The organism is Ureibacillus sp. FSL W8-0352 (genome assembly GCF_038004345.1).
In the GTDB taxonomy this organism is placed as follows: Bacteria; Bacillota; Bacilli; order Bacillales_A; family Planococcaceae; genus Ureibacillus; species Ureibacillus thermosphaericus.
Genome location: NZ_JBBOQT010000001.1, coordinates 2,575,172 through 2,690,514, shown reverse-complemented (window position 1 = coordinate 2,690,514; position 115,343 = coordinate 2,575,172). Strand labels below are relative to the sequence as shown.

The following is a 115,343-nucleotide window of genomic DNA, read 5'->3' as shown; positions in this document are numbered from 1 at the left end:
CTATAATGTTCTGCACGTGCGATATCCGCACCGCCTAAACGACCAGATACTTGCGTTTTAATCCCTTTTGCTCCTGCTCGCATAGTGCGTTGAATCGCTTGTTTTTGAGCACGACGGAATGAAACACGATTTTCAAGTTGACGAGCGATATTTTCTGCAACTAATTTTGCATCAAGATCCGCTTTTTTAATTTCAACGATGTTGATGTGCACACGTTTACCAGTGATATCGCTTAAGTATTTACGTAAGTTTTCTACTTCCGTACCACCTTTACCGATTACCATCCCTGGCTTTGCAGTGTGAATCGTAATGTTCACTCGATTTGCAGCACGTTCGATTTCAACTTTGGAAATCGCTGCTTCTTTTAAAGTAGTTTCGATATATTTACGGATTTTGATATCTTCGTGAAGTAATTCAGCGTAGTCTTTTTCAGCGTACCATTTTGACTCCCAATCACGAATGATACCGATTCGCAATCCGTTTGGATGTACTTTTTGACCCAAAATTAACCCTCCTTCTTCTCAGATACCACTACAGTGATGTGGCTTGTGCGTTTATTAATTGCGCTTGCACGTCCTTGCGCACGTGGACGATAACGTTTTAATGTTGGTCCTTCATCAACATAAATTTCAGAAATGTATAAGTTGTTTGGATCTAATTCGTAATTGTGCTCAGCATTTGCAACTGCAGATTTTAATACTTTCTCAACGACTGGAGACGCCGCTTTTGGAGTATGACGTAAAATTGCAACTGCTTCTCCTACTTGCTTGCCTCTAATTAAATCTACTACTAAGCGCACTTTACGAGGGGCAATTCGGACTGTGCGAGCAACGGCTTTAGCTTTTGTTGTCATCAGGATCTACCTCCTCTCAAAATTAGCGTCTTGTTTTTTTGTCATCCGCACCGTGACCTTTATAAGTACGAGTTGGTACGAACTCGCCAAGTTTGTGACCTACCATATCTTCTGTGATGTATACCGGAACATGTTTGCGTCCATCATAAACCGCAATTGTTAATCCGATGAAGTTAGGGAAGATCGTAGAACGGCGAGACCAAGTTTTAATTACTTGTTTTTTGTCTAGACCTTGTTGTGCTTCTACCTTTTTCATTAAATGTTCATCACAAAATGGTCCTTTTTTCAAGCTGCGACCCATTTAGTAACCTCCCTCCGTGATTTCACCACGGCTCTTCGCTCGAACCGTAGCTTTATCACATTATTTTTTACGTCCACGAATAATTAATTTATCAGATTTATTACGTTTCTTACGTGTCTTGTATCCAAGAGCTGGTTTACCCCATGGTGTCATTGGTGATTTGCGACCGATTGGTGCTTTACCTTCACCACCACCGTGTGGGTGATCATTAGGGTTCATTACAGAACCGCGAACTGTAGGGCGTTTACCTAACCAACGAGAACGACCCGCTTTACCGATGTTTACTAATTCGTGAGATTCGTTACCCACTTGACCGATTGTTGCGCGGCAAGTAGCTAATATTAAACGAACTTCACCAGATTGAAGACGTACGATTACGTATTTTCCTTCACGTCCAAGTACTTGCGCAGATGCACCAGCAGAGCGTACTAATTGTCCACCTTTACCTGGTTTTAATTCGATATTGTGAACTGTAGTACCCATTGGGATGTTTGCTAATGGTAAAGCATTACCTACTTTAATATCAGCATCTGGACCAGAAATAATTTCTTGACCTACTTTTAATCCTTTTGGTGCAATAATATAACGTTTTTCACCATCAACATAGTTAATTAATGCGATGTTAGCAGAACGGTTTGGATCGTATTCGATTGTAGCAACGCGTCCTGGAATGCCATCTTTATCACGTTTGAAATCGATGATACGGTATTGGCGTTTATGTCCACCACCGTGATGACGAACAGTAATTTTACCCTGGTTGTTACGACCAGCTTTGCGTTTTAAAGGCGCTAATAATGATTTTTCCGGTTTATCCGTTGTGATTTCCGCAAAGTCAAATGATGTCATGTTACGACGACCATTTGAGGTTGGTTTATACTTTTTAATCGCCATGTTGTTTCCCTCCTTCTTTAAATGTCAAAACGAACACATTTTACAATTAGAAATCGAATAATTCAATTTCTTTGCTATCAGGTGTTAATGTTACGATTGCTTTACGACGTCTGTTTGTTAATCCTTGGAATTTACCTACACGTTTTACTTTGCCTTTGTAGTTCATGATGTTGACTTTAGCCACTTTTACGCCGAAGATTTCTTCTACTGCATCTTTCACTTGTGTTTTGTTCGCACGAAGATCAACTTCGAAAGTGTACTTTTTATCAGCCATCAGTTCAGAAGAACGCTCAGTAATGACAGGACGTTTAATTACATCACGTGCATCCATTATCCAAGCACCTCCTCAACTTTTTCTACTGCAGCTTTCGTGAATACAACTTTGTCATGACCTAATAAATCAAGAACGTTGATTCCAGAAGCTGTTAAAACTGTTACGCCTGGGATGTTACGTGCGGATAATGCCACGTTTTCATCTAATTCAGCTGTAACAAATAATGCTTTTGAATCGATTTTTAAGTTACCTAAAATTTCTTTGAAGTCTTTTGTTTTAGGTGCATCTAATTTCAATGCATCTAACACTAGGAAGTTTTGTTCGTTCACTTTAGCAGATAATGCAGATTTAAGAGCTAAACGACGAACTTTTTTAGGTAATTTATAGCTATAGCTTCTTGGTTGTGGTCCGAATACAGTACCACCACCACGCCATTGTGGAGAACGGATAGATCCTTGACGAGCACGACCTGTTCCTTTTTGGCGCCATGGTTTTCTACCACCACCAGAAACTTCAGAGCGGTTTTTTACTTTATGTGTACCTTGACGTAGAGATGCGCGTTGAGCGATTACTGCGTCGAATAATACTGCTTCGTTTGGTTCGATACCGAAAATCTCATCATTCAATTCGATTTCTCCAACAGAAGCGCCTGTTTGACTAAGTACAGTTACCTTTGTCATTCCTGTTTCCTCCTTTCTTCAAGAAATTAGTTAGATTTTTTAACAGCTGCTTTTACTGTTACTAAAGATTTTTTAGAACCAGGAACATTACCTTTTACTAGTAGTAAGTTACGTTCAGTATCCACTTTAACAATTTGTAAGTTTTGGATAGTTACTGTATCTCCACCAGTTTGACCAGGTAAAGCTTTTTGTTTAAATACTCGGTTTGGAGCAATAGGTCCCATTGAACCTGGACGACGGTGGTAACGAGAACCGTGAGACATTGATCCACGAGATTGGCCATGGCGTTTAATTACACCTTGGAAACCTTTCCCTTTTGTTACTCCTGTTACATCTACCCAATCGCCTTCTGCAAAAATATCTACTTTGACTTCTTGACCAACTTCATACTCATCTAAGTTTACTCCACGAATTTCACGAATGAAGCGCTTAGGAGCAGTATTTGCTTTTGCTACGTGTCCTTTTTCCGGTTTGTTAGCAAGCTTTTCGCGCTTATCTTCGAAACCAAGTTGGATTGCTTCGTAGCCATCGTTTTCAACAGTTTTCTTTTGAAGTACAACGTTTGGAGTTGCTTCAATTACTGTTACTGGTATTAAATCGCCGTTCTCAGCAAAAACTTGCGTCATACCGATTTTTCTACCTAAGATTCCTTTGGTCATTTGTCACACCTCCTGTGATAATTAAAAGTTTTATTTTACTATTAAAGTTTGATTTCGATGTCAACGCCAGACGGTAAATCAAGCTTCATTAACGCATCAACTGTTTGAGGAGTTGGGTTAATGATGTCGATTAAACGTTTGTGAGTGCGCATTTCGAATTGTTCGCGTGAATCTTTATACTTGTGAACAGCTCGAAGGATTGTGTACACAGTTTTTTCCGTTGGTAATGGAATCGGACCTGATACACTTGCGCCTGAACGTTTAGCAGTTTCAACAATTTTTTCAGCGGATTGATCTAATACTCTGTGATCATACGCTTTTAAACGAATACGAATCTTTTGTTTTGCCATTATTTTCCCTCCTTTATCGCCTAATTACTAGACATTCTCCACGGAAATTTCCCACACACTCGCCATGGCAAAGCGGCCGGGTGTGTCGGCAACCTCCCGCTTCATCGCAGTCAAAGACCAACATTCAACATTATATACAATAAAATAGTTGTTAGCAAGTGTTTTCTCGAATTTTATTGGTCTTTCAAATTTTGCACTCCCTAAGCTGTTTTTTAGTATATAGGAGGAGATTATATAAATCAACTCCAATAAAATTCTGAAAATTCCCCGCTATCTACATTAAAATATATATCTGCGCTTTCATAAAATGTTTCCTATTATAAATAGGAACATAGTTTTTAACTATCAAAAATACTTTGCGGCATTCAAGATGAATGCGAAAAAAGTGGTCGGCCAAAATTTTTTGCCAACCACTTGATCATGGAGTCTTAAAATTATTCTCTACCTATTTAATTGTTTCCTAATCTTTATAATGCTTCTTTTACTATTTTTTTATAATACAAAACAGATAATATGCCAAATACCGTGTACATCGCTACATAGAATATGTTGATAATCATCATTGGCGTAGTCATCTCTGAACCAAACAGCCACCAGCCGGATTTCACTGCAAAGTAACTGTGAAAAAGTCCAATCATAAGCGGCATGCCGAAGTTAAACAATTGTTTTACATAAATTCCGCGCATTAACTCACCATTGGAAAATCCGATTTTCCGCAAAATTGTATAGGAATCTCTTTCATCTTCCGCTTCACCCATTTGTTTAAAGTAAAGAATGCTTCCTGTTGTCAATAAAAATGCCAATCCCAAAAATCCTGTTACAAAAATACTCATTCCACTAATAGCTGTATTCTCATCGTAATATTCTTTATAAGTTTTTAGATTTGCATATTGAATGACATTTCTTTCTCTCAAGTTCTTAAATATTATCTCTGCCCTTTCTCGGTCTTTTTCTTTTGCTAAATTAATACCAATTTGAGTTGAAATAGCAGGATTTTGAGCTTTTTCTAATTCATGAAATAATTCATCTTTCACAATCAACACAGGCGAACTACCACTTGCTAACACTGATAGAAAAAATTGATCTTCTCTTACTTCTTTAATAAATAAAGAGTAATTCTTCTCACTTGTTTTTACATTAATTTTCTTTTTGCTTTCCAACGGCAGTAATTTAGATAATACATTTGAGTAGCTTGTCATCATGATTTCCCCATCTTTCAAATGGACATCCGGATTTATTTTTTTGTAATCTGATAGAGGAACGGCAGCTGTTACCACCTCTTGATTGACATTTATATACTCAGCATTTTTTTCATCTAAATTAAATAAATCAGACATTTTAATATTTACGTTAGAAATATGAAAAGTTGTTTTTTCATATTCAATTCCTTCTGCCTTTAGCTGTTCTAAAAATTCATTTCCGTTATTATTAAGTAAGATATAATCAAATGGAGAAGATTGTTTTGCATTGGATTCTGAAGAGTAGTAAGAAATATAAGACAGCGTCATAATCCCGACGGCTAATCCTGTCAACACAGTAATCAATGTAAGAGAACTAGCATTTCCCTTCATGCGGTGCATAATTGTTGTAACACCTAAAACATCTGTTATTTTTAAATGTCCCTTTTTGCTTTTCCGGATTAAGTTCATGATAAGTGCCACGGAATATCGGAAAAATAAATAGGTGCCTAAAATTGTTGAACCAAGAATAAGCAACATATTGACCGACAAGTTGTTTGTTGTGGCACCCTCCACGCTGAACAATCTTGTAGAATCGTAATACCCATATGCAATTAAACCAATTCCTATGATTCCCATAATCATATGGAAAATGCTGAACTTTTTAATTCGTTCATCGGCTATTTTTGCTGCATTAAATAGCGATAACAGCGATGCTTTCCGAATCATAATAAAAATTTGAATCAAGACCACCACTAATAGAAGAGCAAAAATAATGATCGATTTTGAAAAAGCAGTCATGGAAAAAGATAAACTGACAATTGCGTCGTTTAACATTAACTTCATTAAAATCATCGCAAAAAAACGAGAAGTTAAAAATCCCCAAACCATCCCGATTCCTACAGCCAACGTGAACAATACTACATTTTCAATCAATAATAACCGAAAGATCAAACCTTTAGTCATTCCGATTAATTGATATAAGCCAATTTCTTTACTGCGGCGTTTCATAAATAATTGGTTCGCGTAAAGAATAAAAAAAATCAAAATAAAATATAAAACATACGTAATGGATTCAAAACCTGCCGTTGCGGTACCGCTTGCTTCCAACGCCGCGGTAACAGAAGGGTTATATTGTATGGTGATGAACGAAAAGCAAAGGGTCACACTAAAAATTAATGCAAAGAAGTATAAGTAATAATGCTTTATGTTCTTCTTCATACTTTTAAAAACTAAATTAGTTAACGTCATATCCATCACCGCCAAGCACTCTTTGGGTATTCAAAATATCTTGGAAAAACGCCTGTCTCGTTTTATCCCCTTTATAGAGCTCCGTATAAATTTGACCGTCTTTCAAGAACAACACTCGACTACAGAAGCTTGCTGCCACTGCATCGTGGGTCACCATCATGATGGTTGCTCCACTTTCCTTATTGATGTTTTCCAAATTTGTCAGTAATGCCGTCGCCGCTTTAGAATCAAGCGCCCCTGTCGGCTCATCGGCAAAAACGATAGATGGTTCAGTAATAAGAGCTCTTGCAGCAGATGTTCTCTGCTTTTGTCCGCCGGATATTTCATTTGGATATTTACTTAAAATGTCTTTGATTCCTAAATATTCGACGAGCATTGCTAAACGCTTCTCTGCAGCGTTTTTTGATACTTTGCCAACAGATAACGGCAGCAGAATATTCTCTTTTACCGTTAACGTATCAAGCAAATTATAATCTTGAAAGATGAACCCTAAATGTTCCCGGCGAAATTTTGCCAAATCCCGTTCTTTCATCTTTTGTAACGGTTTCCCGTTGATTTCAACAATTCCTTCTGTTGGATAATCTATGGAACAAAGGACATTTAATAAAGTTGTTTTACCCGAACCGGATGGCCCCATGATACCAACGAATTCTCCTTCATGTACTTCCAGGTCAATCCCTTTTAACACTTCTTGTTGTAACGTACGTTTTCCATAGGTTTTTCTTATTTTTCTTGCCACTAAAACAGCCATTTCGTCAACCCCTTGTATTGATTCCTTACTAAATTGTACCCTTTCAGTACCTTACAATCGTTCGATTTTCGTGACAAATAAAAAATGGTAAATGACAATTTTGTCACATACCATAAGATTGAATGTATTGATTTTCAAGAGGAAATTGGATTGTAAAAGTTGTGCCGGCACCCACTTGTGAATCTACCTTCAGCGTAAGCCCAAGTTTTTCAGCCGCTTCCTTTGCCAAGTATAGACCCATCCCTGTCGCAGCGATTGTTTCCCTTCCGATCGTTCCTGTATAGGACCGTTGGAAAATACGGGGCAAGTCTTCAGCTCGAATCCCAACTCCGAAGTCTTGTATATGTAATAATAGATGCCCCTCTTGATTCCGGGTTGTAAATATGTGAATTTCACTATTGTCATGGCTGTACTTCACTGCATTAGAAAAGATTTGGCGAATAATGAACCCAAGCCATTTGGCATCTGTTGTCACGGTCTTTTGCAAATTCTTGGTTTCAACACCAATCCCTTTTTCAATACACCATGAACGAAAATCTTTAATTTGTTGATGAACGACTGTTTCCAAGCAAACCTTTTCCAGCCGGTTATCTTTTTCAATCGTTGAAAGCCTTGTTTCATGGATTTTTTGATCAAGCAACAAAAATATGCGAACCCATTCTTTTTCAATCTTTTCTTTTAACGCATAAGGCTTTACTTGTTCCACGATTAATTTCATGGCAGTCATCGGCGATTTCATTTCATGCACCCACGCCAGCATCTGATCTTGCTGTTCGAGCATTTCCATTTTTATGTGGTGAAGTCTGCAATCTATTTCTTCATATTGTTGTTGGAAATGTTCCATGTACATTTGCTGGAAAGGAGAAAGCAGCTCTTTATTGATTGGTTGCTCATAGATAGCTTTTAGCTGCTTTGTTTCTCTTCCATAACGCCAAATTAAGAAAAGAAGAAAGAATAAAAGATTCATGATGTTTACATATATGATGGATATATTTGATATGCCGCTATCGATGAAAAACAATCCATTCAGCCATATTTGCATAAACAGGAAGAATAAAATCCACGATCTTCTTTCTTTTAAAAATAGTCCAATCATTTTGTCACCGCCATGTAGCCAAGTCCTTTTTTCGTTACAATGGTTTCCGATAAACCAATTTCATCTAATCGCTGTCGCAATCGATTGACATTGACCGTTAACGTATTATCATTCACAAATCGCTCGTCATCCCATAATTTACGCATTAGCTCATCACGAGAAACAATTTTGTCAACAGAAGCTAATAATGTCTTCAAAATAAACAATTCGTTTTTCGTCAATTCTATCACTTTCTCACCGTATTGAATGGTTCCTCTGTCATAATCAATAATTGCACCATTCCATCTCACAACATGTTGCATATTCTCCCCATAATCATAAGTTCTTCTTAATATCGCCTGTACTTTTGCTAGCAATACTTCCATATGAAAAGGTTTTTGCACAAAATCATCCGCCCCCATTTGCATAGCCATTACCATATCCATTGGATGGTCTCTAGATGATAAAAATAGAATTGGCACTTTTGAGATGGCACGAATTTCACGGCACCAATGAAAACCATCAAATGCGGGGAGTTGAATATCAATGATGACTAGATGTGGCTGCACGTTTAAAAAATCATCTAGAACTTGTTGAAAATCTTTTGGTCCTACTACTTCCATCGACCATTGGTTAAAACGTTCCCTTATTGAATTGAAAATGGATTGATCGTCCTCTATTAAAAATATTTTCATCCTTTCATCCTTTCACATACATAAAATTTTTATATTATATTGTAATACACTAGCGTCGCATTAAAATAATTTAACACCTTCAAATAAACCGAACTTTCTGAAATATAATCTAAACACAAAAAAATCCTTTATAATGGTTGGGTGGTAGTAAACCATCCAAATCCAATACAAAGGACAAAACCATGGATAAGTTTACACGAAAAACATCATTTGAACAATGGTTTTCACCGATTAATCGTCCATTATTTGACGACCTAGTGAAAACACATCAATTAAATCACTATACCAAGAAGCTTTATATGGCTTCATTTATGAAACTGCTTTTGTATGCCCAACTCCATGAAACCGAGAGTTTACGGGCGTTGAGTGACGCTGTCTTTTTAGAAGAATTACAACGAGCAACGGGATTGGAATCGATTAGTTTTTCACAGTTAGGGAGACGAATCAACGCCATTCCAACGGTTTTCTTTCAATCGATTTTTCTTGATTTAGTGGCTCAAATTCATGAGAAAACACATTTTCAAAAGCGAAGAAAGCTGACAACGCCACTAAAAATCATTGATTCGAGTACATTACCGCTTAATTTGACCAATCATAAGTGGGCAGAGTTTCGAAAAACAAAATCAGGAGTAAAGCTTCACTTACGACTTGTTTTTATGGAAAAAGGACTCTCCTATCCAGATCAAGCCGTACTCACGAATGCCAACGAACATGATCGTGGTCAACTAGAAGTATTCGTGGATGACAAAGAATGCATGTACGTGTTTGATCGTGGTTACTTGGATTATGGGCGCTTTGATCAAATGACGGAAGATGGCTATTTCTTTGTGACCCGTTTGCGTAAAAACGCTGTTGTCCGAGTGTTAGAATCCTTTTCGTTACCAGAAGATTCACCCGTATTCTCTGATGAAATGGTTGTCATTGGAACACCACAAAATCGTTCTGAAAACGTGTTTCGCTTACTCAAATTGCATGATACAAAAGGAAATGAGCTTCATTTACTGACAAATCGGTTTGACATTGACGCAGATGAAATTGCAGAAATCTACCAATCACGTTGGGCAATCGAACTTTTTTTCAAATGGATGAAACAACATCTGAACATTAAAAAGTTTTTTGGTCACAGTGAACAAGCTGTGCATAATCAAGTGTACGTAGCCATGATAGTGTACTGTCTGAATATTTTAGCTCAGTTGAACACAAATAGCGAACGCAGTTACTTACAAATTAGTCGCTATTTAAAGGCTTCTTTGTGGAAATCCGCTCACATTTGGTTACGAAAAATCGAAGGAAACGGCGTCCCATAAAGGTTTGCCAGTCGTTGTTGCACAAGTCATAGGTTATAGTAAAAAAATGGATGTTTACTACCCTCGCTTAGGTGTTTTCGTTTTTTCTCTAAAGTCCAGAAAAAATAAAACTGAAAATTCAGACATCATTTATGCGACGGTAGTGATTGTAATATATTTTGCACTTTGTTTAAGAAAATCAATTTTATTCTCTTTTTATGAGAAATATGTATGTAAATTAGTATAATGGAACAAAGAACAAATAGTGCGTAAAAAGGAGATGTTTGTAGTGGACATCCGCCAAATCGAGTATTTTACAGAAGTAGCCAAACATTTGAGTTTCACGAAAGCTGCTTCCACTTTACACGTATCACAACCATCCATTAGTAAAGCCATTCAAAATTTAGAAGCCGAGCTTGGTGTACCTTTATTTTACCGCTCTTCAAAACAATTGGAGTTGACGGATGCAGGAAAGGCGGTATTAGCAAATGCACAACATGTATTAGCCGCCTTTAAAAATTTACGTTCAGAATTAACGGATTTAATGGAGTTGAAAAAAGGAGAAATTCGTATTGGAATTCCACCGATTGTAGGTGTGGAGTTTTTTTCAAAATTAATTAGTTTATATAAAGAAAAGTATCCTTATATTGAAATTAAACTAACGGAAGTTGGGACGAAAAAAATTCGGCAAGGGGTAGAAGAAGGAGAATTGGATATAGGACTCATTTGTAATTTATGTGCTCCAAACGATCAATTAGAATCTATTAGTATATTAAAAGATCCGTTAATGTTAATTGTTCATAAAGACCATCCACTTGCTACATTGTCATCCGTTGAAATGTCCCGGTTAGAGAAAGAAGATTTTATTATATATCGCAAAGATTTTACATTGTACGATCGCATTATAGAAGAATGTTCAAAAAATGGGTTCTACCCTACAATAGCTTGTGAATCATCACAGAAAGATTTAATCGTTGAGATGGTGGCTGCTAAAGTAGGGATTGCGTTACTTCCAAAAAAAATATGTGAAAAACTTCAAAATGAAAAAATTGTTTCAATTCCTTTCAAACATGAAAATCTTTTTCTAGAGTTAGGATTGACTTGGAAAAAGAATAAATATTTATCTTTCGCTGTAAGAGAATTTATTGAATTAGCCCAGCAATTTATTACGAAATAAAAAAGACATCCTTCCAAAATGGTTATCTATTTTGGAAGGGATGTCTTTTTATAATTAGTTTGTACTTACAACGCCATATTTTTGTTTCGCTTCAAGGCGTCGCTTATGAAGGATTGGTTCAGTATAACCATTTGGTTGCTCATATCCTTTGAAAATGAGGTCGCAAGCTGCTTGGAAACCAACAGACTCTTCGAAGTTTGGAGCCATTGGGCGATAGTTTGGATCATCAGCATTTTGTTTATCCACCACTACAGCCATACGTTTAAGCGTTTCATACACTTGTTCTTTTGTCACAATTCCATGATGTAGCCAGTTTGCGATATGTTGGCTGGAAATACGAAGTGTTGCACGGTCTTCCATTAATCCAATATCGTTAATGTCTGGTACTTTTGAACATCCAACTCCTTGTTCTACCCAGCGAATTACGTATCCTAAAATTCCTTGACAGTTGTTGTCCAACTCTTCTTGAATTTCTTCTGGGCTCCAGTTTGGATTTTTCTCTACAGGAATTTGAAGAATATCATCTTGTAAATCTTCAAAGTCAGTAATACCTCTTTGAACTTCTTTTACATCTACTAAATGATAGTGGATGGCATGCAACGTTGCAGCTGTTGGTGATGGTACCCAAGCTGTATTGGCTCCTGCTTTTGGATGAGCGATTTTTTGCTCTAGCATTGCAGCCATTAAGTCAGGCATTGCCCACATTCCTTTACCAATTTGGGCACGGCCTTGTAAACCGCAATTTAATCCTACGAATACATTTGATCTTTCATATGCATTTAACCAAACAGAAGATTTCATTTCATTTTTGCGAATCATTGGACCTGCTTCCATTGATGTATGAATTTCATCACCTGTTCTATCTAAGAATCCCGTGTTAATGAAGACAATCCGTTCTTTTACTTCTTTAATGCAATTTTTTAAGTTTAGAGACGTACGACGTTCTTCATCCATTACCCCAACCTTTAATGTGTAACGCTCAAGCCCAATTAAATCTTCAATTCTACCAAATAATTTGTTTGTAAATGCTACTTCTTTTGAACCGTGCATTTTTGGTTTTACAATATAAATAGAGCCTTTTTTCGAATTTTTGTATTTTGTTTTACCTAATATATCAAGTTTAGCAATTAAGCTCGTAATGACACCATCCATAATTCCTTCTGGGATTTCTTCTCCATTTTTATCTAAAATGGCGTTTGTTGTCATTAAGTGACCTACATTGCGGACAAACATTAATGAGCGACCTGGTAATGTAATGTCTTCACCGTTAACCCCTTTATACGTGCGGTCAGGATTTAACGTACGAGTCATTATTTTCGAACCTTTATCAAAAGTAGCTGATAAATCTCCTCTAATTAATCCTAACCAGTTGCTGTATACTTCTACTTTATCTTCTGCATCAACTGCAGCAACAGAGTCCTCACAGTCCATTATTGTCGTCACAGCTGATTCTAAAATAATGTCCTTAATACCAGCCGGATCTGATTTTCCTACAGGATGATTTCGATCGATTACAATTTCAATGTGCAGGTCATTATTCTTTAATAAAACTACAGAAGGTTCTTCTGGCGACCCGTTATACCCCACAGCTTTTGATTCATCCACAAGTCCTGTTTCATTGCCATTTGAAAGTGTAGCAACTAGCTTTCCGTTTACAATCGCATATTTTGTAACATCTAAATGAGTTGCATCTTTTAAAGGAACTGCTTGATCTAAAAACTTCTTCGAATATTCAATTACTTTCTGGCCACGAACTGGATTGTAGCTGTTTCCTTTCTCCGCTCCATCTTCCTCGCTAATGGCATCAGTACCGTATAATGCATCGTAAAGGCTTCCCCAACGAGCATTGGCAGCGTTCAGAGCATAACGTCCATTGTTTACTGGTACAACTAATTGAGGACCAGCTTGAAACGAAATTTCTTCGTCAACGTTTTCAGTTGTAATATGGTAGTCTTCTACTTTCGGTTCAATGTAGCCGATATCTTCAAGGAATTTTTTATATTGATCGAAATGAAAGTGATCTTTATTTTCTTTATGCCAGTTATGAATTGCCTCTTCTAATTCTCTTCGCTTTTCAAGAAGTTCTTTATTTTCCGGCGTTAAGTCATGAATTAATGTATCAAATCCTGCCCAAAATTCATCTTTATTTACTTCTGCATCAGGCAAAACTTGCTCATTTACAAAATCGTATAACACTTTTTCTACTTGTAAATTCCCCACTGTAACGTAATTTGCCATAATACCGCATCCCCCTCAATAATTCGAACAATGATTTTGAAGATTCCAAAATCTCCTTAATAATATTATAAGAGGGAAAGAGCATATAAATGAAATACATATTTTGAATAAACAATATTCACTTTAGCTATAGAAAAAAATCGAGTAGGAGGGAGCGATTAACTCCCGTCCTCTCACACCACCGTACGTACGGTTCCGTATACGGCGGTTCAATTAAGATGATTGACGCAAGTCTTTATAACTTCCGTGAATAGCTGTTCTCTTTATGCCAGTGGTCACTCCACCCTCCAAGAGGTCTCCCACGGGATTCACCGCTTCCTTCCTCAAGTGAGGTACTACGTTTTCTGTGTTCATCATGACTCACTGAATGCCAAGGGCTATTCTCTCTTAATTGTTCGGTCCTTCTTAGTAGTTCTAAACCAACTAATACTATGACCTCTGCTGACTTCTGACGGTTCAGCTACTTATCACTAAGTAGGTTATGAAGCGTACTTCACATATCCGCCAGACCTCCCCGGGTAAGAATGTAATCTTTCCTTCCATCTATCTGCTTCATTTACTCTGTACCACCTTTGGCAGAAAGGACTTTGTTTTGTTTAGCAAACTCATCCAATGATACCTAGCCTTATATGAAGTTCGTGTTCCTCAGACCGGAAGTTTGCCGCTCGCTTCCTTCAGATTCCGCGTCACCACGGACACCCTTGCGTTAAGCTAACTGTTACTTCTGCCTTCACAGTTCGGGACTTACACCCTATAGATTACACCCATGCCAGGCGCACTAATCAAAACCACCCGTGTGAACGGGTGGTTTGTTCTGCGGCTAGAAGCCTTTATTACTGGCCAACCCCTAAAGGGGCATCGAATGGTTCGCCAACCGCACTACTTTTCCAGCTGACCCTTAAAGGGTCTCTTTTATTTTTTCCTCGATTTTCTTTTTATCTCTTCACCTGTAAATGGATCAATAAATTCTTCCATACTGAGTTGATCCGCAATGATATCATCTTGTATTTGATTTTGAATATATTCTTCTATTACCTTTTTATTTCTGCCTACCGTATCCACATAAAATCCTCTACACCAAAATTTTCTGTTTCCATATCGATATTTTAAATGGGCATGTCGATCGAATATCATTAAACTACTTTTTCCTTTTAAATATCCCACGAATGATGAAACACTTAATTTCGGTGGAATACTAACCAACATATGTATGTGGTCTTTACATGCGGTAGCTTCAATAATTTCTACACCTTTTCTTTCACATAGTTGTCTTAATATTTGTCCTATATCTTTCTTTATCTTTCCATAGATTATCTGTCTTCTATATTTTGGTGCAAATACAATGTGATACTTACAATTCCATTTAGTATGTGCTAAACTATTTATGTCAGAAGACATAATAGGTCCCTCCTTGATACTAAAATTTGGTTGGCGAACCAAAATTTATTTTAGCATCAAGTGGGATCTTTTTTAATACCTCGCTATAAGCTATACGGAACCCCCTGCCTAGCAGGGGGTTTTCTTTTTTACATCGAGTAGGAGGGAGCGATTAACTCCCGTCCTCTCACACCACCGTACGTACGGTTCCGTATACGGCGGTTCAATTAAGATCATTGACGCAAGTTTTCATAACGAGCTTCAAGACTTTTCAGCCCTTGGTTTCTCCAATAGGAGTTACCAAGGGTTCTGTGTAATATTGGACTATTTGAAATACGCCAATAACTCTTCCGAGTATTTCCCCATTCATACGCTTGCCATTGTGGTACGCCAAGTTGAATAAGGTTGCGTATCTTTGTTTTCGGTTTCTTCCAGTTCTTCCATAGACACATTCGAAGTCTTCTACGAATCCATTTATCTAATTCAGGGAATATAGATTTGGTGTCTGCTAACGCAAAATATCCACACCATCCCATTAGATATTGATTCAGTTTCTGAATGCGGTATTCCATCGGGTAGGGCATCTTGCGTGATGTGATTTCACGAACTTTATTCTTCATTCGTTTAAGGCTTTCTTTTGCGATACGAACCTTTGGCTCTTTATGATAGGTAAAGCTAAATCCTAGAAACTTACGTTTCCATGGACGGTCGACCGCTGATTTCTTTTCATTTACTTTCAGTCGTAGTTTTCCTTCAATAAATCGCTGGATACTTGCCATTGTGCGAAGTCCTGCTCGTTTACTTTTCACGTAAATGTTACAGTCATCCGCATATCGAACGAATTTGTGTCCTCTTCTTTCCAATTCTTTATCTAGTTCATCTAGTACAATGTTAGATAGTAGCGGACTTAATGGTCCTCCTTGTGGAGTTCCTTCTAATGTGCTTGACACCACACCATTAATCATGACGCCCGATTGTAAATACTTACGAATCAATTTCAGTAATGGTTTATCTTGGATTCTCTTCGCGAGTGTACCCATTAATCTGTCATGGTTGACCTTATCAAAGAATTTCTCCAAGTCCATATCTACAACCCATCGATATCCATCTCTTATATATTCTTTCGCTTTCCTCACCGCATCATGAGCACTTCGGTTTGGTCGAAATCCGTAGCTGTTTTCAGAGAATGTAGGGTCATATGTATTTCGCAAGTTAAATTTGAGCCATTTATTAATTAAAAATTGAGCCACTAAACCTGACTATTTTCCATCCATTCTTTTGTATCTAATATTCGATAAGATGGACCCACCATATCTACCATATAAGCTCTATGTGTTAGTCGGTCTGTTAAAGCTGCTGTTAACACTGGATCATGAAAGACTTCTTCCCAGCGATCAAATGATAAATTACTCGTTATAATGGTTGATGCTCGTCCTGCCCTTAGTGAAAGGTGAGTAAATAATAATTCCGCACCTTCTTTATCAAAAGAAATATAACCAAGTTCATCGATGATTACTAAATCATACTTTTCAAACTTCAATTCAAAAGAACGTAATGTTCTTTCAGAACGGCTTTCCTTTAATTGATTGACTAGGGACGAAACTGTGGTGAAATATACCTTATACCCTGCTAAACAGGCTTCAATACCTAAACCAATCGCAATATGAGTTTTACCTGTACCTGGCGATCCAATTAATAAGACGTTTTGTTTTTCTTGAATAAAATCTAATTTTTTTAAATGTGGGAGGCGAGAGGCCGCATTTTGCGGTAATCTCTCAGTCTCTAATTCAGTTAATAATTTCTTTTCTGGAAAATTTGCTAAACGGATCCGATTTGCTTTTGCTCGTACTTCTCGATCCTGCATTTCTTGCACGAGTGCGTGATATAAAAAATCCTCTGCTGTCTGATGTTGTTTCCACATATCATCTTCTTGAATAAATGAGCGAATGCTTGGCAATCGCAGTTCTTTACACATCTCAATCATTTCTTGTCGCTTATCCATTAATGAAGCACCCCTGTCTTTTTCATCTCAAATAAAGCCGTTATGGCTGAAAGGTTTTCAAGAGATTGGGTGGTGACCTCATTTTTGGACTGCACAGTTTTATGAATAGGTTCTGCTTGATTGGCTAAGAAAATAATCTTCTCTGTTGTTATTTGAACCGTATGGTTCTTCTGAAGTTGTTCAATTGCCGCTAAGACCTTTTCTAAATTGCTATGCTCTTTTAAATAGATAAGTAACTCTAGAAAATCTCGTTCATTTCCAATATAATAGTCATTGTAGATATTTTTTATTTTTGTTGGTGCTTGACTCAAACATTCACTTTGAGCTAATGCACCTTTTTTCTTTTTAAAGGTGTGTAAATAATGATAGATATCCATAATCCACTGGTGGCTCTGCCAACAACGTTTGTGGGTTGCGATACATGCATCATTACTGAAAATCATTAATTTTTCTGCACTTACTTTCACTTTTACCCATTCTCCAACATGTCCCTCTGGTACAGAATAATGATTTTGTCTGAAGGTAATCGTGCTGTATTTGTCTACCCTAAACTCATGTAATTCAGATGCATCAAATGGGATAATATCTGCACTTGTTGCTTTAGTTACACGTTCTTCTAACATTAATTCATGATGTGTTTTCTTTTTCTTATAATGAGGACGTAAATTTAATTTCATGACGATTTCTGTAAGATAAGTTTGGGCTTCTTCTAAACTCGCAAATGTATCTCGATGGGCAAATGCTTTACGGCGAATATACTCTACACTTCGCTCCACATGCCCCTTTTGATTACCTTTACGTGGCTCACATAATCGAATTTTAAAGTGATAATGCATCGATAAATTCTTCATCCCATCCGTAATCTCACGTTCAGTTCCGATAAATCGCTTTACCACTGTTCGCATATTATCGTAAGTAAATACCTCTGGTACAAAGCCTAAGTAGTTAATACATTTTACATGTGCATCTTGTACGCAAACCATTGTTTCAGATTCATATAACAATGCAAATCGATCATTACTATAAGGGAGGGTAAAGACCGCCATTGAAAAAGAACGACGTGTTTGATTAATCGTTAACTTAACTTCTCCCCAGTCAAATTCAATCTCATGACCAGCAGTTGCCTTTTGACGAATATAGACTTCTTGTAGACGTTTTACCTCACTATTTACAAAATTTCTAACAGTGGTGTAACTAATTTTAAAACCTTCATCTAGTAACTTTTCATGAATATCAATTATTTTTAGTTGTTGCTTGTGCATTTGATGTTGTCGTTTGTATTCGTTTTCTTTTAACATTTTTCGAATACGTTTCATCACCGTCTGTGTTAAAGCACGTTTATTTCCTTTTCGTTTTTTATACGACGGAGGCGTTACATAGTTATCTGTAACAGGTAACTCTCGAATATCTTGCTTTCTTTTTTCAAGATCCTCTTGAATGTACTTTTTAACAGTATTTCTAGAAATCCCAAGCTCCTTCGCAATTTGACGTTGACTTTTATTTTCTTGATGAAAGCCAATTAACACTTTCTGTTTCTTTTCCAATGAAATCACCTCTATACGCTCCTAACTCTATAAAGTTAGGATTATTTTCATATAAAGTGGCTCACTTTTCAATTGCGATGGTGGCTCAGTTTTAGCTTATCAAATACAGTCATACACTTTTGAAAGTACTTGGGCGATTGCTTGTTGAATCAAACGGTCTGTTACGGTAGGGATTCCTAGTAAACGAACACCGCCGTCAGGTTTCGGGATTTCGACTCTGCGGACTGGCATTGGTTCATAAGTTCCCTTGAGAATTGCCTCCTTAATAGATAGCCAGTTTTCGACTATGTGCTGTCGTAAGTTTGCTATTATACCTGTAAAGTTTACACATTAAAGCGCCCATAAGATGAGCATAATAAATATAAAATGTGGGAATTTATTGGGTTTATTAAAAAGCCACAGCGTAGCTGCAATGCCATTGACACCTACCACGATTCTTAGTACTTGGTGGATGGGGTCGGGGCCCCGCCAACAAGTACTTAGAATCGATTTGTCCGTAGTACAATGACAAACGGAGTGAGCGCAAGGAGCTATTTTTTGAGATCATCTGCAATCTACAATCACTACGGACAATCAGGTAGGTGTCAATGGTGGCGTACTTCGTACATGAATGGAGGATATGGAAATGGCGAAAAAATATCGATATTACACATTTGAATTCAAAAAACAAGTCATTGAAAAATATTTCGAAGGGTATTCTTCCACAGAGGTAGCTAAAATATATAACATTCATCGGAGAAGAGTCTCTGAATGGGTGAAAATTGTGAAAGAAGGAGGCTATGAAGCTCTCTTAACCAAAAGAGAAAAAGTAGCTAAACAGAAACAGTCGCCTGTTGAAAAATCTTTGGAAGAAAAATATCTTCTATTACAGTTGGAGAACGAATACTTAAAAAAGTTGTTAGATCTAAGAAAGGGGTGAATGATAAAGAACAACAATTTGCCTTTATTCACGCTTACGCAGAACAATATCCGATTTCTATTTTAGCGGAAATCGCCAATGTATCCCGTGCGGGTTATTATAAATGGTTAAAGAGAAATGGAGAAAAACATCGTGATCAAATTGATGAACGGTTAATCCCTTATATCCTAAAGGTGTTTAACGATCACCGTGGTACTGTGGGGAGAAAACGAATCAAAATTGAATTGGAAAGACAATATGGGTTAGTCATCAATGAAAAACGGATTGCCCGTTTAATGAGGAAATATGGATTGGTATGCAAAATTCGCCAAAAGAAATTTAGATATCGTCCAAGTGTTCATGGAAAAATTCCCAATCTTCTTAGCCGTAACTTCAAAGCCATTCGAGAAGGAGTAAAGTTTTCCATTGATATTACGTATATTCGCGTGAAAAGAGGACGTCAAAAATGGGTATATCTCTGTGCCATTAAAGACTTATTTAATGAGGAAATCGTGGCTTATTCAATGGGGACAAGTTTGGAAATGAAATTAGTGTATCGCGCCTTAGAAATGCTTAAAAAAAGGGGATATAGTAAAGGAGCGATTCTCCATAGTGACCAAGGCACTCACTTTACTAATCCCGATTATCAAGAGTATCTCCGTGAGATGGAGATAACTCAATCCATGTCCCGCAGAGGCAACTGCTGGGACAATGCCTGCATTGAAAATTTCTTTAGTCATCTGAAGGTTGAACTTGGATGTTTTAGTCAACCCGAAACTGTACGAGAAATTTACGAAGCAGTAGAAAACTATATTAATTATTATAACACCAAACGTATCGTAACTAAACTAAAAATGAGCCCGATGGAATATAGAACAAAAGCAGCATAAATTTGGATTAATACGGGGCGGATAAAAATGTCTACTTGACAGGAGCATGAGCAGTTTTGTACGGGCATCATATCTACTCCATGGCTTCCTTTATTCTGTTCTACACGTTTTAATGCTTGAAGCATGTTCTCCCGTGACAGGATTTGATTCAAAAGCATCGTTATTCTCCTTCCGTGAATAGCTGTTCTCTTTATGCCAGTGGTCACTCCACCCTCCAAGAGGTCCCCCACGGGATTCACCGCTTCCTTCCTCAAGTGAGGTACTACGTTTTCTGTGTTCATCATGACTCACTGAATGCCAAGGGCTATTCTCTCTTAATTGTTCGGTCCTTCTTAGTTGTTCTAGACCAACTAATACTATGACCTCTGCTGACTTCTGACGGTTCAGCTACTTATCACTAAGTAGGTTATGAAGCGTACTTCACTTATCCGCCAGACCTCCCCGGGTAAGTACATGCACTTTCACACCATCTATCCGCCTCATTTAGGCTCTATAATATTTGGTGTTGGTGAGTATAAACCAGCACCAATTTTTTTGAACAAAAAAAATGAGACAGTGACAAAACTCTGGTAAAATGTAATCGCCAAAACACATTTTCCAAAGGAGTTGTGTCACATGTCTCACCATCATTCTATACGAAACCTACTCAATATAAAAGACAAAAATATCACATTTGATGAAAATTTTTGTTCTACCGAAACAATCAAAAAAGTAAAAGCGAAAGTCTTTCATGGGACGTTAACGTATCAACCAAAAGCTTGTTATGCTTGTGGACATGTCTTTGATGATCAAATCATTAAACACGGTTTTAAAACGTCTCTCATTAAAATGCCTAGCATTTCAGGTTTTCATACCTACTTAAAATTGCGTAAACAGCGTTATTTCTGTAAACATTGTCATTCCACGTTTACTTTAAAAACGAGCGTCGTGGCTAAAAACTGTTGTATTTCCAACAATACCAAAGTATCGATTGCTTTAAACGCCAAAGATAAAATATCCGAAAAAGATATTGCGATGAAACATAATGTTTCTCATGCCACTGTCAGTCGTGTCATTGACAGCTTTTATAGCTACTATCAACCAAATGTTCACTACCTTCCAAAGCATTTGTGTTTTGATGAGTTTAAATCAGTGAAATCCGCAGCTGGAGCGATGTCCTTTATTTTCTGCGACTCTGAAACGGGGGAGATTGTGGATATCGTGGAGGACCGGAGATTATCTGTCCTCAAAGAGTATTTCTTACGGTATTCCAAGAAGGCGAGAGATGCGGTAAAAACGATTGTCATCGATATGTATAGCCCTTATATTTCCTTAATCCAAGAAGTTTTCCCTAAAGCGGAAATCGTACTCGACAAATTCCATATCCTCCAACTATTTAGCAGAGCTTTAAACAAAACGCGCATCAACGTCATGAATCGGGATAAAAAGAATTACAATAAATTGAAAAAATACTGGAAGCTCCTTCTGAAAGATCAAACAAAACTTGATTATAAGAACTATACATATCATCGTTGCTTTAAAAAGCATATGTGTGAGGTGGAGATTCTCCACTATCTCATTGATTTAGATTCTGAATTAAAAGCGTCCTATGAGTTATACCAATACGTTCGACATTACATCAAAACCAAAGACTTTGAGCTCCTAAAGAAAACATTAGAGAATAAACAAAATATCGTTTCCAGCTATATGAAAACCGCCATCAAGACAATCAACAAATACATCAATTATGTCGAGAATACGCTAAAGTACGATTATAATAACGGCATTTTAGAGGGGATTAATAACAAAATCAAAGTGATTAAACGCATTTCTTTCGGTTATCGATCCTTCTATCACTTTAGAAACCGAATATTCATTACCCAAAACTTAGCGAAAATAAAAACAGCTTAGGGGAACCTCGAATTTCCCCTAAGCCATCCGATTACATATTACCAAATAATGTCACTAAAATTTATTCACCAACACCATTTGACAAAGAACCCTCATTTACTCGATATGACCTTCGACAGAAAGAGCTTTGTTTTGTTTGGCAAACTCACTCAATCATACCTAGCCTTATATGAGGTTCGTGTTCCTCGGACCGGTGTTTTGCCTCCAGCTTCCTTCAGATTCCGCGTCACCACGGACACCCTTGCTCTTGGCTAACCTCTACTTCTGTCTTCGGGGTTCGGGACTTACACCCTATAGTTCATGTACATGCCGGGCGCACCAAAAAAACCATCTTGTAGATAAACTACAAGATGGTTCAATCGTAAGCTATTTACGTTTATTATTTAATGATTTCAGATACAGAACCTGCTCCTACAGTACGTCCACCCTCACGGATAGAGAATTTAGTACCTTCTTCAATCGCGATAGGAGAGATTAATTCTACAGTCATTTCGATGTTATCGCCAGGCATAACCATTTCTACACCTTCTGGTAAAGTGATTACACCAGTTACGTCTGTAGTACGGAAGTAGAATTGTGGACGATAGTTAGAGAAGAATGGAGTATGGCGTCCACCTTCTTCTTTAGATAATACGTAAACTTGTGCTTTGAAAGCTGTGTGTGGTGTAATTGAGCCTGGTTTTGCTAATACTTGACCGCGTTGAACTTCGTCACGTGAAATACCACGTAATAAAGCACCGATGTTGTCACCAGCTTCAGCATAGTCAAGTAATTTACGGAACATTTCGATACCTGTTACAGTTGTTTTTGTTGGCTCATCAGCTAAACCGATGATTTCTACTTCGTCACCAACTTTAACTTGACCGCGTTCTACACGACCAGTAGCAACTGTACCACGACCAGTGATAGAGAATACGTCCTCTACTGGCATCATGAATGGTTTATCAGTTTCACGTTGTGGAGTTGGAATGTATTCGTCAACTGCATCCATTAATTCAACGATTTTTGCTTCCCACTCAGCATCTCCTTCAAGAGCTTTAAGAGCAGAACCTTTAATTACAGGAACTTCGTCACCTGGGAAGTCATATTCTGAAAGTAAGTCACGAACTTCCATTTCTACTAATTCTAATAATTCTTCGTCGTCAACCATGTCACATTTGTTTAAGAATACTACTAAGTATGGTACACCTACTTGACGAGAAAGTAAGATGTGCTCACGAGTTTGTGGCATTGGACCGTCAGCTGCAGATACTACTAAGATACCGCCGTCCATTTGAGCAGCACCAGTGATCATGTTTTTAACGTAGTCAGCGTGTCCTGGGCAGTCTACGTGTGCATAGTGGCGTTTTTCAGTTTCATATTCAACGTGAGAAGTGTTGATTGTGATACCACGTTCTTTTTCTTCTGGTGCGTTGTCGATTTGGTCGTAAGATTTAGCTTCACCACCAGTTTTTTTCGCAAGAACTGTTGCGATAGCAGCAGTTAAAGTAGTTTTACCATGGTCAACGTGACCAATTGTACCAATGTTAACGTGTGGTTTTGAACGATCAAATTTTTCTTTAGCCATTAGAGAAAGCCTCCTATTACTTGTATTTTTTATTTTTACAACTGCTGACAAGAAATGACTTTCTTGTCAAACAATCATAGCTTACAAATTATTTATACTTGATTAAAGGTGAGATTTCAATTATTATTCACCTTTATTTTTTTTGATAATTTCTTCTGCAATTGATTTTGGTACTTCTTCATAGTGGTCAAATACCATTGAGAATACACCGCGACCTTGAGTAGCAGAACGTAATGTAGTTGCATATCCGAACATCTCAGCAAGTGGAACCATAGCACGAACCACTTGTGCGTTACCGCGTGCTTCCATACCTTCAACACGACCGCGACGTGCAGTTACGTGACCCATGATATCGCCTAGATATTCTTCTGGTATTACAACTTCAACTTTCATTATTGGTTCAAGTAATACAGGGTTACATTTTGCTGCAGCATTTTTAAGTGCCATGGATGCAGCGATTTTGAACGCCATTTCGTTAGAGTCAACATCGTGGTAAGAACCATCGAATAATTTCGCTTTGATGTCAATCACTGGGTATCCAGCTAGTACACCATTTTCCATAGCGTCTTTTAAACCTGCTTCTACAGCTGGGATGTATTCACGAGGTACTACCCCACCGACAATCGCGTTTTCAAATTCAAAGCCTGCTCCTTCTTCATTTGGAGAGAATTCGATCCAAACGTGACCGTATTGACCACGACCACCAGATTGGCGAACAAATTTACCTTCAACTTGAGCAGTTGTACGGAATGTTTCACGATATGAAACTTGTGGAGCACCTACGTTAGCTTCCACTTTGAATTCACGTCTTAAACGGTCAACAATGATATCAAGGTGAAGCTCACCCATACCAGAGATGATTGTTTGACCTGTTTCTTGGTCAGTATGAGCACGGAATGTTGGGTCTTCCTCTTGAAGTTTTCCAAGAGCTGTACTCATTTTATCTTGGTCTGCTTTTGATTTTGGTTCAATAGCAACCGAAATAACTGGTTCTGGGAATTCCATTGATTCTAAGATAACTGGGTTTTTCTCATCACAAAGTGTGTCACCAGTTACTGTATCTTTTAAACCTACTGCTGCAGCAATATCCCCTGCGAATACTTTTGAAATTTCTTCACGGTGATTTGCGTGCATTTGTAGAAGACGTCCAATACGTTCACGTTTACCTTTTGTAGAGTTAAGAACGTATGAACCAGAATCTAGAATACCTGAATACACACGGAAGAATGTTAACTTACCTACATATGGGTCAGTCATAACTTTGAATGCCAATGCTGAGAATGGCTCTTCGTCACTTGCATGACGCTCAGTTTCTTCTTCAGTTTTTGGCACGATACCCTTAATAGCAGGAATATCGAGTGGTGAAGGTAAGTAGTCGATTACTGCATCAAGCATTTTACGAACACCTTTATGTTTGAACGCAGTACCGCAAAGTACAGGGTAGAATTGTACCGCAATTGTTGCTTTACGGATTGCAGCTTTTAATTCTTCTACTGTAATTTCTTCACCAGAGAAGTATTTTTCCATTAATTCTTCATCAAGTTCAGCTACTGCTTCAATTAATTTTTCACGGTATTCTTCAGCTTGTGCTTTGTATTCTTCTGGAATTTCTCCTACAGTAACATCTGTACCTTCGTCGTTACCGTAGAATGTCGCATTCATTTCAACCAAGTCAATAATACCTTTAAATTGATCTTCCGCACCAATAGGTAATTGAATTGGATGCGCATTCGCTTGAAGACGATCATGTAAAGTATTTACTGAGTATAAGAAGTCGGCACCAGTTTTGTCCATTTTGTTAACAAATACGATACGAGGAACTCCGTATGTTGTAGCTTGGCGCCATACAGTTTCAGTTTGTGGTTCAACACCAGATTGAGCATCTAGTACTGTAACTGCACCGTCAAGTACACGTAATGAACGTTCAACCTCTACAGTGAAGTCCACGTGTCCCGGAGTGTCGATGACGTTAATGCGGTGACCTTTCCACTGAGCCGTTGTAGCAGCAGAAGTGATTGTAATACCACGTTCTTGCTCTTGCTCCATCCAGTCCATTTGAGAGGCACCTTCGTGAGTTTCACCGACTTTGTGAATCTTACCAGTGTAATAAAGGATACGCTCAGTTGTTGTTGTTTTACCAGCATCAATATGAGCCATGATCCCAATATTACGTGTATTCTCTAGAGAGAATTCGCGTTTCATAGGGAATTGTCTCCTTCCAAATTGGGTTTAGACTAAAAAAGTGTTATATTTAAATTTTGTACTAGCAAAAAGCTAGTACAAAATTTAGATTACCAACGATAGTGTGCAAAGGCTTTGTTTGCTTCTGCCATTTTATGCATATCTTCGCGTTTTTTCACTGCAGCACCAGTGTTGTTTGCTGCATCTAGGATTTCGTTAGCTAAGCGCTCTTCCATTGTTTTTTCACCGCGAAGACGAGCGTAGTTCACTAGGTAGCGAAGACCTAGAGTAATACGACGGTCTGGACGAACTTCAACCGGTACTTGATAGTTAGAACCACCAACACGGCGAGCACGTACCTCAAGAACTGGCATTACATTATTTAATGCTTCTTCAAACACTTCTAATGGATCTTTGCCTGAACGTTCTTTTACAATATCGAACGCACTGTAAAGAATTTTTTGCGCTGTACCTTTTTTACCGTCAATCATGATTTTATTAATTAAACGTGTTACTAATTTTGAATTGTAAATCGGATCAGGTAACACGTCACGTTTGGAAACAGGACCTTTACGAGGCATGTGTTTTCCTCCTTTCAACGAGTATTACGAATTTTTATTATTTTTTCTCTTTTGGTTTTTTCGTACCGTATAAAGAGCGTGATTGCATACGGCCGTTTACACCTGCAGTGTCAAGCGCACCGCGAATGATGTGGTAACGTACCCCTGGTAAGTCTTTTACACGTCCACCGCGAATTAATACAACGCTGTGTTCTTGTAAGTTGTGACCTTCACCAGGAATGTAAGCTGTAACCTCGATTTGGTTTGTTAAACGAACACGTGCATATTTACGTAACGCTGAGTTTGGTTTTTTCGGTGTCATTGTACCAACACGTGTACATACTCCGCGTTTTTGAGGTGAATTAACGTTTGTAAGAGACTTTTTAAAGCTATTGTAACCTTTGTTTAACGCAGGTGATTTTGATTTAGTAATTTTAGATTTACGAGGCTTACGTACCAATTGGTTAATTGTAGGCATCGGTTTTTCCTCCCTTCATGTTATCGTTTTTTAATACCACATATCCAGGTGGTTCATTTTTAGGGTAAAAACAAAGCTTTTGTGTTTTTCCACAAAAACTACTCCGCAGCAATCGCAACAACTGCAGCTCCAACTTGGATTCCGCACGCTTTGCCAAGCTCTTTTCTTGATTCCACAAGATCTACCGGAATTCCATTTTCCTTTGCAAGGGCAATAACCGGTTCTGTTATTCTCTCTTCTGCATCTTGTGCTACAATGAGCTCTTTTACTCGGCCAGCTTTTATTGCTTTTACTGCTTGCTTTGTACCAATGATTGTTTTACTTGCCTGTTTAACTTTTTCATAAGACATTGACAATATCCTCCGAAGTACAGACAGTTACTATCAACCCTAAGTATATTATCATTATCATTTCAATCTGTCAATTTTTTTTGTAATTGAGTTAAAAAATTTTTTTGATAAGTATAGAAACAGAGCAAGTAAACGATTTAATGAATTTATTCCATTATTCATCCAGTGAAAATGGCTTGAGCCTCCCTATCGCATAATGTTTGTTTACAACTTCGGAGACTCAAGCTCTTGTATTTTCACTGAAATGTTTTCCGAATTATTCGGCTGATGTTAATTCTTCTAGAGCGCTAACAGGCTCTTCTTTGATCTTGATTTGACGATATCTTTGCATACCTGTACCTGCTGGAACAAGTTTTCCTAGAATTACGTTCTCCTTCAATCCGAGTAGCGGATCTCGCTTACCTTTAATTGCAGCATCTGTTAATACACGAGTTGTTTCTTGGAATGATGCAGCAGATAAGAAGGATTCCGTTTCAAGCGAAGCTTTCGTAATTCCAAGGATAACTGGACGACATGTTGCAGGTACTTTACCATTCATAATCGCTTCTTTATTTGCTTCTGTGAATTGGTGAACATCGAGGAGTGTTCCAGGAAGTAAGTCTGTATCTCCAGCTTCAATTACACGAACTTTTCGAAGCATTTGACGTACCATTACTTCGATGTGTTTGTCCCCGATTTCTACCCCTTGCATACGGTATACTTTTTGAACTTCTTTTAATAAATATTCTTGTACCGTTGCTACGTCTTTGACTTTTAATAATTGTTTTGGATCAATTGAACCGTCAGTTAGAATTTGACCTTGTTCTACTTCGTCACCTACAGCAACTTTCAATCGTGCATTGTAAGGAGCTTGATATTTACGAGTTTCAATTTCACCAACAACAGTAATTTCTCTTAAGCCGTCTCGACTTTCTTCAACTTCAGTAACGACACCTTTAATTTCTGAAATAAGAGCCTGACCTTTTGGATTACGCGCCTCGAAGATCTCCTGAATACGTGGAAGACCTTGCGTAATGTCGTTACCAGCAACCCCACCAGTGTGGAATGTACGCATCGTTAACTGTGTACCTGGTTCACCGATTGATTGAGCAGCGATAATTCCAACCGCTTCTCCCACTTCAACCTCTTCACCAGTTGCTAAGTTGATACCATAACATTTTTTACATACACCATGTTTTGTATTACATGTGAATGCTGAACGGATTGATACTTTTTCAATACCAGCATCAATAATTTTTCGAGCAATATCTTGCGTAATTAAATTGTCGCGCTCTAAGATTATTTCGCCAGTTTCAGGATGACGAATTGTTTTCTTAGCATAGCGTCCAACAATACGTTCTTCAAGCGTTTCAATTACTTCAGTACCATCCATTAACGCACCGATCGTTAATCCACGGTCTGTACCGCAATCTTCTTCACGAATAATCACGTCTTGTGCAACGTCAACAAGACGGCGAGTTAAATAACCAGAGTCCGCAGTTTTTAGCGCAGTATCCGCAAGACCTTTACGGGCACCGTGTGTTGAAATGAAGTATTCCAATACGCTTAAACCTTCACGGAATGAAGATTTAATTGGAAGTTCGATAATACGACCAGCTGGGTTGGCCATGAGTCCACGCATACCTGCAAGCTGAGTGAAGTTCGATGCGTTACCACGGGCACCGGAGTCACTCATCATGAAGATCGGATTCAATCTTGGTAAAGAGTTCATTAGTTTTGCTTGGATTTCATCTTTTGCTTCAGACCAGCTTGAAATTACGCGGTCATAACGTTCTTCTTCTGTAATTAAACCGCGACGGAATTGTTGCATTACTTTATCAACTTTTTTCTGAGCTTTATCTAAAATTTCACCTTTTTCAGGTAATACAACGATATCTGAAATACTTACTGTAATACCCGCACGCGTTGAATATTTAAATCCTAAATCTTTCATGCGGTCTAGCATTTTGGATGTCTCTGTAATATGGAATCGCTTGAATACTTCCGCAATAATGCTTCCTAAGAATTTTTTACGGAATGGAGTAATCAACTCTTGATCCTCAATGTATTTTTTCAATACCGCTTTACGCTGATATTCGATTTTTTCTTGTTCAGATAGTTGATTATATTCTTCTGAAGCTTCTAGTTCTTTTAGTAGCTCATCATCGATTGTTAAGCTGACAAAGTATTTATCTGGTGTAGCTACTTCCAAGTTGTAAGATGTTGGTTCGTTAATGTATGGGAAAGACTCTGGCAAAATTTCATTAAAGATAATTTTACCTACTGTTGTAATCAAGATTTTTTTATTTTGCTCTTCCGTAAATGTTTTATTGTTTAAAGAGCTTGCTTTTACGGCAATTCGGCTATGCAGGTGCACATTACCGTTTTGGTAAGCAATTAACACTTCATCTGGACTAGAGAATACTGAACCTTCTCCACGAGCACCTTTGCGCTCAAGAGTTAAATAGTAGTTTCCTAATACCATGTCTTGGGAAGGTGTTACAACCGGCTTACCGTCTTTTGGATTTAGGATGTTTTGTGCAGCAAGCATCAGTAAACGAGCTTCCGCTTGAGCTTCAGCTGATAACGGCACGTGAACCGCCATTTGGTCACCGTCGAAGTCAGCGTTATAAGCTGTACATACAAGCGGGTGTAGTCGTATTGCACGACCTTCAACTAAAGTTGGTTCGAACGCTTGAATTCCCAATCTGTGTAGCGTTGGGGCACGGTTAAGTAACACTGGATGTTCTTTAATTACGTCTTCAAGCACATCCCATACTTCGTTGTGCATACGTTCAATTTTGCGTTTTGCGCTCTTAATGTTGTGAGCCAAGCCTCTTTCAACTAACTCTTTCATTACAAAAGGCTTAAATAATTCAATCGCCATTTCTTTAGGTAGACCACATTGATACATTTTTAACGTTGGACCAACGACGATAACGGAACGACCAGAATAGTCTACACGTTTACCAAGCAAGTTTTGACGGAAACGTCCTTGTTTACCTTTTAACATGTGTGACAAAGATTTTAATGGTCGATTACCCGGTCCCGTTACAGGACGACCTCTACGTCCATTATCAATCAATGCATCTACCGCTTCTTGCAACATGCGTTTTTCGTTTTGAACAATAATGCTAGGAGCCCCTAAATCTAAAAGGCGTTTTAAACGATTGTTACGGTTAATAACACGACGATATAAATCGTTTAAGTCAGATGTTGCGAATCGGCCACCATCCAGCTGTACCATTGGTCGAAGCTCTGGTGGGATAACCGGAAGCACCTCTAATACCATCCACTCTGGTCTATTTCCAGAACTGCGGAATGATTCAATGACTTCAAGGCGTTTAATTGCTCGGGTGCGACGTTGACCTTGAGCTGTTTTTAATTCTTCTTTTAATTTATTTGCTTCTTCCTCTAGGTCAATTTGCTCTAGAAGTTTTTTGATAGCTTCTGCACCCATTCCTGCTTCAAAGCTATTACCAAACTTTTCACGGCAAGTACGATATTCTTTTTCAGATAAAAGTTGTTTCTTCTCTAAGTTTGTAACGCCAGGATCGATTACTACATAAGAAGCAAAATAAATTACTTCTTCCAATGCCCTTGGAGACATATCAAGAATGAGCCCCATACGGCTTGGAATTCCTTTAAAGTACCAAATGTGTGAAACTGGCGCCGCAAGTTCGATGTGTCCCATACGTTCACGTCGAACTTTTGCTCGCGTTACTTCTACACCACATCGGTCACATACTACACCTTTATATCGAACGCGTTTGTATTTTCCACAGTGACATTCCCAGTCTTTCGTCGGACCAAATATGCGTTCGCAGAAAAGACCATCTTTCTCAGGTTTTAATGTACGATAGTTAATTGTCTCAGGTTTTTTTACTTCCCCATAGGACCAAGAACGAATTTTATCCGGTGAAGCTAAACCAATTTTCATAAATTCGAATTCATTTACGTCAACCAAGGAGCCTACCTCCCTTTAGTTATAAGTCCTTTTGACATTCCATTAATTAAGATTTCTGAATCAGAGAGTTTTAATGAAGAATCGGGCAGGCGTCTACCTGCCCACATGTAGATTAATTTTGAGTTTCAACAGGTTTTTCTTCTTTAGTTGGCAAGATGTTTAGGGCATCAGCTGGTTGTAGATCGTCATCATCATCCATATCTCTCAGTTCAATCTCTTCTTCGTCTACAGTAAGCATTTTCACATCTAATCCCAGTGATTGAAGCTCTTTAATTAATACTTTGAAGCTTTCTGGCACGCCTGGTTCTGGAACACTTTCACCTTTTACAATCGCTTCATATGTTTTCACACGTCCTACAACGTCGTCTGATTTGATTGTCAATAGTTCTTGTAGTGTATATGCTGCACCATACGCTTCAAGTGCCCAAACCTCCATCTCACCGAAACGTTGACCACCAAATTGTGCTTTACCACCTAATGGTTGTTGCGTTACAAGTGAATATGGACCTGTTGAACGGGCATGAAGTTTATCGTCAACCATGTGCGCCAATTTGATCATATACATGATACCAACTGATACTCGGTTATCAAACGGTTCTCCTGTACGCCCATCATAAAGAATTGTTTTACCGTCTCTATTCATTCCGGCTTCTTCCATCGTATTCCAAACATCTTCTTCGTTCGCACCATCGAATACAGGTGTCGCCATGTATTCGCCTAATAAGTGTGCAGCCATACCTAAGTGTAACTCTAACACTTGTCCGATGTTCATACGAGACGGTACGCCCAATGGATTTAACATGATGTCAACTGGAGTTCCGTCTGGCAAGAATGGCATATCTTCTTCAGGTAAAATACGGGAAATTACCCCTTTGTTACCGTGACGACCGGCCATTTTGTCACCGACGCGAATTTTACGTTTTTGAACAATATAAACACGCACTAATTGGTTTACTCCAGGTGGTAATTCATCACCGTCTTCTCGATTAAACACTTTAACATCGAGGACGATACCACCTGCTCCATGTGGTACACGTAATGATGTATCTCGAACTTCACGAGCCTTTTCACCGAAAATGGCATGAAGTAAGCGTTCTTCAGCAGTTAATTCCGTAACTCCTTTTGGTGTTACTTTACCTACTAAAATATCACCGTCACGTACTTCAGCACCAATTCGAACGATACCGCGATCATCAAGATTACGTAGCGCATCTTCACCGACATTTGGTATTTCGCGAGTAATTTCTTCTGGGCCTAGTTTAGTATCTCGAGATTCAGATTCATATTCTTCAATATGAATGGATGTATAAATATCATCTTTTACAAGACGTTCGTTCATAATAATCGCGTCTTCGTAGTTGAAACCTTCCCAAGTCATGAAAGCAACAAGAACGTTGCGACCTAGAGCAAGTTCTCCTTTATCCATGGAAGGTCCATCTGCAAGAATATCTTTTGGTTTTACGCGATCCCCAACTTTAACGATTGGGCGTTGATTAATACAAGTTCCATGGTTGGAACGCTGGAATTTTTGAAGCTTATATTTATCCAGTTCGCCCTTTACTTCTTTTCCATCTCTAATTTCGATACGACGAACGTGGATTTCACGCGATTCAACATGTTCAACGATTCCTTCATACTTATTAACTACAGCAGCACCAGAGTCACGAGCGTTTACGTATTCCATTCCTGTCCCTACATACGGAGCCTCTGGTTGAATTAATGGTACTGCTTGACGCTGCATGTTTGCACCCATTAATGCACGGTTAGAGTCGTCGTTTTCTAAGAATGGGATACATGCTGTCGCAGCAGATACTACTTGTTTAGGTGATACGTCCATGTAGTCAACTAATTCTCTTTTGAATACTGTGTTGTCTCCACGGAATCGACCTAAAACTTCCTCGTTGGCAAAAGTTCCGTCTGGATTTAACGGTGAGTTTGCCTGAGCTACGATGTAGTTGTCTTCCTCATCGGCTGTTAAGTAGTCAATTTGGTCTGTCACTCGGCCTGTTTCAGGATCAACACGACGATAAGGTGTTTCAATAAAACCAAACTTATTCACTTTCGCATAAGTTGATAATGAGTTAATTAGACCGATGTTTGGACCCTCTGGTGTTTCAATAGGACACATGCGGCCATAGTGCGAGTAGTGAACATCCCGCACTTCCATACCAGCACGTTCTCTCGTTAAACCACCAGGTCCTAAAGCGGAAAGGCGGCGTTTATGCGTCAATTCTGCTAGCGGATTTGTTTGGTCCATGAATTGCGATAATTGAGAGCTACCAAAGAACTCTTTTATTGATGCAATAACTGGACGAATATTAATCAATTGTTGTGGTACGATTGACGCTGTGTCATTAATTGACATGCGCTCACGCACAACTCGTTCCATACGCGATAGTCCAATACGGAATTGGTTCTGCAACAACTCACCAACAGAGCGTAAACGACGATTTCCTAAATGGTCGATGTCATCAACATTTCCTACACCATAAAGTAAGTTGAAGAAGTAGGATAATGACGCGATAATATCCGCAGGAGTCAAATGTTTTACCTCTTCATCAACGTAAGCATTGGAAATGACATTGATGATTTTTCCATCTTCGTCATTAGGAGCATATATTTTAATGGATTGGATTGTAATATCTTCATCCAATACACCACCTACTTGAGATAATGTACGGAATCCAACACCCTTCTCTAAATAAGGAATAATTTTATCTAACGTACGTCGGTCAAGAATTGTATCTTTTTCAACAATAATTTCTCCTGTTTCAGGATCTACTAACGTTTCTGCGATTTTTTGATTAAATAGACGATTTTTTATGTGAAGCTTTTTATTCATTTTATAACGCCCAACGGCTGCTAAATCATAGCGTTTAGCATCGAAGAAGCGGGAATATAGCAAGCTTTTTGCACTTTCAACTGTTGGTGGTTCACCTGGACGAAGGCGTTCATAGATTTCTAATAGCGCCTTTTCAGTGCTATCTGTATTATCTTTCTCAAGCGTATTTCTCAAATACTCATTATCACCGATAATATCGATAATTTCTTGGTCTGAACCAAAGCCTAACGCTCTTAGTAGCACTGTTGCAGGCAATTTACGTGTGCGATCGATGCGAACATAGATAATATCTTTTGCATCCGTTTCAAACTCCAGCCATGCCCCACGGTTTGGAATGACTGTTGCACCGAAGCCTTTTTTGCCGTTTTTGTCCGTTTTATCGTGATAATATACGCTTGGTGAACGTACCAATTGGGATACAATTACACGCTCGGCACCGTTAATAATAAAAGTGCCTGTTTCTGTCATTAATGGGAAATCCCCCATAAAGACATCTTGTTCTTTAACTTCATCTGTTTCTTTGTTATGAAGACGTACCTTTACGCGCAATGGTGCTGCATAAGTTACATCGCGCTCCTTACATTCATCGACATCATATTTTGGTTCTCCTAAAGAATAGTCGATGAATTCTAGTGAAAGATTGCCTGTGAAATCCTCAATAGGGGAAATTTCTTTAAACATTTCAAGCAATCCTTCTTTAAGGAACCAGTCGTAAGAGGCTGTTTGAATCTCTATTAAATTCGGAAGCTCCAGCACCTCTTTAATACGCGCAAAGCTTCTACGCTGGCGGTGTCGTCCGTACTGAACTAGTTGACCTGTCAACTTATTCACCCCTCAATAAAGCGATAATAGGTCTTTGCAAAATCAAATAAATAGTGTATGATTTTCCAAAGACAAAAAGAAAACGAGACTTTTTCAAAACCTCATTTTCGGTTAAACTTAACTTATTCATGGCAAGTATACCCACATAAAAATTATTGCATACAAAAGGGCATACTCCCAAAAAATAATATTTTTGCATTTTATTATGTTATCATAGCCGATTTGTCAAGTCAATATTTAATGGGAATTCGTTTTATTTTTCAGCTTTGATAATCCAATATCCCTTTTTCTTCTCGACAATTTCCACTGACCGAAACTTTTCTTCCAAATACTTTAACGTAGATGGTGCTCCTTGTTTCTTCTGAATCACAACCCAAAGCTCTCCACTTGTACACAAATGCTGATAAGCCCCGTCATAGATTTTAAAAACCGTCTCTTTCCCAGCTCGAATTGGCGGGTTCGTTAACACAGCAGCAACTTGGACTTGCTCATCCACATATACACCGTCACTTTCATAAATACGCACATTTTGGATTCCGTTCAATTCTGCATTCTTTCTAGCTAATTGAAGTGCTCGCTCATTAATATCCATCATATATACTGTTCGCTCTGGATATTGCTTTGCTATCGCTAACCCGATTGGACCGTAGCCACAACCAACGTCTAAAACAATTCCTTCTACATCGGGCATGTTAAATGTATCAATTAACAAACGGGATCCAAAATCTACTTCGCTTTTACTAAACACTCCTGTATCTGTTTCAAATAAAAATGAGTGTCCTAATAAAGTAAACTGCCATTGTTGGGGTTTACTTTCCGTTTGAGGCTTTCGTGAATAATAATGTTCAGTCATTTGAGTGGCCTCCCTAAATAAATGAAGAAAAGCTCGCCAAATAGGACGAGCTTTTTATTTTTTGGTATAAACGATACTCAAGCAATTATTACTTAAGTTCTACAGAAGCGCCAAGTTCTTCAAGTTTAGCTTTGATTTCTTCAGCTTCTTCTTTAGAAACGCCTTCTTTAAGTGGTTTTGGAGTGTTGTCAACTAATTCTTTTGCTTCTTTTAAGCCAAGGCCTGTAAGTTCGCGTACAACTTTGATAACTTTGATTTTTTGATCTCCAGCGTTAGCTAACACTACATCGAATTCAGATTTTTCTTCTGCAGCAGCACCTGCAGCAGCGCCACCTACAACTGCAACTGGAGCAGCAGCAGTTACGCCGAATTCTTCTTCGATAGCTTTTACTAAATCGTTTAATTCAAGAACTGTCATTTCTTTAATAGCTTCAATAATTTGTTCTTTAGTCATTCCATATTCCTCCTATATAGGTATTTTTGTTAGGCTATTTGCCTGTATTCGAAATATTGGTTTAAGCGATAAATTACGCACCTTGTTCTTCTTTTTGTTCTGCAACAGCTTTTGTTGCAAGAGCGAAGTTGCGGATTGGAGCTTGAAGTACAGATAGTAACATTGAAAGTAAACCTTCGCGAGATGGAAGGTCAGCAAGAGCTTTAACCTCTTCAACTGTAGCAACGTTTCCTTCAATAACACCCGCTTTAATTTCTAATGCATCGTTTTCTTTTGCGAAGTTGTTAATGATTTTAGCTGGTGCTACAACATCTTCTGTAGAGAAAGCGATCGCATTTGGACCTGTTAAATATTCATTAAGTCCTTCTAGTCCAACTTCTTCAACAGCACGGCGAGTTAAAGTGTTTTTATAAACTTTAAATTCTACGCCAGCTTCACGAAGTTGTTTACGCAATTCAGTAACTTGAGCTACGTTTAAACCGCGGTAATCAACAAGCACTACAGAAGCAGAATTTTTAAATTTGTCTGCAATCTCTTGTACTTGTACTTTTTTTGCTTCAATTGCCTTAGACATTTTGACACCTCCTATTAGAATGGGTCATTCATACCGATAAAACAAAAGCCTTCGTGTAGACACACGAAGGCATAAAAAGTCATCATCTTAAAAAAGAATCCGATTTTATGTCCTCGGTAGGGAAGTTTAAGTGCAAAGAGCACCCCTACTGTCTACGGTACAAATGGATTACTATATTCAGAACATCATCCATAATACTAACGAATAGGATGAATGTCAATAGTTTTATTCTATCTTTATTTATTATTTAATCACTACGCTAGAAGCGTCAATTTTAATTGATGGCCCCATTGTAGTAGTGATGTTTACAGATTTCATGTAAGTACCTTTAGCTGCAGCAGGTTTTGCTTTTTGAATTGCTTCGAATACAGCTAAGAAGTTTTCTACTAATTTTTCTGTTTCGAAAGATACTTTACCGATAGGAGCGTGAACGATACCAGCTTTATCAGCGCGGTATTCTACTTTACCTGCTTTGATTTCTTGGATTGCTTTCGCAACATCGAAAGTAACTGTTCCTGTTTTAGGGTTTGGCATTAATCCTTTTGGACCTAAAATACGACCTAATTTACCAACCTCACCCATCATATCAGGTGTAGCTACGATTACATCAAACTCAAACCAACCTTGTTGGATTTTGTTGATGTAGTCTACATCGCCTACATAGTCTGCTCCAGCAGCTTCAGCTTCCTTCGCTTTTTCACCTTTAGCAAATACTAATACACGTTGAGTTTTACCTGTTCCGTTTGGAAGCACAACTGCTCCACGGATTTGTTGGTCATTTTTACGAGTATCAATATTTAAACGGAAAGCTACTTCTACTGTTGCATCAAATTTAACATTGCTTGTTTTTTGAGCTAATGCAACAGCTTCTTCTACTGGATATAATTTAGTTTTATCAATTAATTTTGCAAGTTCTTGCATTCTTTTACTGCGTTTTACCATTACTTTTTCCTCCTTTGTGGTTTTAGCGGAAATTTACCTCCCACGAATAAAGGTTGCGTGTTCAACAGAACTTGCGCAACCTACAAAAACTAACACGAATTACAATGGATTAGTCAACGATTTCAATACCCATGCTTCGTGCTGTACCTTCAACCATTGCCATAGCCGCTTCAACAGATGCAGCATTTAAATCAGGCATTTTTAGTTCTGCGATTTCGCGAACTTTATCACGTTTAACCGTTGCAACTTTTTTACGGTTTGGCTCACCAGAACCTGATTCAATACCTGCTGCTTTTTTAAGCAATACAGCTGCAGGTGGAGTTTTTGTAATAAAAGTGAAAGAACGGTCTTCGAATACTGTAATTTCAACAGGTATAATTAAACCTGCTTGATCAGCAGTACGAGCGTTAAATTCTTTACAGAATCCCATGATGTTTACACCTGCTTGACCTAATGCAGGACCAACTGGTGGAGCTGGATTCGCTTTACCAGCAGGGATTTGAAGTTTAACAATTTTAATAACTTTTTTAGCCACGAGACACACCTCCTTAAGTCCGTGATGTGGTATATTGGGTTGCCCCTCCCACTCAAATATACATTTATCAGCCATGCCGATAAAATATCATTAACTCATATCGCAGACTAAAAAAACTAGTCTGACCTATGAAATGATATCATTTTTCATATTCTTAAGCAAGTAAAAATATTATAAAGATATAAATTATTTGTTAACCAAATTGGTTAAAATGTGCAAACCATTGAAATTTTTTACTCTTTTTTAAAGGTTTATACCCGTTGTACTTGTTCGAAATCTAATTCCATTTTCGTTTCCCGACCGAACATGTCAACTGAAACTTTTACTTTTCCTTTATCCACATCGATTTCCTCTACATTTCCTTGGAAATGAGCAAATGGTCCATCTAACACTTCAACTAGATCGCCAACAGCAATATCTAACTCGCCAATTGCTTTTTTGTGTAATCCCATTGAACGAAGCAGACGATCTACTTCTTCAGGCAGTAAAGGTGTCGGTTTTGCTCCTCCGCCTGATGAGCCAATAAATCCTGTCACTCCTGGGGTATTGCGAACAACGTACCAAGAATCATCAGTTAAAATCATTTCAACTAATACGTAACCCGGGAAAACTTTTCGCATCACCGTACGTTTTTTTCCATCTTTTAAATCAGTTTCTTCATGTTCAGGGATGATTACACGGAAAATGAGATCTTGCATCCCCATTGTTTCTACTCGTTTTTCGAGATTTGCTTTTACACGATTTTCATAACCTGAATAAGTATGAACTACATACCATTGTTTTTCCATAATGTATATTGGACTATTCGTCCTTCCCTCCTTTACAATTACAACCCGTTGAATCTGTATTTAATATTATAATTTACAACATAAATGAAAAAAACCCGCGAAATGTTAGACGGGCTATTTTTCGAAAGATATTTAGTATGGGGCTATAATTATATTTTTAAATACCAACGGAATGCTCCCGAAATCAATAAATCTACAAGCACAAAAAAGATTGCTACAAAAATGACTGTTGTGATTACAACAATCGTATATTTTGTAAGCTCTTTGCTTTTTGGCCAGCTTGTCTTTCTCATTTCGGACATAACTTCTTGCAGAAATTGTTTTATTTTGCCCATTCTAGCTTAACCTCCGAATAAATCATCTGTCTTCTCTATTTCAACTAGCGCGTTTGTTTGTGTAATGTGTGTCGATTGCAGCGCTGACAATACTTTTTCAATTGTAATCTAGTTGAGCTGTCTTTTTCAGGATAAGTGTAATTTCTAGAACCACACTCTTCACAGCTTAATACAATTTTCTTTGCCACTGAAAAAACCTCTATTCTGGCATTTTATCTTTTAAAGACTAACACCAAAAAAACATGCTGTCAATAATTGAGGAATGAGTTTCAAATAATTTCCCCATTTTCTAAATGGCGCTCCAATTTCCGTTTCACCCGTTGCAATGCATTATCAATTGACTTTACATGACGATTTAATTCTTCAGAAATCTCATTATAAGATTGTCCATCTAAATATAAAGTAAGCACTTGTTGTTCAAGTTCGCTTAAAATTTCGCTAATTTTTTCTTCCAAATAGGAGTACTCTTCTCGGTTAATCATTAAATGTTCTGGATTTTCTGATTCCGAGCATGTAATGACATCCATCAACGTCCGATCCGACTCTTCATCATATATTGGTTTATCAAGAGAAACATAGGAATTGAGTGGAATATGTTTCTGACGCGTTGCCGTCTTAATAGCAGTAATAATTTGGCGCGTAATACATAACTCTGCAAAAGCTTTAAAGGAAACAAGCTTGTCCTCTTTAAAATCTCTTATGGCTTTATATAAACCTATCATTCCCTCTTGTATAATATCTTCCTTGTCCGCTCCTATTAAAAAATAAGAGCGAGCTTTCGCCTTTACGAATACACGGTATTTATTAATTAAGTAATCTAACGCCTCTGTATTACCTTGATGCACTAGTTCAACAAGTTGTTCATCCGTTAGCTCGTCAAAAGATTGTACTACTTGCGATTGCTCTGTTTTTAGCAACGGCCTCACCCCAGACGTATAAATCATATTAGGAACAGTATATATGAATTGGAAAATATAGGTCAATTGATTATTTTAAACCTCTTCTCCATTTTTCGAAGGCTAACTCTACTTCTTTCGATAATGGGATTCTAGATTTAGGTCTTTCTTTCTGCGAAGTTTCTACTCTTTTTGATATTTTTGATTGAATAATTTCCAACTCTATTTCTAGTTCACGGGCTGATTTTCGAAGGGCACCATTCCCAAATATTACGTTTTGCTCCGTCATATCAGAAGTTGCTACGTATATTTGGACTTTCCTCCCTTTCAGCTCGTTTGATAATTTTTCAATACGCTCATCTGCCGTTTCGTTCTTTCTTGTAAAAATTACTTCCACTGCATTTTGTACATAGGATTTTTCTGCCCCGGAAACATGATAGGCGTCGAAAACAACAATCACCCGCCATCCCATAGCGGCTTTATATTCTGCCATTAGTTCAAGCAGGCGATTTCTAGCTTCCTCTAAATCTGTATCTTTTAAAGGTCGCAATTCTTTCCAAGCACCTATCATATTGTATCCATCAACTATTAGAATGTTTTTCATAACTAATCATTCACTTCTTGACGTTTTCGGTACACTTCATACATTAATAATGCCGCCGCAACAGACGCATTCAATGAATTAACATGCCCAACCATTGGCAAATGGTAGAGAAAGTCACATTTCTCCTTCAGTAGTCTACTCATTCCTTTCCCTTCACTTCCAATAATGATAGCTAGCGGCAAGGTAGCATCCATTTTTCGATAGTCGGTGCTACCTTTTGCATCTGTTCCAGCAATCCAGACGCCTCTTTCTTTTAACTCATCTACTGTTTGCACTAAATTGTTCACTCTGCAAACAGGAACATGCTCAATAGCTCCTGTAGAAGCTTTCGCTACCGTTGCTGTAAGTCCAACAGAACGTCTCTTTGGTATGATTATACCATGAACGCCAATCGCATCTGCAGTTCGCATAATCGAGCCAAGATTATGAGGGTCTTCTAGTTCATCTAAAATGATGAAAAATGGATCTTCGCCTCTTGCTTTGGCCACATCAAATAATTCATCGAGTTCCGCATACTTATAAGCAGCGACAGAAGCAACGATACCTTGATGGTTGGCGCTTGAAAGTTGATCGATTTTTTTCTTTGGCACAAACTGTACAAATACTCCTCGTTCGCGGGCTAAATCCAGCACTTCCTTAATTCCCGATTTTTTCACACCTTCACTAATCCATATTTTGTTCATTTCTCGGCCTGAACGAAGGGCTTCTAATACCGGGTTTTTGCCAGCAATCATTTCTCCACTTTCGCTCATGTTATGACGCTCCTTTCGCTTCTTCAACGATTTGTATTGCATAATCAATTATTTTATTCATACGTTCATACTGTTTTGTTAAATAAAGACTGCCGAGAACTGCTTCAAATCCGGAACTATTGCGATAAGTTTGAACATCCGTATTTTTCGGAACAGTACCAGACTTTGCATTGCGCCCACGTCTATAAATTGATAACTCTTCTTCCGTTAAATACTGTTCTTCTATCATGCGATGCACAATCATTGATTGAGCTTTAGCAGAGACATATTTTGTCGCCTCATGGTGCAGCGTATTCGGTTTCGTTCGACCGCTTAACAATAAATGTTCCCTAACGCGCACCTCTAAAACGGCGTCCCCCATATATGCTAATGCAAGTGCGTTTAATTGCTTAATATCAACTTGTTGTGCCATCTTATGAACCTCGTTTCCAGCGAGTACCTTGTCGTGTATCTTCTAAAATTATGTTCATACTTAATAATTGGTCACGAATTTCATCCGCTCTCTTGAAATCACGATTTTTTCGTGCAATATTACGCTCTTCAATTAACTTTTCAATTTCTTCATCTAAAATTTCCATCTCAACAGCTAATTTAATTCCTAAAACACCACTAAGAACTTCAAATGTTTCAATAAATGCTTTTAGCACTTTTTCATCCGTATTTGTTTCGTTTACATACGTATTTGACGTGCGAGCTAGTTCAAATAAAACAGAAATACCGTTAGCTGTATTGAAATCATCATCCATTTCCTTCTCGAATTGTTTTTTCAACTCATCGATTTTTTCTAAATACAATTCACTATTTTCTGCAAGGTTCGTCGTAGATTTTAGTCGATGTTGAAGATTCGAATAAGCTGTGCGCAAGCGCTCCAATCCACTTCGAGCGGATTCAATCAATTCTTCTGAGAAATTGATTGGATGACGATAATGTACAGAAAGCATGAAAAATCTTAATACTTGCGGATCAATTTTCTGGATAATATCGTGGACTAATACGAAATTCCCAAGAGATTTTGACATTTTTTCGTTATCAATATTAATATACCCATTATGCATCCAGTAACGGGCAAAAAGTTTTCCGGTATAGCTTTCAGACTGAGCAATTTCATTTTCGTGGTGCGGGAATGTTAAATCTTGACCTCCAGCATGAATGTCAATTGTGTCACCTAGATGAGCTCTTGCCATTACAGAGCATTCAATATGCCATCCAGGTCGTCCTTCACCCCAAGGGCTACTCCAGTGAATTTCACCTGGTTTTGCAGCTTTCCAAAGAGCAAAGTCTAGTGGATCTTCTTTTTTTTCACCCGCTTCGATACGTGCGCCTACTTTTAAATCATCAATTGACTGATGACTTAGTTTTCCATAACCTTTAAACTTGCGTGTGCGGAAATAGACATCCCCTTGAGATTCATAAGCATACCCTTTATTGATTAATACTTTAATAAATTCAATAATATCATCCATATGTTCTGTCACTCTCGGATGAACATCCGCTTTTTTGCATCCAAGTGCAGTGATATCCTCAAAATAAGCTTTTATAAAACGCTCTGTCAGTTCAGAAACTTCTTCTCCTAACTCGTTAGCTGCCTTAATAATTTTGTCGTCCACATCGGTGAAGTTTGATACATACTTCACATCAAACCCTTTATATTGCAAATATCTTCTTACTGTATCATAGACAATGGCAGGACGTGCATTGCCTATATGAATGTAGTTATAAACAGTTGGTCCGCATACGTACATTTTTACTTTTCCCTCTTCAAGAGGAACAAAAGGTTCTTTTCTTCTTGTTAACGTATTGTAAATTTGAATTGCCATGTCATTCTCTCCTTTAGCCAATTCTCTTCGAACAAATATATCCTTCTATAACTAAATTACCACCAATTCTCTACAGGTAGCCAATAAAAATTAGCTGAATAAAAAACGCCTCCATCATATCACTATGACAGAGACGCCAAATTCGCGCGGTTCCACTCTGGTTGAAAGCATGAAGCTTTCCGCTCGAGGTCTTTAACGGTGACTAGCCGACTTGCCTACTCCATTTCAGCAAAGTGCTCAAAGGTGCATTTCCGTAAAATAGAGGTTTAGGTCACTTTCAGCCTGTGGTGACCCTCTCTTTCAAACATATTTTACGTACTTCTCCTTTTCAACGCTTTCACTTTTATATCATTATATCCAAGGCTCAAAAACCGTTCATCTAAAAAATATTAATTTGTGAATTTTTCTAATCGGGCTAAAACTTTTTCTTTGCCCACTAATTCGATTGCATCCGCCAATTCCGGACCATGAGTTTGGCCTGTTGTCATCACTCGAATTGGCATAAATAAGTTTTTCCCTTTATATCCAGTTTCTTTTTGTACTGCTTTAATTGCCGCTTTAATTGACGAAGCATCAAAAGCTTCCGAAGCCTCTAATTGCTGTTTAAATGATGTAGCCAATTCTTTAATATGTTCTAAAGCTAGTACTTCTTGGGCAGCTTCATCATATTCAATTTCATCTTTAAAGAACAAGCTAGATAATTCAACAATTTCTGCACCATAACTCATTTGATTATGGTATAACGCAATCAATTTTGTTGCCCATTGTTTTTGTTCACTAGTCAATTCTAAAGGAAGTAAACCGGCTTTTTGCAAGTGAGGAAGTGCTAAGTCTACTACTTCATCCAATGACAATTTTTTAATGTATTGGTTGTTCATCCATGTTAGTTTATTCCGGTCAAACATTGACGGTGATTTTGATAAACGCTTCTCATCAAAAATTTCAATCAATTGTTCTTTTGTAAAGATTTCTTCTTCCCCTTCCGGAGACCAACCAAGCAATGCAAAGAAGTTGAACATCGCTTCTGGTAAATATCCAAGCTCTTTATATTGAGAAACGAACTGGATAATGGATTCATCACGTTTTGATAACTTCTTATGATTTTCGTTCACAATGATTGTTAAATGGCCGAACTCAGGGTATTCCCAATCGAAAGCATCAAAAATCATCATTTGTTTCGGCGTATTAGATAAGTGTTCTTCTCCGCGGAATACATGCGTAATTTCCATATAATGGTCATCCAAAACAACCGCAAAGTTATAAGTAGGAATTCCATTCGCCTTCACGATAACCCAATCGCCAATATCTTTCGATTCAAAAGTAACTTCTCCGCGCACTAAATCATTAAATTTGTATGTTACATTTTCTGGAACTTTAAAACGGATTGTATAAGGAATTCCCTGCGCTTCTTTTTCAGCGATTTCCTCTTTCGTTAAATGGCGGCATTTGCCTTCGTAAGTTGGAGCAGGAATGCCTTTTGCTCTTTGGGCTTCTCTTGAAGCTTCCAATTCTTCAGGTGTGCAGAAACATTTATAAGCTAGTCCTCGTTCTAATAGCTCTTCCGCATGTTTCTTATATATATCTAGTCTTTCCGTTTGGCGATATGGCGCATAAGGTCCGCCAATATCTACAGATTCATCTGGAATTATTCCAAGCCAGCGCAGATTATCAAGCTGTGACGCTTCTCCACCCTCGACATTGCGCTCCGTATCCGTATCTTCAATGCGAACAACAAATGTTCCGTTGTAATGTTTTGCAAACAAATAATTAAATAACGCAGTACGCGCTCCACCAATATGTAAATGACCGGTAGGACTTGGCGCATACCGAACACGAACTTGTTTTGTCATAATTTTCCTCCTAAGTTTACCAGATAAAAACCTTCATTTTTAATTTGGCCACTACTAGAATATTTCCATTTCCAATGCTTCCCTTAACTTTTGTACATTTTACCACTCTGTCTTCACATTGAAAAGTTAATGAGAGGGAAGAAATTTTAACTTTTCTGGAACGAATTCATCTTCTTTCAACATTTGAGAACTATTGCTTTTTTATTAACAATATTGTTGCTAATGCTGCTATACCTTCTTCTCGGCCAACAAAGCCTAATTTTTCCGTTGTAGTTGCTTTGACGTTTACTTGAGACGGGTTCGCATCCAAAAGTTCTGCTATGCGATTTCGCATTTGCTCAATATACGGAGCCATTTTAGGCTTTTGAGCCATAATTGTACAATCAACATTCCCAAGAATATACCCTTTATCATTTACTATTTTCCATATATACTCCAATAATTTCGCTGAATCTGCATCTTTATATTTTGGATCTGTATCTGGAAAATGACGTCCGATATCTCCTTCTCCAATTGCTCCAAGGGCCGCATCTGTAATTGCATGTAATAACACATCCGCATCGGAATGACCAACAAGGCCTTTCGTATGAGGTATCTCTATGCCTCCGATAATAAGTGGCCGTCCTTCTTGAAACGCATGCACATCAAATCCTTGTCCAACACGAAACATATTGTAGCTGCATGATGAAAGACTGTTCAGCCTTATATGCAGCGTTCACCATCCTTTACTGTAAAATCAGATTCCAATTTGCCACTTCATATATTAACATATTTCCCATTTGTATGGATTGTAAGCATGCATTTAACCCAATTATTATGTATGGAAACAAATCGAGTAGGAGGGAGTGATTAGCTCCCGTCCTCTCACACCACCGTACGTACGGTTCCGTATACGGCGGTTCAATTAAGATAATTGACGCAAGTTTTCATAACTTCCGTGAATAGCTGTTCTCTTTATGCCAGTGGTCACTCCACCCTCCAAGAGGACTCCCACGGGATTCACCGCTTCCTTCCTCAAGTGAGGTACTATGTTTTCTGTGTTCATCATGACTCACTGAATGCCAAGGGCTATTCTCTCTTAATTGTTCGGTCCTTCTTAGTAGTTCTAAACCAACTAATACTATGACCTCTGCTGACTTCTGACGGTTCAGCTACTTATCACTAAGTAGGTTATGAAGCGAACTTCACCTATCCGCCAGACCTCCCCGGGTAAGTACATGCACTTTCACACCATCTATCCGCCTCATTTACTCGATATGACCTTCGACAGAAAGAGCTTTGTTTTGTTTCGCAAACTCACTCAATCATACCTAGCCTTATATGAGGTTCGTGTTCCTCGGACCGGTGTTTTGCCTCCAGCTTCCTTCAGATTCCGCGTCACCACGGACACCCTTGCTCTTGGCTAACCTCTACTTCTGTCTTCGGGGTTCGGGACTTACACCCTATAGTTCATGTACATGCCGGGCGCACGAAAAGACCTCACCAATCTAAAAGATTTGTGAGGTACCTTCTTTCTGCATCTGGCGGTTTTTTAAGATGGCTTCACCAAATAATAAATCTTCTTTCGTCGTCATTTTAATATTTTCATAATTGCTTTCAACAATATGGATTTCATAACCGAGGCGCTCCACTAGCATCGCTTCGTCCGTTCCTAAAAATCCTTCTTTTTCCGCTACATCCTCCGCATGCCGTAACAGTTCGTAACGAAATGCTTGCGGCGTTTGGATTGACCATAGGTTTTCCCGATCTACCGTTTCAACAATAATACCATCTTGTACTTTTTTCATCGTATCCTTCGCTCGAACTCCTGCTATCGCAGCCCCTTTTTCATATGCGGTTTCCACTAAACGGTCAATGACTTGTTGGGATATAAACGGTCTTGCAGCATCATGGACGAGAACAATCTCCACATCATTCATTACTTTTAAACATGAATGAACAGAATGTTGACGTTCTTTCCCTCCATTTGGTAAACCCTTTACCTTTGTAATTTTATAATCTTTTAATAAATGTTGAATATAGTCCCTTTCTTCTGGTTTTACCGCTAAATATATTCCCGTACAGTTTCTATCCTTTTGAAAAATTTCGAGGGTGTGAATGAGGATCGGTTTATTCGCTAAAGATAAAAATAATTTGTTTTTTCCCGCTCCCATCCGTTTTCCGCTACCGGCTGCTGGCAATACTACTTCGTAATCCACGTGCTCAACTCCTACTCTTACTTTTCAACGGTTATGCAACTTGTTCGTCTTTTGGTTTAGCAAAAATCATGCGACCGGCGGATGTTTGCAGTACGCTTGTAACGGTGACTGTAATAGATTGCCCAATGTAACTACGACCACCTTCTACAACTATCATCGTTCCATCATCTAAATAGGCAACACCTTGATTTTGTTCTTTTCCATCTTTGATGACAACGACTTGCATATCCTCTCCTGGTATAACAACCGGTTTTACTGCGTTCGCAAGCTCATTAATATTCAATACTTGTACATGATGAAGATCACATACTTTGTTTAAGTTAAAATCATTTGTTAAAATTTTTGCTCCCATTTTTTTCGCTAACCGTACTAATTTTAAATCTACTTCTTGAACATCATCAAAATCTTCTTCAGAAATGATGACATTTACCGTTTTTCCGTCTTGTAATTTTTTCAACATATCTAACCCTCTTCGTCCACGGGTACGCTTCAATGTATCACTGGAATCCGCAATATGTTGTAATTCGGTTAATACGAACTGCGGCACCACTAAAACACCTTCTATAAATCCTGTTGTTGCGATATCCGCAATTCGACCATCTATTATGACGCTCGTATCTAACAATTTATATAGCGTTTTTTCTTGTGAAACAACTTGCCCAGAATCTCCAACTTTCTTTTTTGATCCTACACCGGATTTGGTAAATATTTGTGATAATTCTTCCCTCTTTTTAAATCCGACTCTAAATCCTAAATATCCGAGTGTAATAGATAATATTATTGGTAAAAAATCAGTAATTACCGGTATATTGATTCGTTCAATCGCAAACCCAACAAAATATGCTACAATTAAACCGACAATTAACCCAAGAGTACCGAATAGTAGGTCTGCAGCTGGAATTTTAAAAAGTACCTCTTCCATCCAGTTGATGAATTTTACACAATAATCTGATAAAGAAAACGATAGAAGAAATAATAACAACGCTCCTAATGCGACTGATGTATATGGATTATTTAACAACGGATTAGATGACAAATTTATAATTTCGTATAATGGCGGTAAAAAAACAAAACCTAGTGCTCCCCCAATAAAAAGAAAAGCAAATTGAATTACTCTTTTTAACATACAGCCACCTCCTTTTTGTGATATATTATCTTACTATTAATTATACATCGTTCATGAATCGTTTGCGATTTGAAACAACTACGAAATACATAATTTGTACTTTTTTCCCTTTTCGTCCAGAATATAAAATTATTTTTCCCAATTTCAAAAGGAAAAATGCCCATACATTATAAATATTGGTATGGACATCCCTTTTCATCAATTACCAAAACAAACTCTTAATGCTTCGTTAATGGTTTGCACCCCAATTACTTCAATGTCTTTTGGGTATTCCCAACCTCCTATATTAGAAGCAGGGATAATGGCTCGTTTAAATCCAAGTTTTGCAGCTTCATGAACTCTTTGTTCGATGCGGGATACCCGTCTTACTTCTCCGGTAAGTCCTACTTCACCGATATAAACATCTGTAACTTGAACAGGCTGATTTCTAAAGCTGGAGACTATGGAGGTAAGAACGGCGAGATCAATCGCAGGTTCGTCCAGCTTTACGCCTCCTGCCACCTTAATATATGCATCTTGCGCTTGCAACAGCATGCCCATTCTTTTTTCCAAAACAGCCATCAATAATTGAACTCTATTTTGATCCACACCGGTAGCCATTCTTTTTGGATAATTGAAACTAGTTGGTGTAACTAATGATTGAATCTCGACAAGTATAGGTCTTGTACCTTCCATGGAAGCAACGACCGTCGAACCAGCTGCCCCATGTGAACGTTCTTCTAAAAATAATTCAGACGGATTTAACACTTCTTTTAAACCCGAATGAATCATTTCAAAAATAGCAATTTCATTAGTTGATCCGAAGCGATTTTTATGGCTTCTTAATATTCGATACGTATGATGTCTTTCACCTTCAAAATATAGTACGGTGTCTACCATATGTTCTAATATTCTAGGCCCTGCAATTTGCCCTTCCTTTGTAACATGTCCTACAAGAAATGTTGCAATTCCTTTCGTCTTCGCTATTCTCATCAATTCTGAAGTACATTCTCTAACTTGCGATACGCTCCCAGGAGCACTCGTCACTTCTGGATGATGCACTGTTTGAATGGAGTCAACAATGATAAACTTCGGTTGAACCTCTTCAATACTATGACGAATGAGTTCTAAATCAGTTTCAGCATAAATAAATAATTCATTTGATTGGACACCGATTCTTGTTGCGCGTAATCTTGTTTGTTTCAACGATTCTTCTCCTGAAATGTAAAGCACCCGATGTCCATTATTGGATAATTCAGCGGAAAGTTGCATAAGTAGCGTTGATTTCCCTATACCAGGATCTCCCCCAATCAAAACAAGTGAACCTGGTACAATTCCACCTCCAAGCACACGATTTAATTCCACCATGCTTGTTTGGACTCTTTGTTCTTCTTGTGTTTCGATGCTGATAATTGGTACGGCCTTCTGACTTATAGCTTCCGAATGCTGAAACACTCCACGAGATTTCGTCATCACTTCTATTTCTTCTACAAAGGTATTCCACTCACCACAACCAGGACATCTCCCCAACCATTTAGGAGATTCATAGCCACATGATTGACAGCAAAACTTTGTTTTCTTTTTTGCCATTAGGTCCTCCTGCAAATTTTTTTGGTATAGCTATTATAACAAAGGTACTAGATTAGATTCATTGATGTACTAGAAAATTTCGTTAGACTAGGTAGGTCTATTTATTGAATATATCGGTTTTAGCACAAGAACTTGTTTGTGTAGTTACACTCTACGAAAGAAAAGCTACATGCTCGTGCGTATGCTTCCTTCACTTGTGCAGATATCCCCTCTGCTTGTGCATTTAACCACCAAACTTGTGCAAATACAACCTCTACTCGTGCACATAACATCCAAACTCGTGCAAATACTACCTTGCTATTATACCTGTAAAGTTTACACATTAAAGCGCCCATAAGATGAGCATAATAAATATAAAATGTGGGAATTTATTGGGTTTATTAAAAAGCCACAGCGTAGCTGCAATGCCATTGACACCTACCACGATTCTTAGTACTTGGTGGATGGGGTCGGGGCCCCGCCAACAAGTACTTAGAATCGATTTGTCCGTAGTACAATGACAAACGGAGTGAGCGCAAGGAGCTATTTTTTGAGATCATCTGCAATCTACAATCACTACGGACAATCAGGTAGGTGTCAATGGTGGCGTACTTCGTACATGAATGGAGGATATGGAAATGGCGAAAAAATATCGATATTACACATTTGAATTCAAAAAACAAGTCATTGAAAAATATTTCGAAGGGTATTCTTCCACAGAGGTAGCTAAAATATATAACATTCATCGGAGAAGAGTCTCTGAATGGGTGAAAATTGTGAAAGAAGGAGGCTATGAAGCTCTCTTAACCAAAAGAGAAAAAGTAGCTAAACAGAAACAGTCGCCTGTTGAAAAATCTTTGGAAGAAAAATATCTTCTATTACAGTTGGAGAACGAATACTTAAAAAAGTTGTTAGATCTAAGAAAGGGGTGAATGATAAAGAACAACAATTTGCCTTTATTCACGCTTACGCAGAACAATATCCGATTTCTATTTTAGCGGAAATCGCCAATGTATCCCGTGCGGGTTATTATAAATGGTTAAAGAGAAATGGAGAAAAACATCGTGATCAAATTGATGAACGGTTAATCCCTTATATCCTAAAGGTGTTTAACGATCACCGTGGTACTGTGGGGAGAAAACGAATCAAAATTGAATTGGAAAGACAATATGGGTTAGTCATCAATGAAAAACGGATTGCCCGTTTAATGAGGAAATATGGATTGGTATGCAAAATTCGCCAAAAGAAATTTAGATATCGTCCAAGTGTTCATGGAAAAATTCCCAATCTTCTTAGCCGTAACTTCAAAGCCATTCGAGAAGGAGTAAAGTTTTCCATTGATATTACGTATATTCGCGTGAAAAGAGGACGTCAAAAATGGGTATATCTCTGTGCCATTAAAGACTTATTTAATGAGGAAATCGTGGCTTATTCAATGGGGACAAGTTTGGAAATGAAATTAGTGTATCGCGCCTTAGAAATGCTTAAAAAAAGGGGATATAGTAAAGGAGCGATTCTCCATAGTGACCAAGGCACTCACTTTACTAATCCCGATTATCAAGAGTATCTCCGTGAGATGGAGATAACTCAATCCATGTCCCGCAGAGGCAACTGCTGGGACAATGCCTGCATTGAAAATTTCTTTAGTCATCTGAAGGTTGAACTTGGATGTTTTAGTCAACCCGAAACTGTACGAGAAATTTACGAAGCAGTAGAAAACTATATTAATTATTATAACACCAAACGTATCGTAACTAAACTAAAAATGAGCCCGATGGAATATAGAACAAAAGCAGCATAAATTTGGATTAATACGGGGCGGATAAAAATGTCTACTTGACAGGAGCATGAGCACCTCTACTCGTGCACATAACATCCAAACTTGTGCGGATGCTCCTTAAATGGAGATGTACCTGTTAATACGTATGAAAAAAATAAGCTGTACCAAAAAGACAGTGTACAGTGTCTTTTGGTACAGCTCGACTAATCAATAATTATACACTTTCAACAACATCTTTTTGTTTTACGACAAATTCGCCATCCACATAGTCAAATACAACTGTACTGTTCGTTGAAACTGTGCCTTTTAATAACTCTTCTGATAAACGGTCTTCTACATTTTTCTGTAAAGCTCTTCGAATTGGTCGTGCACCGTATTGTGGATCGTACCCTTCTTCAGCAATTTTCTCTAAAGCTGCATCTGTTAGTTCAAGTTCAATGTTTTGCTCTTTTAAGCGTTTGATTAAAGATTTTGCCATCAATAATACAATTTGTTTCAATTCTTCTTTATCCAACGGCTGGAATACGATTGTTTCATCAATACGGTTTAAGAACTCTGGGCGGAATGCTTTTTTCAATTCTTCAAGCATCGTGCTCTTCATGTCTTTATATTTATTATCTCTTCCACCCACACCGAATCCTACATTCTTTTGATACTTTAATGCTTCTGCACCAATATTGGATGTCATAATGACAACCGTATTGCGGAAATCCACTGTGCGGCCTTTTGAATCTGTTAAACGACCGTCATCAAGCACTTGTAATAAGATATTGAATACGTCTGGGTGCGCTTTTTCAATTTCATCTAAAAGTACCACTGAATATGGTTTGCGGCGGACTTTTTCCGTTAATTGCCCACCTTCTTCAAATCCTACATATCCAGGAGGTGAACCCACTAGGCGAGAAGTAGAGTGTTTCTCCATATATTCGGACATATCGATACGAATCATTGCATCTTCATCGCCAAACATTACTTCTGCTAAAGCTCTAGCAAGTTCCGTTTTACCAACCCCAGTTGGTCCTAAGAAGATAAATGAACCAATCGGGCGTTTCGGATCCTTCAATCCTGCGCGAGCACGGCGGATAGCTCTAGAAATCGCCTCAACCGCTTCATGTTGTCCGACAACGCGCTTATGCAATTCTTCTTCTAAGTTCAACAGTTTTTCAGACTCTTCTTGAGCCAGTTTATTCACTGGTATTCCAGTCCACATGGATACCACTTCTGCGATATCTTCTACTGTTACTTTTGATTCTTCTTTACCTTGCTTTTCTTTCCATAATTTTTTCGTTTGTTCTAGTTCTTCTTTAATTTTTTGCTCTGTGTCGCGTAGTGCTGCTGCTTTTTCAAATTCTTGACTTGAAACTGCTGCATTTTTCTCATTGCGCACATGTTCTAATTTTTCTTCAAGCGCTTTTAAATTTGGTGGCACTGTAAATGAGCGCAAACGCACTTTAGATCCGGCTTCATCAATCAAGTCAATGGCTTTATCTGGCAGGAAGCGGTCTGAAATGTAACGGTCAGATAATTTTGCCGCAGCTTCAATTGCTTCGTCGGTAATCTTTACTCGGTGATGCGCCTCGTAACGATCGCGAAGACCTTGAATAATTTGAATTGTTTCTTCCACAGTTGGTTCATCGACTTGAATCGGTTGGAATCTACGTTCTAAAGCTGCATCTTTTTCAATGTATTTACGATATTCATCTAGCGTAGTTGCACCGATACATTGCAATTCACCGCGAGCTAATGCCGGTTTTAAAATGTTCGAAGCGTCAATCGCACCTTCTGCACCACCAGCACCAATCAATGTATGAAGTTCATCAATGAATAAAATGACGTTACCCGCTTGGCGAATTTCATCCATTACTTTTTTCAGACGATCTTCAAATTCACCACGATATTTTGTACCTGCTACAACAGTACCCATATCAAGCGTCATTACACGCTTATCGCGCAATGTTTCCGGTACTTCATTATTAACGATTTGTTGAGCAAGTCCCTCAGCAATCGCTGTTTTACCTACACCAGGTTCACCAATTAATACCGGGTTATTTTTCGTGCGGCGAGATAACACTTCGATAACTCGTGTAATTTCTTTGCTACGTCCAATTACAGGGTCAAGGGAACCTTCACGGGCAATTGCAGTTAAATCTCGAGCCAGGCTATCAAGTGTTGGAGTGCTTACTGTTTGAGTTGGATTGGAATTTTGAGAAACATCGTTGTTACCGAGAAGCAATAAAACTTGTTGACGCGCTTTATTTAAGCTTACCCCAGCGTTCGCAAGCACTCGAGCTGCAACACCCTCACCTTCACGAATTAATGCAAGTAAAATGTGTTCTGTTCCGATGTAAGCATGACCCAGTTTTCGAGATTCATCTACGGATAGTTCAATAACTTTCTTAGCTCTTGGTGTATAGTGAACGATTGGTCCAACATCCTTCGTACCTTTTCCAACTAGTTCCTCGATACCTCGTTCAATCATCTCTGGGCTTACATCAATCGCTTCTAAAGCTTTTGCAGCAATGCCTCCACCTTCGCGAATTAGCCCGAGCAAGATATGTTCAGTTCCGATGGATTCATGCTTCCAACGAATGGCTTCTTCTTGCGCCAACTGTAACACTTTTTGAGCTCGTTGAGTAAAACGATTAAACATCATGTTTTTCCTCTCCTTTTTCCTTTAATTTCGAATTTCCATCGTTTAATTTTTCTCGTATTAATTTTGCTCTGAATACATCTCGCTCTCCTGGTTCCAAAGTTGTGCCTGCGTATTGTTGTACGAATCCTGGTTGAATCAGTATTGTGCATTCATTTAATACATGTTTTGAAACATTTTTAATTATGCCTAAATCTATGCCTAAGCGAACATTAGATAAACATGTTGCTGCTTCTTCACTTGTCATAATCCGCGCATGTTTCAAAGTACCAAAGGCACGGTGAATACGGTCCTCCAAAGCAACTTGGGATTGTTTTAATAGAGTTTGTCTTGCGTTTCGTTCTTGTTCAATGATTTGCATCACGACAGTTTGTAAATCATCAATTATTTCATCTTCTGCTTTACCGAGGGTTACTTGATTTGAAATTTGATACATGTTCCCTAGATTTTCACTGCCCTCACCGTAAATACCTCTCACGACCATGCCAAAACGAGCTAGCATTTGTGTTAATACTTTCATTTGCTTCATCATCGAAAGTCCTGGTAAATGCATCATCACAGATGCTCGTAAACCAGTTCCTACATTTGTAGGGCAACTCGTTAAATAGCCGAATTGGTTATTGAAGGCAATCGGTAAAAGTTTTTCAAGCTGACAATCTAATTTATTAGCCATTTCATAAGTTTCTATTAGTTGAAGTCCAGGGGATAAACATTGGATTCTTAAGTGGTCTTCTTCATTTACCATCACACTAATGGCTTCATCTTTTGAAATGATAACTGAAGCGAATTTTTCTCTATTGGCAAGCATCGGGCTAATGAGATGTTTTTCAACTAATACTTGACGTTGTAATACGGGCATTTCTTGAATTGTGAAATGAGAGAAATGGTGATTTCCGTTATTCAATTGGGAAAAAGCTTGCGTAACCATTTGATCAACCGTTTTCGCTTCTTCATCAGTAAATATTAATGGGAAACGGAAACCATCCAAGTTTCTCGCTAATCGAATCCGGGTGGAAATGACAATGTCATTTTCATCACCGTCAACACCCATCCAACTCGGTGCTTCCGCTTTTAAGAAATATTCAAGGTTCATGGTGTATCAACACCTCCCATCTCAAGCTTGCGTTCCAATGCTTTAATTTCATCTCTGAATTTCGCCGCATCTTCAAAACGTTCATCTTGTATAGCTAATTGCAGCTGTTCACGTGCATGTTCAATTTGTTTTTTAATAATTCGGTTGTTATCCACTTTTTGTCCAGGTCTTTTTCCAGTATGTTTGGTTCCCGCTTGTATTTTTGCAAGTACTTGCGGAAGTTTTTCGCCAAAGGTTTCATAGCATTGTGGGCAACCCAATTTACCTTCATTTAAAAATTTACGAAAAGTAAATCCGCAAGCCGGACATGCATTTGTCTGGATGGATGGTTGAACAGCTCTTTCTTGTGTTTCATTTTTCCAAACAGGCATCCCAAACCAATTAGATAACAATTGATGGATTGGGATTTGTTCTTCTTTATGAAAGTCTAGGTTGAATGGATGAAATTGTGCTGCACATACTTCACAATAATGCTTCTCACTTTTATGGCCATTTATTATTTGTGTAACTGTAACGGTTGCTTTCCGTTGTTTACAGTGTTCACAAATCATGACCCACCACCTCTTTATTTTTCGTATTTTAAAGTTAGTAACATCGATGTTAAAATAGCTGCCCTCAATTCATCACGAGCTGGGAGTTGTAACTTTAACGTATTCCGGTCGATGGCAGCGAGCATTAACGTTGCCTCTCTGTAGGTTATAACGCCTTCGTCCAGCAGCCTATATATAATATCTTCAGCCATGTTTTGCGTGGCACCTTTTTCAATTTGTTTAATGATATTTTCAATCAGCTCAATTTTTGAACTTGGTTTCACACGAAAAATTCTTATATATCCACCGCCACCACGTTTGCTTTCAACAAGGTAGCCTCGTTCCACGGTGAATCGGGTATTAATAACGTAATTAATTTGTGAGGGGACGCATTGGAACATATCAGCTAATTCGCTGCGTTTAATTTCAATATGCCCTTTACCACCTAATTCGATAACTTGTTTTAAATACCCTTCAATTAAATCTGAAATATTTTTCATTATGATTACAACTTCACCTCGCTCTTTTTGACTTTGACTATCTTTGACTTTATTATATTTCCTTTTTTTCATATTTGCAACGATAAACCCTTGACCATTTTTATTGTAAAAAAATCGACAATACGTATGAAAGTACGCTTTGCCGATTTTATATCAATATATTCATCTAAGATGAAGAATACTCGGGAGTTTTACATTTACGAGAAATTATTTTATACCCAACGGCCAACAATTGGGTAATTCCAAGGTGTTTCTCGCAGCGCATTGAAAATACCGATAATTGGTACAACAAATGTCATAATTCCAAAGATAATTAAGAATGGAATACCGATTAAAAGAAAACTTAGTACGACAGAAATACCGATTAATACCCACATAACAAACTGGAAGAGCAATGCTTGAATCGATATTCGTTTAACACTTTCTTCACTGCTTATTAAGAAAAATAAAATTGGTACTAGAACTGGTGCAAAAAAAGCACTTGCGTGAATAATCACTTTAGCCCATTTTTCTTCCATATATTAGTTAACCCCCTTTAAGGTTTTTGAAATTCTTGTTAGATACATGTACGAATGATTTGATTAATAGTTTCAAAAACCTTGCGTGATTTATCATTGATTTTATTCTTTTGTCCGTTTCTTTTTCATATCTTTTCCACAATTTTCATTTTATAGTCAAAAAAATCTTTAGATACTATTAAATAATATGGTATTCTGTAAACAGAAAAACAGAAATGAAAAAAGCCCTCTCAAATTAGGAGGGCTTAATTACCATTCTTTTTATTATCTGTATGTTTAGAATCGATTTCATCAGGATGATCAGCAGGGAATAACCCGCGGGCAAAAAGACCTGAAAACAAGGTGGCACTAATGATAATTAAAATTTTATGATTTTTCGGTACCTCATCAAACATATTGTTTAACATTAATGTGGAAATAACTGCTACTGTCACCATGGACACAATAATATAAGCAAGCCTTCGCTGATTCATCTTAACAAACTTCCTTTACTAATTTAATAAAAAACAATACGAACTAATAAACTAATCGTATTTTACATTGTTTATAATAAAAATACAAATTCAGGAATTAAACTGTAATGGGTCAAACAATAAAAAAATTAAATTAGAATGGAGCATACATATGAGGTTTGTACTTTATAACAAGGAAAACAAATCAAATTATAATCAATTTTTTGATGAAGAAAAATATATTCACGAAGTAGGAATAAACGTTTCTGCGAACCCTATTGTAGCCAAACAAATTGAAATGGTTCAGTTAACAAAAAAAGAATTAGCCATCCTTAAACAATTAAAACCACTTATTGAGAACTATATTCCAAAGATGGTTGATATTTTTTATGAAAACATTTCAATGAATAAACATTTAGTAGAATTAATTAATCAATACTCAACAATTGATCGATTGAAAATTACTTTAACAAAGCATTTACAAGATATTTTTGAAGGACAAATTGATAATCATTATTTAGAGAACCGAACTAGAATTGCCCTTGCTCATATCAAAATTGGATTATCATCTAAATGGTATATCGCTTCTTTCCAATCTTTAACAACAGCATTTACTCAGTTTATTAATAAGCTTGATATTTCTAAAGAAGAAGCAATTCTTGCCATCAATGCATTTTCTAAAATTATCAATTTAGAAATGCAACTTGTGATTGAAGCTTACGAAATTGAGCAAGAACGATTACGTATGGAAAATGATCAAGTAAAACAATCATTATTAATCTCCATCCAAAACATTGCTGAAGATTTAAATGCCATGAATCAAGAAACGACAGCATCGATTCAAATGATTTCTGAACAATCACAAAATATCGCATCAGCCACATCACAAGGTTTAGATTTCGTTGCTGATACAGAGGAAAAATCTAACCAAGGGAAAGCACAATTAGCAAAACAGACAAACTTAATGAACACGATTTTAAACAGTGTAAATTTATTAGAAGAGTCCATGACAAACCTACGTTCTTCTTCTAAAAGCATTTCTGAAATTGTAAACTTAGTGACGAACATAGCGGATCAAACAAACTTACTTGCTTTAAATGCATCAATTGAAGCGGCTCGTGCGGGTGAACACGGAAAAGGATTTGCTGTCGTTGCAGAAGAAGTTCGAAAACTGGCTGAAGAAACGAAGAAAGCAGTACAAAATGTCTCTGGATTAATACAAGAAATGGAAGAAAACATTACGGATATGGCGTCTAGTGTCAACAATGTAGATGAACAAGTACAATTAAGTGTACAAACTCAAGAGCACTTAGCAGAATCATTTGAACAAATTGCCCAAAAAGTTTCTGGGATACGCAATCAGTATGCTTCCACGTCAAAAGATATCGAAAATATTTCAAGCAATATTGCTAATTTAGTAGAAAGTTCAACTCTAATTTCAAAATCATCTGACACGTTACTCAAAGTGGTAAATGATTTTTCCAAATGAGAGATAAAAAATACTAAATTTAGTAGTAAATTGTCCTTTTTGATATCGAGTAGGAGGGAGTGATTAGCTCCCGTCCTCTCACACCACCGTACGTACGGTTCCGTATACGGCGGTTCAATTAAGATAATTGACGCAAGTTTTCATAACTTCCGTGAATAGCTTGTCTTCTTATGCCAGTGGTCACTCCACCCTCCAAGAGGTCTCCCACGGGATTCACCGCTTCCTTCCTCAAGTGAGGTACTACGTTTTCTGTGTTCATCATGACTCACTGAATGCCAAGGGCTATTCTCTCTTAATTGTTCGGTCCTTCTTAGTAGTTCTAAACCAACTAATACTATGACCTCTGCTGACTTCTGACGGTTCAGCTACTTATCACTAAGTAGGTTATGAAGCGAACTTCACCTATCCGCCAGACCTCCCCGGGTAAGTACATGCACTTTCACACCATCTATCCGCCTCATTTACTCGATATGACCTTCGACAGAAAGAGCTTTGTTTTGTTACGCAAACTCACTCAATCATACCTAGCCTTATATGAGGTTCGTGTTCCTCGGACCGGTGTTTTGCCTCCAGCTTCCTTCAGATTCCGCGTCACCACGGACACCCTTGCTCTTGGCTAACCTCTACTTCTGTCTTCGGGGTTCGGGACTTACACCCTATAGTTCATGTACATGCCGGGCGCACGTATAAAAACCGCAGACATTAAAAGTGTCTACGGTTTTTTTATTTGAGGCGGTTTTTGTCCCAACCTAATTTACTTTTGAATGACGACCTCTTTTACTTTAATTCTTTTTTCTTTTTTCTTTTCTTAATCTTTGTCTTTCTACCCCCGCTTTATATAACTTCTCCTCTTCCTCAGTCTCAGGGTAGATTGCTGGAATCGGTGTCGGTTTTCCATCCTTATCAATTGCTACCATCGTAACAAATGATTCGGTTGTCAATTTTTCTTCACCTGTTTTAACGTTGCGAGACATAACACGCACATACACTTCCATTGATGTTCTTCCAGTGGATGTGACAATTGCTTCTAACTCCAACATATCTCCAACATATGCAGGGGACACGAAATCTACTGAATCAAAAGAAGCGGTTACCACTTCTTTTTTCGTATGCTTCATACAAGCAATTGCCGCGATTTCATCAATATATGCTAGTATCTTCCCACCAAAAATGGATCCATACTGGTTCGTATCTGGGGGTAATACAAGTCGTGTTTGAGTTGAGCGTGATCTGCTCATCGGGTATGCAATACTCATTTGTTGTCCTCCTAATACATGGTGTGCTTTACCGAGAAGTTTGCAATTATTATGCAAACATAATATTAATTTCATACAGTTGAGTATTGCAACTTTTCTTTTAAAATTCTGTTTTAATCGTAATAAACTTTAATTCCGTCATTTCTTGAATAGCGTATTTTATTCCTTCACGTCCATATCCACTATTTTTCACACCACCATACGGCATGTTGTCTACACGGAATGTCGGGATATCGTTAATTACAACAGTACCCGCTTCCAATTCATCCGCCGCTTTTAAAGCATCCGTTAAAACATTTGTGTAAATGCCAGCATTTAAACCTAAATCGGAATCATTTACATATTTTATGGCTTCATCTAATGTTTTATAAGGTACAATCGAAACAATTGGGGCAAATGTTTCTAAACACATAATTTTCATATCTGGTTTTACGTTCACCATCACAGTTGGTGTCATCGTACGTTCCGTAAATTCAGCTCCTGTCGCAACTTTAGCTCCTTGAGATTTCGCTTCTTCAATCCACTCTTTCATGCGCTCAACTTCTTTCGGATGAATCATAGCGCTTAAATCTGTTGAAGGGTCAAATGGATTACCTAATTTTAATTTTTTCGTTTCTTTCACGAATGCCTCTGTAAATTGGTCGTAAATGGATTCATGAACAAAAATTCTCTGCAGGGAAATACATACTTGTCCAGAAAAGCCGAAAGCACCGCTTACCGTGCGAGAGATGATTTTCTCAAATGGCGTACTTGGTTCAATGATGACAGCTGCATTGGAACCTAATTCCAATGTAACTTTTCTCAATCCGACCTTTTCTTTGATTTTCATTCCGACTGCGCCGCTGCCTGTAAACGTCACTTTCTTCACCAGAGGATGAGTTACAAGAACATCGCTAAGTTCTCCACCCGAACCCGTCACGATTTGTAGTGCACCATCAGGAAGTCCTGCTTCCTTAAAAATCTCCGCCATTACTAAAGCACTTAGAGGTGTTTGAGTTGCTGGCTTTAGAACAACCGTATTTCCAACTGCAAAAGCGGGTCCTAATTTATGCGCAACTAAATTAAATGGGAAGTTAAATGGGGTGATGGCTGATACAACGCCAATGGGAACTCGTTTCGTATAACCTATACGATTTTTTCCTCCGGGAGCTGCGTCCATTGGCACCGTTTCGCCAAAAGTGTGTTTTGCAAGTTCAGCTGAAAATTGATATGTAGAAATGGTGCGATCCAATTCAGACAGTCCAGCAGTAATCGGCTTTCCAGCTTCATTTGCAAGAATCTCTGCAAATTCCTGCTTTCTTTTCTGCATGATGTCCACAACTTTATATAAAATTTCCGCTCTTTCATAGGCTGTGGTTTTCTTAAACGTTTGAAACGCTTCATGTGCGCCTTCAATTGCACATTCCACATCTTGAACAGAAGCCTTTGCCACTTTCGCAATCACTTCACCAGTGTAGGGAGCGGTCAATTCATACGTTTCTTTTGCTTCCTCCCATTGACCGTTAATCCATAGTTTTGTTTCTTTCATGTAGGACACCTCCATTATGATTTATTTCCATTTTATCACTCCCAACATTTTTTGGAGTGCATTAAGAACTGAAGACATTGAAGAAATCGCCTGCACTTCCCGGTATTAATGCAAAATCCAAAACATCCAGTGTTATACACAATACATGAATCAAATTTTCGAGAAATGCATGATCTTTCATATTGACCATATTTTGAACTTCAACCAGCTCACTGATGATTTTCTGGATGGAAACAATCAACGCCAATTCCTTTGCCATACGGAAAATTTTCAATTCCATTAACGATTTATGTAATTCCGCAATTTCATCAATTTTTTCATTATCTGTTGCATTCAACGCCAAAATCCCGATATAGGGATAATGAATCGGTTTTATTTTGATTCCTTTCTGATTCAATCCCTTTTTCAGCTCGGCAACATACTGAAGCAACATTTCGTTATATTCGGAACTATACATCGTTAAGATTTGTGCAAGGCATTGAAGGGAGTTGCCCAACATAAATCCTTGCTTTCTTAGGCTTTGGTAATATTGCAAAATCGTATCCACCTGCGTATGCGGTTGTTCCATCCCTTTCGACAAAAGAACCACATAGGGAATATCTTCTTTGGAAGTTAAAAAGTATTGTTTTCTGTGCATTTCATCATATAAAGTTTTTGCTCGTTTGGCGTGAAGAAGAATGTCTTCTTCCAGCATCATGGCGCCCGCCAGTCGAAAAGGAGATTTAGTAAATCCGGCTTCTTTTAACGCCATATCCCTTTGCGATAGGTTTTCCATGCAACCATCTATATTCTGCCCTAAAAATTGAACGGCAATATGATAGGTGACGGGAGAATTCCTTTGTATTGCTTTGTTAGAGTTTTCCACCATCCTATCTACCACTTTTTGCAAAGCGACGCCGCTAAATTCTCTGTTTTCAAGGGTGTATTTGCTTGCAAGAGACATAAAAAAGTTTTGATTATAGGCATTGCCAAAAAAATTTACGACTCGATTATAGTTGTTCTGAAAGTTGATGTGGAAATTTGTATCCATTTCATATCACTCCTAGTCTTATTACGAATGAAAGGAGGATATGTTTCAAAATAAAGAGGGAACTCCAATACTTGAAGCTCCCCCATATATTATTTTATGTTAACCAACCTTATTTAATTCTGCTAGCTCCTCAGAAGTAAATGCTCTCGACCTTGTTAAGAAACGTTTACCTTCAACGCCTTCTAAACTAAACATACCTCCGCGACCGTCAACGACATCGATGATTAATTGAGTATGTTTCCAATATTCAAATTGAGTTTTATGAATATAAAACTTTGCTTCACCAATTTCCCCTAGTAATATATCCGAATCACCAATGATTAAATCTCCTTCAGGATAGCACATAGGGGAAGAACCATCACAGCAACCGCCTGATTGATGGAACATAATTGGGCCATGTTTTTTCTTTAATTGTTCAATGAGGGCAAGGGCTGCGTCTGTTGCTACAACGCGTTTTACCAACGCCATCCCTCCTAAATTTTAGAATCAGAAGAAACCAAGTTTATTTGGACTATAACTTACTAACAAGTTTTTCGTTTGCTGATAGTGTTCAAGCATCATTTTATGATTTTCTCGACCGATTCCACTCATTTTATAGCCACCAAATGCTGCATGAGCTGGGTATTGGTGATAGCAGTTTGTCCATACGCGTCCAGATTGAATTCCTCTTCCCATTCGATAAGCTGTATTAATATCGCGAGTCCATACTCCCGCACCTAATCCATACATCGTGTCATTTGCAATTTCCAATGCTTCTTCTTGCGTTTTGAATGTTGTAACAGCAACTACTGGACCGAAGATTTCTTCTTGGAAAATGCGCATTTTGTTATGACCTTTAAATACAGTAGGCTTAATGTAGAAACCTTCTGATAATTCTCCACCTAAATTGTTGCGTTCTCCACCGATAAGCAACTCTGCTCCTTCTTGTTTACCAATATCAATATAGGATAAAATTTTTTCCATTTGTTCTGTTGAAGCTTGAGCTCCTATCATTGTAGTTGGATCTAATGGGTTACCTTGTTTGATGGCTTTTACTCGCTCAAGTGCGCGTTCCATAAATTTATCGTAAATGGATTCTTGAATTAATGCTCTTGAAGGGCATGTACACACTTCTCCTTGGTTAAGAGCAAATAATACAAATCCTTCAATTGCTTTATCTAAAAATTCATCGTCTGCTTCCATTACATCTTCAAAGAAGATATTTGGCGATTTCCCACCAAGCTCCAATGTAACCGGAATAATATTTTGTGAAGCATATTGCATGATAAGTCTACCTGTTGTTGTTTCACCAGTAAAGGCAACTTTTCCAATACGTGGATTGGAAGCTAACGGTTTTCCAGCTTCTAAACCAAAACCGTTTACAATATTCACAACACCAGGTGGTAATAAGTCTTCAATAAGTTCCATTAATACTAGTATAGAAGTTGGTGTTTGTTCTGCAGGTTTTAAAACCACACAGTTTCCTGCTGCAAGGGCTGGTGCGAGTTTCCATGCTGCCATCAAGATTGGGAAGTTCCACGGAATAATTTGCCCGACAACACCAATTGGTTCTTGGAAATGATAAGCTATAGTATTGTCATCAATTTGGCTAATACCGCCTTCTTGCGCACGAATCACTCCTGCAAAATAGCGGAAATGATCGATAGCTAAAGGTATGTCCGCATTTAAAGTTTCACGAACCGGTTTACCATTTTCCCAGCTTTCAGTAACTGCTAACAATTCTAAATTTTCTTCCATGCGATCTGCGATTTTGTTTAAGATTCTTGCTCTTTCTGCAACGGAAGTCTTGCCCCATGAATCCTTCGCATTGTAAGCTGCATCGATGGCAAGTTCAATATCTTCCGCTGTGGAACGAGCAACCTTTGTGTAAACTTTTCCTGTTACTGGCGATACATTATCGAAATACTCGCCATTAACTGGTGGTGTCCATTGTCCTCCGATATAGTTATCGTAGCGTTCCTTGAAGTTTACAATCGCTCCTTCAGTATTTGGAAATGCATATGCAGCAGTTAATACAGACATTTTCCTACTCCCCCTATTTTTGATTTTTATACCTTTACTTCTTGATGACAACATACTCACTCCTAAAGGTATCTAATAATATATATTCGAAAGATTAGTAGATTATTTCTAATATTGAAAAATATTTTATTTTTTCCTTCGTCACACTTCTCTATGAAACGACCTTTTTAGAGTGAGCTTTGCTAACTATATACCCCAAAATGAAAAAAAATAAACTTTCCATTTTAAATTTTTACAATTTTCCGTATTTTATATAAATAACGATTAACTAGTAGAATCAAAGATATATATAGTTTTTTCTATTTAAAAGATTGTACAATATCATTAGCATTGCATAAATATAGTTAGAATTTTCTGTTAATTAATTTTTGTGAATTTGTGCCAAAAAGACAAAACCTAAAGAAAGGTGGCACTGCCCATTTGGTAAATATATACAGTTAAACCAGAGCGACAACGACAAAAGGGAGATTATGGACTGGCTCGCCCATCAAATTTTCGCAACCAAACATAAGCTGGTTTCCACAGAGCTCTCTTTAACCAACGAGTAATTCGAAGTAGAGATTTCTTACTTTTCATCTCCAATTGAATGAGAACATGTAAGCAATACGTGATAAGGGCTAAGAAAATTTGATTTTGAATAGCTGTTTCACTCATTCCATAAAAGTGCTTAATTTCTACGTGTTGCTTGAGCCATTTGAAAAAGAGTTCAATAGCCCAGCGAGATCGGTAAATATCACTTATCTCTTCTGGTTTTAAATCAAATCGGTTGGTGATGAAACGAAGTAAGTTCCCTTTTGTGTCCATAACTTCTAGTAGACGAAAGACATTTTCAGTACGATTTTGTGTGGTACCAATGTAGACCATTTTATCGGATAGAACGTGACAATCATCAGGAAGTGAAAATGTATAGACTTCACGAATGACTGCGTTTTTCTTCAGTCTTGAAACGAAGAAATAGCCATCATCTGTCATCCGATCAAAACGTTCATAGTCCACATAACCGCGGTCAAACACATACATGGCTTCTTTATCATCCACTAGGACTTCGAGTTGATTTCGGTCATGTTCTTTTGCTGTCGTAATCACTGCTTTTTCAGGATAGACGGTGTCTTTATCCATGAAAACGAGCCGTAAGTGTAGCTTTACACCAGCTTTTGTTTTACGGAATTTTGCCCATTTATAATTGGTCAAATTCAACGGGAGTGTACTTGAATCAATGATTTTCAGTGGCATATTCTTTCCGGTTTTATAATGGTACCGTTGAATTTTCCAAACAAGATCCAAGAACAAATTTGCAAGAATTAGTGGGTTGATCTGATTGTTTTTTCGGGATAGCTGAGAGGCACTTATCGATTCAAATCCGAGTGCTTTTTGAAGATCTTCGTCTACAAGTGCATCACTCATTTCCTCTAAGCTCTTAAATTCGAGCAGCTGGGCTACCAATAAAAGTTTAATATAGGCTTCTGTTGTCAGCTTTTTTGTGTAATAGTCCTGTTTCAATTCTTTGACTTGTTCGCTAAGTTTTTGAATATTTATGGGTGAAACCCATTTACCAAATGATGAAATTAGTGTATTCTTGTCCATAACGTTTATCCTTTACGATTGGATTTGGACAGGAACCACCTGTACTTCCATTGTAAAGGATTTTTTTGTTTCGAAATCAATAAAAAATTGAACATTCTTAGTATTTTGAATCATCAGATTTAATTAGTGCAATGCTAGTGGTACAATATATGTAATAGATTTTGCGGACTAGAAAAGGTGGGATAAAAATGTTATCCATTCAAAGCACTGAACGTTTAACAGGGGGACGAATTAGTGGTGACTATTGGGATTTAGATGAGTTAATTAAGAATATCTACGAAGTTATTGGAGATGAAAATAGATATTATGATTACCGAGGTGCGAGACAACGTATATTAGGGGTTTGTCTTAAATTGCGGAAAGCAACTCAAGGAGAATGTAATATCGAGTTTGTAGCGAACGGCATCCATAAAGGAATTGAAAAGAAAAAAGACACGCTTGCTCCTGAAAAAAATGTATATTTCTCCGTTGAAATTTTATGGCCTGAATTAATTTTTACAGCACTCGCTTTAAACGACTTCATCGATTTATACAATGAATTTATAGACAATAATCCATGGAACCCACATACTACATCCATTCGAAAATTCCAATCTCTTGTTACGGAATGTTTAAAAGAACATTTGCCTGAAGAACATTACAATGTATTTATACACTTAATGTTATCAAAATCGCCTAAATACTTCCGTTATGCAACTCAATATGTAGATATTTTAAACTTAGAATATCTTAAGCTAACATTTGAAGAAAGAAAAAAGCATTTAGGTGCCTTTGCTATTCGATTAATGGTGGAAGATGATGAATACTTGGCTTTAAAGGATCAAATATTAGCCACTGCCAATATCACAAAACATGAAATTCATGAATTACCTCTTCAAATGAAATATCCTGAATATATTGAATGGTAATATTAGATTGCTATTCAGTCATAATGATAAAAAAAGACTGTACCGAAAAGTTTCTCTTCTCTTTTCGGACAGTCTTTTTTATTATACTCCTCCCAAATATGCCGCCTTTACTTCTTCACTTTCTTGAAGTTCCTTCGCTGTTCCTGACAATACAATTTTTCCAGTTTCGATAACATAAGCTCGGTCTGCTATCGATAAAGCCATATGAGCGTTTTGTTCAACAAGTAAAATAGTTGTTCCTTCTTTGTTGATTGTTTGAATAATTTCAAATATTTGTTGAACAATTAGTGGGGCAAGTCCCATTGAAGGCTCATCCAACAATAGTAAATTTGGTCTTGCCATAATCGCTCTTCCCATTGCCAACATCTGTTGTTCCCCACCGGATAAAGTACCGGACAATTGTTTTCTTCGTTCCTTTAATCTTGGAAATAGTTCAAATACATGGTCTAAATCTTTTTTGATTCCATCGCGATCTTTCCTAAGAAAAGCACCCAACTCCAAGTTTTCTTCTACTGACATATTCGCAAAAACCCTGCGTCCTTCCGGCACATGAGAAATACCACTTTTCACAATCGCTTGAGCTGGTTTGCCACCAATTTGTTGCATTTTGTACGTAATCGTACCTTGCTTTGGTTTCAGTAATCCAGATAACGTTTTCAACAAAGTAGTTTTTCCTGCGCCGTTTGCACCGATTAACGTAACAATCTCACCTTCATTAACTTCCAAGGAGATATTTTTTAATGCATGAATATTCCCGTAAAACACATCAATATTATTTACTTGTAGCATTAGTGTACGACCTCCTCACCAAGGTAAGCTTCAATTACCTTTGGATTGTTACGTATTTCTTCCGATGTTCCTTCAGCAATTAATTGACCATGGTCTAAAACGTAGATTCTTTCACAGATTCCCATTACTAGACTCATGTCATGCTCGATTAATAGAATTGTTAAATCAAATTCTTTTCGAATTAATGCAATTAAATCCATCAATTCTTGTGTTTCTTGTGGATTCATTCCCGCTGCAGGCTCGTCTAATAATAGAAGCTTTGGTCCAGCAGCTAACGCTCGAGCGATTTCTAGACGTCGTTGCATTCCATAAGGCAAGTTTTTCGCTAATTCATCTTTATAAACGTCTAGCTCAAAGATTTTTAAAAACTCAATAGACTCTTTCTCCATAGTTGCCTCGCCTTTAAAATGAGTTGGCAAACGCAAGATGGAAGAAAGGATTGAATGTTTCGCAAGTTGATGGTTTGCGATTTTTACGTTATCTAATACCGTTAAATCCTTAAATAATCGAATATTTTGGAATGTACGGCTGATTCCTTTATGCGATACTTGGTATGGTTTTAATCCCTTAATACTTTGACCATTAAAGGTAATTTCACCTTCTGTTGGTACATATACACCCGTTAACATGTTGAAGGTTGTGGTTTTCCCTGCTCCATTCGGTCCAATTAGTCCAACAAGTTCTCCTTTATTTAAATACATGTTGACATTTTGTACCGCTTTCAATCCACCAAATTGTATACCAATATTTTCTAATTTCAGAAGAGGATTACTCATGCTTCAGACCCCCCTCTATTTTTTACTTTAAATAAGTCTTTTAACTCTTTTGTTCCCATCAATCCTGTTGGACGATATAACATCACGATAATCAATACGACAGAGTAAATGATCATTCGCGTTTCTGGGAACGCTTGCAAGTATTGTGAAATTGCCGTTAAGAAAATAGCTGCCATGACAGAACCTGAAAGGCTTCCTAAACCGCCTAATACGATATAAATCAGAATTTCAAAAGATTTTAAGAAGTTGAATGCTGTTGGTTGAATAATATAGAAATTATGTGCATATAAAGCACCTGCTACCCCTGCAAAAAGGGAACCGATTACAAAGGCAACAACTTTATAATAAGTTGTATTGATTCCCATCGCGTCGGCTGCTATTTCATCTTCACGAATAGCTAAACAACCGCGTCCATGACGAGAGTTTATAAAATTAGAAATAACCATGATTGTAATAACCGCACCGACAAAAGCATATGTCCAAGTTGTAGCATGATTGACAACCATCCCTGCTGCTCCGCCAACATAATCAACATTCAAGAATACAATTCGAATAATCTCAGCAAATCCTAATGTAGCAATCGCTAAATAGTCTCCTTTAAGTCTTAAAGAAGGTACTCCGACTAGTAAACCTGCTACAGCGGCAACAATCCCCGCTAATATGATTCCCACAATAAATGGCAACCCTAGTTTCATTGTACAAATTGCACTAATATATGCGCCTACTGCCATAAAACCTGCATGACCAATGGAGAATTGCCCTGTGATTCCAATAACAATATGCAGACTGACTGCAAGTATAACGTTAATGCATATCGTAATGAGCATATTTTGGTAATAGATATCCAGCATTCCATTCATAAACATGACTTGTACAACTGCATAGACCACTATTGCAATTGCTAAATAAATCCAAAAGGCTTTTGATCTTTTCATTTCCCCAGTCACCTACACTTTCTCACGGATGTTTTTACCAAATAATCCTGCTGGTCTTAAAATCAAGATCAAGATCAAAATCACGAAAGCTGCTGCGTCGCGCCATAGCGAGAATCCTATAGCACTGACGATCGTTTCAATGATTCCTAAAATAAACCCTCCAACCATCGCTCCTGGAATGCTTCCAATTCCTCCTAATACAGCCGCAATGAAGGCTTTTAAACCAGGTAGAACGCCCATTAATGGGTCAATTCTTGTGTAATATGATCCGAAAATTACTCCTGCTGCACCTGCTAAAGCGGAACCAATTGCGAACGTTGCCGAAATTGTATTATCAACGTTAATACCCATTAGTCTCGCAGCATCTGCATCGTGAGAAACTGCACGCATCGCTTTACCAATTTTCGTTTTATGAACAATAAATTGTAAAAGAATCATCAAAATGATTGTAACTACAAGAATAAAAATAGTTTGAGAGTTTATATTCGCACCTAAGATATTAATATTTGTTTGCGGTAATACTTGAGGATAAGCCTCTGGTGTGGCTCCTCTAAAGAATATCATGGTGTACTCTATTAAGAACGATACCCCAATGGCTGTCGTTAACGCTGCAATTCGAGTTGCATTTCTTAAGCGCTTATAAGCAACCCTCTCGATGATCATACCAATGATTGAACAAACAACCATAGCTATAATTAACGCTGGAATGAAACCCATTTCCCAACGAGTGATGGCAAAAAAACCGATAAATGCGCCAAGCATGAAAACGTCTCCATGGGCGAAGTTAATTAATTTGATAATACCGTATACCATCGTATACCCCAACGCAATCAATGCATAAATACTTCCTAAGGAAATACCATTAATGAGTTGCTGCAACCAATCCATAAAGTCACACTCCTTTTATGAAGCAAATATTTTATCTGTCAATTCTTAAAAGTTCAGAACATTCAACTAATATTTGGAAATTTGGGATACGAACGGGAAAAGGGAGGCGGTGTGCCCCCCTTTCTTGTAAAATTAAGGTTCAATTTTAGTTTTAAATGTTTGTGTACCGTCTACATACTCTAAAATTGTTGCAGATTTCACCGCATTATGCTTTTCATCCACAGAGACTGTACCAGATACTAGCGAAATATTTTTTGTTGCAGCAAGCGCGTCTTTAATTGCTGCTCCATCCACAGATCCTGCACGCTCAATTGCATCTTTAATGAAGTAAACTGTATCATATCCAAGAGCGTGGAAAGCATTTGGTGATTCACCGTATTTATCATTAAATGCTTTTACGAAGTCTTGAATTTTTGGATCTGGGTCTTCAGATGAATAGTGGTTAATAATGAATGAGTTGTTTAAGTTTTCAGCACCAGCTAATTCAACTAATTTTGGAGAATCCCATCCGTCAGCACCCATTAATGGAACATCGATTCCTAATTCACGCGCTTGTTTAACAATTAAACCAACTTCTTCATAATATCCCGGAATAAAGATAAACTCTGGGTTTTTAGATTTAAGAGTTGTTAAAGTTGATTTGAAGTCTGTGTCTTTCGCTACATACGCTGCTTCCGCAACTACTTGTCCGCCATTTGCTTCAATTTGTTCTTTGAATGCAGCTGCTAAACCTTTCGCATAGTCCGAAGAGTTATCTGCAAAAATCGCTACATTTTTTACTCCAAGTTCATTTGTAGCAAAGTTTGCAGCAATTACTCCTTGGAATGGGTCGATAAAGCATGTACGGAATACATACTCGTTAATAGATCCATCTGCATTCTCAGTAACGTTTGGCGCAGTTCCTGAAGCTGTAACAAGCGGAATTTTATTGTCGTTCGCAATTTGAACTGTCGCAAGAACGTTACCACTTGTTGCAGGGCCAATCATTACGTTTACTTTTTCTTGAGTTGCTAATCTGATAGCAGCAGATGTTGCTTCCGCGTTTTCAGATTTATTGTCAACTTTGACAAATTCTATTTTCTTACCATTGATTCCACCGTTATTATTAATTTCTTCAATCGCAAGTTCTGCACCTTGTGCAATAGATGAACCATAAGAAGCAACAGCACCAGTAAGCTCAAGGTTTGCACCAATTTTAATTACATCGCTATCTCCACCGTTTGAAGAAGAACCATTGTCTGATGAAGAACTGCTTCCTTGGTCACCCCCAGATCCTCCACTACAACCAGCTAAAGCTCCCACAACTAAAGAAGATGCTAGAAAAAGAGAGGCAAATCTTTTAGTCTTTTTTGATTCCACCATGTAATACTCCCCCCATTTATTTAGATTTTGTAATAAAAACTAATTAGATATTAGATTTTTCAGAAAATAAAAACACTTATTTCAGAATATTAATTTCATAATTTTCTGAAAAGGGTTTCAATCCAATATCTATTTCAAATGTATTAGCTTTCTGTATTGTAAAACATTATTTTTATTTAGTCTAGTGTGATTTTTTTGGAAATTTAAATATTTCGCATTATACAAAATATTTAATTAATAATTAATTGATATTATTATCGATTCAAACTTTTAATATTATCAAATTTTTATATTTTTCCTTTACAAAATTTTCTATAAAAAATTATGAATTTTATCGTGATACTCCCAACCGTTCTCCTATTTCCATGCTTAAATTTTATGCGCCAAAAATACTATGCTCTTTTGAATCATTTGAGTCCCATTTTTTTTCTTTACGCATACACTATTCAAAGAAATGGAGGTATTCATATGAACATGTATAATGGCTATCCCTATTATTACGTATATGTTCCTGTAAATTATTACTACCCTCCCAATCCTTTATATGTACAACAAACACCGCAACAAAGACCAAGTGAGCAAGAATTGATACAACGTATTCGCACAGAGCATAGCAACTTATATACGCAGCTAGAGCAAGCTGGTGTAAATCCCCAAATGATTGATACCCTCATGCTTCTAACAATTTCGTACTTACGTAATCAACAAAATTTAAATCGCACTCCTACCCAAATTTATAATCAGTTCCAGCGTGATAATCCTTGGTTCCCACTTTTTATCCGTTCAATGAATTTCCCAGAAAGCACAGTAAATCGCATATTAATTCGAGCTATTGAATTGGCTTTAGCTTATATCCGCGGTGAACGACCGGCTACAGAACCTGGACCTAGGCCAGAAGAGGGTTGGTCCGATTGGGAAAGTTTAGGTGGAACATTATTAAGCGCTCCTAGTGTAAGTTCTTGGGGACCCAATCGATTAGACGTATTTGCAAGAGGTAGTGACAATGCGTTATACCATATTTGGTGGGATGGTAGCCGTTGGAGCAATTGGGAAAGCCTCGGAGGCGTATTAACATCCGCTCCTGGCTCTGTTTCTTGGGGTCCAAACCGAATTGACGTGTTTGTAAGAGGGACAGATGATGCCATGTACCATAAATGGTGGGATGGCACTCGCTGGAGCAGTTGGGAAAGTCTTGGAGGCACATTAACAAGCGGTCCTAGCGCATCTTCTCAACGTGAAAATCAATTAGATGTATTTGTAAGAGGCGCAGGAAATCGATTGTATAAGAGGACTTGGAACGGTTCTTATTGGGAACCTTGGGAAGATCTCGGAGGAAATTTAAATTCTGAACCAGCTGCGATTTCTTGGGGACCAAATCGAATAGATGTTTTTGCTAGAGGAGTAAATAATGATTTAATTCATAAATGGTGGGACGGAAACCGCTGGAGCGATTGGGAAAGCCTTGGCGGTACATTAACAAGTGCGCCAACCGTTTCTTCTAAGCGTCCAAACCATCTTGATGTCTTTATAAGAGGCGTAGGAAATCGATTGTTTAAGAGAACTTGGAATGGCACTCGTTGGGAACCATGGGTAAGCTTAGGCACTACTCAAATTACAAGCGCACCAGCAGCAGTATCTTGGGGACCAAATAGAACAGATGTATTTGCCAGAGGACAAAACAACGATTTAATTCATCGTTACCAAAGTAGTTAAATAAAATTAGGTTTGCTATACACCCTTTTAGGAAGATAAACATTTTCCTAATAGGGATTTTCTTTTTACTAGTTGTACATTTTGTAAATATTTTTACCAGTTTGACTATAATATTCTCCTATTATCACTTTTTTGAAGAATGAGTTTTTTCCAATTACTATCATTACATCTTTCTATCATTCTTTCTCCAGCTATTGGCTAATACGCTTTATTGCCCTTTATAATCTGAATTCTAAAATTGAAATTATTTCATACCATCACCCGATATTTTCTGTAACATAATTACATACTTTATGACTCAACTGAAAGAACAATATATAATAAAAATTACCATGCAGATCTGAGTCTAGGAGTGAAGACATGACAACAAAAATTTATTTCAATAACGAAAAATTTATTGCTGGCATCACGTTAAAAAATGAAAAAGAGTTAGAACAGCATAACATGGCCCTTCATGTTTGCGAAAATGAAGAAGATGTCATTCAAAATCGTCGAAAGCTTGCTGCATACGTCGGCTGCGATATCGAACAATTTGTTTGTGCCAATCAAACCCATAGCGATAACGTATATAAAGTTACAAAAAAAGATTGCGGACGGGGAGCACTTTCAAAAGATACTGCCATTCCAAATACCGATGCCCTTTATACAACAGAGTCCCACATCGTCCTTTGTACTTTTACAGCTGATTGCGTTCCAATTATTTTTTATAGTGAAAAAAGCGGCATTATAGGAGTGATTCATTCTGGTTGGCAAGGAACCGTGAAAGAGATAACTAGAAAAGTATTTGAAAACATTCAAAAGAACGAACAATGTGATATTAAAGATTTCCGTGTTCATCTCGGTAGTGCAATTAGCCAAGAAAAATTTGAAGTTGATGAAGATGTGTATGCTAAATTTAAAAATTTAGGATATGCAAATGAATTTATTTATTTTAACGAAGAAACGGGTAAATATCATATCGATAATCAACAAACGGTTAAAAAACAATGCGAACTTAGTGGTATACCGTCTGAACAGATTACCATTGACTCAACATGCACCTATAAGCATCCTCAAGGATTTTCTTATCGAGAAGATAAAAAGGCTGGACGTCATTTAAGTTTTATTATGAAAAAAGCATAAATAAAAAACAAAGCATACCTCTCTATCCGAGAGATATGCTTTTTTACTTACGTCAACTCTGGTTTTCCACCGATTGTTTCTAGCTCTTTTTCTACGACTTTATTTTTCGCTTTTCTGCGCTTGAAGATTCTTCTTTTCGGTTTACCAGTCTTATCTGAATCATCTTTGTTAAAGATGTTTTTCACTTTTTCTGATATGTTATCAATCACGACATACATAACTGGAACGAATACTAAAGTAAAGATTGTAGAAGAAGTTAATCCGAATACAACTACTACAGCCATTGGTTGTTGGTTTTCCGCACCTTCACCAATTGCAAGGGCTAGCGGAATCATCGCTAAAACCGTAGTGAGTGTTGTCATTAAAATTGGACGCATACGGCTTTTCCCTGCTTCTACAATAGCCTCCATTCGTTCCATTCCATTTCTTCTTAAAATGTTAATATATTCAACAAGTAAAATACCGTTGTTTACAACAATCCCTGCAAGCATAATTAGACCGATAAAACCTGGTAAACTTAACGGTAATCCTGAAATGAGTAGCCCTAATATTACCCCAATCACCATAGTAGGCATGGAGAACATGATGATAAATGGATAAGTAATGGATTCAAATTGAACAGCCATTACCATATATACAAGGAATATACCTAAAACTAATGCTAATCCTAATTGGACGAAAGATTCCATCATCGTTTCTACTTCTCCACCCATGGAAATTTCGTATCCATCAGGTAAATTGATTTGTTTCAATTTCTCTTCAATTTCTTTAGAAACCGTTCCTAAATCTCGTCCAATTACATCACTCGTTACGTTAATTGTACGCTCTTGATTATTTCGAGTAATTTGAGAAGGCCCTTGTACTGGCACTATTTCAGCAACTGCAGATAACGGGATATCTTCCCCTTCATTATTCCGAACGACAAATGTTTCTAGATCACGAACAGTCTCCGTTTTATCATCAGGTAAAGCAACCGTTACGTCGTATTCGTTACCATCTTCTTTATACCTAGTCGCCACTTGACCGTTAAACGCTACATTGATTTCATTCATAATTTGTTGGTAACTTAACCCAAAAGCAGAAGCCAGTTCACGATTTACAACCACTTGCAATTCTGGACTTCCTTCTTCAACCGAACTTTTCACATTCAATGTTCCATCGATATCCTCTAAAATCCAAACAACTTGCTGTCCTAAATCAGTTAATACATCTAAGTTATCCCCTGAAATCGAAAGCGAGATTGGTGAACCAGTGGACATCCCCTGGTTATTTTCCGATATAGTAATTTCTGCCCCAGGAATATCACTTACTAAATCGTTTAATTGAGCAATGAATTGATCAGTAGTAATATCCCTTTCCGATGAACTAACTAGTTCAATCATATAGGAAGCCACATTTTTACTTCCTGCAGTAATACCATTTGTAGTACCACCAATACTTACATAATTCACTTTAATTATATCTTCAAAGTTTTTTAACCGTTCATTAATTTCCTCTACGATAGATTCCGTTTCCTCTAACTTCGCACCGTTTTGCAACTGTGCAGTAATTGAAACTTGCCCGCTATCTGTTGCAGGCATTAGCTCCATACCCACAACTGGCATTAAAGCTAAACTTCCCACAAAAGCAGCAGTTACGATGGCAATAACTGTTTTCCTTCTACGTAAGGCCTTTTCTAGTACTTTTCCATAGAAATTTTTAATTTTGTTTAAAACACGATTGAAGAAGTATTGTCCATTATTCTCATCTACTGAGATTTGAACATTACGCATAAATTGCGTTGATAGCATTGGCACCAATGTCATGGCAGCTACTAGCGATGCTGTCAATGCAAATACAACCGTCAATGCTAACGGACGAAAAATTTGTGAAGCAAGCCCTTCTACGAATACGACTGGAACGAATACAGCTGCAGTCGTCAGTGTAGAGGCAATAACAGCAGGGCCTAATTCCGAAGCACCATGGTATGCTGCCTCTTTAATCGATAATCCTTCCGAACGCTTCTTGTATATGTTTTCTAATATAACGATGGAACTGTCAACCATCATCCCGATACCGAGAGCCAGTCCACCCATCGAAATAATATTTAATGTTTCTCCTGTGAAGTACATTAACGTAAATGTACTAATAATGGAAATCGGCATTGAAACGGCAATAACTAACGTCGCTTTTAGACTCCTTAAGAAGAGTAATAGGATGATTGCAGCGAGTGATCCCCCTACAATCATGTTATCTAGAACTGAGTCAATTGATGCAGTAATATACACCGACGTATCCATAATCGTTTTTACTTCTAATCCTCGTTCGGTATATTTTTCATTCAATTTCTCAATAACTTTTTTAACTTCTTCTGCAGTTTCAACGGTGTTCGCATCCGACTGTTTCATAATGGTGAAAATTAATGTATCTTTACCGTCCACTCTAGAAATTGACGATACTTCTTTAAATGTATCTTCGACATCCGCCACGTCTTTTACGCGAACGGTATCACCATTATTTAAAGTGATGAGCGTATTTTCAATATCACTAACGGATGTATATTCTCCAACAACGCGTAGTTGCACATCTTGATTTCCTTGTTCAACCGTTCCTGCCGAGATTGTACGATTCTCCGCTTGTAATGCAGCAATCACTTGTGAACCTGTTAGTCCATAGTTTTTCAGCATTGATTGATTCAAATTGATGCGAATTTCGCGTTCTTTTCCACCAACAATGGTAGCAGAGGCAACACCAGGCGCTCGTTCAATTGCCGGTTGAATATCACTTTCTGCAATATCTTGTAATTTTTCCAAATTATCTCCTGAGAGGCTTGCAGTCACTACAGGTGTCGCATTTGGATCAAGTCGCATTACCATCGGATCATTTGCACCATCTGGAAGCATCCCCGATATTTGATCGACTTTTTCTCTAACATCGATTAACGCATCATCAATATCCCGACCATAATCAAACATCATTAGTACTAGAGAAGCTCCTTGACTGGATACTGACTGAATTGTATCCATGCCTTCTACCGTACTTACAGCTGATTCAATCGGTTTTGAAATCAATTCTTCTATTTCTTGTGGAGCAGCTCCTTGATAACTTGTAGCAATAACCGCTATTGGCAAATCAATTTTCGGGAATAATTCTACCTTCAATTCCCTTAAAGAGATAAAGCCCAATAGAATAGCACAAATAACAAACATGATAACGCCGACTGGACGTTTAATTGAGGTGTTTACAAGTTTCAATGTCTACTCCTCCTCCATTATACGGACTTTATTTCCATCATCGAGGAGGTTCTGTCCACTGATTACAACTTGTTCGTTTTCTTTAAGTTCTCCCACGACAGCCACCAAATCTGTACTGTATTTGAGAATTTCTACTTCTCTTTGTTCTGCTTTTTCTTCTGAAACGATGAATACAACGGTTTTCCCTTCTTTTTGTACGATCGCTTCAACAGGAATAAGAAGCGAGTTGGCTTGTTTAATTTCTTCCACAATGACGGAAGCAATCATGCCTGGTCGAATTTTTTGTTCTTTATTATCGATATTAATATCAACAGTAAATAGTCCAAATCCTGAACTCACTGAAGAAACATAGGCAACATTTCCTTTAAATGTTCCTTCTAAACCGGCAACTTTCACATCTAATACATCCCCGACTTTGAAGGAAGATAGTTGGTTAGCCGTAATTTTCACACTTAATTTCACTGAATCTTTTGCTACAATCGTTGCAAATGGGTTGGCATTAGAAGCCATTTCCCCTACTTCCCCATTGATTTCTGTAATTTCTCCTGCAATCGTCGCTTTAATCACTTTATCATCTAAACGATCCTTAGCAGCATCTACAGCAAGTTGAGCTTGATCTACTTGTATTTGTGCCTGTTCCACTGCAATTTCCGCATCTTTCATGGAAGTTTGCGCCAGCTCCACATTGATTTGAGCTTGCTCTACAGCTACTTCTTGCATTCTAATGCCTTCATTTTCCGTTGTTTTTTTCGATAGTTCTGCTTGGTCTAAAGCAATTTTTGCGCTTCTCTCCGCATTTTGAGCATTTTCATAATCTTGTAGAGAAATCAAACCAGCTTCATATAAAGCTTTCATTCTGTCTAAGTTTCTTTTAGCTTGTTCCCAAGAATTTCGAGCATTTTGAATTTGAAAATCTAAATTTTTTAAATTCTCTTTTGCTTGTTGTAAAGAAGCTTCAGCTGATTTTAGTGAGGCCTGTGCTTGTTTATAACTGTTTTCAGCTCTTACCTTGCCATTTTGTGCGCTTTTCAAACTAGCCTGTGCTTGCTCTAAGCTTTTTTGCTGCTGTTCCATCGCATTTCTTTCAGCTGTATCATCAAGCTGGGCTAGAATATCGCCCTGCTTTACTTTATCTCCTTTTTTTACATAAATTGCTTTAATTTCTCCAACAGCTTTCGGTAAAACTGCAACCTCATTTTCAGGTAAGATGGTGCCCGATAACTCATTATCATCTGTTAAAGCACCGAAAGTCACTGTCGCAACTTTTACTGGTATTTCTGTTTCAGGAACCTCTGTTTCTTCTGTCGAATTATTACAACCTACTAATAGGATGATAGATGTTAACAATAGAAGGGTCCCTATTATTCCTTTCTTAGTCATCTATTTAAAGCCTCCTTAGCAAAGGAAAAATCCAAAGCCCTGATTATCAATTTCTAACAATAACACCTTTATCCATTAACTCTACTTGTTTTGTGAGTAAATAATATTGGTATTTGGCGTTGTTATAGTTAAATTCCGCTTGTTTTATACTTGTATTGGCTGCATCAAATTCTTGTTTTGAAAGTAAGCCTAAATTGTAGTAAAGCTGTGTATCAGCATAATCAGTTTTTGCTTGTTCTAGATCTTTTTTCGCTTCATTTAACGCTTCATATTGTTTTTGTACTTGATGGAAGGTATTTTTTATAGCCTTTTCTAATTCTACTTGAAGAGCTTCAATTTGCAATTTAGCTACCTCAACATCATTTTCAAGCATTTTTTCTCTTTCTCTTGTACGATTTTCTTCATCATCAAAATCATCTAATGCTTTTTCTTTAATTCGTAAATTTGTTCTTGCATTCACCATGTCAAAGCTATTTTTAATAAGTTCTTCTGTTGATTTTTCCTGTTTTATTAACGCCAATTCCCCTAAGTCCGGTCTTATCAATTTAAAATCTTCATCATATGTAATGCCAATTGTAGTAGCAAATACCGCCTTATCATGTTTAAGTTGCTTTTCAAGTTCAGCAATTTGCGTTTCTAAATCAGATATGTCTCTTTCTGTTTTTTCATAGTCTTTTCTCGATACTAATCCTAGTTCATAACGTGTTTTCATCCCGTTTAATTGGCTTTGTTGTACTTCGAGTGTATATTTCATAAAATCAATTTGCTCTTCAGTTAAAAGCAAGCTAATAAAATCTAATATGATTGGTAGCTTTAATTGTTCACGCATTTGCACACGGTTATTAAACATTTGAGTTCGTTGAATATCTAAAGTATCAAGCATGTTTTTATACTGATTCACTTGGAAATAGAGGTTGCTTAAATTGCTTTTTAGCACATTCAATTGCTCTTTTACTAATTCTCTTTGCTGATATTTTTCATATTCATCCACGTATTTCATGGCATTTTCCAAAAAATTGATTAAATATCTTATTTGTGTTTTAACGATTACATTATCAGAGTCTGAAGGATCGATATCTGGTTCAAGGTCTTCCGGATTGATGTCTAATAATTCTTCTAAAGATCGCTTGAGATTAGTTACTTCTTTCGCTAAATCAACTGTCACAGTATCTTTTGAAGTAGATTCTAAATACTTATTTAACTCTTCTATTTTTCTCTGAGTACTCTCATAAGAACTTTCTGCAACATCGAGAAGATCCTCATACATATCTTCTTGTAATTTTAAGTTTTCAATAGTATACTCCAACTCAATTAAAGAATAGTTACTGTTTAATCCATATCGAATCGCTTCTTCCAACGTTAACTCTTGGACTTTCACTTTTTCGACAAAAGATTTTTCTTCCTCTTTTTTGTTTTTCGTTTTTGCAAATACATGATCAGGAGAATTTGGAGCAGCGGCGACGACTGCTGGTGTAATACTACTTGCCGCAAGAGCGGCAGCTATACCAATAGTCAAACTTTTCTTCACAGGAAAAACCTCACTTTCTAATCATTTATTTTCTATATAAGACATCCACCATCTTCCAAAACAACCGTTAAGCGATAATCCATTTTATTTCCCTCAAACCATTTTATACCGATGGTTCAATTTTTACAACATTATTGCAAAAACTCTACGAGACATTGATATTTCAATTTTAATTATTTTATACTTATAGTATAAAATGTTGTTTTTCTTGCGGAAAGGGTGGCGAAATGAACAAACGTAAAAGGCAAATTATTCAAGCAGCTCGCGAATTATTTATTAAAAAAGGTTTCAACAATACATCCATTATGGATATTATTGAAGCTGCTAATATTTCCAAAGGAACATTCTACAATCATTTCACTTCTAAAAATGAATGCTTAATCGCTATTTTAGAAGAATCAAGAGAAGAGTTAGTCAATGCTCGCTATCAAATAGCTTCAAATAAAGATACCTCTGATATCAATTTACTAATTAATCAAATTGCTATGGGTTTTCATTTAAGTAGAAAACAAAATTTTAATGAAATCTTTTCAACAACCTTCGACTCCAATGATAAGGATATAAAAGAGATTATTGAAAATCATATGGTCATTGAAATAGATTGGTTAGCAAATCGTTTTGTCGATATTTATGGAGAGAAAATCCGTCCTATCTCTTACGAGTGCGCCATCCATACTTTTGCTATCATCGTATTTTCATTGCATTTTATTCATATCGCAACTGGGGTTAAAGTTGCACCTGAATCGATTATCAAAACAGCACTCAATCGCGTCATTGCCACTATTCCAAACATATTAGAAACTGGTGATGTCGTATTTAATGAAGAAATCGTACACGCTTTAAAATCAAAAGTTAATTCAAAAAAATTATCTAAAGACTTCATTGTCAAACAGCTTGAAGGATTTGTGAATCAATTAACTAAAAATGATTCAGAAAAAGGAGTAGAATTAGCCAATTATTTACTCGATGAATTGAAAAAGCCAGAAGAAAAATTATATGTTCTAGAAGCACTCATATCATCTTTTAATAGTGCATTTAATAACACATCACATCAAAAAGAGGCGAAAGAAATTTCAAATGCCATTTGGAATTATTTAAATTCAAAAAAACCAACTTCGTGCAATTAATGGATATAGGTAAATTTTCCCCTTAATTTAGTACGTTCCAATATAGAAGTAAGTTTCAAAAAAAAGAGAAAGTCTTCAAAAATGGAAGACTTTCTTTTTACTTAAGCATATGAATTAGCAGTGTGGAACATATAGTGCATTATAAGAATTAGGAAGGAGGTATTCGTCTGAGAATTCATGTCGTGCAACAAGGAGACACCATTTGGAAATTGGCAAGTATATATCACACAAGTATGAATGCCATTATCCAACTAAACCAACTTCCAAACCCCCGAGAATTACTCATAGGCCAAGCAATCGTGATTCCAGATACAACAACACCACACATCATTCAATTTGGAGAAACATTGTGGTCGATTGCAAGCAATTATGAAGTTTCCGTTCAAGCTATCCAACAAGCAAACCCTACCATCAATCCATATAATTTAATCCCCGGTACAACAATCTATATCCCTCCGCGCTTACACTTGGTTCAACTAGGAGAATCGATGTGGCAAATTGCAGCGTATTACGGAACAACGGCAGAATCCATTATTAAACAAAATGGTCTGCGTAATCCAGATAACATCTACCCAGGGATGGTGCTAATCATACCTAGACCGAAACCATCTATTGAAATCAACGCTTATTCATATCAACAAGATGAAGAAGGGGCAGAGTCTGTTAATGCAGTAGGTAATTTACTTACTTATTTCACACCTTTTTCTTATATGATTAAAGAGGATGGTACGTTAGAACCTTTTGCTGATGAATTAATGCTTAATGCTGCAAAATCTCAACAGGCTATACCGATGTTAGCCATCTCTAATTTTTCATCTACAAGCACTGGCTCGAACCTAGCCCATGTTGTTTTATCCAATCAAGAATTAAGGGAAAAATTAATCAACAGCTGCCTACAAGTAATGGAAGAAAAGGGTTACCGTGGATTGAATATCGATTTTGAGTATGTGCTTCCAGAAGATCGGGAGAATTATAATGAGTTTTTACAGCTGACAGTCAATCGCCTTCATGAAAGGGGATATTTCGTATCTACCGCGGTCGCACCAAAAACAAGCGATGAACAGGAAGGTTTACTATATACTGCCCATGACTATGAAGCTCATGGCCGTATAGTAGACTTTGTTATTCTAATGACTTATGAGTGGGGATGGAGGGGAGGTCCGCCACGAGCTATTTCTCCAATTAATCAAATAAGACGTGTAGTAGAGTATGCATTAACAGTTATACCTGCTCAAAAAATATTTTTAGGGTTTCAAATATATGCAAGAGATTGGAAAATTCCTCACGTAGAAGGGGCAATTGCCGAGACATTTAGTCCACAGGAAGCTATTCGCCGTGCAACCCGTTATAAATCTGAAATCTTTTATGACGAAAATGCTCAATCTCCATTTTTCAGATACGTGGATGAAAGTGGGCAAGCTCATGAAGTATGGTTTGAAGATGCAAGAAGCGCTCGAGCAAAATTTAATTTAGCGAAAGAATATAACTTACGGGGCATCAGCTATTGGGCTTTAGGTTATCCATTCCCACAAAACTGGGCATTATTAAACGATTATTTTGATATTATTAAATTGAATCGTTAACATACTTATTTGCAGTGCAAACGAAAAATGGATTGTTTGTGCTGCTATTTTTTATGGAGATTTAAGACATAAAGATTCAGTACAATTACAAAACTTCTAAACTATTAACCTAAATTTTGGGAAATTTCATGAATTTTGTTTCTTTTTTTTGCGTAAAAAAATAAATAATCTTATAATTAAGTTAATACTTTAACCCTTGGTTTAGTTAACAATTGAATATTTCACCTATCGAACATCTTTTACTTCATTGTATTGGACTCTACCATTACTTTAAGAAGCAACAAAGATGTTTTTTGTTTATTCTTCGGTAAATGGAGGGATTGTACATGAAGAAAATAGCAATTATTTATTGTGAAGGCCAATTTGGTTCAATGGATGGAAAAACCGCTAATGGTCTGATTCGTGAGCCAGGATATTATGGAATAACCGCAGTAATTGATAGTACAAAGAGTGGTTTGGATTCTGGTGAATATTTAGATGGTGTCAAAAATGGAATCCCTTTATGTAAAAACCTCGAAGAAGCATTAACAATTTCCAAAGAAAAACCAACAGATTTTATCCTCGGAATTGCCCCTAGCGATGCCTTTTTAAAAGATGAAGAAAGAGCCGTCATTTTAGAAGCGATGAAGGCTGGCTTAAACATCATTAACCCACTGCAAGAATTTCTAACTGAAGATGATGAAATGATGAATAATGCAAAAAAATATAACGTAACCATTCGCGATATTCGAAAGCCAAAACCGAAAAAAGAGTGGCATTTATTTACTGGTGGAATTTTAAAAATCAATACACCGATTATTGCAGTACTCGGTACAGATGGTGCTTGCGGAAAACGTACAACTGCGAAAGTGCTTGAAAAAGGTTTCAGAAACCGCGGATTCAATCCAATCTTTATTGCCACTGGACAAACAGGTTTAATTCAGGGTGCAGAGTATGGTTTTGCAATGGATGCTTTCCCGCTCCAATATTTAATTGGAGAATTGGAGGGGGAAATATTGCGTGCCCACAAAAATGAAAACCCTGACATTATCATTGTGGAAGGGCAAGGTGCGCTGAGCCACCCAGCCTATGCTAGCTCATGCGGTATTTTAAGAGGTGCAAGACCACAAGCAGTCATCTTGCAACATCCGCCAAAACGAAAAGTGTTAGGAGATTTTCCATTTATGCCAATGCCGGATGTTCAAGAAGAAATTAACTTAATTGAACATTATGGAAATACAAAAGTAATTGCTATTACATTAAATCACGAAAATATGACAGATGAGGAAATCGATCAAACAATTGTAGAATACGAAAATAAGTATCATTTACCTGTTAGCGATGTGTTGAAAAAAGGTGATGAAAAAATCATCAATGCAATCATTGACTTCTTCCCATCCTTAAAAAATAAGGATAAGGTCGTGAGTTCACTATGAAACTAAAACCCGTTCCTCGAATTGAAATCAATCTTGATAAAATTCAACACAACGTAATCGTTCTAAAACAATTATGCGAAGCAAAGGGGGTGGAAGTGACAGGGGTAGTCAAAGGCGTTTGTGCAGATTTGCAAATTGTCAATGCCTTTGTCCAAGCAGGGATTACGAGACTGGCCGTTTCAAAAACCATTCATTTAGAAAAGTTAAAAAAGGCGAAAATCAACGCAACCCTGATGATGCTTCGGACCCCTGGGATGTCGGAAGTTCCGAGTGTCGTCAAATATGCGGACATCAGCATGAACACTGAACTTACCATCATTCGTGCATTATCAGAAGAAGCTATTAAACAAGGAAAAATCCATAAAATTATGATTATGGTAGAAATGGGTGACCTTCGTGAAGGTGTCATGCCAAAAGATCTACCAGCATTTATTAATGAGGTAATAAAACTCCGAGGTATCGAAATTGTTGGTTTGGCAACAAATTTTGCTTGTTTTGGTGGCGTCATACCGACAGAAGACAAGATGCGAGAGTTCTCTTCTCTTGTTCAGCAAATTAGGCAACAATTCTCTTTACAACTCCCTATCGTATCAGGCGGAAACTCTGCAAATATTAAATGGCTAACGGAAACGAAAAATATTGGTGTAATCAATGATGTTCGTCTTGGTGAATCGATTCTATTAGGAAGAGAGACGACTAAAGGCGAAGTCATACCGAAACTTTATCAAGATACATTTAAATTTGTTGCAGAAGTAATAGAGGCGAAACAAAAACCTTCTGTCCCCTATGGTAATCGTGGCAAAAACGGCTTTGGTGAATCAATTGAATTCCATGAACAAGGTTGGATTAACCATATTCTCGTTGGAGTAGGAAGGCAAGATGTATCTGTTTCGGGCTTAACACCAACAATACCTGTGAAAATTCTTGGTTCAACCAGCGACCACATTGTGTTAGATGGAAAAAAAATACTTTTCAAACCTGGCGACGAGATAACTTTTATCCCCAACTATGGAGCGTTACTTTCCATTATGACCTCTCCATACATTCATAAAACTTATATTGAATTTAAAGGAAGTAAACATGAGAAACAAAACAATGTATACAGTATTTATAAACAAAAAATTATACCACGTCATTAGTTGACTTTTGGGATGCTACTTATTCACGAAGCATCCCAAATATATTGCCCCAAATGTTTATGCATCAATATAACCTCTCAATAAAACTTATTCTTTTCCTTCCTCCAATTAATGCTTTTCAATGTGATAAAAAAATCGCATCTTGCCATATTAAGATTAACTATCAAGAAAGGAGATCTAATATGGGAAGAGATAATAAACAAGGCCAAACCAATAATGCAAGTTCTTTGCCGCAAACACCAAAACAAGAAAAAATCTCTGCTAGAGCCGCGCAAGAAGAGTTTTCTCGTGAACTATCCCAATTAGAACAGTTAGTGTTGGAAAGAAAAAGAAACAAAAAAAATAAATAACATTGTATGGTGGAATTCACATCATAAAGCAAGGGAATTGCTTTTATCTATGTGAATTCCACTTTTTTTAGAAAGTTGCTTAAATGGTTATACTATTGAAAAAATCTATAAGGTGTATTGAATGAAAAGAAACAAGCAAATTTTTATATTGAGTTTATTGGTTGCAATCTTAAACATATTTGATGGTATAGCCACACATTATGGTTTAATGAATAATTTCATAAAAGAAATAAATCCTCTGATGAGATTCTTTTTTGAAGCAAATCCATATTTATTTCTAGGAATTAAATTCAGTCTTTCCGTATTCATATTTATTGTTTCTAATCTTGTTATTTTAAGATGCATAAAATCATTTCAACGGTTCTATCTTTATGCTTTAACAGGTATTTCAATCTTATATTCTGGACTTTTTTTCGTACATCTATATTGGTTATGGATGAGTAATTATAGTTTCTAGAATGCATCAAACTTCTCATTCCAAACTTCTCTTAATGTCTCACGAAATAGCTTATCTAACTGGACAGTTGGATCATTCTTTTCTCCATACAGATTTTTTATATAATCCTGCAATGAATACAATTCATGTTCGATATAATCATTGAATATTGGAATAGGCCGAATGGTTTCCCGTTTGTCGAAAACTTTAGATTTCACCAACTGCTCAATCTCATTTCTCAATTTACCATCAATCTTCATTTGTGAAAGCAAATGCTGAAAATGTATCGGTGGGATTTCATTGAACTGTTCAATCCATTTACAAGCGAACAATGAGCGCAAAGCGTATAAATAGCTTTTTACCTTCACATTCTCTCCTTGGAGAGATGCATAATTTTGTTTGGCAATTTGTATGTAATGTGAAAGCATCGATTTCGGATTAAAAACCTCATCCTCCAATAAGCGCAACTTAGAAATAAAGCTATATGGTTGTAAATAAATGGGGCTACTTCTCATCCATTCTAAAATAGAAGGATTACATTTTCGGAATAACCTTAAAGCTTTCGTAACTTCCCAACCGCTTATATCAAGATGATCGTGAATCGGTAACTCGATGACATCTCGTTTTTTTCCAATTCCTTGGGGATCGATTGTAAGATACCAGTCTACTGGATGGATATAAATAAAGCGAACATCATAATCACTTTCTTTTGAGGCAATTCCCCATGCTCTACTACCAGATTCAACAGCAAATAATACTTTTACATGATGACTGCGTTCAATTTGTTTCAGTTGATTGACAATGACTTCATACATTCATTACAGCTCCTCAAAAAATAAGGGACTAAAAAGATTAGTCCCCGCAATTTCTCAATGATTGGCCTGCCCATACTTCCGAAAGTCTACTTTTTAGGTCTAAACGTTTTACAGCAAGTTTCTTCTGATGATTTAGCCCTTTCCTCAATCTTTCGGAAGTCTACTTCTGAAGCAAACTCTGACGACTTATCTTTGGAATCTGAATCCGTATCAATTAAAATTTTCTCCGCACCACAGATATTTCCTTTTCTGTGGAAATAACAATTGGAGACGGTACAGTTTACTTCTACATTCGGCATAGCAATCCTCCTCATTGAGATAAAATGAGAAACAGCATTACTATTTCTCAAATTGTATTTTGCTCATTTTTTCAACCATTTATTTTGAAAAAAAAATAACTAAGAAGTAAATAATTGAATGGCATTATTTAAAGGGTGCAAAAAAAGTGTCTAGAAAGTCTAAACTTTCCAGACACTCTTATATAATCAACCTTTGCTCTTTGAGCTAGTTGAAACAAGTTTTACTATCCTCGTCGCAAAGTGCCGTTTCAAAATGGCTTTTTCAAACGACCACTTCTAAGTTTATACTTGGGATGTTATGGCAGATTAATTCGTTAATAATTTTTCTAAATCATCTAACATCAAGTTTGCTGAAATTACACCGCCGGCAGTGTTCCAAATTGCATCGCTCACTTCAAAAGCATTACCGTTTTTAACGGCATTTAGATTTTGCCATAGAGGATCACTTGTCCATTCCTTTGCTGTATTTAATGCCTCTTGATCTCCCTGTGGAGCATAAGTGAAGTAGAATAGGTAATCTGCATCCATTTTCGGAATCACTTCTTTTCCTACTTCAACAGCTAAATTGCCAAGTTTATTATCTGAAGTAAACAACTCTTCCTGATGAGCAGCACGCTTGAAACCTAATTCATTGAAAATAACCCCTGAGAATGAATCAGTGTAATAAATACGAGATTTTCCAGCCATAAAGCGAACAACAGAAATTTCTTTGTTCACTTTGTCACCAAGTTTTTCTTTCACGTCGGCAACGTGTTGATCGTAATGACCTAATACCTCATTTCCTTTTTCTTCGAGATTTAGCGCTTTAGCATATAACTTAAAGTTTTCTTTCCAATCACCACGTAAGGTTTCAGAAAAAACAGTAGGTGCAATGGCCTTTAATTGATCATAAATTTTTTCTTGGCGAAGCTTGTTCCCGATAATTAAATCAGGTTTTAACGAAGCAATTTTCTCCACATTTACTTCACTCTCAGTCCCAACAACTTCGACGCCTTCCATATCCTTGCTAATATGTTCATACCAAGGATCACCAAGCCAAGATTGAACCGCACCAACTGGCTTTACTCCTAGAGCCAATAACGCTTCGGTTCCTTCGTTTGTAAGAATAACAACTCTTTTTGGAGTACCTTTGATTTCTGTGGATCCCATTGCATGTTCAATTGTATACGTACTTTCTTCTGTCGTTTTTTGATCTGTTTTCTCAGTTGCTTTTTCTTCTTTGCCGCCACATGCCGCCAGCAATAAAACGGCTATAACAGAGAAAAGAAGCAAAAATGTTTTGAACAGTTTCACTTGTACTGTATCCTCCTTAACTAATTGTAAATGATAATCAATTTCAACAAGCTAATCATAAAGTAACCTATACACCTCTGTCAATATACAATTGAAAATGATTATCAAAGTCATTGACAGCTATGTTTAGTTGTATATAGACTTAAAATAAAAAAGAGAGGTCTTCAAAAAGATGTTGTTGAAAAGGACTTCTTATAAATGGATTGGCCTTTTTGTTACTTTTCTATTAATGATTGGTTTTATGTGTGCCAGTGTTATCTTTGGATATGCAGATACTACGTGGAGAACAGCCATTGATTCTTTTACCCATTACAATGGATCGAATGAACATGTTATTATTCAAAAAGTAAGAATCCCAAGGGCATTAATAGCTGCGGCAGTTGGAGCAAGCCTAGCGATTGCCGGAGTTCTAATGCAGACGTTAACAAAAAACCCGTTAGCTTCACCGGGAATTTTTGGTATTAATGCGGGAGCAGGCTTTGCAGTTGTTGTTGCTATGACAATATTTTCTGTTCATAATATGCAAAGTTTTAACGTACTTGCGTTTCTTGGCGCCGCTTTTGCTGCCATTAGTGTCTACATAATGGGTTCTTTTGGGCGTGAGGGGCTGACACCGATGAAGTTAACCCTAGCTGGAGCAGCGATTTCTGCGATGTTTGCTAGTTTTACCCAAGGATTGCTCGTTCTCGATGAAGCACTACTTGACCAAGTATTGTTTTGGCTGGCAGGGTCTGTTGCAGGGAGAAATCTTGAAACGCTTATTTCAGTTATTCCTTATATGACTATAGCCTGGCTTGGTTCAATATTCATTTCAGGAAAAATGAATATTTTTGCTATGGGTGAAGATGTTGCCAAAGGATTAGGTTTAAATACTGGTTTCATAAAAATTGCGATTGGAATTTTGGTTATATTATTAGCTGGATCTTCTGTCGCTGTTGCAGGACCAATTGGCTTTGTCGGAATTATCGTCCCACATCTTGCAAGAGCAATTGTAGGAATGGATCACCGCTGGGTTATTCCAATGGCGGGAGTTTTGGGGGCAATTTTATTATTAGCAGCAGATATTGCTGCCAGATACATAGTAATGCCATCAGAAGTCCCTGTTGGTGTGATGACCGCCGCAATTGGAACTCCATTCTTTATCTATATTGCAAGAAGGGGGTTCAATGCGCGATGAGTAAATACAAAAATTTACGCCTTTTTAACGGCAAGATGTCATTACTAATTGATCGAAAAGCTGCATTTATTTATACAACTTTAGCTATAATCGTCTTTGTTGTTTTTGTAATAAGCACGGGTTTAGGGGAAATGAAGATCAACCCGTTGACAGTTGTTAAAGTTCTACTTGGCTTAGGTCCAGAGATGGAAACATTGGTTATCACATCATTCCGTCTGCCAAGAATTATCGTCGCCTTAACTGTCGGTATTTCCCTAGCGATTGCTGGCGCCATTTTACAAGGATTGGTAAGAAACCCACTTGCATCACCTGAAGTATTGGGGATTTCTGGCGGTGCGGCAGTAGCAGTTGTCGGTTTTATGTCCATCTTCAGCGATCAGAACCATTCTTTAACAGTCAGCATAGCTTGGTTGCCATTAGCTGCATTTATTGGTGCTAGTGTGGTGGGGGTCTTAGTTTATTTCCTTTCTTGGAAAAATGGGGTACCCCCTATTCGCCTTGTGTTAATTGGCATCGGGATTTCCGCACTTATGCAGGCGTTCACCACATTTTTAATGGTAACTGGACCAATCTATCAAGCAAGCCAAGCAAATATTTGGATTACGGGCTCAGTTTATGGATCTAATTGGACAAACGTTGCAATTCTTGTTCCAGGGGCGGTTATCTTAATTATCCTCGCCATTCTTGCTACTAGACAGCTTAATGTTCAGGAATTAGGTGATGATGTAGCAACTGGGCTAGGCGATAACGTTCAAAAACATAGGTTTCTATTATTAATGTTAAGTACAGCGTTAATTGGCATTTCAGTAGCTTTTGCTGGCACGATTGGTTTTGTTGGGCTGATGGCTCCCCATATGGCAAGACGGCTTGTTGGCTCATCCTTCGAGGCGTTGATCCCTACATCCGCATTTATTGGAGGAATACTTGTAATGCTTGCAGACTTAATCGGCCGGACCGTCTTTTCACCTTTAGAGGTGCCTGCAGGCGTATTCACTGCAGGAATTGGAGCGCCATATTTTATCTATCTGCTTTTTAAAACAAGAAATTCTTAAAATGAAGTGAATGAGCATCAGAAGAGATATTTTCTTTGAAAGTGCTTGGAACGAAAGTATTCGAAAACTAAAAATAAAAAGGAGCTAGCAAGATGACGAGTGCGATTGAGACGAAAAATTTATCGATTTCCTATGGAAAAAACCTCATAATTCACGAGTTGGATTTAAAAATACCAAAGGGTGAGATTACCGTATTTATTGGGGCAAATGGCTGCGGAAAATCGACGCTTCTTCGTTCGATCGCCCGTCTGCTGAAGCCAACATCTGGTACGGTTATTCTTGAAGGTAAAGCAATCGCTAAGCTTTCTACCAAAGAAGTTGCTAAGCAAATGGCGATCCTTCCTCAATCACCATCTGCACCGGAAGGCTTAACGGTTTTGCAGCTGGTAAAACAAGGACGCTATCCTCATCAAACTTGGCTACGTCAATGGTCAGAAGAGGATGAAAAAAAAGTGAACAATGCTTTAAAGGCGACACGACTCGAAGAATTAAAGGAAAAACCGGTAGATGCTCTTTCCGGTGGACAACGTCAGCGTGCCTGGATTGCCATGACTTTGGCTCAAGATACGGATATCCTTTTATTAGATGAACCAACCACTTATTTAGACCTGACCCATCAAATCGAAATACTTGATTTGCTTTTTGAATTAAACGAAAAGGAAAAACGTACGGTGGTAATGGTTCTACACGACTTAAATCTTGCTTGCCGATATGCCCATCATATTGTGGCTATCAAGAATCAAAAAGTTTTTGCCCAAGGGAAGCCGGAGCACGTCATTAATCGCAGTCTAGTGAAAGCTGTCTTTGACATGGATTGTGAAGTAACACCAGATCCTTTGTTTGGAACGCCGCTGTGCATCCCATATGGCAAAGGTAGATGCATTTTAAAAGAGGTAGTTATTTCCCATGGTTAATACATTGACAGAGAAAGAATTACAGATATTGCAAAAATATAGATTAACATCTGAATCGATGCATACTTTCAATGTTTATCAATTAATGGATGAAATTTATCTTAAAGAATTCATTTCAAAAATTGCCGAGATGATTGGTGCCCCTTCAGAAAAAGTTGCAGCTTCCATTTTTATGAAGAGATTTGCTTTCGTTGCAGTTATTTCTTTATTTGCTATGTCTGTTTGGAACAAAAAACTCAATGTTGAACTGAATATGATTGAAATGGAATGGCCAGAGAAAGGGGAAAACTGGATTCCAACCATTAATCTTAATGATTTAAACTTTGAGGAATTGAATCAAAACTGTCAAAGCCGTTCCTTATGGCGGCAAGGGATTATAGAGGATTTATTTTTGAAAAATATTTCTCCACTCATCGATAAGTTTGAAAAAACAATTGGCATTTCCCAAACGATTTTATGGGAAAATATTGCCGTGTACGTATTTTGGCTGTATGAAATGGAGTTAAAGGAGAATCATCAACAAGCCATTGATGACTTTCACTACATCATTTTTGAAGCAGATGGGTCATTATTTGGTTATCATCATAAAGAAAATCCTCTGCGAAAATATTATGGTAAGAAAACATTTATAGATAATGGAGCAGAGCTCAGAATTAGAAAAACATGTTGTTACAACTATCTCCTTGATAGTATGAAGCGATGCAAAACATGTCCTTGCATTTCTAGAAAGATGGAAACAAAATCATTTAAAAAACATTTAATAGAGTGATCGATTATACGCTTTACAATTGAAGTAAAGCGTTTTTTTATGGTAATACTTTCACTTAAAAAAAGCTATGGAAAAGTATCCATAGCTTATAAATACTCAATAATTCAAATGGTCAGTCTTAATGCCATGCTGTTCTTTCACTGATTGGTTGTTGTATACGCCCTTTTTCCTTTTGGGAGGTTGTTTCAATTGCCATATCAGAAGCAAATTCTGTTGATTTTTGATTAGGGGATTGGTGAAATCGAAGCTTATTTTTGCGTTGGAACTCGCCTTTATGTTTATTATCCTCAATCGACATAACCATCCTCCTTATTGAGCAAATTGAACAAATCTAATTTGTTCATTATTAAATTGTCCTAAATTCTTCTTTTTATGTAACCATCCTTTTTCATATTAATTCAACGGGAATTCGATTACTGATTACCATACATTGTTCACTTACACTTGTTTCGTAAGCTAAAATTTGCACTCCTTGTTTTGAAGCTTGGCGTAACGCATTTGAAAAGGACGGGTCTGTTTCATGATTAGGTACAAAAAGGCGGCAACCCTCCATTTGAATAATAAATAATATGATTCCTTTATAACCTTCCTCCACAGCTTTCACTAATTCTAGAACATGTTTTGCCCCTCTAGAAGTGGGTGCATCAGGAAACACTGCTACTCCATCTTTCTCTAACGTTACGCCCTTAACTTCAATAAACCCTCTTTCTTCTTGCGTTTCAAAGTATAAATCAAATCGGGAATCTCCATATTTCACTTCTTTTTTTAATTTTTGGACGGTTCCAATTTCAGCAATTTTCCCATCTAATATCGCTTCATAAGCAACAGTATTTGGTGCCTGGGAATCGATATTTACCCACCGTTCGCCTTTTTTCACAGCAATGAGCGAATATTTTGTTTTCCGGTTCGGATCATTACTTTCTTCTAGTAACACTTCTACATTTTGTATCAACAATTCCTTTAAGCGACCAGTGTTTTTAACATGGACTTTTTCTTTTTGACCATCGATATAAACTTCAGCAACAAAGCGGTTCAATCGTTGATAAAAGATTCCCCTAACCATATTGATGTATCTCATTTATTTCACATCCATATCCTGTTATTTTGCAAGTAATAAAAAACATACCAGATTCCCTTTATGGAGATCTGGTATGTTAGGACGGCTATGTAGAGAGCCTTCATGATTGAATTGTTTCTAATTCTTTCTCTATATTTTCTTTTCCTAAACCTAAAATTTCATCAGTAGAAGCTTGTATTTCTTTGAATAGATCTGGGTTGTCTAGTAATTTTTGACCATAGGATGGGATCATTTCTTTAATTTTTCCTTCCCATTTTTTCATTTCTTCTGGGAAGCAGCGATTAATTACATCAAGCATTACTTTTACTGCTGTAGAAGCGCCTGGAGAAGCTCCTAATAATGCAGCGACAGAGCCGTCAGATGAAGTAATGACTTCTGTACCGAATTGCAATGTACCTTTACCGCCAGTTTCAGTATCTTTAATTACTTGTACGCGTTGTCCAGCAATAATAATTTCCCAATCTTCAGCTTTTGCATTAGGAATAAATTCACGTAATTCTTCAATGCGTTGTTCTTTCGTTAACATAAGTTGTCCAATTAAGTATTTTGTTAACGGCACGTTTTTCGCACCACAAGCAAGCAAAGTAAATAAGTTATTCGCTTTGATGGAAGCAAATAAATCCATGTAAGAACCAGTTTTCAAGAACTTAGGTGAGAATCCTGCAAATGGTCCGAACAATAATGATTTTTCACCATCGATATAACGAGTATCTAAGTGCGGCACAGACATTGGAGGTGCTCCAACTTTTGCTTTACCATATACTTTTGCATGGTGTTTTTTAATGATTTCAGGGTTTTTACATACTAAGAATAAACCACTTACTGGGAACCCACCAATGTGCTTACTTTCTGGAATTCCTGTATCTTGAAGTAAATGTAAGCTTCCGCCACCTGCACCAATAAATACAAAATCAGCAGAAACGTATTTCATTTTAATGCTGTCTAAATCGTGGACTTTTAATTCCCAACGGCCGTCTTTTGTGCGTTTAATGCCTTCAACCATATGTTTGTAATGTACTTCAACACCTTGATTTTGTAAGTGTTTCACTAAAATGCGCGTTAATTCACCAAAGTTTACGTCCGTACCTGAATCAATTTTTGTAGCTGCGATTGGTTCTGTAATAGCGCGGTCTTCCATCATTAATGGAATCCACTCTTTTAATTTTTCCGGATCGTCAGTGAATTCCATACCTTCAAATAGATGCAATTTTGACAGTGCTTCAAAACGCTTTTTCAAGAAGGAAACATTATTTTCACCTGTAACGAAACTCAAGTGTGGTAACGGCATTATAAAATCTTGCGGATTCTGAATTAAATTATTTTTTACAAGGTAAGCCCAAAACTGCTTAGAAACTTGGAATTGTTCATTTACATTAATTGCTTTGGAAATGTCAATGGAGCCATCTGGTTTTTCAACTGTGTAGTTAAGCTCACATAGCGCGGCATGTCCTGTACCCGCATTGTTCCATTCATTTGAACTTTCTTCGCCAGGCTTATCAAGTTTTTCGTAAATCGTAATATTCCAATCTGGAGCAAGCTCTTTTAGTAACGTCCCTAAAGTTGCACTCATAATACCGGCGCCGATTAGAACGACATTTTTCTTAGTTTGACTACTACTCATTTTATAACCATCCTTATCTCCCCTATTTTTTCCATAAAGATGTAGCTATTTTTTGTCAACATCTTCTTGTACATTTTGACCTTATTATAGTATAACACTTTTAATTTGAGATTTAAATATTATATCTATGCTCTAATAGCAAGTTAAAATGTACATTTATGGAAAATATTTTTTTGATACATTCATGTGTATAAAAGGTATCATTACTTTCTTTTCTATATTGATTTATATTATTTACCGTATTTGGTGAAATTATTTTCGAATGCATGATGAATAAAAAATGCAATATTTGGATTCATTACAATTATATTGATATAACATTTTGAGCGGAAAACAAATGATAAATGCTAGCAAGTTTTTTATTTAAACAACTGTGACATGCTTCGTAATCATTTCTATAATGTTACCATAGAGAATATCTTATTTATTTTTCAGTATTTCAACAAAATGTTTTAAAATTCTCGCCGTTAAACCCCAAATGGTATACTGCTCATAGTCATAAAACCATTCTTCCATTTCTCTTGTTCTCCATTGATAATCCTTACCATTAATAATTTTTTCATAAGGAAAATCTGATGGCGGAATGATCTTTATTTTTACTAAATGAGAATATGGCTCATAATTGAGAAGCCACTTTATTGGAATCGTAAAGATTTCTTCTACTTCTTCTTTATTATAAGAAGATTGAATGACTTGATTATCAATTGTTGCAACATATGGGTAAATGACAAAGGAAGGGGAAGTTATTAACGGACTTAGTTCACCTATTATTTTAATTGTATTAGGATGAATTCCCAATTCTTCATGGGTTTCCCTCAAAGCTGCTTCTAATGGAGATGCATCTGAATCTTCGACACGGCCTCCCGGAAAACTAATATCTCCTGGCTGTTTTCTTAATGTGAATGAACGCACTTCAAAAAGAATATGCCATTCTCCTTCTATTTGAATGATGGGAATCAACACTGCAGAACGAAAAGCTGTTTCTTCACCAATAAATGTCATTTGCTGTGTATTTAACTTTCTCTTCAACTGTTCCAAAAACACTAAACTCCACTCTCCCTTCTATGAAACCTTTGTACTCTATCCTAACATAAACATTCATTATAGATAGGAGTTTGTTTCTTGTATTACCCATGCGCATCTTCTAAAATAAATATATAGTGAATAATGGAAAAGTTTAGTTTGTTCGTCACTTCAATTCATTTTCCATTTTTATGTATATATATGTAGTCTAAAATATAGACTAATGTTTGAAATGTTTAATATATTCCATTTGACAAAAAAAGATATGTATATAATAATTAATTCTAGCTAATAATTATTATCAAAAAGTTTTTATATTAAAAATAAGATTTTTGGAGGTAATGAATATGTCATTAATCGGAAAACAAGTACAACCATTTACTGCTCAAGCTTACAAAAATGGTGAATTCATCACAGTAACTGAAGAAGATTTCAAAGGTCATTGGTCTGTAGTTTGCTTCTACCCTGCTGACTTCACATTCGTATGCCCAACTGAATTAGAAGATCTTCAAGAACAATATCCAAAACTTCAAGAATTAGGCGTTGAAGTATTCTCAGTTTCAACTGACACTCACTTCACTCACAAAGCATGGCATGATACTTCAGAAACAATTGGAAAAATCACTTACGCTATGATTGGTGACCCAACTCACGTTCTTTCAAAACAATTTGAAGTGTTAAGAGAAAACGAAGGTCTTGCTGATCGCGGTACGTTCATTATCGATCCAGATGGTGTAATTCAAGCTGTTGAAATCAACGCTGAAGGTATTGGCCGTGACGCAAGTGCTTTAATCGACAAGATTAGAGCTGCTCAATACGTACGTAACAATCCTGGTGAAGTTTGCCCAGCAAAATGGAAAGAAACTGGTAAAACACTTAAGCCAAGCCTTGACCTTGTTGGTAAAATTTAAGGAGACGATTCAACATGGCATTAGATGCAGAAATAAAATCTCAACTAAGCCAGTATTTACAGCTGCTTGAAAACGATATCGTTTTAAAAGTAAGTGCTGGTTCTGACGAGGTATCTGAAGAGATGCTAGCTTTAGTTGATGAGCTAGCATCCATGACACCAAAAATTAAAGTAGAAAAAACAGAACTAAAAAGAACACCAAGCTTTAGCGTAAACCGTGTTGGCGAAGACACTGGTATCACTTTTGCCGGTGTTCCATTAGGACATGAATTCACTTCATTAGTATTGGCATTATTGCAAGTAAGCGGTCGTCCTCCAAAAGTGGATGAAAAAATCATCAATCAAATTAAATCCATCAAAGAAGAGTACAACTTCGAAACATATGTCAGCTTAACTTGCCACAATTGCCCTGAAGTTGTGCAAGCACTTAACATCATGAGTGTATTAAATCCTAACATTACACATACTATGATTGATGGTGCTGCATACAAAGAAGAAGTGGAAAGCAAAGACATTTTAGCTGTGCCAACAGTTTTCTTAAACGGTGAACCGTTTGCTAGCGGCCGCATGACGATTGAAGAGATTCTTGGAAAGCTCGGTAAAGGCTCAGATGTGGAAGAATTGTCCAATAAAGATCCGTTTGATGTATTAGTAATCGGCGGTGGGCCTGCGGGAGCGAGTGCAGCAATTTATGCAGCCCGCAAAGGCATTCGCACTGGCATTGTAGCAGAACGCTTTGGAGGACAAATTCTAGATACATTAACAATTGAAAACTTCATTAGCGTAAAAGAAACAGAAGGGCCAAAATTAGCAAAAGCTCTTGAAGAACACGTGAAAGAATATCCAGTTGACATTATGAATCTCCAACGTGTAAAACACCTTGAAAAGAATGGCGACCTAATTGAAGTAGAACTTGAAAACGGCGCCGTTCTAAAAAGTAAAACAGTGATTATTGCAACAGGTGCACGTTGGCGCAACATCAATGTCCCTGGAGAACAAGAATTCAAAAATAAAGGTGTTGCATACTGCCCTCACTGCGACGGACCATTATTCGCAGGAAAAGACGTTGCGGTAATTGGTGGAGGCAACTCCGGTGTGGAAGCAGCCATTGACCTCGCTGGTATCGTTAACCATGTGACAGTACTTGAATTCAATGACCATCTAAAAGCAGACGAAATTTTACAAAATCGCCTTCATAGCTTACCAAATGTTACGGTTATCACAAATGCGGCTACAAAAGAAATCACTGGTACAGACAAAGTAAATGGTCTTACATATGTAGACCGCGCTACCGGCGAAGAAAAACACATTGAATTAGCTGGTGTATTCGTTCAAATTGGTCTTGTTCCAAATACAGATTGGCTAGAAGGCACACTTGAACGCAATAAAATTGGCGAAATCATTGTAGATAAAAAAGGTGCTACTTCAATCCCTGGTGTATTTGCAGCAGGGGACTGCACAGATGGTCCATACAACCAAATCATCATCTCCATGGGATCTGGCGCAATTGCTGCATTAAGCGCATTCGACTATCTTATTAGAAATTAATATTACAATAAAGCAGTCCTAATTTGGACGGTTCTTTGTCAAATGGTGTTGGTGAATAAATTCTAGTGACATTATTTGGTAATATGTAATCGGATGGCTTAGGGGAAATTCGAGTTCCCCTAAGCTGTTTTTATTTTCGCTAAGTTTTGGGTAATGAATATTCGGTTTCTAAAGTGATAGAAGGATCGATAACCGAAAGAAATGCGTTTAATCACTTTGATTTTGTTATTAATCCCCTCTAAAATGCCGTTATTATAATCGTACTTTAGCGTATTCTCGACGTAATTGATGTAGTTGTTGATTGTCTTGATGGCGGTTTTCATATAGCTGGAAACGCTGTTCTGTTTATTCGCCAAGGTTTTCTTCAAGAGCTCAAAGTCTTTGGTTTTGATGCAATGTTGCACGTATTGGTATAACTCATAGGACGCTTTTAATTCAGAATCTAAATCAATGAGATAGTGGAGAATCTCCACCTCACACATATGCTTTTTAAAGCAACGATGATATGTATAGTTCTTATAATCAAGTTTTGTTTGATCTTTCAGAAGGAGCTTCCAGTATTTTTTTAATTTATTGTAATTCTTTTTATCCCGATTCATGACGTTGATGCGCGTTTTGTTTAAAGCTCTGCTAAATAGTTGGAGGATATGGAATTTGTCGAGTACGATTTCCGCTTTAGGGAAAACTTCTTGGATTAAGGAAATATAAGGGCTGTACATATCGATGACAATCGTTTTTACCGCATCTCTCGCCTTCTTGGAATACCGTAAGAAATACTCTTTGAGGACATGTAATCTCCGGTCCTCCACGATATCCACAATCTCCCCCGTTTCAGAGTCGCAGAAAATAAAGGACATCGCTCCAGCTGCGGATTTCACTGATTTAAACTCATCAAAACACAAATGCTTTGGAAGGTAGTGAACATTTGGTTGATAGTAGCTATAAAAGCTGTCAATGACTCTACTGACAGTGGCATGAGAAACATTATGTTTCATCGCAATATCTTTTTCGGATATTTTATCTTTGGCGTTTAAAGCAATCGATACTTTGGTATTGTTGGAAATACAACAGTTTTTAGCCACGACGCTCGTTTTTAAAGTAAACGTGGAATGACAATGTTTACAGAAATAACGCTGTTTACGCAATTTTAAGTAGGTATGAAAACCTGAAACACTAGGCATTTTAATGAGAGACGTTTTAAAACCGTGTTTAATGATTTGATCATCAAAGACATGTCCACAAGCATAGCACGCTTTTGGTTGGTAAGTTAATTGGCCATAAAAGACTTTTGATTGGACCCCTTTAATGAGTTCTTCTGCACAAAAATTTTCATCAAATGTGATATTTTTGTCTTTAATATTTAATAAATTACGTATAGAATAATGATGAGACATGTGACATCACTCCTTGTAAATGTGGTTTTGGTCGATTACATTTTACCAGAGTTTTGTCACTGTCTCATTTTTTTGTTCAAAAAAATTGGTGCTGGTTTATACTCACCAACACCAAATATTATAGAGCCATTTGGACTGCTTTTTATTTTCGCTTGCGATTTTTATTCAATGTTTAGTTACTTTCTGTAATGATGTTAAAAAAAATAACTTATTTTGTTTTTATAATCGACTTTTTGATAAAATACTTAATTAGAGAGGTGTTGTAATTGGAACAGCCAGCGATTTGCCCAAAATTTGAAAAAGCAATATCCATCTTAAGTCAGAGATGGACTGCATTAGTGATATATCAATTACTTTCTGGACCAAGACGTTTTAGTGAAATACAGTCAACTATCGGTATTAGTGGAAAGGTTTTATCTGACCGCTTAAAAGAATTAGAACAAATGGAGATTATTAATCGAAAAGTGATCCCTTCTACTCCCGTCGTGATCGAGTATTCATTGACGGAAAAAGGTCGTTCGATGGAACCCATATTGAAATCAATTGAAGAATGGTCTCAACAATGGATTTCCGTTGAATCTGTTGAATTATAAGAAGCCAAGGGGGCGTCTGAAAAGTCATTGTGAGACGCCCCCTTTGCGACTGTCGCACATGCTTTCGCCGCAGATAAATTGCGGCTGTCGCACATGCTTAGCCGCAGATAAATTGCGACGAGGAGGCGCGTTTGATGTGACCACCGCAGGAGCAAAATTTTTAAGAGAATATTACTATAAGAAGTAAGGCTGTTCAGAAAGTGTTCGACTTTCTGAACAGCCCCTTTTTTATCAAACTGAACTTGTGGCAGAAGCAATTCTTTGATCTTCCTTCACACAATCAATGGCAATTACAAGAGCAATAATAATGGTTTCCAACTCTTCTTTTAAGATTTGTGCTTTATAACTGTCTCCCCAAGTAAACCATTCTTTGCTTACTTGACCTATTTTTTCACCATGTTGGAATACTTGAAAATCCATATCCCACCAATTACCACGTACTTCTATTCCAGCTGAATCTATCGTATAGCGCGATTTAAAAAAGGTAAATTCCTTTATGATTGTTATGACGTGCTGCCCTCCAACTTCAACAGTAAATTTTGGCAATACACCAAATACTTTTTTGTAATAAGGGCTACTTGTTGCCCCTCCATATTATCAATTGAAAAGGTTTTTGGAATTTTTAAGAATCTCCCTTTTACATAGTACACATCATTCTCATGTTCATCTTTGATCGTAAATTTATCAGTTAAGCTAAAAAACTTTTGTTTTATATACAGTTGTTTCATTCAGAATCTTCCTTTCAAAAAGGTTACAAACCTTTTAAGACAGTTTTCGAATGATGAAATCGATAAAATAACGACTAGCAATTGGCAACGTTTTTTTATTTTTATAAGCAATGCCAATTGTTCGAATTATCGGAGGGTTCACTTCTTTTATGACAAATCGGTAACGAACTTTTTTCATCACCATTTCCGATAGAATTGAAACGCCGAGTCCACTTTCGACCATTGACATTATTGTATAATCATCAATTACTCTATATTGAATATTAGGATGCAATCCTTTTTTCTTAAAAGCATTTAGCGGTTCATTTAGTTCTCCTTCTTCAAGTAATATAAACGGTTCCTTTGCTAAATCTTCTAATGTGACTGTTGAATCGTTTGCAAGAGGATGATTTTCTGGTAAGATTGCGACCATATTATCCTGCTTTAAAACAACTGTTTCTAAGTCTTCTGCCGCATCAGGATTGACAAACCCGAAATCCACACTGCCTTCTTTAATATATTTGACGATACTTGTATATTCTCCTTGCTGCAGGTGAAATTGCACGGATGGGTAAAGGTGTTTAAAATCTTGCATTAAACTTGGCAACCAATTGCTTGAAACGCTTGTAAAAGTTCCAATTCGAATATGCCCGTTTGCTAATCCTTGCATTTCCTTCGCTTTTTCAATCAGTTCTGCATGAGAATTTGCAACTCTCGTAATAAAAGGCAAAAATTCCTCTCCATCCGGCGTTAATGTAATGCCTTTTCTTGAACGGTATATCAACGTTGTCCCCATTTCTTCTTCAAGAGCTTGAATCATCTGACTGATAGCAGACTGAGTATAACCAAGTTCTGCCGCTGCTTTTGTGAAGCTCCCTCTTTCAATCACTTTTAAGAAAGCATAGTATTGTTTCATTTCTTATAAAACCCCTTCATAGACTTGCCTATGTAATAATTATAAACATTAATTTTACTAGATTCTTCCCTAATATGTAAAATGATGGGATGAAAACTGATATTCCAATAGCAATGGCTTATTTTATAATTTCTATTGATATTACTTGTAATTAAATCCTTTTGAAGCAGTAGTGATGTCTGCCGCAAATTGAATTTTAACTGGACATTTATGCTAAAAGTGGGCTTCTTCACTTTAATGAAATCAAATTCATCAATCCATTCATAATTCATAAAAAATCGTATTATGATGAAATAAGCAAAGGAAAAAGGAGGAACAACAAGCTTTAAGTAAAAGGAAATGGCGACGTTAGTAGGAGCATGGAATAATGACAACAAGGAGTGTATACATGAGGGGATCCATTTGGATTAAGCTTGCAGTTCTTTACTTGATTTTTGGAATTTGTGTAGGATTATTTATGTCGATGACGCTTAAACTTCAATGGGGTTCTGCTCATGCACATGTAAACTTAGTTGGTTTTGCAACAACGGCTATTTTCGGAGTTATCTATAGCCTTTATCCAAGAGCTGCAATCAATTCATTAGGTAAAACACACTTTTGGCTTCATCAATTAGGGGTCCCGGTTTTCCTACTCAGCGCCTTTTTAGTTCAAGTCCCTGGTATGCTCGATACAGCACATATTTTCACATATCTTGGCGGCGGTGCATTTTTATTAGGCAATCTCCTTTTTATCATCAACGCTTTTAAAAATATTAATGAATCTAATATTAGTAGGAAATCATTATAAAAATTTAGTACGCAATCGAGTAGGAGGGAGCGATTAACTCCCGTCCTCTCACACCACCGTACGTACGGTTCCGTATACGGCGGTTCAATTAAGATAATTGACGCAAGTTTTCATAACGAGCTTCAAGACTTTTCAGCCCTTGGTTTCTCCAATAGGAGTTACCAAGGGTTCTGTGTAATATTGGACTTTTTGAAATACGCCAATAACTCTTCCGAGTATTTCCCCATTCATACGCTTGCCATTGTGGTACGCCAAGTTGAATAAGGTTGCGTATCTTTGTTTTCGGTTTCTTCCAGTTCTTCCATAGACACATTCGAAGTCTTCTACGAATCCATTTATCTAATTCAGGGAATATAGATTTGGTGTCTGCTAACGCAAAATATCCACACCATCCCATTAGATATTGATTCAGTTTCTGAATGCGGTATTCCATCGGGTAGGGCATCTTGCGTGATGTGATTTCACGAACTTTATTCTTCATTCGTTTAAGGCTTTCTTTTGCGATACGAACCTTTGGCTCTTTATGATAGGTAAAGCTAAATCCTAGAAACTTACGTTTCCATGGACGGTCGACCGCTGATTTCTTTTCATTTACTTTCAGTCGTAGTTTTCCTTCAATAAATCGCTGGATACTTGCCATTGTGCGAAGTCCTGCTCGTTTACTTTTCACGTAAATGTTACAGTCATCCGCATATCGAACGAATTTGTGTCCTCTTCTTTCCAATTCTTTATCTAGTTCATCTAGTACAATGTTAGATAGTAGCGGACTTAATGGTCCTCCTTGTGGAGTTCCTTCTAATGTGCTTGACACCACACCATTAATCATGACGCCCGATTGTAAATACTTACGAATCAATTTCAGTAATGGTTTATCTTGGATTCTCTTCGCGAGTGTACCCATTAATCTGTCATGGTTGACCTTATCAAAGAATTTCTCCAAGTCCATATCTACAACCCATCGATATCCATCTCTTATATATTCTTTCGCTTTTCTCATCGCATCATGAGCACTTCGGTTTGGTCGAAATCCGTAGCTGTTTTCAGAGAATGTAGGGTCATACACTTTTGAAAGTACTTGGGCGATTGCTTGTTGAATCAAACGGTCTGTTACGGTAGGGATTCCTAGTAAACGAACACCGCCATCAGGTTTCGGGATTTCGACTCTGCGGACTGGCATCGGTTCATAAGTTCCCTTGAGAATTGCTTCTTTAATCGATAGCCAGTTTTCAACTATGTGCTGTCGTAGATTTTGTACGGGCATCATATCTACTCCGTGGCTTCCTTTATTCTGTTCTACACGTTTTAGTGCTTGAAGCATATTCTCCCGTGACAGGATTTGATTCAAAAGCATCGTTATTCTCCTTCCGTGAATAGCTTATCTTCTTATGCCAGTGGTCACTCCACCCTCCAAGAGGTCCCCCACGGGATTCACCGCTTCCTCCCTCAAGTGAGGTACTACGTTTTCTGTGTTCATCATGACTCACTGAATGCCAAGGGCTATTCTCTCTTAATTGTTCGGTCCTTCTCAGTTGTTCTAGACCAACTAATACTATGACCTCTGCTGACTTCTGACGGTTCAGCTACTTATCACTAAGTAGGTTATGAAGTGTACTTCACGTATCCATCAGACCTCCCTGGGTAAGAATGTAATCTTTCCTTCCATCTATCTGCTTCATTTACTCTGTATCACCTTCGGCAGAAAGGACTTTGTTTTGTTGAGCAAACTCATCCAATGATACCTAGCCTTGTATGAAGTTCGTGTTCCTCAGACCGGAAGTTTGCCGCTCGCTTCCTTCAGATTCCGCGTCACCACAGACACCCTTGCGTTAAGCTAACCGTTACTTCTGCCTTCACGGCTCGGGACTTGCACCCTATAGATTACATCCATGCCAGGCGCACTCAATAAAGGCATGCAAACTTCATTTGTTTGCATGCCTTTTCGATTCTCTACAAACTGATTTTGTGAGTACCTAACAAAAGGCAAAGGGTGCCTCCTTTTCTTTTAGGTCGTTCATTACTCTCCCAACTTATGTACAATTTTATTCTTCATCACTATATCCTTCATTAATTTGTCTTATTTCAATAGTGAAAATTTAAAATTCATATTCTAAAAATTTCATGACAGAAATACCATTTATTAAGGAGGGACACTTGTTTGAAAAACTTTTTGAAAGCGATTCCATTGTCTTTGCAGCATTTGTTTGCTATGTTCGGTGCGACGATTTTAGTTCCAGCACTCACCGGATTAGATCCAGGTAGTGCACTTGTTGCTAGTGGTTTAGGGACTTTAATATTCCATTTGATTACGCGTGGAAAAGTTCCTACTTATTTAGGATCGTCCTTCGCTTTCATTGCGCCTTTAGCATTGTATGTAGGGGAATTGAATTCGCCGGGCGAGGCAGTTGCAGGACTTATTAGTGTTTCAATTGTTTATGGAATTGTTGCACTTCTTATTACTTTTATTGGTTTTGATAAAGTCCGGAAAGCAATTCCTCCAGTAGTTGTTGGCCCTGTTGTGAGTATCATTGGGTTAGCATTAGCAACGACAGCTGTTACAAATATGGCTAGTGTAAATTGGGATGTAGCAATCGTCAGCCTCCTTGCCGCAATTATCGCGACACTTGCAGGAAATAAAATGGTTCGTTTACTGCCAATTATTATTGGCCTAGGAGTAGGATACATTTATGCCGCAATTCGTGGAATCGTCGATTATAGCCCAATTGTAGATGCTCCAGTATTTGCTCTTCCTCATTTTGTCATGCCTGAATTCACATGGATTGTCATTTTCGGAATGGCACCTATTGCATTAGTTACAATCATCGAAGACTTAGGACATATGTTCGTATTAAATGAGATTACAGGTAAGGATGTAACGAAGGATCCAGGATTCTCAAGCATTCTTTGGGGAAACGGTCTCGCTACATTTATCTCCGGTTTAATTGGAGGTCCTGCACAAACAACTTATGCAGAAAACCTTGGCGTATTAGCAATTACTCGTCAATTCTCTAGCAGAATTATTCAAGGTGCGGGTGTCATTGCCATCTTATTAGGTTTATTCGGAAAAGTAGGGGCTGCAATTCAATCTATTCCTGTTGCTGTTATGGGTGGTATTTGTATCTTGTTATTTGGTATGATTGCTGGCATGGGAATACGCCACATGATCGAAGAAAAAGTGGATATGACGAACATGAAAAACTTAATTATTGTGGCAGTTATCTTTATTATCGGTATTGGATATGCAAACGGGATCGCTTATGCAACAATTGCTGGATTGCTTATTTATTGGCTTATTCCTGATTTTACAACAAAGAAGCAACATTAACATAAAAATGCCGTTCCACATCTTGTTAAATGTGGGACGGCAAATTTTCTGAAACTTATTACAAGTTGCTTTGCAGCCTTTTTAAAATTCGTAAATAATCATCCCGGTCAATTCCTGGAGCAAATTCTTCCGGAAGTTCCGGAAGATCTGGTACTGGTGCCCCTTCCGGTGTTCCGTGAATGACTTTTAACGGGTCTCCGGTTTCAGGGTTCTGCCCTTTCCAAATTTGATTAATGTCGCGATAGTCTTCTTCTCCCCATGTATACAATACATTAAATAATCCTTGCTCCAAGAATGGTTTTGCATAATCGAATTTACTGTTATCCAAGCTTGGAACTGGGAGCATTTTCCCTACATCTACTCCTGTTGCAACTTCAAGGGCTTTTGCATATGCAATAATGTGTGTACCGCCTCTGACGAGCAAGTAACCAATCATCGTTAATGCCGTCGGGTGAGTTGTCATCTCATAGACCCTCATTTTATGAGTTCTTGCACCAATTTCTAATAAATAATTAAAAAGAAGATCTGCTACAAGGTTGCCTGAATTTGTGACATATTCACCAGTCCACGGTCTCCCCATTGAATCTCCTGGATAAGCTGCTTGTGCGGTCGTTGTAAAGTGGAGGGAATAACGTGCGTCTTTTCCGTTTTGGAGTGGAGCGGTATCAGGACCAGTTGGAACTGTGTTGCCAATAGAGAGCAGGTTGATCGTATTCGACACTAATTCCACATGACCAAATTCTTCTGCTGTAATACTTGCCACTAAGTCATAAAAAGGTTTAAGCTTTTTTTTGCCGCGGAAATTAAAGGATTGGAACATATAATTATTTAATGTAGACATTTCACCGAATTTACCACCGAGTAATTCTTGAACGGCTGCAGCCGCATTCATATCGCCATGGTCCGGAATCGGTAAATCAATGAGAATTTTATTTACACGTTTAAACATAAGAGTGAGTGAGCCTCCATCCATAATTTTTAACCGTTTCTATCTTATGATGGACGGTGCTTGACCTATGCATTCATATTGGTTGAATCCAAATAATTTGTTCAGTACGAACAAAAAATGGCGATCCACCCATATGAATGACAATATGATCTGGCATCACGGTTTTCAATTCCCCACGTAGACTGCCCCGAATTGTTTGAACTGCAATGGATTGATTTAAAAGTCTTTTTAATGATTCAAATACATACGGATCACTAAGCTTCCAGTTTCCATTCATATTTCAACACTCCTTTTTACGAATCCATTGCAATATATGCAATATTAGACGAAAATGTGCTATTATCTACGGAGTTTCAAATTTTATAATAATCCAAAATTTTCTTCTTAATGTAAAAGCAACAAAAAAAGTGCTGCACTCTTGAGATGATTACGTAAAGTGCTGCACTTTCTTAAAAGTATTTTATTCATTTCGCTTGTTTTTTTCTTCTACGGAAGTGAAATCAGCTTCTTCTCCAAATTCCGTTCCGTAATTGATATTGTTTTGTTGGCTTCTAGGACGAACCGTTTCTTGTCGCTCCATATCTTCCCATGGTTGAAACAAGAGTGTTAAACAAAATAGTCCGCTTAAACCAACTAGACTGTAGATAATACGTGATAAGGCTGTATCTTGTCCTCCAAATAATGTCGCTACTAAATCAAAATTAAAAAATCCAATAAGTCCCCAATTAATAGCTCCGATAATTGCTAATACTAAAGCTATTCTTTGCAACGTTCTCATGCAACATACCTCCTTTATTCTCCATTTACAATTCATTGGTATTTGAATTGTATTTTTATCATTTGTTTCAAAGGAGGTTTTCATACGTTTAAAGTTGGGATTTTTCATAATGAATGGTTTCTTAATTTGGGGATTATTACCAATATTTAAATTTATTGATATTCCGGATTTTGTTAAGAATAAACTTTTCCTTTGTTTAGCTTAATGGAAGACAGAAAATAATACTTAGTGTTCATTTAAAATGTTCTCTTTCAATACTCCATCTGTACTACCATACACTTTGACGATATGTTTTCCCCCCCAAGTTCATAGAGCATCTAGAATCCCTTTCAAACTCCAACCATATTCACTTAATTCATACTCAACCTTCGGAGGAACTTGATGATAAACAATTCGTTTAATAACTCCATCTTGCTCCCATTCGCGTAATTGTTGAGTTAACATTTTCTGTGTTATATCTGGCATTAGACGCTTTAATTCGCTTGGACGCTTTCAAAATAAGCTCCTCCCTACAAAAAACCTCCTATCCGATACTTAATAGTTATTACCTAATTTTTTCGTAAAAAAACATGTTCGTTCCGAAGACTCACAAAGTTCTCGCTCATTAATAAAAGCCCCCCTTTTCTCTTAAAATGAATGGTACGAGAAAAGGGGGCTTTTATTCTAACTAACAAAGCACCACTTCTAATCTAAAGAATTATACAACTTCTTAAGTATTAATAGTAGTTTGAGCTGTTGGAGCGAAGTTAGTTACCACAAGAACTACTGGTGTATTTGCAATAATATCTGAATTTTCAGGAACAGTAATGACAAGTGATCCTGTACCAGTTCCACCTGGATTATATGTCACTAAATCTTGCATTACTTGTACACCGTTTACATATACAATTAAATAACTATTCTCATCTGATAATGCTGGAAGTGTAACACCTGTTGCTCCAGTATCATCCATGAAATCTTCTGCGTTAATTGTTAAAGTAGATGCCCCAGTTACAGGAGTATCTACTACATAAAAAAATTTTTGTACATCTGGATTAGTAAGTACAGTTGTAGCGGCATTAATTGCAAGCTTTAAAATTTCTAATGCCATCCATTTTCCTCCTTAAAGCTAATTTCAAAGCTAATTTCATTTTATTGTATGGAGAAATTTTTTGTGTACTTAGGCATATTATAGTAGAAATTATTAGTAATTAATTGGAAGGAGAGGAATGATGGAAAATAAAAAGTGTGCTAATAACTTACCTAAGCCATTTTTAAAAATCCCTCATTTACCACCGACAGAGTTTTCCTTTCACCTTCCAAAAAAGGTTGAAGTTTTTGAGTACTATACAAATTCAAACGGAAAATCAAGAATTTATAGAGATCAAGATGGCTTTACGAAAGGAAAAAATCAGAAAATTATTGACCCAAGTACCGTCTCCTATATGAATTTATTTATTAATGGTGTGCTACAACCTAAAGAAAATTACGAAGTCCAATGCGGTATGATTAAGTTAAAAACGAAAGACCTGCCACCAAAAGGAGCTCCAATTATTCTTCAAATGTTTAAGTTTTGAAATAGTATATTTCATAAGCATGTCTATCCTAAATTTTTTGAGGCGAATATTTGGAGATTTAATGAAGATTTCCGAATATAGCTAAAATCGACGAGTTTGGAAACTTTGGAAAAGGGGCCTCGTGTATACTTTACAATTCCTACTCCACCATAAGGTCGTTTAGTTGAGCATACAAGTCCTGTTATAGTCAAAACAAAAACATACTAAGATTAGTAGTACAAACCAAGGCCAAGGTTTGTGCTACTATTTTTTAGAAAAGTCGACCAGTCTCAGGGATCTTTGAATCCGTATTAAAAACTGGCTAACTTCACACCCTTATGCGAATCAGTTTAGTATGTTGGGTCCATAGAGAGCGTGTATAAGAAAGTGGAAGAAAGAACCTATATTTATGGTGTGTGCCATGATTATGAAGAAGAAAGATAAACTGAATCATTTTGTAGATTACTATTATAAATTAAAAACACAACCTCAGAGAAAGCCTCATAAGGTTGCGATTATCGCCTGTATCAATAAATTTTTAAAAGTGACGTTCCAGTTACTGACAGAACAGGTAATTCAAGAAATAGCTACTGAAAAAATTTATTTAAGAGATTATCATACCCAACCCATTATAGATATGCGCCACGCGGAGGAAGGTTTTCAAGAAAGAAATGATGATTATAATTCAATCATTGATCGTAATCGAGTAGGAGGGAGCGATTAACTCCCGTCCTCTCACACCACCGTACGTACGGTTCCGTATACGGCGGTTCAATTAAGATAATTGACGCAAGTTTTCATAACTTCCGTGAATAGATGTTCTCTTTATGCCAGTGGTCACTCCACCCTCCAAGAGGACCCCCACGGGATTCACCGCTTCCTTCCTCAAGTGAGGTACTACGTTTTCTGTGTTCATCATGACTCACTGAATGCCAAGGGCTATTCTCTCTTAATTGTTCGGTCCTTCTTAGTAGTTCTAAACCAACTAATACTATGACCTCTGCTGACTTCTGACGGTTCAGCTACTTATCACTAAGTAGGTTATGAAGCGTACTTCACATATCCGCCAGACCTCCCCGGGTAAGAATGTAATCTTTCCTTCCATCTATCTGCTTCATTTACTCTGTACCACCTTTGGCAGAAAGGACTTTGTTTTGTTTAGCAAACTCATCCAATGATACCTAGCCTTATATGAAGTTCGTGTTCCTCAGACCGGAAGTTTGCCGCTCGCTTCCTTCAGATTCCGCGTCACCACGGACACCCTTGCGTTAAGCTAACTGTTACTTCTGCCTTCACAGTTCGGGACTTACACCCTATAGATTACACCCATGCCAGGCGCACTAAAAAAAACATCATTTTCTTCAAGGAGAAAATGATGTTTTTTTAGATTTGTTCCAACCTCTTATTTATTCGATTTCGATTAATAGGTCGCCTGTAGAAATAGAATCGCCCTCTTTGACGTAAATTTCTTTTACCACACCGTCTTTTGGCGCCTGCACAGTTGTTTCCATCTTCATGGCTTCCGTAATTAATAAATGGTCGCCCCGCTTGATCGGACTGCCTTTAGATACTACCACTTTCAAAATTGTACCCGGCATCGTTGCACCGATTTGATTTGGATTGGATGGGTCCGCTTTGACGGCTTTATGACCCGTTGCCTCTACCGTCATATCTTGTACGACAATTTCCCGAGGTTGGCCGTTAATTTCAAAGTAAATTACCCGTGTACCATCATGTTGAGGCTCGCCAATGGACACTAATTTAATAATCAATGTTTTTCCTTTTTCAATTTCCACTTCAATTTCTTCGCCCAGGCGCAAACCATATAAGAATGTTGGAGTATCTAATACAGAAATGTCACCATATTGGGCACGCACTTTAGCGTATTCTTCAAATACTTTTGGATATAGTGCATAGGCGATTAAGTCTTTCTCTGTAGGTTTGAATCCGACTTTTTCTTCCAGCTTAACAGCAAGTTTACTAAAATCAACCGGCTCTAGCAGTTCACCAGGGCGCACCGTAATCGGCTTGCGGTCTTTTAGTATAAGCTTTTGCAGTTTTTTCGGGAATCCGCCATAAGGCTGTCCTAGATAACCTTGGAAAAATTCAATGACGGAATCAGGGAAGTCAAGCGTTTTCCCGCGCTCAAAAATATTTTCTTCATCTAAATCATTTTGCACCATAAAAAGCGCCATATCGCCAACAACTTTTGATGATGGCGTTACTTTTACAATATCGCCAAACATTAAATTGACGCGGGAATACATTTTCTTTACTTGCTCCCAGCGGTCCCCAAGCCCTACTGCTTTCGCTTGTTGCTGCAAGTTGCTGTATTGTCCGCCAGGCATTTCGTGTACATACACTTCTGAATGAGGGGCATTCATGCCGCTTTCGAAATCCACATAATATTTTCGCACATCCGCCCAATAGTAAGATAGTTTTTCAAGGGATTCTATATCCGCTCTAACTTGCCGTTTTTCGCCGCTTAAAGCATAGTAGAGCGAATTGGCGCTTGGCTGAGATGTTAAGCCAGCCATGGAACCTAATGCCGTATCAATAATGTCCACTCCAGCTTCAATGGCTTTTGCATAAACGAAAATCCCATTTCCGCTTGTATCATGGGTATGAAGATGAATTGGCAAATCTGTTGTTTCCTTCAATTCGGAAATTAAACGATAAGCTGCATTTGGTTTAAGCAGCCCTGCCATATCTTTAATGGCTAAAATATGCGCGCCGGCCTGTTCTAATTGTTTTGCCATTTCCTTGTAATATTGCACCGTATATTTTGCTCTTCCATCATCTAAAATATCGCCCGTATAGCAGATTGCCGCTTCTGCCACTTTTCCGTTGAGGCGAACTTCGTCGATGGCCACTTCCATCGCTTTTAGCCAGTTCAATGAATCGAAAATGCGGAATACATCAATACCGGACTGAGCTGATAATTTTATAAACTCGCGGATGACGTTATCCGGATAGTTGGAATACCCTACCGCATTGCTTCCTCTAAATAACATTTGGAACAAGATATTTGGAATTTTTTTGCGCAATGTTTCCAATCGATCCCAAGGGTCTTCTTTTAAAAAGCGATACGCTACATCGAAAGTTGCACCTCCCCACATTTCAAGGGAGAAGAAATCGTTCATCAATTGGCTTGTAGCATCGGCAATTTCAAACATATCTTTCGAACGAACGCGTGTGGCAAGGAGCGATTGATGGGCATCCCGGAATGTTGTATCGGTAAGCAGTACATCATCTTGGGCTTTAATCCATTGGATAAGTCCAGCCACGCCTTGTTCATCTAAAATTTGTTTTGTACCAGTTACCTTTTTTTCAGGTACAGTCGGAATATGAGGCTGAACAAAGATTGGTTTTGGCCGCTTTTCGATTCCAGGGAAGCCATTTAATGTCACATTGCCGATATAGTTTAACAGCTTTGTCGCACGGTCTTTCCGTTCTTTAAATTCAAATAATTCCGGTGTTGTATCAATAAAGCTTGTATCGAATTGGCCGCTTAAAAATTTCTCATGGTTTACGACATTTTCTAAAAACGGAATATTGGTTTTCACACCACGAATACGGAACTCCCGCAAATTGCGATCCATTTTTTGCGCTGCTTCTTCAAAGGTTCTTCCCCAAGTCGATAGTTTCACAAGCAACGAATCATAGTGAGGAGTAACAACTGCGCCTTGGAAACCGTTCCCTGCATCTAAACGGACACCAAAACCGCCGGATGAGCGATACACCATAATTTTTCCTGTATCCGGCATAAAATGGTTTTTTGGATCTTCCGTTGTAATCCGTGATTGAATGGCATAGCCAAATAAAGAAATCTTTTCTTGCTCAGGAATCCGAATTGCTTTACTGTGTAGTCCATGACCTTCCGCAATTTTAATTTGCGCCTGAACAATATCAACTCCTGTAATCATTTCGGTAATGGTATGTTCCACTTGAATGCGCGGGTTTACCTCAATAAAGTAAAAATTATCGCCCGTTACTAAAAACTCCACTGTCCCTGCATTCACATACTGCACATTTTTCATCAATTTTACAGCTGCTTCGCAAATGCGGCGGCGCAAATCTTCTGAAATTGAGATAGATGGCGCAATCTCTACCACTTTTTGATGGCGGCGTTGAATTGAGCAATCCCGTTCATATAAATGCACGATATTGCCGGCTTCATCCCCTAAAATTTGAACCTCTATATGTTTTGGTTTAACAATGGCTTTTTCCACGTAAACCTCATCCGAACCAAAAGCCGCTTTTGCTTCGGATTTGGCCCGTTCAAAAGCCCCTTTTAAATCGCTTGCCTTTTCCACAAGGCGCATTCCTCTGCCTCCACCGCCAAGTGCAGCTTTAATCATAATGGGGTAGCCGTATGTATCTGCAAACTGTTCAACTTCTTCCAAACTTTTTACTGGCCTATCTGTACCTGGAATGACAGGAATTCCAGCAGCGATGGCTTGTTCGCG

The 115,343-nt window shown here is 37.5% G+C and carries 110 protein-coding genes, 4 pseudogenes and 2 other annotated features (2 of these 116 running past the window's edge); of the genes and pseudogenes, 29 read left to right on the top strand and 85 right to left on the bottom strand.

Features of this window, described 5'->3' with window-relative positions; genetic code table 11:
• From rpsC to NST98_RS13450, 12 genes are all read right to left on the bottom strand, one after another.
• Window positions 1–503, bottom strand: the 5' portion of a protein-coding gene (rpsC, locus tag NST98_RS13505) for a 30S ribosomal protein S3 (protein WP_016839374.1). Its footprint begins 154 nt before the window's first position; only the first 503 of its 657 coding nucleotides appear in the window; it begins with the start codon at window positions 501–503; its stop codon lies beyond the left edge, outside the window.
• Between the two features lie 2 nt (window positions 504–505).
• Window positions 506–853 carry a 50S ribosomal protein L22 gene (gene rplV / locus NST98_RS13500; protein WP_016839373.1) on the bottom strand — a complete coding sequence of 116 codons (348 nt, stop codon included), beginning with the start codon at window positions 851–853 and terminating at the stop codon, window positions 506–508.
• 22 nt (window positions 854–875) lie between these two features.
• Entirely contained in the window at window positions 876–1,154 is a 279-nt protein-coding gene (rpsS, locus tag NST98_RS13495; protein ID WP_016839372.1) for a 30S ribosomal protein S19, read from the bottom strand.
• A 60-nt stretch (window positions 1,155–1,214) separates the two neighbouring features.
• Complete coding sequence (gene rplB / locus NST98_RS13490) at window positions 1,215–2,045, bottom strand: 50S ribosomal protein L2 (protein WP_340715323.1); 831 nt, start codon at window positions 2,043–2,045, stop codon at window positions 1,215–1,217.
• A 46-nt stretch (window positions 2,046–2,091) separates the two neighbouring features.
• Window positions 2,092–2,376, bottom strand: a complete 285-nt coding sequence (gene rplW, locus NST98_RS13485; RefSeq protein ID WP_016839370.1) for a 50S ribosomal protein L23 — start codon at window positions 2,374–2,376, stop codon at window positions 2,092–2,094.
• On the bottom strand, window positions 2,376–2,999 hold the full coding sequence (gene rplD / locus NST98_RS13480; protein ID WP_096550067.1) for a 50S ribosomal protein L4: 624 nt from the start codon (window positions 2,997–2,999) through the stop codon (window positions 2,376–2,378). The genes rplW and rplD overlap by 1 nt, the downstream gene beginning before the upstream one ends.
• A gap of 26 nt (window positions 3,000–3,025) precedes the next feature.
• The gene (gene rplC / locus NST98_RS13475; RefSeq protein ID WP_096550066.1) at window positions 3,026–3,658 is read right to left on the bottom strand and encodes a 50S ribosomal protein L3; all 633 of its coding nucleotides are present in this window, start codon (window positions 3,656–3,658) and stop codon (window positions 3,026–3,028) included.
• A 41-nt stretch (window positions 3,659–3,699) separates the two neighbouring features.
• Window positions 3,700–4,008, bottom strand: coding sequence for a 30S ribosomal protein S10 (gene rpsJ / locus NST98_RS13470; protein ID WP_016839367.1), 309 nt, complete (start codon window positions 4,006–4,008; stop codon window positions 3,700–3,702).
• A gap of 467 nt (window positions 4,009–4,475) precedes the next feature.
• Window positions 4,476–6,443: an ABC transporter permease gene (locus NST98_RS13465; RefSeq protein WP_340715745.1), complete on the bottom strand. Its 1,968-nt coding sequence runs from the start codon at window positions 6,441–6,443 to the stop codon at window positions 4,476–4,478.
• On the bottom strand, window positions 6,424–7,188 hold the full coding sequence (locus tag NST98_RS13460) for an ABC transporter ATP-binding protein (RefSeq protein WP_340715322.1): 765 nt from the start codon (window positions 7,186–7,188) through the stop codon (window positions 6,424–6,426). Before NST98_RS13460 ends, NST98_RS13465 begins: the two co-directional genes overlap by 20 nt.
• A gap of 103 nt (window positions 7,189–7,291) precedes the next feature.
• Window positions 7,292–8,284: a sensor histidine kinase gene (locus tag NST98_RS13455; RefSeq protein WP_340715321.1), complete on the bottom strand. Its 993-nt coding sequence runs from the start codon at window positions 8,282–8,284 to the stop codon at window positions 7,292–7,294.
• Entirely contained in the window at window positions 8,281–8,958 is a 678-nt protein-coding gene (locus NST98_RS13450; protein WP_340704682.1) for a response regulator transcription factor, read from the bottom strand. The genes NST98_RS13455 and NST98_RS13450 overlap by 4 nt, the downstream gene beginning before the upstream one ends.
• Before the next feature lie 182 nt (window positions 8,959–9,140).
• Here NST98_RS13450 and NST98_RS13445 point away from each other — a divergent pair, with 182 nt between their 5' ends.
• A complete protein-coding gene (locus NST98_RS13445) occupies window positions 9,141–10,265 on the top strand; it encodes an IS4 family transposase (protein WP_340715320.1) in 1,125 nt (374 codons plus the stop codon).
• A gap of 268 nt (window positions 10,266–10,533) precedes the next feature.
• On the top strand, window positions 10,534–11,421 hold the full coding sequence (locus tag NST98_RS13440; RefSeq protein ID WP_016839362.1) for a LysR family transcriptional regulator: 888 nt from the start codon (window positions 10,534–10,536) through the stop codon (window positions 11,419–11,421).
• A gap of 54 nt (window positions 11,422–11,475) precedes the next feature.
• On the opposite strand, the gene NST98_RS13435 is transcribed toward NST98_RS13440, so the two are convergent.
• From NST98_RS13435 to NST98_RS13405, 7 genes and pseudogenes are all read right to left on the bottom strand, one after another.
• Window positions 11,476–13,659, bottom strand: a complete 2,184-nt coding sequence (locus NST98_RS13435; protein ID WP_340704684.1) for a malate synthase G — start codon at window positions 13,657–13,659, stop codon at window positions 11,476–11,478.
• Between the two features lie 213 nt (window positions 13,660–13,872).
• Window positions 13,873–14,016 carry a hypothetical protein gene (locus NST98_RS13430; RefSeq protein ID WP_172597779.1) on the bottom strand — a complete coding sequence of 48 codons (144 nt, stop codon included), beginning with the start codon at window positions 14,014–14,016 and terminating at the stop codon, window positions 13,873–13,875.
• Window positions 14,017–14,571: 555 nt separating this feature from the next.
• Window positions 14,572–15,057: an IS200/IS605 family transposase gene (gene tnpA / locus NST98_RS13425; RefSeq protein ID WP_340715319.1), complete on the bottom strand. Its 486-nt coding sequence runs from the start codon at window positions 15,055–15,057 to the stop codon at window positions 14,572–14,574.
• A 212-nt stretch (window positions 15,058–15,269) separates the two neighbouring features.
• Window positions 15,270–16,286: a group II intron reverse transcriptase/maturase gene (ltrA, locus tag NST98_RS13420; RefSeq protein WP_340715318.1), complete on the bottom strand. Its 1,017-nt coding sequence runs from the start codon at window positions 16,284–16,286 to the stop codon at window positions 15,270–15,272.
• Window positions 16,286–17,038, bottom strand: coding sequence for an IS21-like element helper ATPase IstB (gene istB, locus NST98_RS13415; protein WP_340715317.1), 753 nt, complete (start codon window positions 17,036–17,038; stop codon window positions 16,286–16,288). The genes ltrA (NST98_RS13420) and istB overlap by 1 nt, the downstream gene beginning before the upstream one ends.
• The gene (gene istA, locus NST98_RS13410) at window positions 17,038–18,582 is read right to left on the bottom strand and encodes an IS21 family transposase (protein ID WP_340715316.1); all 1,545 of its coding nucleotides are present in this window, start codon (window positions 18,580–18,582) and stop codon (window positions 17,038–17,040) included. The genes istB and istA overlap by 1 nt, the downstream gene beginning before the upstream one ends.
• 108 nt (window positions 18,583–18,690) lie before the next feature.
• Window positions 18,691–18,891 (bottom strand): annotated as a pseudogene (locus NST98_RS13405) (group II intron reverse transcriptase/maturase); the annotation flags it as partial.
• A gap of 316 nt (window positions 18,892–19,207) precedes the next feature.
• Between NST98_RS13405 and NST98_RS13400 the strand changes: the two are divergent.
• Both NST98_RS13400 and NST98_RS13395 read left to right on the top strand, forming a co-directional pair.
• Complete coding sequence (locus NST98_RS13400; RefSeq protein ID WP_172597841.1) at window positions 19,208–19,501, top strand: helix-turn-helix domain-containing protein; 294 nt, start codon at window positions 19,208–19,210, stop codon at window positions 19,499–19,501.
• The gene (locus NST98_RS13395; protein ID WP_096550742.1) at window positions 19,498–20,370 is read left to right on the top strand and encodes an IS3 family transposase; all 873 of its coding nucleotides are present in this window, start codon (window positions 19,498–19,500) and stop codon (window positions 20,368–20,370) included. The genes NST98_RS13400 and NST98_RS13395 overlap by 4 nt, the downstream gene beginning before the upstream one ends.
• On the opposite strand, the gene NST98_RS13390 is transcribed toward NST98_RS13395, so the two are convergent.
• Window positions 20,301–20,654 (bottom strand): hypothetical protein, encoded by a 354-nt coding sequence (locus NST98_RS13390; protein ID WP_340715315.1) that lies wholly within the window; start codon window positions 20,652–20,654, stop codon window positions 20,301–20,303. The genes NST98_RS13395 and NST98_RS13390 overlap by 70 nt on opposite strands.
• Before the next feature lie 331 nt (window positions 20,655–20,985).
• Here NST98_RS13390 and NST98_RS13385 point away from each other — a divergent pair, with 331 nt between their 5' ends.
• Complete coding sequence (locus tag NST98_RS13385; RefSeq protein ID WP_340715043.1) at window positions 20,986–22,260, top strand: ISL3 family transposase; 1,275 nt, start codon at window positions 20,986–20,988, stop codon at window positions 22,258–22,260.
• A gap of 379 nt (window positions 22,261–22,639) precedes the next feature.
• Here NST98_RS13385 and tuf read toward each other — a convergent pair whose 3' ends face one another.
• The 26 genes from tuf to radA all read right to left on the bottom strand — a co-directional run bounded on the left by tuf (window position 22,640) and on the right by radA (window position 50,299).
• Window positions 22,640–23,827 (bottom strand): elongation factor Tu, encoded by a 1,188-nt coding sequence (gene tuf, locus NST98_RS13380; RefSeq protein WP_016838552.1) that lies wholly within the window; start codon window positions 23,825–23,827, stop codon window positions 22,640–22,642.
• 123 nt (window positions 23,828–23,950) lie between these two features.
• Entirely contained in the window at window positions 23,951–26,029 is a 2,079-nt protein-coding gene (gene fusA, locus NST98_RS13375; protein ID WP_016838551.1) for an elongation factor G, read from the bottom strand.
• 89 nt (window positions 26,030–26,118) lie between these two features.
• Window positions 26,119–26,589, bottom strand: coding sequence for a 30S ribosomal protein S7 (gene rpsG / locus NST98_RS13370; RefSeq protein ID WP_016838550.1), 471 nt, complete (start codon window positions 26,587–26,589; stop codon window positions 26,119–26,121).
• A 37-nt stretch (window positions 26,590–26,626) separates the two neighbouring features.
• Window positions 26,627–27,046 carry a 30S ribosomal protein S12 gene (gene rpsL, locus NST98_RS13365; RefSeq protein WP_016838549.1) on the bottom strand — a complete coding sequence of 140 codons (420 nt, stop codon included), beginning with the start codon at window positions 27,044–27,046 and terminating at the stop codon, window positions 26,627–26,629.
• Window positions 27,047–27,144: 98 nt separating this feature from the next.
• On the bottom strand, window positions 27,145–27,396 hold the full coding sequence (locus NST98_RS13360) for a 50S ribosomal protein L7ae-like protein (protein WP_016838548.1): 252 nt from the start codon (window positions 27,394–27,396) through the stop codon (window positions 27,145–27,147).
• A gap of 256 nt (window positions 27,397–27,652) precedes the next feature.
• Window positions 27,653–31,342: a DNA-directed RNA polymerase subunit beta' gene (gene rpoC, locus NST98_RS13355; RefSeq protein WP_340715314.1), complete on the bottom strand. Its 3,690-nt coding sequence runs from the start codon at window positions 31,340–31,342 to the stop codon at window positions 27,653–27,655.
• A 112-nt stretch (window positions 31,343–31,454) separates the two neighbouring features.
• A complete protein-coding gene (gene rpoB, locus NST98_RS13350) occupies window positions 31,455–35,015 on the bottom strand; it encodes a DNA-directed RNA polymerase subunit beta (protein ID WP_340715313.1) in 3,561 nt (1,186 codons plus the stop codon).
• A gap of 244 nt (window positions 35,016–35,259) precedes the next feature.
• Entirely contained in the window at window positions 35,260–35,859 is a 600-nt protein-coding gene (locus NST98_RS13345; protein ID WP_096550058.1) for a class I SAM-dependent methyltransferase, read from the bottom strand.
• A gap of 88 nt (window positions 35,860–35,947) precedes the next feature.
• Window positions 35,948–36,313, bottom strand: coding sequence for a 50S ribosomal protein L7/L12 (gene rplL, locus NST98_RS13340; RefSeq protein WP_340715312.1), 366 nt, complete (start codon window positions 36,311–36,313; stop codon window positions 35,948–35,950).
• A 73-nt stretch (window positions 36,314–36,386) separates the two neighbouring features.
• The gene (rplJ, locus tag NST98_RS13335; protein ID WP_096550056.1) at window positions 36,387–36,887 is read right to left on the bottom strand and encodes a 50S ribosomal protein L10; all 501 of its coding nucleotides are present in this window, start codon (window positions 36,885–36,887) and stop codon (window positions 36,387–36,389) included.
• Between the two features lie 32 nt (window positions 36,888–36,919).
• Window positions 36,920–37,063 (bottom strand) — a sequence feature (ribosomal protein L10 leader region).
• Window positions 37,064–37,130: 67 nt separating this feature from the next.
• The gene (rplA, locus tag NST98_RS13330; RefSeq protein ID WP_096550055.1) at window positions 37,131–37,829 is read right to left on the bottom strand and encodes a 50S ribosomal protein L1; all 699 of its coding nucleotides are present in this window, start codon (window positions 37,827–37,829) and stop codon (window positions 37,131–37,133) included.
• Between the two features lie 109 nt (window positions 37,830–37,938).
• Window positions 37,939–38,364, bottom strand: a complete 426-nt coding sequence (gene rplK / locus NST98_RS13325) for a 50S ribosomal protein L11 (protein WP_016838541.1) — start codon at window positions 38,362–38,364, stop codon at window positions 37,939–37,941.
• Window positions 38,365–38,615: 251 nt separating this feature from the next.
• Complete coding sequence (nusG, locus tag NST98_RS13320; protein WP_016838540.1) at window positions 38,616–39,152, bottom strand: transcription termination/antitermination protein NusG; 537 nt, start codon at window positions 39,150–39,152, stop codon at window positions 38,616–38,618.
• Window positions 39,153–39,301: 149 nt separating this feature from the next.
• Window positions 39,302–39,487 (bottom strand): preprotein translocase subunit SecE, encoded by a 186-nt coding sequence (secE, locus tag NST98_RS13315; protein ID WP_016838539.1) that lies wholly within the window; start codon window positions 39,485–39,487, stop codon window positions 39,302–39,304.
• A 44-nt stretch (window positions 39,488–39,531) separates the two neighbouring features.
• Window positions 39,532–39,675: a 50S ribosomal protein L33 gene (gene rpmG, locus NST98_RS13310; RefSeq protein ID WP_083839531.1), complete on the bottom strand. Its 144-nt coding sequence runs from the start codon at window positions 39,673–39,675 to the stop codon at window positions 39,532–39,534.
• Window positions 39,676–39,756: 81 nt separating this feature from the next.
• On the bottom strand, window positions 39,757–40,404 hold the full coding sequence (sigH, locus tag NST98_RS13305) for an RNA polymerase sporulation sigma factor SigH (protein ID WP_016838538.1): 648 nt from the start codon (window positions 40,402–40,404) through the stop codon (window positions 39,757–39,759).
• Between the two features lie 70 nt (window positions 40,405–40,474).
• Window positions 40,475–40,987, bottom strand: coding sequence for an NYN domain-containing protein (locus NST98_RS13300; RefSeq protein ID WP_016838537.1), 513 nt, complete (start codon window positions 40,985–40,987; stop codon window positions 40,475–40,477).
• A 2-nt stretch (window positions 40,988–40,989) separates the two neighbouring features.
• A complete protein-coding gene (rlmB, locus tag NST98_RS13295) occupies window positions 40,990–41,739 on the bottom strand; it encodes a 23S rRNA (guanosine(2251)-2'-O)-methyltransferase RlmB (RefSeq protein ID WP_340432625.1) in 750 nt (249 codons plus the stop codon).
• A gap of 1 nt (window position 41,740) precedes the next feature.
• The gene (locus NST98_RS13290) at window positions 41,741–42,151 is read right to left on the bottom strand and encodes a Mini-ribonuclease 3 (protein ID WP_016838535.1); all 411 of its coding nucleotides are present in this window, start codon (window positions 42,149–42,151) and stop codon (window positions 41,741–41,743) included.
• Window position 42,152: 1 nt separating this feature from the next.
• Window positions 42,153–43,556, bottom strand: a complete 1,404-nt coding sequence (gene cysS, locus NST98_RS13285; RefSeq protein WP_340715311.1) for a cysteine--tRNA ligase — start codon at window positions 43,554–43,556, stop codon at window positions 42,153–42,155.
• Window positions 43,557–43,682: 126 nt separating this feature from the next.
• Window positions 43,683–43,897: a binding site (T-box leader), on the bottom strand.
• A 48-nt stretch (window positions 43,898–43,945) separates the two neighbouring features.
• Complete coding sequence (gene gltX, locus NST98_RS13280; protein WP_340715310.1) at window positions 43,946–45,406, bottom strand: glutamate--tRNA ligase; 1,461 nt, start codon at window positions 45,404–45,406, stop codon at window positions 43,946–43,948.
• Between the two features lie 190 nt (window positions 45,407–45,596).
• Window positions 45,597–46,076 carry a 2-C-methyl-D-erythritol 2,4-cyclodiphosphate synthase gene (gene ispF / locus NST98_RS13275; RefSeq protein WP_016838532.1) on the bottom strand — a complete coding sequence of 160 codons (480 nt, stop codon included), beginning with the start codon at window positions 46,074–46,076 and terminating at the stop codon, window positions 45,597–45,599.
• Between the two features lie 234 nt (window positions 46,077–46,310).
• On the bottom strand, window positions 46,311–46,454 hold the full coding sequence (locus NST98_RS13270; RefSeq protein ID WP_340714232.1) for a hypothetical protein: 144 nt from the start codon (window positions 46,452–46,454) through the stop codon (window positions 46,311–46,313).
• Window positions 46,455–46,893: 439 nt separating this feature from the next.
• Window positions 46,894–47,604, bottom strand: coding sequence for a 2-C-methyl-D-erythritol 4-phosphate cytidylyltransferase (ispD, locus tag NST98_RS13265; protein ID WP_096550052.1), 711 nt, complete (start codon window positions 47,602–47,604; stop codon window positions 46,894–46,896).
• A gap of 31 nt (window positions 47,605–47,635) precedes the next feature.
• Window positions 47,636–48,730 carry a PIN/TRAM domain-containing protein gene (locus NST98_RS13260; RefSeq protein ID WP_016838530.1) on the bottom strand — a complete coding sequence of 365 codons (1,095 nt, stop codon included), beginning with the start codon at window positions 48,728–48,730 and terminating at the stop codon, window positions 47,636–47,638.
• Between the two features lie 198 nt (window positions 48,731–48,928).
• Complete coding sequence (radA, locus tag NST98_RS13255; protein WP_096550051.1) at window positions 48,929–50,299, bottom strand: DNA repair protein RadA; 1,371 nt, start codon at window positions 50,297–50,299, stop codon at window positions 48,929–48,931.
• 617 nt (window positions 50,300–50,916) lie between these two features.
• Between radA and NST98_RS13250 the strand changes: the two genes are divergently transcribed.
• On the top strand, window positions 50,917–51,210 hold the full coding sequence (locus NST98_RS13250) for a helix-turn-helix domain-containing protein (RefSeq protein ID WP_172597841.1): 294 nt from the start codon (window positions 50,917–50,919) through the stop codon (window positions 51,208–51,210).
• Window positions 51,207–52,079, top strand: a complete 873-nt coding sequence (locus tag NST98_RS13245; protein WP_096550742.1) for an IS3 family transposase — start codon at window positions 51,207–51,209, stop codon at window positions 52,077–52,079. Before NST98_RS13250 ends, NST98_RS13245 begins: the two co-directional genes overlap by 4 nt.
• Window positions 52,080–52,272: 193 nt before the next feature.
• On the opposite strand, the gene NST98_RS13240 is transcribed toward NST98_RS13245, so the two are convergent.
• From NST98_RS13240 to NST98_RS13215, 6 genes are all read right to left on the bottom strand, one after another.
• The gene (locus NST98_RS13240; RefSeq protein ID WP_016838527.1) at window positions 52,273–54,711 is read right to left on the bottom strand and encodes an ATP-dependent Clp protease ATP-binding subunit; all 2,439 of its coding nucleotides are present in this window, start codon (window positions 54,709–54,711) and stop codon (window positions 52,273–52,275) included.
• Window positions 54,701–55,801, bottom strand: coding sequence for a protein arginine kinase (locus NST98_RS13235; protein ID WP_340715309.1), 1,101 nt, complete (start codon window positions 55,799–55,801; stop codon window positions 54,701–54,703). The genes NST98_RS13240 and NST98_RS13235 overlap by 11 nt, the downstream gene beginning before the upstream one ends.
• Window positions 55,798–56,352: a UvrB/UvrC motif-containing protein gene (locus NST98_RS13230; RefSeq protein WP_340715308.1), complete on the bottom strand. Its 555-nt coding sequence runs from the start codon at window positions 56,350–56,352 to the stop codon at window positions 55,798–55,800. Before NST98_RS13230 ends, NST98_RS13235 begins: the two co-directional genes overlap by 4 nt.
• A 14-nt stretch (window positions 56,353–56,366) precedes the next feature.
• Entirely contained in the window at window positions 56,367–56,831 is a 465-nt protein-coding gene (locus NST98_RS13225; RefSeq protein ID WP_096552383.1) for a CtsR family transcriptional regulator, read from the bottom strand.
• Between the two features lie 212 nt (window positions 56,832–57,043).
• Window positions 57,044–57,349: a DUF4870 domain-containing protein gene (locus NST98_RS13220; RefSeq protein ID WP_016838523.1), complete on the bottom strand. Its 306-nt coding sequence runs from the start codon at window positions 57,347–57,349 to the stop codon at window positions 57,044–57,046.
• 245 nt (window positions 57,350–57,594) lie between these two features.
• Entirely contained in the window at window positions 57,595–57,822 is a 228-nt protein-coding gene (locus tag NST98_RS13215; RefSeq protein WP_016838522.1) for a hypothetical protein, read from the bottom strand.
• Between the two features lie 151 nt (window positions 57,823–57,973).
• Here NST98_RS13215 and NST98_RS17345 point away from each other — a divergent pair.
• Window positions 57,974–58,525: pseudogene (locus NST98_RS17345) on the top strand (protoglobin domain-containing protein); the annotation flags it as partial.
• The gene (locus tag NST98_RS17340) at window positions 58,499–59,290 is read left to right on the top strand and encodes a methyl-accepting chemotaxis protein (protein ID WP_445684058.1); all 792 of its coding nucleotides are present in this window, start codon (window positions 58,499–58,501) and stop codon (window positions 59,288–59,290) included. The pseudogene NST98_RS17345 and the gene NST98_RS17340, both read left to right, overlap by 27 nt.
• A 118-nt stretch (window positions 59,291–59,408) precedes the next feature.
• Here NST98_RS17340 and NST98_RS13205 read toward each other — a convergent pair whose 3' ends face one another.
• The 7 genes from NST98_RS13205 to NST98_RS13175 all read right to left on the bottom strand — a co-directional run bounded on the left by NST98_RS13205 (window position 59,409) and on the right by NST98_RS13175 (window position 66,710).
• Window positions 59,409–59,552 (bottom strand): hypothetical protein, encoded by a 144-nt coding sequence (locus tag NST98_RS13205; RefSeq protein WP_172597780.1) that lies wholly within the window; start codon window positions 59,550–59,552, stop codon window positions 59,409–59,411.
• Between the two features lie 520 nt (window positions 59,553–60,072).
• Window positions 60,073–60,546: an acyl-CoA thioesterase gene (locus tag NST98_RS13200; RefSeq protein WP_340432644.1), complete on the bottom strand. Its 474-nt coding sequence runs from the start codon at window positions 60,544–60,546 to the stop codon at window positions 60,073–60,075.
• 100 nt (window positions 60,547–60,646) lie between these two features.
• On the bottom strand, window positions 60,647–62,074 hold the full coding sequence (locus NST98_RS13195) for an aldehyde dehydrogenase family protein (protein WP_340715306.1): 1,428 nt from the start codon (window positions 62,072–62,074) through the stop codon (window positions 60,647–60,649).
• Between the two features lie 61 nt (window positions 62,075–62,135).
• A complete protein-coding gene (locus NST98_RS13190) occupies window positions 62,136–63,104 on the bottom strand; it encodes a DUF4003 family protein (RefSeq protein ID WP_340715305.1) in 969 nt (322 codons plus the stop codon).
• A 99-nt stretch (window positions 63,105–63,203) separates the two neighbouring features.
• Window positions 63,204–63,566 (bottom strand): DUF779 domain-containing protein, encoded by a 363-nt coding sequence (locus NST98_RS13185; protein ID WP_340715744.1) that lies wholly within the window; start codon window positions 63,564–63,566, stop codon window positions 63,204–63,206.
• A gap of 24 nt (window positions 63,567–63,590) precedes the next feature.
• Window positions 63,591–65,126 carry an aldehyde dehydrogenase gene (gene adh, locus NST98_RS13180; protein ID WP_340715304.1) on the bottom strand — a complete coding sequence of 512 codons (1,536 nt, stop codon included), beginning with the start codon at window positions 65,124–65,126 and terminating at the stop codon, window positions 63,591–63,593.
• A gap of 468 nt (window positions 65,127–65,594) precedes the next feature.
• Window positions 65,595–66,710 carry an IS4 family transposase gene (locus NST98_RS13175; RefSeq protein WP_096549683.1) on the bottom strand — a complete coding sequence of 372 codons (1,116 nt, stop codon included), beginning with the start codon at window positions 66,708–66,710 and terminating at the stop codon, window positions 65,595–65,597.
• Window positions 66,711–66,898: 188 nt separating this feature from the next.
• On the opposite strand from NST98_RS13175, the gene NST98_RS13170 reads away from it, so the two are divergent.
• Window positions 66,899–67,618 carry a DUF6904 family protein gene (locus tag NST98_RS13170; protein WP_340715303.1) on the top strand — a complete coding sequence of 240 codons (720 nt, stop codon included), beginning with the start codon at window positions 66,899–66,901 and terminating at the stop codon, window positions 67,616–67,618.
• Between the two features lie 81 nt (window positions 67,619–67,699).
• Here the strand turns inward: NST98_RS13170 and NST98_RS13165 are convergent, their stop codons facing one another.
• The 5 genes from NST98_RS13165 to NST98_RS13145 all read right to left on the bottom strand — a co-directional run bounded on the left by NST98_RS13165 (window position 67,700) and on the right by NST98_RS13145 (window position 72,368).
• On the bottom strand, window positions 67,700–68,407 hold the full coding sequence (locus NST98_RS13165; protein WP_016838514.1) for an ABC transporter ATP-binding protein: 708 nt from the start codon (window positions 68,405–68,407) through the stop codon (window positions 67,700–67,702).
• Window positions 68,407–69,183: an ABC transporter ATP-binding protein gene (locus tag NST98_RS13160; RefSeq protein WP_016838513.1), complete on the bottom strand. Its 777-nt coding sequence runs from the start codon at window positions 69,181–69,183 to the stop codon at window positions 68,407–68,409. Before NST98_RS13160 ends, NST98_RS13165 begins: the two co-directional genes overlap by 1 nt.
• Entirely contained in the window at window positions 69,180–70,118 is a 939-nt protein-coding gene (locus NST98_RS13155) for a branched-chain amino acid ABC transporter permease (RefSeq protein ID WP_340715302.1), read from the bottom strand. The genes NST98_RS13160 and NST98_RS13155 overlap by 4 nt, the downstream gene beginning before the upstream one ends.
• A gap of 12 nt (window positions 70,119–70,130) precedes the next feature.
• Complete coding sequence (locus NST98_RS13150) at window positions 70,131–71,006, bottom strand: branched-chain amino acid ABC transporter permease (protein WP_340715301.1); 876 nt, start codon at window positions 71,004–71,006, stop codon at window positions 70,131–70,133.
• Window positions 71,007–71,138: 132 nt separating this feature from the next.
• Window positions 71,139–72,368: an ABC transporter substrate-binding protein gene (locus NST98_RS13145; RefSeq protein ID WP_016838510.1), complete on the bottom strand. Its 1,230-nt coding sequence runs from the start codon at window positions 72,366–72,368 to the stop codon at window positions 71,139–71,141.
• A 468-nt stretch (window positions 72,369–72,836) separates the two neighbouring features.
• Here NST98_RS13145 and NST98_RS13140 point away from each other — a divergent pair, with 468 nt between their 5' ends.
• Together NST98_RS13140 and pgeF are read left to right on the top strand one after the other, a co-directional pair.
• On the top strand, window positions 72,837–74,081 hold the full coding sequence (locus NST98_RS13140; protein ID WP_340715300.1) for a sialidase: 1,245 nt from the start codon (window positions 72,837–72,839) through the stop codon (window positions 74,079–74,081).
• A gap of 360 nt (window positions 74,082–74,441) precedes the next feature.
• On the top strand, window positions 74,442–75,203 hold the full coding sequence (gene pgeF / locus NST98_RS13135; RefSeq protein ID WP_340715299.1) for a peptidoglycan editing factor PgeF: 762 nt from the start codon (window positions 74,442–74,444) through the stop codon (window positions 75,201–75,203).
• Between the two features lie 47 nt (window positions 75,204–75,250).
• Here the strand turns inward: pgeF and NST98_RS13130 are convergent, their stop codons facing one another.
• The 3 genes from NST98_RS13130 to NST98_RS13120 are packed head-to-tail and all read right to left on the bottom strand — an operon-like array spanning window position 75,251 to window position 81,344.
• Complete coding sequence (locus NST98_RS13130) at window positions 75,251–78,436, bottom strand: efflux RND transporter permease subunit (protein WP_340715298.1); 3,186 nt, start codon at window positions 78,434–78,436, stop codon at window positions 75,251–75,253.
• Between the two features lie 3 nt (window positions 78,437–78,439).
• Window positions 78,440–79,816 (bottom strand): efflux RND transporter periplasmic adaptor subunit, encoded by a 1,377-nt coding sequence (locus tag NST98_RS13125; protein WP_340715297.1) that lies wholly within the window; start codon window positions 79,814–79,816, stop codon window positions 78,440–78,442.
• Between the two features lie 46 nt (window positions 79,817–79,862).
• A complete protein-coding gene (locus NST98_RS13120) occupies window positions 79,863–81,344 on the bottom strand; it encodes a TolC family protein (RefSeq protein WP_096550038.1) in 1,482 nt (493 codons plus the stop codon).
• A gap of 227 nt (window positions 81,345–81,571) precedes the next feature.
• Here NST98_RS13120 and NST98_RS13115 point away from each other — a divergent pair, with 227 nt between their 5' ends.
• The 6 genes from NST98_RS13115 (at window position 81,572) to NST98_RS17335 (ending at window position 87,415) form a co-directional block, all read left to right on the top strand.
• Window positions 81,572–82,471 carry a TetR/AcrR family transcriptional regulator gene (locus NST98_RS13115; protein WP_340715296.1) on the top strand — a complete coding sequence of 300 codons (900 nt, stop codon included), beginning with the start codon at window positions 81,572–81,574 and terminating at the stop codon, window positions 82,469–82,471.
• A 167-nt stretch (window positions 82,472–82,638) separates the two neighbouring features.
• Window positions 82,639–84,054: a LysM peptidoglycan-binding domain-containing protein gene (locus tag NST98_RS13110; RefSeq protein WP_340705491.1), complete on the top strand. Its 1,416-nt coding sequence runs from the start codon at window positions 82,639–82,641 to the stop codon at window positions 84,052–84,054.
• 326 nt (window positions 84,055–84,380) lie between these two features.
• Window positions 84,381–85,469, top strand: coding sequence for a DUF1611 domain-containing protein (locus tag NST98_RS13105; protein ID WP_340715295.1), 1,089 nt, complete (start codon window positions 84,381–84,383; stop codon window positions 85,467–85,469).
• Complete coding sequence (locus NST98_RS13100) at window positions 85,466–86,608, top strand: alanine/ornithine racemase family PLP-dependent enzyme (RefSeq protein WP_340715294.1); 1,143 nt, start codon at window positions 85,466–85,468, stop codon at window positions 86,606–86,608. The genes NST98_RS13105 and NST98_RS13100 overlap by 4 nt, the downstream gene beginning before the upstream one ends.
• A gap of 59 nt (window positions 86,609–86,667) precedes the next feature.
• Window positions 86,668–86,958: a hypothetical protein gene (locus NST98_RS13095; protein WP_340715293.1), complete on the top strand. Its 291-nt coding sequence runs from the start codon at window positions 86,668–86,670 to the stop codon at window positions 86,956–86,958.
• Window positions 86,959–87,079: 121 nt separating this feature from the next.
• A complete protein-coding gene (locus NST98_RS17335; RefSeq protein WP_445684045.1) occupies window positions 87,080–87,415 on the top strand; it encodes a DUF5658 family protein in 336 nt (111 codons plus the stop codon).
• Here NST98_RS17335 and NST98_RS13090 read toward each other — a convergent pair.
• The 3 genes from NST98_RS13090 to NST98_RS13080 all read right to left on the bottom strand — a co-directional run bounded on the left by NST98_RS13090 (window position 87,412) and on the right by NST98_RS13080 (window position 89,801).
• The gene (locus tag NST98_RS13090) at window positions 87,412–88,209 is read right to left on the bottom strand and encodes a nucleotidyltransferase domain-containing protein (RefSeq protein WP_208651208.1); all 798 of its coding nucleotides are present in this window, start codon (window positions 88,207–88,209) and stop codon (window positions 87,412–87,414) included. The genes NST98_RS17335 and NST98_RS13090 overlap by 4 nt on opposite strands.
• An 86-nt stretch (window positions 88,210–88,295) precedes the next feature.
• Entirely contained in the window at window positions 88,296–88,508 is a 213-nt protein-coding gene (locus NST98_RS13085) for a DUF1540 domain-containing protein (protein WP_208651207.1), read from the bottom strand.
• A 306-nt stretch (window positions 88,509–88,814) separates the two neighbouring features.
• On the bottom strand, window positions 88,815–89,801 hold the full coding sequence (locus NST98_RS13080; RefSeq protein WP_340715292.1) for an ABC transporter substrate-binding protein: 987 nt from the start codon (window positions 89,799–89,801) through the stop codon (window positions 88,815–88,817).
• Between the two features lie 172 nt (window positions 89,802–89,973).
• Here NST98_RS13080 and NST98_RS13075 point away from each other — a divergent pair, with 172 nt between their 5' ends.
• The 4 genes from NST98_RS13075 to fhuF all read left to right on the top strand — a co-directional run bounded on the left by NST98_RS13075 (window position 89,974) and on the right by fhuF (window position 93,713).
• Window positions 89,974–90,978 (top strand): FecCD family ABC transporter permease, encoded by a 1,005-nt coding sequence (locus NST98_RS13075; protein ID WP_340715291.1) that lies wholly within the window; start codon window positions 89,974–89,976, stop codon window positions 90,976–90,978.
• On the top strand, window positions 90,975–92,030 hold the full coding sequence (locus NST98_RS13070; RefSeq protein WP_340715290.1) for a FecCD family ABC transporter permease: 1,056 nt from the start codon (window positions 90,975–90,977) through the stop codon (window positions 92,028–92,030). The genes NST98_RS13075 and NST98_RS13070 overlap by 4 nt, the downstream gene beginning before the upstream one ends.
• A 92-nt stretch (window positions 92,031–92,122) precedes the next feature.
• Entirely contained in the window at window positions 92,123–92,944 is an 822-nt protein-coding gene (locus NST98_RS13065; RefSeq protein ID WP_340715289.1) for an ABC transporter ATP-binding protein, read from the top strand.
• Complete coding sequence (gene fhuF / locus NST98_RS13060) at window positions 92,937–93,713, top strand: siderophore-iron reductase FhuF (RefSeq protein WP_340715288.1); 777 nt, start codon at window positions 92,937–92,939, stop codon at window positions 93,711–93,713. Before NST98_RS13065 ends, fhuF begins: the two co-directional genes overlap by 8 nt.
• 118 nt (window positions 93,714–93,831) lie before the next feature.
• On the opposite strand, the gene NST98_RS13055 is transcribed toward fhuF, so the two are convergent.
• The 4 genes from NST98_RS13055 to NST98_RS13040 form a co-directional block, all read right to left on the bottom strand.
• A complete protein-coding gene (locus NST98_RS13055; protein WP_208651205.1) occupies window positions 93,832–94,011 on the bottom strand; it encodes a hypothetical protein in 180 nt (59 codons plus the stop codon).
• A gap of 90 nt (window positions 94,012–94,101) precedes the next feature.
• Entirely contained in the window at window positions 94,102–94,791 is a 690-nt protein-coding gene (gene sfsA / locus NST98_RS13050) for a DNA/RNA nuclease SfsA (protein ID WP_340715287.1), read from the bottom strand.
• 100 nt (window positions 94,792–94,891) lie between these two features.
• On the bottom strand, window positions 94,892–96,412 hold the full coding sequence (locus NST98_RS13045) for a malate:quinone oxidoreductase (RefSeq protein WP_340715286.1): 1,521 nt from the start codon (window positions 96,410–96,412) through the stop codon (window positions 94,892–94,894).
• A 420-nt stretch (window positions 96,413–96,832) separates the two neighbouring features.
• Window positions 96,833–97,456: an NUDIX hydrolase gene (locus NST98_RS13040; protein ID WP_340704703.1), complete on the bottom strand. Its 624-nt coding sequence runs from the start codon at window positions 97,454–97,456 to the stop codon at window positions 96,833–96,835.
• 326 nt (window positions 97,457–97,782) lie between these two features.
• Between NST98_RS13040 and ahpC the strand changes: the two genes are divergently transcribed.
• Together ahpC and ahpF are read left to right on the top strand one after the other, a co-directional pair.
• Window positions 97,783–98,346, top strand: coding sequence for an alkyl hydroperoxide reductase subunit C (gene ahpC / locus NST98_RS13035; RefSeq protein ID WP_016838485.1), 564 nt, complete (start codon window positions 97,783–97,785; stop codon window positions 98,344–98,346).
• A gap of 14 nt (window positions 98,347–98,360) precedes the next feature.
• The gene (gene ahpF / locus NST98_RS13030; RefSeq protein ID WP_340704704.1) at window positions 98,361–99,893 is read left to right on the top strand and encodes an alkyl hydroperoxide reductase subunit F; all 1,533 of its coding nucleotides are present in this window, start codon (window positions 98,361–98,363) and stop codon (window positions 99,891–99,893) included.
• Between the two features lie 119 nt (window positions 99,894–100,012).
• Here ahpF and NST98_RS13025 read toward each other — a convergent pair whose 3' ends face one another.
• On the bottom strand, window positions 100,013–101,287 hold the full coding sequence (locus tag NST98_RS13025) for an ISL3 family transposase (protein ID WP_340715285.1): 1,275 nt from the start codon (window positions 101,285–101,287) through the stop codon (window positions 100,013–100,015).
• Between the two features lie 266 nt (window positions 101,288–101,553).
• Between NST98_RS13025 and NST98_RS13020 the strand changes: the two genes are divergently transcribed.
• The gene (locus tag NST98_RS13020) at window positions 101,554–101,880 is read left to right on the top strand and encodes a winged helix-turn-helix transcriptional regulator (RefSeq protein WP_096550023.1); all 327 of its coding nucleotides are present in this window, start codon (window positions 101,554–101,556) and stop codon (window positions 101,878–101,880) included.
• Window positions 101,881–102,111: 231 nt separating this feature from the next.
• On the opposite strand, the pseudogene NST98_RS13015 reads toward NST98_RS13020, so the two are convergent.
• Together NST98_RS13015 and NST98_RS13010 are read right to left on the bottom strand one after the other, a co-directional pair.
• Window positions 102,112–102,608: pseudogene (locus NST98_RS13015) on the bottom strand (LURP-one-related/scramblase family protein).
• A gap of 34 nt (window positions 102,609–102,642) precedes the next feature.
• A complete protein-coding gene (locus NST98_RS13010) occupies window positions 102,643–103,503 on the bottom strand; it encodes a LysR family transcriptional regulator (protein ID WP_340436729.1) in 861 nt (286 codons plus the stop codon).
• Between the two features lie 367 nt (window positions 103,504–103,870).
• Between NST98_RS13010 and NST98_RS13005 the strand changes: the two genes are divergently transcribed.
• The gene (locus NST98_RS13005) at window positions 103,871–104,290 is read left to right on the top strand and encodes a hypothetical protein (RefSeq protein WP_157782656.1); all 420 of its coding nucleotides are present in this window, start codon (window positions 103,871–103,873) and stop codon (window positions 104,288–104,290) included.
• An 88-nt stretch (window positions 104,291–104,378) separates the two neighbouring features.
• On the opposite strand, the gene ltrA (NST98_RS13000) is transcribed toward NST98_RS13005, so the two are convergent.
• Window positions 104,379–105,641: a group II intron reverse transcriptase/maturase gene (gene ltrA / locus NST98_RS13000; RefSeq protein WP_340714478.1), complete on the bottom strand. Its 1,263-nt coding sequence runs from the start codon at window positions 105,639–105,641 to the stop codon at window positions 104,379–104,381.
• An 804-nt stretch (window positions 105,642–106,445) separates the two neighbouring features.
• On the opposite strand from ltrA (NST98_RS13000), the gene NST98_RS12995 reads away from it, so the two are divergent.
• Entirely contained in the window at window positions 106,446–107,612 is a 1,167-nt protein-coding gene (locus NST98_RS12995; protein WP_340715284.1) for a uracil-xanthine permease family protein, read from the top strand.
• A gap of 58 nt (window positions 107,613–107,670) precedes the next feature.
• On the opposite strand, the gene NST98_RS12990 is transcribed toward NST98_RS12995, so the two are convergent.
• The 5 genes and pseudogenes from NST98_RS12990 to NST98_RS12970 form a co-directional block, all read right to left on the bottom strand.
• Window positions 107,671–108,561 carry a manganese catalase family protein gene (locus tag NST98_RS12990; RefSeq protein WP_340715283.1) on the bottom strand — a complete coding sequence of 297 codons (891 nt, stop codon included), beginning with the start codon at window positions 108,559–108,561 and terminating at the stop codon, window positions 107,671–107,673.
• A gap of 73 nt (window positions 108,562–108,634) precedes the next feature.
• On the bottom strand, window positions 108,635–108,838 hold the full coding sequence (locus tag NST98_RS12985) for a YuzF family protein (RefSeq protein WP_096550015.1): 204 nt from the start codon (window positions 108,836–108,838) through the stop codon (window positions 108,635–108,637).
• A 183-nt stretch (window positions 108,839–109,021) separates the two neighbouring features.
• Window positions 109,022–109,339 (bottom strand): DUF378 domain-containing protein, encoded by a 318-nt coding sequence (locus NST98_RS12980; RefSeq protein WP_016838886.1) that lies wholly within the window; start codon window positions 109,337–109,339, stop codon window positions 109,022–109,024.
• A 225-nt stretch (window positions 109,340–109,564) separates the two neighbouring features.
• Window positions 109,565–109,831, bottom strand: a pseudogene (locus tag NST98_RS12975) (winged helix-turn-helix transcriptional regulator); the annotation flags it as partial.
• A gap of 217 nt (window positions 109,832–110,048) precedes the next feature.
• Window positions 110,049–110,429 carry a DUF4183 domain-containing protein gene (locus tag NST98_RS12970; protein ID WP_340436444.1) on the bottom strand — a complete coding sequence of 127 codons (381 nt, stop codon included), beginning with the start codon at window positions 110,427–110,429 and terminating at the stop codon, window positions 110,049–110,051.
• A 118-nt stretch (window positions 110,430–110,547) separates the two neighbouring features.
• Between NST98_RS12970 and NST98_RS12965 the strand changes: the two genes are divergently transcribed.
• Both NST98_RS12965 and NST98_RS12960 read left to right on the top strand, forming a co-directional pair.
• Window positions 110,548–110,895 (top strand): DUF4183 domain-containing protein, encoded by a 348-nt coding sequence (locus tag NST98_RS12965; protein ID WP_232019890.1) that lies wholly within the window; start codon window positions 110,548–110,550, stop codon window positions 110,893–110,895.
• Window positions 110,896–111,301: 406 nt separating this feature from the next.
• The gene (locus tag NST98_RS12960; RefSeq protein ID WP_340715758.1) at window positions 111,302–111,598 is read left to right on the top strand and encodes a hypothetical protein; all 297 of its coding nucleotides are present in this window, start codon (window positions 111,302–111,304) and stop codon (window positions 111,596–111,598) included.
• Window positions 111,599–111,649: 51 nt separating this feature from the next.
• Here NST98_RS12960 and NST98_RS12955 read toward each other — a convergent pair whose 3' ends face one another.
• Both NST98_RS12955 and pyc read right to left on the bottom strand, forming a co-directional pair.
• Window positions 111,650–111,793: a hypothetical protein gene (locus NST98_RS12955; RefSeq protein WP_339287845.1), complete on the bottom strand. Its 144-nt coding sequence runs from the start codon at window positions 111,791–111,793 to the stop codon at window positions 111,650–111,652.
• A gap of 487 nt (window positions 111,794–112,280) precedes the next feature.
• Window positions 112,281–115,343: the 3' portion of a pyruvate carboxylase gene (gene pyc / locus NST98_RS12950; RefSeq protein ID WP_340715282.1), read on the bottom strand. The gene runs 366 nt beyond the window's last position; 3,063 of the gene's 3,429 nt are visible here — the last part of the coding sequence; its start codon lies off the right edge, out of view; the stop codon is at window positions 112,281–112,283.

What these genes read in the sequence shown, in the direction of transcription:
- NST98_RS13400 (WP_172597841.1), top strand. Translation starts at nt 19,208, where the DNA reads ATGGCGAAAAAATATCGATATTACACATTTGAATTCAAAAAACAAGTC.
- nusG (WP_016838540.1), bottom strand. Translation starts at nt 39,152, where the DNA reads ATGGAAAAACAATGGTATGTAGTTCATACTTATTCAGGTTATGAAAAT.
- NST98_RS13240 (WP_016838527.1), bottom strand. Translation starts at nt 54,711, where the DNA reads ATGATGTTTAATCGTTTTACTCAACGAGCTCAAAAAGTGTTACAGTTG.
- ispF (WP_016838532.1), bottom strand. Translation starts at nt 46,076, where the DNA reads ATGTTTCGTGTTGGACAAGGATTTGATGTGCATGCGTTTCAAGAAGGA.
- rplD (WP_096550067.1), bottom strand. Translation starts at nt 2,999, where the DNA reads ATGACAAAGGTAACTGTACTTAGTCAAACAGGCGCTTCTGTTGGAGAA.
- NST98_RS13435 (WP_340704684.1), bottom strand. Translation starts at nt 13,659, where the DNA reads ATGGCAAATTACGTTACAGTGGGGAATTTACAAGTAGAAAAAGTGTTA.
- NST98_RS12955 (WP_339287845.1), bottom strand. Translation starts at nt 111,793, where the DNA reads ATGATGAACACAGAAAACGTAGTACCTCACTTGAGGAAGGAAGCGGTG.
- NST98_RS13250 (WP_172597841.1), top strand. Translation starts at nt 50,917, where the DNA reads ATGGCGAAAAAATATCGATATTACACATTTGAATTCAAAAAACAAGTC.
- NST98_RS13465 (WP_340715745.1), bottom strand. Translation starts at nt 6,443, where the DNA reads ATGGATATGACGTTAACTAATTTAGTTTTTAAAAGTATGAAGAAGAAC.
- fhuF (WP_340715288.1), top strand. Translation starts at nt 92,937, where the DNA reads ATGGTTAATACATTGACAGAGAAAGAATTACAGATATTGCAAAAATAT.
- NST98_RS13010 (WP_340436729.1), bottom strand. Translation starts at nt 103,503, where the DNA reads ATGAAACAATACTATGCTTTCTTAAAAGTGATTGAAAGAGGGAGCTTC.
- rpsJ (WP_016839367.1), bottom strand. Translation starts at nt 4,008, where the DNA reads ATGGCAAAACAAAAGATTCGTATTCGTTTAAAAGCGTATGATCACAGA.
- NST98_RS13385 (WP_340715043.1), top strand. Translation starts at nt 20,986, where the DNA reads ATGTCTCACCATCATTCTATACGAAACCTACTCAATATAAAAGACAAA.
- rpsS (WP_016839372.1), bottom strand. Translation starts at nt 1,154, where the DNA reads ATGGGTCGCAGCTTGAAAAAAGGACCATTTTGTGATGAACATTTAATG.
- NST98_RS13290 (WP_016838535.1), bottom strand. Translation starts at nt 42,151, where the DNA reads ATGGCACAACAAGTTGATATTAAGCAATTAAACGCACTTGCATTAGCA.
- NST98_RS13220 (WP_016838523.1), bottom strand. Translation starts at nt 57,349, where the DNA reads ATGGAAGAAAAATGGGCTAAAGTGATTATTCACGCAAGTGCTTTTTTT.
- rplL (WP_340715312.1), bottom strand. Translation starts at nt 36,313, where the DNA reads ATGACTAAAGAACAAATTATTGAAGCTATTAAAGAAATGACAGTTCTT.
- ltrA (WP_340714478.1), bottom strand. Translation starts at nt 105,641, where the DNA reads ATGCTTTTGAATCAAATCCTGTCACGGGAGAATATGCTTCAAGCACTA.
- radA (WP_096550051.1), bottom strand. Translation starts at nt 50,299, where the DNA reads ATGGCAAAAAAGAAAACAAAGTTTTGCTGTCAATCATGTGGCTATGAA.
- NST98_RS13390 (WP_340715315.1), bottom strand. Translation starts at nt 20,654, where the DNA reads ATGATGAACACAGAAAACGTAGTACCTCACTTGAGGAAGGAAGCGGTG.
- NST98_RS13205 (WP_172597780.1), bottom strand. Translation starts at nt 59,552, where the DNA reads ATGATGAACACAGAAAACGTAGTACCTCACTTGAGGAAGGAAGCGGTG.
- NST98_RS12980 (WP_016838886.1), bottom strand. Translation starts at nt 109,339, where the DNA reads ATGAGAACGTTGCAAAGAATAGCTTTAGTATTAGCAATTATCGGAGCT.
- NST98_RS13105 (WP_340715295.1), top strand. Translation starts at nt 84,381, where the DNA reads ATGAAGAAAATAGCAATTATTTATTGTGAAGGCCAATTTGGTTCAATG.
- NST98_RS13115 (WP_340715296.1), top strand. Translation starts at nt 81,572, where the DNA reads ATGAACAAACGTAAAAGGCAAATTATTCAAGCAGCTCGCGAATTATTT.
- NST98_RS13065 (WP_340715289.1), top strand. Translation starts at nt 92,123, where the DNA reads ATGACGAGTGCGATTGAGACGAAAAATTTATCGATTTCCTATGGAAAA.
- sfsA (WP_340715287.1), bottom strand. Translation starts at nt 94,791, where the DNA reads ATGAGATACATCAATATGGTTAGGGGAATCTTTTATCAACGATTGAAC.
- NST98_RS13460 (WP_340715322.1), bottom strand. Translation starts at nt 7,188, where the DNA reads ATGGCTGTTTTAGTGGCAAGAAAAATAAGAAAAACCTATGGAAAACGT.
- NST98_RS13195 (WP_340715306.1), bottom strand. Translation starts at nt 62,074, where the DNA reads ATGAAAGAAACAAAACTATGGATTAACGGTCAATGGGAGGAAGCAAAA.
- NST98_RS13455 (WP_340715321.1), bottom strand. Translation starts at nt 8,284, where the DNA reads ATGATTGGACTATTTTTAAAAGAAAGAAGATCGTGGATTTTATTCTTC.
- ahpF (WP_340704704.1), top strand. Translation starts at nt 98,361, where the DNA reads ATGGCATTAGATGCAGAAATAAAATCTCAACTAAGCCAGTATTTACAG.
- rplV (WP_016839373.1), bottom strand. Translation starts at nt 853, where the DNA reads ATGACAACAAAAGCTAAAGCCGTTGCTCGCACAGTCCGAATTGCCCCT.
- NST98_RS13260 (WP_016838530.1), bottom strand. Translation starts at nt 48,730, where the DNA reads ATGTTAAAAAGAGTAATTCAATTTGCTTTTCTTTTTATTGGGGGAGCA.
- NST98_RS12965 (WP_232019890.1), top strand. Translation starts at nt 110,548, where the DNA reads ATGATGGAAAATAAAAAGTGTGCTAATAACTTACCTAAGCCATTTTTA.
- NST98_RS13025 (WP_340715285.1), bottom strand. Translation starts at nt 101,287, where the DNA reads ATGTCTCATCATTATTCTATACGTAATTTATTAAATATTAAAGACAAA.
- NST98_RS13300 (WP_016838537.1), bottom strand. Translation starts at nt 40,987, where the DNA reads ATGAAAAACATTCTAATAGTTGATGGATACAATATGATAGGTGCTTGG.
- NST98_RS13140 (WP_340715300.1), top strand. Translation starts at nt 72,837, where the DNA reads ATGAACATGTATAATGGCTATCCCTATTATTACGTATATGTTCCTGTA.
- NST98_RS13145 (WP_016838510.1), bottom strand. Translation starts at nt 72,368, where the DNA reads ATGGTGGAATCAAAAAAGACTAAAAGATTTGCCTCTCTTTTTCTAGCA.
- NST98_RS13225 (WP_096552383.1), bottom strand. Translation starts at nt 56,831, where the DNA reads ATGAAAAATATTTCAGATTTAATTGAAGGGTATTTAAAACAAGTTATC.
- NST98_RS13100 (WP_340715294.1), top strand. Translation starts at nt 85,466, where the DNA reads ATGAAACTAAAACCCGTTCCTCGAATTGAAATCAATCTTGATAAAATT.
- NST98_RS13160 (WP_016838513.1), bottom strand. Translation starts at nt 69,183, where the DNA reads ATGAGTAATCCTCTTCTGAAATTAGAAAATATTGGTATACAATTTGGT.
- NST98_RS13055 (WP_208651205.1), bottom strand. Translation starts at nt 94,011, where the DNA reads ATGTCGATTGAGGATAATAAACATAAAGGCGAGTTCCAACGCAAAAAT.
- rplB (WP_340715323.1), bottom strand. Translation starts at nt 2,045, where the DNA reads ATGGCGATTAAAAAGTATAAACCAACCTCAAATGGTCGTCGTAACATG.
- NST98_RS12970 (WP_340436444.1), bottom strand. Translation starts at nt 110,429, where the DNA reads ATGGCATTAGAAATTTTAAAGCTTGCAATTAATGCCGCTACAACTGTA.
- rplA (WP_096550055.1), bottom strand. Translation starts at nt 37,829, where the DNA reads ATGGTAAAACGCAGTAAAAGAATGCAAGAACTTGCAAAATTAATTGAT.
- NST98_RS13445 (WP_340715320.1), top strand. Translation starts at nt 9,141, where the DNA reads ATGGATAAGTTTACACGAAAAACATCATTTGAACAATGGTTTTCACCG.
- NST98_RS17340 (WP_445684058.1), top strand. Translation starts at nt 58,499, where the DNA reads ATGCAACTTGTGATTGAAGCTTACGAAATTGAGCAAGAACGATTACGT.
- NST98_RS13230 (WP_340715308.1), bottom strand. Translation starts at nt 56,352, where the DNA reads ATGATTTGTGAACACTGTAAACAACGGAAAGCAACCGTTACAGTTACA.
- NST98_RS13095 (WP_340715293.1), top strand. Translation starts at nt 86,668, where the DNA reads ATGCATCAATATAACCTCTCAATAAAACTTATTCTTTTCCTTCCTCCA.
- rplJ (WP_096550056.1), bottom strand. Translation starts at nt 36,887, where the DNA reads ATGTCTAAGGCAATTGAAGCAAAAAAAGTACAAGTACAAGAGATTGCA.
- cysS (WP_340715311.1), bottom strand. Translation starts at nt 43,556, where the DNA reads ATGGCAATTCAAATTTACAATACGTTAACAAGAAGAAAAGAACCTTTT.
- rlmB (WP_340432625.1), bottom strand. Translation starts at nt 41,739, where the DNA reads ATGAGCGAAAGTGGAGAAATGATTGCTGGCAAAAACCCGGTATTAGAA.
- ahpC (WP_016838485.1), top strand. Translation starts at nt 97,783, where the DNA reads ATGTCATTAATCGGAAAACAAGTACAACCATTTACTGCTCAAGCTTAC.
- NST98_RS13075 (WP_340715291.1), top strand. Translation starts at nt 89,974, where the DNA reads ATGTTGTTGAAAAGGACTTCTTATAAATGGATTGGCCTTTTTGTTACT.
- rplW (WP_016839370.1), bottom strand. Translation starts at nt 2,376, where the DNA reads ATGGATGCACGTGATGTAATTAAACGTCCTGTCATTACTGAGCGTTCT.
- NST98_RS13215 (WP_016838522.1), bottom strand. Translation starts at nt 57,822, where the DNA reads ATGAATCAGCGAAGGCTTGCTTATATTATTGTGTCCATGGTGACAGTA.
- NST98_RS13345 (WP_096550058.1), bottom strand. Translation starts at nt 35,859, where the DNA reads ATGACTGAACATTATTATTCACGAAAGCCTCAAACGGAAAGTAAACCC.
- NST98_RS13200 (WP_340432644.1), bottom strand. Translation starts at nt 60,546, where the DNA reads ATGAGTATTGCATACCCGATGAGCAGATCACGCTCAACTCAAACACGA.
- NST98_RS13360 (WP_016838548.1), bottom strand. Translation starts at nt 27,396, where the DNA reads ATGTCTTATGAAAAAGTTAAACAGGCAAGTAAAACAATCATTGGTACA.
- NST98_RS13165 (WP_016838514.1), bottom strand. Translation starts at nt 68,407, where the DNA reads ATGCTACAAGTAAATAATATTGATGTGTTTTACGGGAATATTCATGCA.
- NST98_RS13155 (WP_340715302.1), bottom strand. Translation starts at nt 70,118, where the DNA reads ATGAAAAGATCAAAAGCCTTTTGGATTTATTTAGCAATTGCAATAGTG.
- NST98_RS13090 (WP_208651208.1), bottom strand. Translation starts at nt 88,209, where the DNA reads ATGTATGAAGTCATTGTCAATCAACTGAAACAAATTGAACGCAGTCAT.
- NST98_RS13235 (WP_340715309.1), bottom strand. Translation starts at nt 55,801, where the DNA reads ATGAACCTTGAATATTTCTTAAAAGCGGAAGCACCGAGTTGGATGGGT.
- NST98_RS12960 (WP_340715758.1), top strand. Translation starts at nt 111,302, where the DNA reads ATGAAGAAGAAAGATAAACTGAATCATTTTGTAGATTACTATTATAAA.
- NST98_RS13430 (WP_172597779.1), bottom strand. Translation starts at nt 14,016, where the DNA reads ATGATGAACACAGAAAACGTAGTACCTCACTTGAGGAAGGAAGCGGTG.
- NST98_RS13150 (WP_340715301.1), bottom strand. Translation starts at nt 71,006, where the DNA reads ATGGATTGGTTGCAGCAACTCATTAATGGTATTTCCTTAGGAAGTATT.
- tuf (WP_016838552.1), bottom strand. Translation starts at nt 23,827, where the DNA reads ATGGCTAAAGAAAAATTTGATCGTTCAAAACCACACGTTAACATTGGT.
- NST98_RS13005 (WP_157782656.1), top strand. Translation starts at nt 103,871, where the DNA reads ATGACAACAAGGAGTGTATACATGAGGGGATCCATTTGGATTAAGCTT.
- NST98_RS12985 (WP_096550015.1), bottom strand. Translation starts at nt 108,838, where the DNA reads ATGAATGGAAACTGGAAGCTTAGTGATCCGTATGTATTTGAATCATTA.
- NST98_RS13125 (WP_340715297.1), bottom strand. Translation starts at nt 79,816, where the DNA reads ATGACTAAGAAAGGAATAATAGGGACCCTTCTATTGTTAACATCTATC.
- NST98_RS13270 (WP_340714232.1), bottom strand. Translation starts at nt 46,454, where the DNA reads ATGATGAACACAGAAAACATAGTACCTCACTTGAGGAAGGAAGCGGTG.
- rpsG (WP_016838550.1), bottom strand. Translation starts at nt 26,589, where the DNA reads ATGCCTCGTAAAGGTCCTGTTTCCAAACGTGACGTGTTACCTGATCCG.
- NST98_RS13085 (WP_208651207.1), bottom strand. Translation starts at nt 88,508, where the DNA reads ATGCCGAATGTAGAAGTAAACTGTACCGTCTCCAATTGTTATTTCCAC.
- NST98_RS12990 (WP_340715283.1), bottom strand. Translation starts at nt 108,561, where the DNA reads ATGTTTAAACGTGTAAATAAAATTCTCATTGATTTACCGATTCCGGAC.
- NST98_RS13190 (WP_340715305.1), bottom strand. Translation starts at nt 63,104, where the DNA reads ATGGATACAAATTTCCACATCAACTTTCAGAACAACTATAATCGAGTC.
- rplC (WP_096550066.1), bottom strand. Translation starts at nt 3,658, where the DNA reads ATGACCAAAGGAATCTTAGGTAGAAAAATCGGTATGACGCAAGTTTTT.
- NST98_RS13175 (WP_096549683.1), bottom strand. Translation starts at nt 66,710, where the DNA reads ATGGACAAGAATACACTAATTTCATCATTTGGTAAATGGGTTTCACCC.
- gltX (WP_340715310.1), bottom strand. Translation starts at nt 45,406, where the DNA reads ATGACAAAACAAGTTCGTGTTCGGTATGCGCCAAGTCCTACCGGTCAT.
- rpsL (WP_016838549.1), bottom strand. Translation starts at nt 27,046, where the DNA reads ATGCCTACAATTAACCAATTGGTACGTAAGCCTCGTAAATCTAAAATT.
- pgeF (WP_340715299.1), top strand. Translation starts at nt 74,442, where the DNA reads ATGACAACAAAAATTTATTTCAATAACGAAAAATTTATTGCTGGCATC.
- NST98_RS13070 (WP_340715290.1), top strand. Translation starts at nt 90,975, where the DNA reads ATGAGTAAATACAAAAATTTACGCCTTTTTAACGGCAAGATGTCATTA.
- NST98_RS13450 (WP_340704682.1), bottom strand. Translation starts at nt 8,958, where the DNA reads ATGAAAATATTTTTAATAGAGGACGATCAATCCATTTTCAATTCAATA.
- fusA (WP_016838551.1), bottom strand. Translation starts at nt 26,029, where the DNA reads ATGAAACGCGAATTCTCTCTAGAGAATACACGTAATATTGGGATCATG.
- istB (WP_340715317.1), bottom strand. Translation starts at nt 17,038, where the DNA reads ATGGATAAGCGACAAGAAATGATTGAGATGTGTAAAGAACTGCGATTG.
- tnpA (WP_340715319.1), bottom strand. Translation starts at nt 15,057, where the DNA reads ATGTCTTCTGACATAAATAGTTTAGCACATACTAAATGGAATTGTAAG.
- NST98_RS13045 (WP_340715286.1), bottom strand. Translation starts at nt 96,412, where the DNA reads ATGAGTAGTAGTCAAACTAAGAAAAATGTCGTTCTAATCGGCGCCGGT.
- adh (WP_340715304.1), bottom strand. Translation starts at nt 65,126, where the DNA reads ATGTCTGTATTAACTGCTGCATATGCATTTCCAAATACTGAAGGAGCG.
- NST98_RS17335 (WP_445684045.1), top strand. Translation starts at nt 87,080, where the DNA reads ATGAAAAGAAACAAGCAAATTTTTATATTGAGTTTATTGGTTGCAATC.
- secE (WP_016838539.1), bottom strand. Translation starts at nt 39,487, where the DNA reads ATGGGCAAAATAAAACAATTTCTGCAAGAAGTTATGTCCGAAATGAGA.
- NST98_RS13170 (WP_340715303.1), top strand. Translation starts at nt 66,899, where the DNA reads ATGTTATCCATTCAAAGCACTGAACGTTTAACAGGGGGACGAATTAGT.